The organism is Spirillospora sp. CA-108201 (assembly GCF_050936235.1).
Lineage (GTDB): Bacteria > Actinomycetota > Actinomycetes > Streptosporangiales > Streptosporangiaceae > Spirillospora.
Window position 1 is genome coordinate 4,035,528 of the sequence record NZ_JBNJNE010000001.1, and the last position, 110,025, is coordinate 4,145,552.

Here is a 110,025-nt window from a genome sequence, read left to right on the forward strand (position 1 = left end):
TAGCGGATCGCGAACCGCTCGGGCGCGCCCCCCTCGTCCACGAGGAAGGCCGTCTCGGAGAACCCGATCTCGGCCGCGATCTCCTGCATTCTCGCGGCGTCCAGGCCGCGGGCGTCCAGGACGACCCCGGCCGGGTTTCCGCCCTCGCCGTCCACGTCGAAGGCGGTGTAGCGCAGTGCCGATGCGATGTCGCTCATGCGAGCAGTCTGCTCCCGCGACTAGCATCGCGTCCAACGATGATTATGGATCGAAAGCATCGGGACAATCGATGGACACGCGCCTCCTCACCACCTTCCTCACGGTCCTGCGCACCGGCGGAATGACCGCCGCCGCGGCGGAGCTCGGCTTCGTGCAGTCCACGGTCACCGCGCACGTCAAGGCGCTGGAGCGGCTCGCCGGGGCGCCGCTGCTGGACCGCGGCCCCGGCGGCGCCTCCCCCACCCGCGCGGGTTCGCTCCTCGCCGAGCACGCCCGGGGCCTCCTCGACCTCCAGGAGCGGATGCTCGCCGAGGTCGCCGCCGCCGCCACCGAGCCGTCGGGCCCGGTGCGGCTCCGGGCGCCGGAGTCCGTGTGCGCCTACTGGCTCGCGCCGCTCCTGCCCCGGCTGCGGGCGCGGCTCCCGGACGTGACGCCGTCGCTGTTCCCCGCCGACACGCGCACCGCGCTCGCCGCGCTCGCCGACCGCCGCGCCGACCTGGCCTTCGTCCTGGACCCCTCGCCGGACCCGTCCGGCGTGGACCTGGTCGACCTCGGCGCCCAGCCCCTGGCCCTCGTCGCGGCGGCGACCGCGGCCCTCCCGAGGAACCGTCCCCTGACCCCGGCGGAGCTGGCCGCGACCGGCGTCGTCCTCCTGGAGGAAGGCTGCTCCTACAGCGACGAGCTCGCCGCCCTGGTCACGGCCGCCGACCCCGCGGCGAACCCGCCGCGCTTCGGCGGCATCGAGACCGCGAAGCGCTGCGCGGCGGCGGGCCTCGGCGTGGCGCTGCTGCCGGCCGTCACGGTCGCCGACGAACTCGCCGCCGGAGCGCTCGCCGAACTGCCCCCGCCCGCGGGCCTGTCCCAGCACCACCTCTGGCTCGCCGAACCGGCCTCCCGCTGGCGCTCCCCCGCCGTCCGCGCCGTCCGCGCCGCCCTGATCGACTCGATCACCCGCCCGCGCGAGGCCGCCTCCTGACGTGGACCTGCGCGGCGCGGCACACTCGGTGTTGGCCGTTGCCAGAAGGTGCCTTTGCCCGGCCGAGAGTCGGGTATGCCGGGTGCGGAACCGGTTCGGCGGAGGAGTGGCGTGCTGTTGCTTGAGCGGGTGCGGGGTGCCGCGGAGGCGGGGGTCAGGGCGGCCCGGGCGGTGCGCGACGCCGGGGTGGTGCGGCCCGTCCGGCCCGACCGGGCGGCGCGGCTGCTGTTCCCGTACGTGCGGTTCGGGCCCGTTCCCGCGACGCTGGGCGCGATGGCGGCGCTGCGGTTCCCCGACCGGACGGCCCTGGTCGACGAGCGCGGGACGCTGACCTACGCGGAGCTCGAACGGCGGGCGGCGGCGCTGGCCACGGCGCTCGGCGGTCGCGTCGGCGACGGGAAGGTCGGGATCCTGTGCCGCAACCACCGGGGGTTCGTCGAGGCGGTCCTCGCGGCGTCGCGGCTCGGCAACGACGTCGTGCTGCTGAACACCGACTTCTCCGGCAGGCAGCTGGGGCAGGTCGCCGAACGCGAGGAGATCGGGCTGCTCGTCCACGACGAGGAGTTCGCCCCGGCCGTCGGCGAGTCGGGATTCGGCGGGCGACGGGTGGTCGCCTGGACCGACGGCGACGGCGACGAGGGCAAGGGCGAGGGGACGATCGACTCGCTCATCGCGGAGACCGCCCCCGGGCACCTCAAGCCCGAGCGGGTCAGCCGGGTGATCCTCATGACGTCCGGGACGACCGGCACGCCCAAGGGGGCACGGCACGACCTGTCCGCCTCCTCGCTGCTGCCCGCGGCCCTGAGCCATCTGATGCGCGTCCCCGTCCGGTCGGGCGCGCCGATCGTCGTCGGGCCGCCGCTCTTCCATCTGCTCGGCTTCGCCTACACGACGGTCGGGCTCGCCATGGGGATGCCGCTCGTCCTGGCCCGCCGCTTCGACCCGCGGCAGGTGCTGGATACGATCGCGGACCACCGGGCCGAGGCGCTCGTGGCGGTGCCGGTGATGCTCCAGCGCGTCCTGGACGTGGACGGCGCGCCGCCGACGCCGACACTGCGCGCGGTCGTGTGCGGCGGGGCGGCCCTCCATCCGCACCTGTCCGAGGCGTTCATGGACGCGTTCGGCGACGTGCTCGTCAACGTGTACGGCGCGACCGAGACCGGGTGGGCCACGATCGCCACGCCCGGGGACCTGCGGGCCGCGCCCGGCACGGTCGGCAGGCCGTCCTTCCGGCTCACGATCAAGGTGCTCGGGGAGGACGGCCGGGAGCTGCCCGCGGGCGAGACCGGGGAGGTCTACACCGGCGGCGGCCTGCGGTTCGCCGGGTACACCGGGGGCGGCGGCCGGCGGATGCGGGACGGCCTGACCGGCAGCGGCGACCTCGGGCACTTCGACGCGGCGGGGCGCCTGTTCATCGACGGCCGCGCCGACGACATGATCGTCTCGGGCGGGGAGAACGTGTTCCCCGGCGAGGTGGAGAACCTGCTCGGCGGCCACCCGGACGTCGCGGAGGCGTCGGTGGCCGGGGTCGACGACGAGAGGTTCGGGCAGCGGCTCGCCGCGCACGTCGTCAGGAACCCGGGGGCGGCGGTCACCGAAGACGACCTCAAGGAGTACGTGCGCGCGCACCTGGCCCGGTACAAGGTCCCGAGAGAGATCCGGTTCGTCCGGGAACTGCCCCGCACCAGCACCGGCAAGGTCAGGCGGAGGGCACCCGGCGGTCGATGAGGGAAACGCCCGGGCCCAGGGCCGCGAGGTCCCGGGCGTGCCCCCGTCCCGAGGGTCAGGCGGCCCCGGCGCGCCGCTTGGCCGCCATGCAGATGCGGGCGAGGTCGTTGAGGGCGTCGGCGCGGCGCTCGTCCAGCGTCCGGCCGTCGCCCGGCCCGGCCTCCGCGAGGGTGTCGATGACCAGGGAGAACACCGGCCACTCGGCGGGCCCGATGGCGCCCTGGAAGTCGACGCCGCCCTCCAGGTCGTCCAGGTCGAGGTTGCGGGCGAAGGTGGCGAGGGCGGCCTCGGCCGCGACCACGCCGATGCGCATCGCCAGCGCGGCCGGCTCGCGATCGAGGGGGCGCACGGTGCTAGAACCCATGTTCGACAACATAGACCACACGCGTCACACGCGTCGAACGTTTGCTCGAAACGTCACCCGGCTGCTCGAAACGTCATCCGACGATGGCCTGCTGGAAGAGGGAGGAGTGCGTGAAGTGCAGGACGCCGCCGACCATGCTCGGGCGCATGCCGGTGGCGGGCCCGCCCGCCAGCTCGTCCTCCAGCTCCCGCCTGATCCGCGCCGCGGTGTCCGCGGGAGTGTGCGAGAACTCCAGCCACGGGTCCAGCGGGCGGCTGTGGTCGAACCGGTCGGCGCGCTTCACCGCCGCGCCCGCCGCCGTGACGAGCTCGGTGATCCGCGCCTCGGTGAGGGCCTCGCCGTGCGAGGGGTCGCGGAGGCGCTCGACGCGGTCGGGGTCGCCGTGAAGACCCGCGGGCCGGACCAGGTCGGCGATGATCAGCGCGGCGCCGGGGCGGCTGACCCGCGCCATCTCCCTCACCACGGCCTCGGGGTCGGCGACCTGGTGGAGCGAGAAGCGGGTGGCGACGAGGGTGAACGACCGGTCGAGGTAGGGCAGGGCCGTGGCGTCGCCGCGCGCGAAGGTGACGTTGGTGAGACCGGCGTGGTCGGCCTCGCGCTTGCCCTCGGCGAGCATCGCGGGCGTGAGGTCGAGCGCCGTCACGTGCCGGACGCGGCGGGCGATCGCGCGGGACACGATGCCCGTCCCGGCGGCGACCTCCAGAACGACGTCCTCCAGGTCGAGCTCGGGGTCCATGAACCGGACGAGCCGGTCCAGATGGCGGGTGAACGCCGTGTTCAGCCTCGGGTCGGAGAATCCGGCCGCCTGCTTGGAGAACTCCCGTACCACCTTCTCGTCATGGGTCACCGACACGTCGCCTCCTCGGATGGTTGCCCGGATCATCCCCGAAACCACGCACGGTGAACAGAGGGGAGGGACGAAACCTCAGGCGGCCGGGACGCCGTCCAGCAGCGCGGCGAGCCCGGTCGCGTCGAGCAGGTCGGCGGGACGCACGGTGACCTCGGCCGAGACGTAGTGGAACGCGGCGCTGACCCGCGCGACCCCCACCCCGGCGAGCTCGGCCCACGCCAGCCGGTAGGCGGCGAGCTGCACGGCGGCGAACCGGGCCTCGTCCCCGCGCGGCGGGGAGCCGGTCTTCCAGTCGACGACCTCGTACCCGCCGTCCCGGGACCGGAACACGGCGTCCATCCGGCCCCGGACCAGCCGGTCGCCGATGATGGTCTCGAACGGCACCTCGATGTCGAGCGGCTCGCGCGCCGCCCACTCCGACCGCTCGAACCGCTCGCGCAGCACCGCCAGGTGCGCGTCGTCGGCGGCGCCCTCGTCGGCGGCCCCGGGCAGCTCGTCGGGGTCGAGGAGGCGCTGCTGCCCCCAGCGGCCCTCCAGCCAGGCGTGGAACGCGGTGCCGCGCCGCGCGTAGGGGGCGGGCGGGCGCGGCATCGGCCGGCGGATCTGCCGCGCGAGCGCCGCCGGGTCGCGCGCCAGCGACACCAGCGACGACACCGACAGGTGCGCGGGCAGCTCGACGAGCAGGCCGTCGCCCCCGCGCCCCCGGTCGCGCTCGGCGAGCAGCAGTTCGACGTCGCGCGCCCACGCCGTCATGCGGCCCCGGTCGGCGCCCGACAGGCCGGCGTCCCCGGCCCAGTGGCGGGTGCGCCCGGACATCTCGTCCTCGACCATGCGGGCCGCCTCCACGACCGCCTCATGGCGCGCCCGCGCCGACAGGTCGGACCGGCCGCGGTCGCCGGGCGCGACGGGCCACTGCGCCTCCTCCGGGTCGGCGAGCAGCGGGTTGGCGGCCCCCTCCTCCGGCGGGTCGGCCCACACGGCGACGGACCCGGCCCCGGCGAGGCAGACCGCCCGCACCTCCTCCAGGAACGGCGACGGCCCGAGCGGGCGCCCCGAGGACCCCCACCAGTAGCCGGTGGTGATCAGCAGGCTGGACGCGCGGGTGACCGCGACGTACGCGAGCCGCCGCTCCTCCCGCAGGTCGCGCTCGGAGCACGCCTGGTCGAAGGCGGAGAGGTCGTCCTTCTCCAGCCCGGTCAGCGCGGGCAGGTCGGCGCGGTCGCCGCGCAGCATGAACGGCAGGACGCGCGGGTTCGCCGTCCAGCGGGTGGCGTTCTGCGGCGGCGAGGGGAAGATCGACCCCTTGGCGGGGGAGCCGTTCCTCTGCGGCGTGAACGCCAGGCCGGGGACGACGACGACCGGCCACTCCAGCCCCTTGGAGGCGTGGACGGTGAGGAGCTTGACGCTGTCGGTCTCCCCGACCCGCCCGGCCTCCAGCCCGAACTCCTCGGACTCGGCGGCCTTGAGGTAGGCCAGGAAGGCGCCGAGCGTCGGGTCCTCGGCGTCGCCCGCGAACGTGGCGGCGGCGTCGATGAACGCGTCGAGGTCGGCGCGGGCGGTGACGGGGTCGAGCCCGGACCGGGCCGCGACCTCGATGTCGAGGCCGAGGGCGCGCTCGACCTCGTTGACCAGGTCGGGCAGCGCGAGCCCCACCTGGCCGCGCAGGACGCGCAGCTCGTCGCGCAGCCGGCGCAGGCGCCCGTACCCCTCGGGCGAGAACGCGCCCGGCGGGCCGAGGTCGTCGAGCGCGTCGACGAGGCTGCCGGTCTCCTGGTTCAACTCGCTGACGAGCTGCCGCAGCGGATCGTCCCCGGTGACGCCCTCGTCGCCCTCTTCACCAGGCACGGTTTCACCGGGCACGGTGCCCGATGCGGCGGTGACGGGCGCCGGCCCGGAGGCCGCTTCGCCCCCGTCGCGGGTTGTGGAGCCGGGCTCGGTGGGCGGCGCGCCGGCGGGCTCACGGACCGGCGCGGGGTCGAGCTCCCCGTCGGGGGCGGCGGCGGGCTCCTCAGCGGGGGCCGGGTCCGGGCGGGTGATGTCGCGGGCCGCCTCCTGGGCCAGGGCGCGGGCGCGGCGGCCGAGGGCGACGAGGTCGCGGGGGCCGAGGCGCCAGCGCGGGCCGGTGAGCAGCCGCGCGAGGGACGCGCCTGCGGTCGGGTCGTGCATGACGCGCAGGGTGGCGACGACGTCCTGCACCTCGGGGACGGTGAGGAGCCCGCCGAGCCCGACCACCTCGACGGGGATGCCGCGCGCCTCCAGGGCCCGTCTGATCAGCGGGAACTGCGACCGCTTGCGGGCGAGGACGGCGACGTCGCCGTAGCGCGGGGGCTCGGTCTGGGGGCCGCCGTCCGGGGCGGTGTCGGGGTCGGCGGCCATGAGCCCGGCGATGCGCGCGGCGATGCGGTCGGCCTCGTCCTCGACGGTGGGGAACAGGGCGCACTCGACGCGTCCGCGCCCCTCGCGCCCGGCGCCCGGGACGAGGCGCGGCACGGCCTTCGTCTCGGCCCGCAGCTCCTCCTGCACCCGCGCCGCCGCCTCCAGGATCTGCTCGCCGTTGCGGAACGACCGGCTGAGCTGGACGACCGGCGCCGCCACGGGACGCCCCCCGGGGGCCGCCGCGGGCTGCGAGGGGAAGTCGTACGCGAAGCGCAGCAGGTTCCCGGCGCTCGCGCCGCGCCAGCCGTAGATGGACTGGCACGGGTCGCCGACGGCCGTCACGGGATGCCCGCCCGCGAACAGCGACTTGAGCAGGACGAGCTGCGCCTGGCTGGTGTCCTGGTACTCGTCCAGCAGGACGACCGAGAACCGGGACCGCTCGATCATCCCGACCTCGGGGTGCTTGAAGGCGATGCGGGCGGAGAGGGCCATCTGGTCGCCGTGGTCGATGACCTCGCGGTCGGCCTTGGCGCGCCCGTACGCCTCGATGAGCGGCATGAGCTGCTCGCGGACGGCGTGCTTGGCGAGGATGTCGCGCTGCGCCTTGAGCGGCTTCTTCACCACGGCGAACCGCTCGTCGAGCCACGCGCCGACCTTGCGGACGTCCTCGGCCGTGCGCAGGTGCTCCGACAGGTCGCCGGACAGTTCCATGACGGCCTTGGTGACCGTGTCGGGCTGCCATTCGATCCGGTCCATCGGGCCGTGGTAGGCGTCGACCACCCGCGAGCAGATCTGCCAGGCGACGGCCGGCGAGATCAGCCGCATCGTCGGTTCGAGCGCCTCGCGCAGGGCGTGGTCGCCGAAGAGCCGCGCCGCGTACGAGTGGTACGTGGACACCATCGGCTCGCCGTCGAACAGGGCCTCGCCGCCCAGCCGCTCGAGCTCGTCGCCCGGCAGGACCTCGCGGAGCCTGTCGAGCCGCTTGCGCACGCGCGCGCCGAGCTCGGCGGCGGCCTTGCGAGTGAAGGTGAGCCCGAGGACGCGCTCCGGCCGGACGAAGCCGTTCGCGACCAGCCACACCACCCGCGCGGCCATCGTCTCGCTCTTGCCCGACCCGGCGCCGGCTATCACCGCCATCGGCGCCATCGGCGCCTCGATCACCCGGGCCTGCTCCTCCGTCGGCGCCGGGATCTCCAGCAGCCGGGCCAGCTCTCCCGGCGTGATCACCTACTTCGCTCCCCCCCGAGCCAGTCAGTCACCCACCTGCCCGCCCTCCTCATGGACGGGGCAGCAGGAGCGTACGGGACAGGTGCGACACTTGTCGTTCGCCCTGGCCTGGAAGACGTCGCCCGCCATCCCCGTGGCGACGATCTCGACGAGCTTCTTCGGCCACTCGGGGTCGGCGTCCTCGGCGGGCGGGGGCTGCTCCTGCTCGCGCGCCTTCGCCGTGAACGCGGCCTTGCCGACCTGGATCAGCTTCGCGCCGCCCGGCTCGATCAGCCCGTGCCGCTCGAAGGCGCCGAGCATCACCGCGTACTGGTACACGCCGAGCTGGGGGTGCCGGGCCAGGTCGTCCTTCGGGACGGCGGTGGTGGAGGTCTTGATGTCGATGATGACCGCGCGGCCCTGCTCGTCGCGCTCGGCGCGGTCGATGCGGCCCTTGATGACGACGCGGCCGAGGTCGACCTTGAACGACTCCTCCAGCGCGACGACCTCGTTGGGGTTGTCGCGGTGCCAGGCGAGGAACTTGTCGACCATCGTCGCGGCCTGCTCGCGCTGCTTCTCCGAGTACCACGAGCTGCGGAACTCCAGGTCCTTCCAGATCTCGTCGAGCCGCCGCGCGACGTGCACCTCGTCGACGCCGTCGTCCGCGCCCGCCATCTCCGCGACGGCGTGGACGACCTTGCCCATCGTGCTGTACTCGTTCGGCCCGCCCTCCTGCGCGCCGACCGCCGAGGCGAGCAGCCAGCGCAGGCCGCAGGTGGTGAACGCCTCGACCTGGGACGGCGAGATCGCGATGGGCTCGTCCTCGGCGAACGCGGGCCCCCCGTCCGACAGCGCGGTGATCGCGTACCAGTTCTCCGGCCTCGCGCCGCGCACGCCGGCGCGCGCCAGGCGGGCCAGGTGCCCGGCCGCCGCGCGCCGCAGCGGCCCCGGGCGGGACGGGTCGCCGGCGACGGAGCGCAGGTCGGCCACCAGCGCCGACAGCGACAGCCAGCGGGTCTTCTCGTCCAGCTGGGACTGCTCGATCGCACCCGGGAGCAGCTCGTTCAGGAAGCGGGACGGCCGCTCCTCGGTGTCGTCGCCGCCCACGGCCGTCACCACGAGCCGCCTGCGGGCGCGCGTGACCGCCACGTAGAACAGCCGCCGCTCCTCGTCGAGCATCTTGGCGGCCATCGAGGCGCCGGCGGCGGCGTCGCCGCCCGGCTCCGCCCCGGCCGCGTGCTCGATCAGCTCCTCGACGCCGAGCAGCGACCCGCGCAGCCGGACGTCGGGCCAGACGCCCTCCTGGACCCCGGCGACGACGACCACGTCCCACTCCAGGCCCTTGGCGCGGTGCGCGGTGAGGATCCGGACCGCCTCGCCCTCGGGCGCCTGCTCGGCCAGCGAGTCACCGGCGATCTCCTGGGACGCGATGTTGTCGACGAACAGCTCGGGCCCCGCCTGGGGAAGCCGGTCCACGAACCGCGCGGCGTGGTCGAACAGCGCCACCACGGCGTCGAGGTCGCGGTCGGCGGCCGCGCCGCGCGTCCCGCCCTTGGCGCTCTGCTGCAGCAGCGCGTCGGCCTGGCCGCTCTCCTGCCACACCGCCCACAGCACGTCCTCGGCGGTGCCGCCGTCGTGCACGCTGCGCCGCGCCGTCTCGATCAGGTTCGCGATCCGCTCGGCGGGCGCGCGGACCCTCTCGTGGACCAGCAGGAGCTCGCGGGGGTCGTTCACCGCCGCGACCAGGAGATCGCCGAGCGCGCGCTGCCCGCCCGAAAGCTCCTCCAGGTCGCGCAGCGCGCGCTTGAGGCGGCGCATGGCGAGCGCGTCGGCGCCGCCCAGCGGCCCGGTCAGGAGGTCTTCGGCGACGACCTCGTCCAGGAAGCCCTTCTTCAGCGCCGCCCGCAGCAGCACCAGGAACGGGCGGACGGCGGGCTCCCCCACCAGCGGCACCTCGTCGCCGGCGACGACGACCGGCACGCCGGCCTGGGCCAGCGCCCGCCGCAGCACCGGGACCTGCCGCACCGCGCTGCGCACCAGGACCGCCATCCGCGACCACGGCACGCCGTCGAGCAGGTGGGCGCGGCGCAGCTCGTCGGCCACCAGCGCCGACTCCTGGCTCTCGGAGTCGGCGATGACCGCGCGCACCTCGCCCTCGTCCAGCTCCTCCACCGGCCGCAGCGCGCGGTGCTCGGCCGCGCCCGCCGACCCGGCGGGCAGCCGCCGCGCGATGCGGCGCGAGGCGGTGAGGATCTCGGGCCCCATCCGGCGGCACGTCCGCAGCGCCACCACGGGCGCCGGGTCGCCGTCCAGGGTGGGGAAGCGGGCCGGGAACTCCTGGATGCCGCGCACGTCGGCGCCCCGGAACCCGTAGATCGACTGGTCCGGGTCGCCGACCACGACCAGGTCGCGCCCCTCCCCCGCGAGATGGTGCAGGAGGGCCTCCTGCGCGGGGTCGGTGTCCTGGTACTCGTCCACGAACACGGCGTCGTAGGCGTCGCGCTCCCGGATCCGCACCTCCTCGTCCGCGAGCATCCCCGCGGCCATGTGGATCAGCTCGCCGTAGTCGTAGGTGGGGACGGGGTCGAGCAGGAACCGGTCCACGTACCGCTCCATGAACCCGCCGATGGCGGCCCAGTCGTCGCGGCCCTTCATCCGTCCGAGGGCCGCGAGGTCTTCGGCGGCGTACCGGCGCTCGACCGCGCGCAGGGCGAAGTCGCGCAGCTCCTCGGCGAACCCCCGGGTCGCCAGCGCGGCCCTCAGCCGCTCCGGCCAGCCGCGGGCGCCGTCGGCGAGCTCGCCCTCCAGCAGCCGCCGCACCTCCAGCAGCTGCTCCGGCCCGGACAGCAGCCGCGGAGCGGGCTCCTCGTTCAGCACGGCGTCCCGCCGGATCAGCGCGTACGCGTAACTGTGGAAGGTGAGCGCCAGGGGCGTCCGCGTCGTCCGCCGCAGGCGACCGGTGATGCGTTCCCGCAGCTCCCCCGCCGCCTTGCGGCTGAACGTCAGGACCAGCACCCGCTCGGGGTCGACGCCGCGGTTCTCGATGCGGTCGACGACCGCCTCCACGATCGTGGTCGTCTTCCCGGTGCCCGGCCCCGCCAGCACCAGCATCGGCCCGCCGGCATGCTCGACCACCCGCCGCTGCTGCTCGTCGAGCACGGGCGGGACGCTCCGCGCGGGACCCGCGCGTCGCACGAGACGGTAGGAAGCTGACGGCACAACAGTTCATTGGAACAGATCACCGAGCCTGTTCTGACCACAACGCACGCATGTCGCGGGAGAGAAGAACCACCGGCGCGGCGCCCCCGCGCGGCGACACCCTGCACAATCCACGCCCCCCGCGCTGTGCGGTTTCGTCATTGCTCCCGCCGGGAGGCATCGTGCACATTCACCAGAACCCTCGTGCACGGACGCGGACCCACCGCGTCCCGGAGGTGGGAGGTACGCGTTGTCCCGTGTTCACTGCAGTGCCCTCCTCCTTCGGGCCCGATGGTGGCGCGGGCGATGGCGGCCGGGGCGGTCCCCGTCGGGCTCACCGCGTCGCCGGAGTTCGGGCGCGCGTCGTTCACCGCGTCCGCCCTGCACGGCGTGACCCGCAACCCGCACGCCCCGGAGCTGACGCCGGGCGGGTCGAGCGGCGGATCCGCGGCGGCCGTGGCCGCCGGGATGGTCCCGCTCGGGACGGGCACGGACGGCGCCGGCTCGCTCCGCATCCCCGCCTCCTACTGCGGGCTGGTCGGCTTCAAGGGGACCTACGGGCGCGTCCCGCGCGGGCCGCGGCACCGGGGCACGGCCGAGAACGACCACTACGGCGTCCTCACCCGCACGGTGCGCGACACGGCCCGCTTCCTGGACGACGCCGCACGCGCCCTGGACGCCGACGCGCTCGTCGACGCCCACGAGGCCCGCGCCCGCCTGGTAGCCGCGCTCGCCGAGGGCTTCGCCCGCTTCGACCTCCTGCTCACCCCGGCCACCCGGGCACCGGCGTTCCCGGCCGAGGGCCCGATGCCGACCGAGATAGCGGGCCGCCCGGTGGACCACTGGGGAGCCCTGGCCGTCACCTCCCCTTCAACCTCTCAGGCCACCCGGCGATCTCCGTCCCCGCGGGCCGCGCAGGCGGCACCCCACCGGCCTCCAGATGGTCGCCCGCAGACACGAAGACCTGCTCACCCTGTCAGCCGCCGCAACCTACGAACGCCTGACGTGTTGATTGCTTTTTTCTTCTCCTTCGGGCCTTGAATGCCTGAAGGAGAAGAAAAAGGCAGTTCTACACCGCCACTTTTTCCTTGAAGGCTTTCAGGGCGGCGGCGCCTACGGCCTTGTCCTGTTCGCCGTTGCCGCCGCTGACTCCTACGGCGCCGACGACTTCGCCCTCGTGGACGATGGGGAAGCCGCCCACGAAGATGGCGAACTTGCCGGGGTGCATCTGGTTGATGCCGAAGGCCTCGTTGCCGGGGAGGGCGGGGCCGTTGGGGGGCTCGTTGAACTTGTGGGTGTCGCGCTGGTGGCCGGCGGCGGTGAACGCCTTGGCGATGGCGATGTCGACGCCGGTGAGGCGGGCGCCGGTCATGCGGTGGACGGCGATCGGGTGGGCGCCGTCGTCGGCGATGCAGATCGTCTGCTTGACGCCGATGCGGCGCGCCTCCTCCTCCGCGGCGGTGAGCATGACGAGGGCGTCTTCCAGGGTGAGCCGGTGAACGGTGTGCACGGAGCCTCCAGAGGGGTATTGCCCTATTCAGGTCGGTAAAGCAGGATGTGGGGGACGGTTTCTCCAGGTCACGCCGTCCGCCACGTTCCTCTCCCACCCCGTCAGTCTCGAAGGACCGCGTCCGCCGGGGCTATGTACACTTCGCCGAACGAACCCGACGGGATGTGGGCACATGGCACATCACCCTGCGATCGTCACGACCGCCGACGGGCATCTGCCCGTCGGGACGCTGCTGGCCGAGCCGCTGCTGCGCGGCACGCTCGTCGCCGGCCGGGAGGGGCTGGAGCGCGGCGTCGGCTGGTGCCTGCCGCTCTCGGAGACCCGCCGCTGCGCCGGCGACCCCGACCGCGACCTCGCCGGGGTCGCCGTCCACCTGCCGGTGACGGCGGTGGCCGCGCCGGAGGAGGCGGCGGCCGTGGTGGGCGACCTCGTCCGGCGGGACGCCGCCGCGCTGCTGGCGTGGCGGCCGCCGGGGGTCGACTCCGACCTCGACGCGGCGGCGCGCGCCGCCGAGGCGGCGGGGGTGCCGCTGCTGGCGCTGCCCGCGGAGGCCGACTACCGGGCGGTGAGCCGGCTCATCGGGCAGAAGGCGCTGGCGCAGTCCGCGCACATCCTGGAGTACGGGTCGCGGGTGCACCGCACGCTCGCGGAGGTCCTCGCCCGCGGTCCGGGGGTGCCCGCCATGGCCCGCGCGGTGGTCGGGCTGTCGCGGTGCGGCGTCCTCATCTGCGACGCGGACGGCGAGCGCCTCGCCTGGGAGGAGGCGCCGGACGCCGCGCCGGCGGACCCGGACGCGCTGCTGGCCGCCCTGCCCGAGGCCCCCGCGCCGGAGGCGGAGGGCGCGCGGTCCATCGAGGCGCGGCTGCGGCCCGACCCGGACGGGCCGCCCGTGCACGTGATCGTCACGCCCGTCCTGGTGGGCGGGCAGCCCTTCGGCCGGATGGTGATGGTGGAGCGGGCGTGCCCGCCCGACCCGCACGACCTGGCGCAGCACCGCGTGGTGGCCGAGCACGGCGCGACGCTGATCGGGTCGGAGATGCTGCGGCAGCGGTCGGTGCGGGCGGCCGAGGAGCGGGCGCGCGGCGACTTCGTGGAGGCGCTCGTGCACGGCCGGTTCGCCGACTCCCACGAACTGGGGGCGCGGGCCCGCCACCACGGGTTCGACGTTGAGGGGCACTTCGCCGTGCACGTGGTGGCGGCGGCGTCGCTGCTGCCCGTGGGCCGCGACTACCTGCGCCGGACGGTGTCGGCGACGCGGACCGCGCAGAACCTCGAACCCGGCGGGTGCGCGCTGACCGCCGCGATCAGCTCGACGATCGTGGTGATCCAGCAGGTCCCGGCGGGGCAGGACCCGATCGGGCAGCGCGCGGACGCCGCCCGGTTCGCCGAGCGGCTGCACCGGGCGCTGCGCCCCCACCTCGGCGACGATCTGCGGGTCACGCACGGCCGCCCGGGGCAGGGCGCCGCGGGGGTCGCGTCCGGGTACCACGAGGCGCGGCTGACGATGGGCCTCGCGTGGCACACCGCCGCCGGCCCCGTCTGCGGCTACGACGACCTGCGGGTGTTCGCCGCGCTGAAGGACGTGGCGCGCAGCGCGGAGGCCAAGTCGTTCGCCCGCGAGACCCTGGCGCCGCTGCGCCGCGCGAACGGCGGCGACCTGGAGAAGATCGTGCTCGCCTACATCAGGACGTCGGGGAACCTGAACGCGGCGGCGCGCGACCTCGGCCTGCACCGCAACACGATGCTCTACAAGCTCGACCGGGCGTCCCGCGCGCTGCGCATGGACGTCCGCTCCGCCGACGCGCAGTTCACGTTCTGGCTGGCGCACCACATCGACACGCTGACGACCGTCACCGGCACCCTCGACGACGAGATGGCCCCGCCGGCCGCCGCGCCCGGCTGATCAGGCCCGCCGGTCCCCGGCCGATCAGGCGGGGTCGGGGCCGGCGTAGGTCGCCAGCAGCCCGAGCGCGGCGGTCGCGGCGCACACCGCGAACATGACGCCGAAGGCGGGGGCCCGGTCCAGGACGGCGCCGACCCACGCGGCGCCGAGGGCGGAGCCGCCGAAGCGCAGCAGGTTGAACAGGCCGAGGCCGGCGCCGCGGCGGCCGGCGTCCGAGCGGGTGGCGCCGGTCGCGGCGGGCGTCTGGACGAACGCGACGCCGGCGCCCGTCAGGGCGAGCGCGGCGAGCAGCCACGGGACCGTCCCGGACGCGGCGAGGACGGCGGCGACCAGCGCCTGCCCCGCGGCGAGGACGAGCAGGCCGCCGCGCAGCACGGCGCGCGGCGACAGCCGTTCCATGAGGACGCCCGTGACCGGCCCCAGCACCGACATCACGACCGGCAGGCTCAGCAGGACGGCCCCCGCGTACAGGGTGCCGGTGTGGCGCTGCGTGGTGAGGTAGACCGGGACGGCGAGCAGCGTGGCGCCCAGGCAGAACATCTGCGCGAGGACGCTGAGGCACGAGCGCAGGTAGCGGGCCTCAAGCAGCAGCCGCGGCGGCAGGAACGCGTCGGGCCGCCCGTGCGAGGACACGACGTAGGCGGCGGCGGTGAGCAGGCCGGCGAGCACGCCGCCCCAGACGAGCGGCGAGGTCGCGCCGAGGGTCGCGGCGGCCGAGGTGGCGCCGAGGCCGAGCCCGGCGGCGAGGGTCAGCAGCGCCGCGCCGCGCCAGTCCAGCCGGACGCGCCGCGCCCGCCCGGCCGGGACGAACCGGACGGCCAGCGCCGCGGCGGCGGCGCACAGCGGCACGACCGGCCAGAACACGGCGTGCCACCCGAACCAGGTGGCCAGGCCGCCGCCGAGGGTGGGCCCGGCGGCCTGGCCGACGCCGTTGGCGGCCGCCCACAGCCCGAGGGCGCGGCCGCGCCGCCCGCCGCCGAACAGCGAGGCGATCAGCGCCATGACGGCGGGCAGCATCGCGGCGGTCCCGACGCCCTGCACCGCGCGCATCGCGACCAGGGAGGCCAGGTCGCCGGCGATCCCGGCGCCCGCCGAGCCGATCCCGAGCAGCAGCATCGCGGCGAGGAACACCCGGCGGGGGCCGCAGCGGTCGCCGAGCCATCCCGACAGCGGCAGCAGCACGGCGAACGGGAGCGTGAACCCGACGACGACCAGGATCCCGGAGGAGATCGGGGCGTCGAGGTCGCGCAGGATCAGCGTCAGCGGGACGTTGACGATCGTGTTGGCGACGGTGCCGGTGAACGTGCCGAGCAGGAGCGGGACGAGCGCCGCCCACGACCCGCGCCCCGCGCCGCCCCCGTGCCCCGGGTCAGGCTCGGCCAACGGGCCGCCGCCGTCGGGGTCCGCCGTCCGCGGCGTCCTCCGGGGGGACGTGCACGAGGATCTCCCCGTCCTCCTCCTTCACCGGGTACACCTTGGTCGGCCTGGTCGCGGGCGGGGTGATCGGCTCGCCGGACCCGAAGTCGAAGACGCTGCCGTGGCACGAGCACAGCAGCCCGTCCTCGGTCACCCGCCCGGACGACAGCAGGCAGTCCAGGTGGGTGCAGTAGTTCGACATGGCGTGCACCTCGCCGTCCCAGCGGGCGACGGCGACCTCCGCCTCGCCCACGAAGAAGCGGCGGACGACGCCTTCGGGCACCTGCCCCGAGCGCGCCACGCGCTGGTATTCCATCGGTCGCTCCCCTAGCTGAGTGTGTCGAGCAGGTCGGTGAGGTCGGCGTCCTCGTCGCGCAGGGCGCCGGGGTCCGGGACGGCCCCGCGGGCGATCAGCTGCCGGGCGATCGCCAGGTCCCCGCCGCGGTCCACGGTGAACGCGGCGCGCAGCACGCCGTCGGCGAGGTAGAAGGCGATGAAGTCGAAGTCCTCGACGCGGCCCCGGACGACGAGCCGGTCCGTGCCCTCGCCGTGGCCCGCGTGCTGGACGGCGTGGCCGAACTGGTCGGACCAGAACCACGGCGGCGCCGTGTGCGCGGACGTCCCGCCGAGGATGTTCTTGGCCGCCGCCATGCCCTGCGCGTTGGCGTTGTCGAAGTGCTCGGCGCGGACGTGCCGTCCGAGGAGCGGCTGCCACTGGGCGGCCACGTCGCCGGCGGCGTAGACGCCGTCCACGCGGGTGCGGCAGTACTCGTCGACGGCGATGCCGCCCGGGGTCTCGATCCCGGCGCCGGTGACGGGCTCGACGTTCGGCGCCATCCCGGCGCCGACGACGACCACGTCCGCCTCCAGGGCCGTCCCGCCGCTGGTGGTGACGACGGCGCCGGACGCGGTCTCCTCGTACCGCTCGACCTTCTCGCCGGTGCGCAGGTCGACGCCGTTCGTGCGGAGCATCGCGGCCATCACGTCGCCCATCGGCTCGCCGACGACGTGCCCGAGCGGGCGCCCGGCCTGCTCCACGACGGTGACGTGCGCGCCGCGGTCGATCGCGGTGGAGGCGACCTCGCAGCCGATGAACCCGGCGCCGATCACCACGACCCGCGCCCCCGGCAGCAGTTCGGCGCGGAGCCGGTCGGCGTCGGCGACGGTGCGCAGGTGGCGGACGCGCTCGCCCTCCACGCCGGGCAGGCGCCGGGGCCGCCCGCCGGTCGCGACGAGCAGGGCGTCGCCCCGCAGCGCGGTGCCGTCCTCCAGTTCCAGCGCCCGTTCGGCGGGACGGATCGCGGCGGCCGCGACGCCGAGGCGCAGCTCCACGTCGTTGGCCTGGCACCACTCGGGGGTGAGCAGGCACAGCTCGTCGCGGTCCTGCTCCCCCGCCAGGTACTCCTTCGACAGCGGCGGGCGCTGGTAGGGGGCCTCGTGCTCGGCGCCGACGAGCGTGACGCGGCCGTCGAAGCCGCGGCGGCGCAGCGTGCGGGCGGCGACGGCGGCGGTCTGCCCCGCCCCCGCCACGATGACGTCTCTCATGAGGGATGCTCCTCCGACAGGATCCTGGGCCTCGGGTCGACGTAGACGTCGTCGCCGTCGACGCGCACGGCATGGCTCGGCTGGCACTCGTCCCGGTCATCGATCGCGCCGGTCCGCGGGTCGACCACCCACTGGTGCCCGGGGCAGATCACCCGCCCGTTCAGGACGGCCCCCTTGGACAGCGACCGCTGCTTGTGGACGCACACGTCGTCCAGCGCGTAGACGTCGTCGCCGACCAGGAAGAGCGCGATCCGCCGTCCCTCGACGGTCACGGCGAGGCGCCTGCGCCTGCGCACGTCGGCGAGCGCGGCGGCCCGCACCCACTCGCCCGTCTGCTGCTCCACGGTCGTCCTCCCTGCTGGATGGCCGGCGGCGGGGCGGGGACGCCGCCCCGCCGCCGGACCGGACTCGGGTCAGGCGCCGACCAGGTCGGGCTTGACGTAGGTGTCGTAGAGGCCCTGCGTGTAGGAGAACCGCATCTCCGCGCCCCACCGGCACAGCCGGAGGCAGCGCTGCTGGAGCTCCGGCGTGTCGGCGTGGTCGAGGACGATCTGGTAGCCGCGCTCCCCGTGCACCACGTCGGAGGTGATGTGCAGGTCGAAGAACTCGATCTCGTCCTCGGTGAACCCGTACACCTCGCGCAGCGGCACGATCTGCTTCTTGTAGATGCTCGGGACCTGCGACTCCAGGCCGACCACGAGGGCGGCGGTGGCGACCACGAAGTGCTCGCGCATCGCGACGGCGTAGCACCACGCCTGGAGGCCGCGGGTGATGGCGTTCATGTTGGACGGGTCCTCGACGCGCTCGCGGGTGGTGCCGCACGCCTCGGCGAACCGGATGAGGAGGTCGGTGTGCCGGATGTCGGCGAGCTCCTCCTCGTACATGTTCTGGAGCGTGAAGTCCTTGGCGCCGGTGAACTCGTCGGGCGTGTTGGCGTAGACGTAGGCGAGGTAGTCGGCGAACGGCCCCACGTAGTGGTAGTGGTTCTCCGCCCAGCGGGCGAAGTGCTCGCGCTTCAGCTCGCCGTCCGCCCACGCCTTGCTGAACGAGGCGTTCTTGGCCTCGCGTCCCTTGATAGCGTTCTGCAGCTCGGCGCGGAATGCGTCCCTCGACAGCAGCTCTGCCATTTCCTGATCCCTTCTCGGGTTTCTTACCGGGGTGAGATGTAGACGCTTTTCTCTTGGGTGTAGAAGAGCATCATCGAAGGTCCGGCCTGCTCCTTGAACGTCTGCGTGCTGGATTCCTTGAGCCCGCCGAACGGCACGGTCATCGCCATTCCGGAGGTCGGCTGGTTCACTTTCACCAGGCCGCTCTCGGAACGCCGGGCGAACTCCAGCGCCCGGTCGGTGTCGCGGGTGACGATCCCGGCCGACAGCCCGTAGTCGGTGGCGTTGGCCAGCGCGACGGCCTCGTCGAGGCCGGACGCCCGCTGGAAGGCCAGCACCGGCCCGAAGATCTCCTCGCGGGCGATCCGCATGCCCGGCGCCACCTCGCCGAAGACGGCCGGCCGCACGAAGTACCCGTCGCCGGGCAGGCGGCGCCCGCCGGTGACGAGCTCGGCGCCCTCCTCCTCGCCGATCCGCACGTAGTCGAGGAACTTCTCCAGCTGGAAGTCCGCGGCGAGCGGCCCGAGGTCGACGCCGTCGCCCAGCCCGTTCCCGACGGTCAGCGCGTCGGCGGCCCGCGCCACGCGTTCGAGCAGCTCGTCGTGGACGGCGGCGTCCGCGATGACCCGGCTCGTCCCGGTGCACGCCTGCCCGGACAGCCCGAACGCGCCCTTGACGATGATCTGGGTGGCGCGTTCCAGGTCGGCGTCGTCCAGGACGACCACCGGGTTCTTGCCGCCCATCTCCAGCTGCGCGCGGCGCGAGGGCCCGACCGCCGCGTGGACGGCGCGTCCGGCCCGGGTGGAGCCGGTGAACGTCACAGCCCCGACCCGCGCGTCCGCCGCCAGCGCGGCCCCGGCCTCGGCGCCGCCGTGCACCAGCGCGATCGCGAGCGGCGGCAGCCCGCCCGCCAGCAGGGCCTCCACCAGGCGCTGCGCCAGCAGGGGCGTCACCGGGCTCGGCTTGAACACCACGGCGTCGCCGGCCGCCAGCGCGGGCCCGATCTTGCGGGACGGGATGTTCAGCGGGAAGTTCCACGGCGTGATCGCGCCCACGACCCCGACGGGCTCGCGCCGCGTGTAGACGATCCCGCCGTCGCCGGCGGGATGGCTCTGCCCGGTGATGCGGTGGGCCTCGCCCGCGTAGAAGCGCAGGTTCCGGGGCGTGCGGGAGACCTCCATGGCCGCCTCGGCGCGCGTCTTGCCCTCTTCCCGCACGAGTTCGACGACGAGGTCGTCCGCCCGTTCCTCCAGCCACCGCGCCGCGGCCTCCAGCACGTCGGCCCGCCTGTCCGCGGAGGCGGCGGCCCATTCCGCGGCGCCCGCGACGGCCCCGTCGACGGCGGTCTCCACATCGGCGGCCGACGATTCGGGGAACTCTCCGACGATCTCGCCGAGTTCCGCCGGATTACTCCGCCGGAACGTCATGCCGTCCTTGGCCGGGCGCCATTCGCCCCCGACGAGGTTCAGGCCCTCATGCATGCTCGTTCGTCTCCCTTTCCGGGTCTTCGGCGATCGCGGTGAGCTCGACTTCGACGGGGGCGCCGCCGGGGAGGGCGCGGACGCCGACGGCGCTGCGGGCGGGGCGCCCGAGCCCCGGCGCCACCGCGTCCAGGGCGGCCGAGGCGCCGTCCGCGACCGCCGACAGGTCGGTGAACCCGTCGGCGCAGGCGACGTAGACCGTCATCCGGACCCATCGCCGGACGCGGCCGATGTCTCCGCCCGCGACCGCGGCGACGGCGTTGCGGGCGGCCAGGGCGGCGGCCTCGCGCGCGGCGGGGACGTCCAGGTCGCGGCCGACGAGGCCGGTGACGGTCAGGCGGCCGTCCCGGCGCGGCGTCATGCCGGCGCTCGCGACCAGCACGTCGCCCGCGCGGACCGGCGCGGCCACGGCCGGGACGTAGGCGCCCTGGGGGCGCGGCGCGGCGGGAAGCTCAGACACCGAGGGCCACCCCGTCCTGGCGGGGGTCGGACGCCCCGAGGAGGGCGCCGTCCGCGACGGAGACGATCTGGGCGCTGCCGCCCGCGTCCCACGGGTCCTGGACGGCGACGTCGTGCCCGGACGCGCGGAGCGCCGCGATCCGGTCGGCCCCGAGCCGGGACTCGACGCGCAGTTCGGGCGGGCCGCCGAGGGTGTCGGCGTCGCTGCCCGGGTGGACGGTGAAGCGCGGCGCGGCGACGGCGGTCGCGGGGTCGTGGCCGTGGTCGAGGAGGTGGGAGAGCAGTTGGGCGTTCCACTGCACCTGGCCGTCGCCGCCGGGGGTGTTGCCCGCGTGCAGGAGGCGGCCGGAGGCTCCGGTGACGAGCCAGGCGTTCAGGGTGTGCAGCGGGCGGCGGCGCGGGCGGACCTCGTTGGGGTGCCCGTCGATGAGGTAGGCGCCGCGGCCGAGCCGGTTGTTGAGGACGACGCCCGTGCCCGGGACGGTGATCCGGGCCCCGAAGGTGAAGGCGAGCGAGTGGATGAGGCTGACCGCGCACCCCTGCGCGTCCACGGCGACCATGGAGGTGGTGTCGCCGCCGGCGGGGACCGGGGACGCGGGCCCGGCCGGGAGGTCGCCGGCGTCGAGGCGGGCGCGGGCGGCCTCCAGCGCGGACGGCGCGAGGAGCCCGCGCCAGTGGTCGCCGCCGTCGCCGCAGCCCGCGAACCGGTCGGCGAACGCGATGCGGGCGGCGGACGCCATCCGGTGGACGGCCTCGGCCGACAGCCAGGGAAGGCCGGACAGGACGCCGTCGCACAGGCCCGCCTGCTGCGCCACCATCCAGCCGGGCGTGGGCGGCGGGGTCAGGTGGACGGTCGTCCCGCGGTAGTCGCAGGTCAGCGCCGCTTCGGGGACCGAACGGCCGCCCGCCATCCATTCGTAGCCGGAGAACGGCGCCCCGGCGCCGACCAGGGCGTCCACGGAGCGTTCGGCGAGGGCGCCGGAGTAGAGGTCGGCGGGGTCGTCCGCCAGCCGGCGGAGCGAGGCGCCGAGGTCGCGCTGGAGGATCGGCTCGCCGACGGCGGGCACGCGCCCGCCGGGGAGGAAGACCTCGGCCGTGCCGGGGTCGCGGGCCAGCGCGTCGCGGCGCTCGACGATGTCGGCGCGGGTCTTGCGGGTGCAGGGCAGCCCGTCCTCGGCGGCGGCGACCGCGGGGGCCCACAGCTCGGGCAGCCCGCGGGAGGCCGAGTCGGCGTGCAGGGCGGCGAGCGCGGCGACCGCGCCGGGGGTCGCGACGGCGAGGGCCCCCTCCAGCGGGACGGCGGCCAGGCCGCGGTCCCGGTAGAAGGCGGGCTCGCCGCCGTCCGGGCCGAAGCCGCTGCCGCCGAACGCGGCGACGGAGCCGTCCGGGCGGCGCAGCAGGGCGAACGCGTCGCCGCCGACCCCGCACTGGCCGGGCAGCGCGAGCCAGGACAGGGCGGCCATCGCCAGCGCGGCGTCCACCGCGTTCCCGCCGTCCGCGAGGACGCGCGCGCCGAGCAGGCTCACCGCCGGATGGCTGGAGGCGACCATGCCGCCGGACGCGGCGGCGGGGCCGCGGCCGGGGAGGCCGAAGGGGCTGCGCTCTGACATGCCGCCAGTGTCGGCGGCGCCCGATCAGCGCCGATACGGGCCGATCGCCGAAGATCCGGCAGATTCCTTGGGCACCGTGCACACCGGTCCCGGGGGCCGCTGCTTCGCTCGCCGGACGCCCGACATGGTGCACAAAATGACCAAGCGCGTAGTGTGCACGTTCCTCATTGTTCACCTCGGACCGATCGAGCAGATTCTCTGCATTCGTTGCGCCCGTCGGCCTCGCAGAGGGCGCGTACAGGGAGGGGGCCTCCTTTGGAAGCCGCTCACTGGGTCTATCTGTCCGGAATCGTCATCATCATCGCCGTCATGATCGCCCGCAAGAACGTCGTCATCCCCGCGGTGGCGGCGACGTTCCTCACCGCCTGGGTGTTCACCGGCAGCCTCGTCACGGGACTGGAGTCGATCTTCAACGCCAGCCTCACCGCGGCGTCCGAACTGTTCAGCATCTTCCTCATCATCGCCCTGGTCACCGCGCTGCTCGGATCGCTGCGCGCGCTCGGCGCCGACCGCCGCATGGTGGAGCCGTTCCGCGTCGTCATGCGGTCCGGCCATTCCGCCTTCTGGGTGCTCGCCGCCGTCACCTACCTGATCAGCCTGTTCTTCTGGCCGACGCCGGCGGTGCCGCTGATGGGCGCCATCCTGCTGCCCGCCGCGATCGCCGCGGGGCTGCCGCCGATCAGCGCGGGCGTCGCGATCGCGATCGCCGGGCAGGGCATGGCGCTGTCGAGCGACTACGTCATCCAGGTCGCGCCCGGCCTGTCGGCGAAGGCGGCCGGGGTGGAGACCGGCGCGGTCGCCGACCGCGCCATGGTGCTGTCCCTGATCACGGGCCTGGTCGCGCTCGGCATCGGCTACCTGATGACGCGCTCGGAGTTCCGCAGGCCGGACGCGGCGCTGCTCGAACGCTGGGAGGCCGGGGAGACGGAGGCGCCGGCGCCGCGCCGCTCGCTGGCCCGCGTGCTGCCGCGGCGGCGAGTCCTGGAGCCGGAGCCGGCAGCGGCGGGCGGCGGGGACGGCGGCGTGGCCGTCCTCGACCACGGGTCCGGGTCCGGGTCGGGCAGCGGCTCGTCCACCGTGCCCGGCCCCCGCTCCGGTGGGTCCGGCGGTTCCGGCGAGGCGGGCGAGGCGTCGGACGAGATGACGCGGCGGGCGCTGTCGTCGCTGAACGGCGGCGACGAACCGGGCGCCGACTGCCCCCGGCGGTCCAAGGCGTTCGCCGCGATCGTCCCGCTGGCCCTGATCGGCCTCGTCGCGTACATGATGCTGGGCAAGTTCACCGGGCTCGTCCCCGAGGTGGTGGGCGGGGACGCCGCCGCGCTCGTCGGCGGGGTCGCCACGGCGCTGCTGCTGGCCGCCGCGATCGCCAAGGACGGCCGGGGCAGCCTGGAGCGGTGCGCCGACCACATCGTGGACGGCCTGGTCTTCGCGATGAAGGCGATGGGGGTCGTCATCCCGATCGCCGGGTTCTTCTTCATCGGCAACGCCGACTTCGCCGGGAAGATCATGGGCATGGAGGAGGGCGCGGCGGCGCCCGGCTTCCTGTTCGACGCCGTCACCCGGATGCAGGACGCGATCCCCGACAGCCAGTACGTCGTCGGCTTCGGCGTGCTGATCATCGGGATGATCACCGGGCTGGACGGCTCCGGGTTCTCCGGGCTGCCGCTCACCGGCTCGCTGGCCGGATCGATCGGCCCGGCCTCCGGCGTCGACCCGGCGCTGCTCGCCGCGATCGGGCAGATGGGCTGCGTCTGGGCGGGTGGCGGCGTGCTGATCGCCTGGTCGTCGCTGATCGCGGTGGCCGGGTTCGCCCGCGTCCCGGTGCTCGACCTCGTCCGCCGCTCGTTCCTGCCCGTGATCGCCGGCCTCGTCGTCGCCACGGTCGCCGGCCTGATCATCTACTAGGGAGCATGGTGACCGCGTCCTCCGGCCTGTCCGATCCGGCCCCCGCCGCCGCGCCCGCCGCGGCGGCGGGGGGCCCGCCGCGCGCCGCCGCCCTCCGGTGGCGCGCCGCGCTGCTGGTGCTGCTGACCTTCGGCGCCGGGACGACCGACGTCGTCGGGTTCCTCGGCATGGAGAAGGTCTTCACCGCCAACATGACCGGCAACATCGTGCTGTTCGGCCTCGCCGCGGGCGAGGGGAACGGCGCCGACCTGGCCCGCTGCGGCGTCGCGACGCTCGCGTTCGCGGCCGGCCTGCTCGCCGGGTTCCTCATCGCGGGGCGCCCCGACGCCGACCGGGTGTGGGCGCCCCGCGTCACCGCCGTCCTCGGGTTCGTGCTGGTGCTGCAGGCCGCGTTCCTCGCGGGCTGGGCCGCCGCGGGCGCCGAGCCGCGCGGCGGCGGGCTGCTCGCCCTCATCTCCCTGTCGTCGGTGGCGATGGGCGCGCAGACGGCGGCGGCGCGCAGCATGGCCGCCGACGGGATCACCACCACGTTCGTCACCGGGACGCTGACCTCGATGATGGGCGGCCTCGCGGTCGGGCAGGGCGCGGCCGCCGGGCTGCGGACCGCGGTGATCCTCAGCCTCGCCGCAGGGGCCGCGGTGGCGGGCGCGCTGATGACGCACGCCCCCGTCGCGGCCGCGGCCGTCAGTCCCGCCGTGCTGGCCGTGGTGATCATCGCCGCGTTCCGGCTGCACCCCGCCCGGACGTCCTAGGCGGGGCCGTCCCAGCGGGCGCGGGCCATGTCGACGCGGCGCCCGTCCGGGCGCAGCGGCGTCCCCTCGGCGCGGTAGTTCTCGCGGGCCTGGAGCTCGTGGCCGCTCGGCGGGTTCCCGTCCGCGCGGACCACCCGCCACCACGGGACGGCGCCCCCGTACAGCGACATCACGCGCCCCACCTGCCGCGGCCCGCCCCGTCCGACCATCTCGGCCACGTCGCCGTAGGACAGGACGCGGCCCGGCGGGATGCGCTCCACCGCGTCCAGCACCGTCTCGGCGTACTCGTCAGGTTCGGACCACATCCGCTCATTCTCCCGGATCGCGCTCGCCGCGCAGCAGGACCGCGGCGCCCGCCAGGCCGAGCAGGGACAGCGCGCAGATCAGCAGGTGGGCGCAGACGAGCCCGCCCGAGCGGTGCACCACCTGGACGGGACGGACCGGACCGGTCGCGAACCGCTTCCCGGCCGGCAGGCCCGCGCCGCCCGTCCGCGCCCCCGCCAGGGTGTCGGACGCGGCGAGCGCGGCGGCGGCGTCCACCCGCCCGAACCCGACGCCCCGGTCGTAGCCGCGCGCCGGGCGGTGCCCGGTGCTCGCCACGATGGCCTGCGTGACCAGCGCGGGCGCGAGGCCCCGGTGGCGCGACCGGATGAGGGCGGCGACGCCGGAGACGAACGCGGTCGCCGGGCTCGTGCCGTCCCCGATCCAGTACCGGCCGTCCGGGCCCGCGCCGATGATCCGGACTCCGGGCGCGGACACGACCACGCCGGAGTTGCGGCTGGAGAACCCGGCGTGCCGGCCCCCGGCGTCCACGGCGGCCACGGAGATCACGCCGGGGAACGACGCCGGGTAGAAGTACCCGGTGGGCCCGCCGCTCCCGGGCCACCGGGCGCTCCGCGCCGGGGCGGGCCGGCCTCCCGCCCCGCGCGGATCGTCCTCCGCCCCGCCGTTGCCCGCGGCCGCGACCACGACGACGTTCCGGCCGATCGCGTAGGCGACGGCCTCGCGCTCGCGCGGCGTGGGGTAGGGGCGGCCGAGCGACAGGTTGACCACGTCGGCGCCGTGGTCGACGGCGTACCGGATGCCCTGGGCGATCGTCCCGGTGTAGCGCCCGCCGCCGGTGAACCGCGCGAAGCCCGGCTCGTCGCGTTCCAGGATCACCCGCGGCGCCAGGAGACGCGCCTCGGGCGCGACGCCGACGACCCCCTCGGCGCCGCCGGGGCCGTGCCCGTGCCCGGCGATGATCGACGCCATGTTGGTGCCGTGCAGCCGCTTCGGCGCGACGCCGGGCGGGTTCGCGCCGCGCGTGTAGTCGGGCCCGGCGGTGACGGAGCCGGCGAGGTCGGCCTGGCCGGCGTCCACGCCCGAGTCGAGGACGGCGACGGTCGCGCCGCCGCCCTTGGACATCGTCCAGGCGCGCGGCACGTTCAGCGACTCCAGGACGGGCGTGACCGCGTCCCGCACCGGGTCGGAGGCGAGGGCGCCGTTCGGAGGCGCGGCCGCGCGGGCCGGCGGCGCGGGTGCCGCGGCCAGCGCCAGCGCGGCCGCCCCGGCGGCGGCCCGCCTCAGCACCGCCACTCCCGCGTTCCGCAGCGGACGGTCGCGGGCGCGGTCAGCGGCCGCAGGACGCCCTGGACGAGCTGCGGCGCCAGTTCGGCGGCGTCGGCCAGGGAGCCTCGCATGGCGGGACGCCCGTCGGCGTACCCGGCGGTCGCCGCGACCACGTACGGGCCGCGCTGCGCCGCGGTGGACGCCTGCCGGGCGGCGTCGCCGAACCGGGAGGCCACCGTGCCCGCGAGCGGCAGCGCGCGCAGTCCCGGGCCGGGCTCGCGGGACGGGAACCAGGCGACGGCCTCCCGCGCGGCCCGCTCGTCCGGGAACACCACCACCCCGACGGTGACCGCGAGCCCCTGCGCCTGGTCGAGATAGGTGGCCCGGAGCGCGGCGCGGCAGCCGCGGACCGTCAGCGTCCGGGCGAACGCGCCGTCCACTGCCGTCTCGCAGCGGGTGTCGGGGCCGATCCCCACCCGGCGGGCCGTCTCCGCGGACGCCTGGCCGAGCCGGTAGGCCAGGGCCGCGGGGAAGATCCGCCCGGCGGTCCGGGTCCGGTGGCGGGCGGACAGTTCCGCCGCCGCGGCCGCGGCGCGCTCGGCCGGGGTGGGGGCGCGGGTCAGCTCGGCGGTCAGCCGCACCCCGGCGACGGCGAGGACGGTCGCGCACGCCGGCGCGGCCACCAGCGCGACCGTCCTGCGGGAGGCCCGCCGTCCGGCGCCCGGTTCCGGCTCGCCGTCCGGGGCGGAGATCTCGGCGCGCGACACACGCGGAGCGTAGCCCAACGCGGGTCAGGACGGGGCGGCGGGAGACCGCCCGGAGTGGCGGCGCCGGAACGCCGCCGCGATCGCGAGCCCCCCGGCCGTCCCGCCGAGCCCGAGGAGGGTGATCACGATGATCAGCGGGCGGACCCAGAAGGGCCGCTCGACGACCTCCACCGGGCCGGGGTCCCGCTCGCCGAACCGCTGCCCGGCGGGCTTGGCCCGCGCCGTGCCGGGCGGCGTCACGGCCAGCGAGTCCGCCGCGGACAGGGCGCGGGCCGCGTGCACCTCCCCGAACCCGACCTCCGGGTCGTAGCCGCCGGACGGGCCGTGCCGCGTGCTCTGGATCAGGGCCTGCGCGACCAGGGCGGGCGCCATCCGGGGATGCTTCGCGCGGATCAGCGCCGCGATCCCGGCGACGATCGCGCTGGCGTCGCTGGTGCCGTCGCTCCGGAAGTACCGGCCGCCCGGCGCCCCGACGGGCAGGCCCGTGCCCGGCGCCGACAGCAGCACCGAGTAGTTGCGGTTGGAGAACGGCGCGCGGGCGTGGCCGGGGTCGGTCGCCGCGACCGCGATCACACCGGGGTAGGACGCCGGGTAGGAGTAGGGGGCGAACCCGTCGCCGTCCAGCAGCCGCTCCTCGTCGCCGTCGTTGCCGACGGCCGAGACCACCACGACGCCCTTGCCGACGGCGTGGCCGACGGCCGCGCGCTCGGCGGGGTTCTCGTCCCGGCTGCCGAGCGAGAGGTTGATGACGTCGGCGCCGTGGTCGGCGGCGTAGCGGATGCCGCGCGCCACCGCGTCGTCCGCGTCGTCCGAGGCCCGCAGGCGGCGGAAGCTGGCGTCCTCCGGCTCGCCGATGCTCCGGACGGCGAGGATGCGCGCCTGCGGGGCGATGCCGATGACCCCGGAGCCGCCGCCGGGGCCGTGCCCCTGCCCGGCGATCAGCGTCGACATCCCGGTGCCGTGCAGCCGCGCGGGCGTCGTCCCGGCGTCGATCCCGGCGAGCATGTTGGGGCCGACGGTGACCTTGCCGCGCAGGTCCGCCTGGGCGGGGTCGACGCCCGAGTCGACGACGCCGACCGTCACGCCGGCGCCCTTGGTCATCTTCCAGGCGGTCTCCATGCCGAGCAGGGCGAGGACGGGGCGCTGCCCTTCACGGACCACGTCCGCGTGCGCGGGGACGGGCATCAGCCAGCTTCCGGCCAGCAGCGCCGCACCGGCCGCCGCCGGCAGGCCCCGGCGCCCCGCCCGCGCCCGCGCCCGCGCCCGCGCCCGCGCCCGCCTCAGCATCGCCACCCCGACAGGTCGCAGTCGGGCAGCGCCTTGGCCGAGAGGGTCCGCGCGATCGCGTGCGCGATCTGCGGGGACACCGCGAACGGCTCGCCCGGACGCGCCTTCTTGATCGCGGAGGCGGGGCGGCCGTCGGCCTGGCCGGAGGTGGTGAGCACGACGTACGGGCCGCCGCGGTCGATCGTCCGGTCCTGCCGGGCCTCGTCGGTGAACCGGGCGGACGCCGTCCCCGGGAACCCGGCGGCGTGCAGGGCGGGGCTGACGGAGCCCGTCCCGTCCGGGCCCTTCGAGCCGGGCAGCTCCTTGTAGGCCCGGTCGGCCTTCCACGGGTCGGGGAACGCCACCACGCCGACGGTGACGACGACTCCCTGCAACTGGTCGACGTAGGTCGCGCGCAGGACGGCGAGGCAGCCGTGCCTGCCGATCGTCGTCGCGATCTCCTCGTCCACGCCCTGGACGCAGCCGTCGTCCGGGACGATCCCCGTCCGGGACGCGTACTCGGTCTGCTCGCCCGCCGGCCGGTAGCCGAGCCGGTCGGGGAAGACGCGGCGCGCGGGCCACGCCTGCCAGCGGCGCGCGACCTCCTTGTCGGCGGCGATCCGGAGTTCGGCGTTCGTGGGCGCGCGCTTGAGGGTCGTCCACGTGCCGAAGAACGACACTCCCGTGGCGACGAGGTAGCAGCAGCCGACGACCAGCGCCACGACCATCCATTGGCCGCCGGTCAGCCCCAGGACGGTCGGCGGGCCGCCGGCGCCCACGGGTCGCGGCGGCGCGCCGAACGGGCGCCCGGGCCCGGCGTGCGGGTTCGCGGGCGGGCCGGGCGGGCCGGGCGGGCCGGGCGGGCCGGGCGGGCCGGGCGGGCCGGGCGGCCGGAGACCGCCGGGCATGCCGGGCTGGTGCGGGGACCGCGGCGGGGGCGGCTGCTGGGAGGGGGGCAGGAATGCCACAACAGTCAAGATTAACGTCGCTTCACGACATTCCGCCTGTCATCCTGCGAAGGACCGCCGTCGCCGCCGGGCGGGGAAACGAACGAGGCCCCTCCTCGGAGGGGCCTCGTCCACAAGGCATCGCGGCCGGAGGCCTACTCCACGGCCCGCTTCGCCTCCTTGGCGGCGTCCTTGGCCTTCTCGCCGACCTGCTTGGCGCCGCCGGAGGCGCGGTCGCTCTTGCCCTCGGCCTCCAGGTTCGGGTCACCGGACCGCCGTCCGGCCTCCTCCTTGCCCCGGCCCTTGGCCTGCTGCGCCTTGTTCTTCAGCTTGTCGAGGAAACCCATGGTTCCTCCTCCTGTACGGAGCGTCGTGTACCGGCTATGCCCCCAATGGCCCGGATTATGCGGACGTTCGGGTCCCGCGGCGCAGCCTCCGCGCCTCCTCGTGGATGAGGGCCTCGGTCTCCAGGAGCTTCGCCTCGGCCTGCTCCGTGCGCATCGCCGCGCGCTGCTCGCGCGGGCTCGGCTTGCGCCGCCGCCCCGCCGTCCGGCGGCCGGCCCGTTCCCCCCTGAGCTTCTTCAGGAACCCCATGCCCGTCACCTCTCCTCACCCGCGGCCGGTCCGGTCGCCGGCTCTGCGCCCGTACGGTGCCCCTTTTATGGCGATCCATTCCGCTACCGGGAGGGACAGCGGCAACCGTCCGGCAGGCGGCTGCCGGGAATGCCGCAGCACATGGCAAGGTTGTGCCGTGGGAGGACGATGACGTCCCGCCGTCCTTGAACGTCGAGCGCCAGCACAGGAGCATTCACCGTGTCGTTGCCACCTCTGGTCGAGCCCGCCCCGGAGCTCACCCGCGACGAGGTCAACCGCTACTCGCGGCACCTGATCATTCCCGACGTGGGCATGGCCGGGCAGAAGCGCCTCAAGAACGCCAAGGTCCTGGTCGTCGGCGCGGGCGGCCTCGGCTCCCCCGCCCTGCTCTACCTGGCCGCGGCCGGGGTGGGCACCCTCGGCGTCATCGACTTCGACGTCGTGGACGAGTCCAACCTGCAGCGGCAGATCATCCACCGGCAGACCTCGCTCGGCAAGCCGAAGGTCGAGTCGGCCGCCGACACCGTCCGCGACATCAACCCGCTGATCGACGTCGTGGTGCACGACACCGCGCTCGACCGCGACAACGTCATGGACATCTTCTCCGGCTACGACCTGATCGTGGACGGCACCGACAACTTCGCCACCCGCTACATGGTGAACGACGCCGCCGTCCTGCTCGGCAAGCCGTACGTGTGGGGCTCGATCTACCGGTTCGACGGCCAGGCGTCGGTGTTCTGGGCCGAGCACGGCCCCTGCTACCGCTGCCTCTACCCCGAGCCGCCGCCGCCCGGCATGGTGCCGTCCTGCGCCGAGGGCGGGGTGCTCGGCGTGCTGTGCGCGTCCATCGGCTCCATCCAGGTGAACGAGGCCATCAAGCTGCTGACCGGCATCGGCGAGCCGCTCGTCGGCCGGCTGATGGTCTACGACGCCCTGGAGATGACCTACCGCTCGGTCAGGGTCCGCAAGGACCCCGAGTGCCCGCTGTGCGGCAAGAACCCGACGCAGACCGAGCTGCTGGAGGACTACGAGGCCTTCTGCGGCGCGGTGTCCGACGAGGCCGCCGAGGCCGTCCGGGACTCCACGATCTCCGTGCACGACCTCAAGGCGATGCAGGACCGCGACGACGACATCTTCCTGGTGGACGTCCGCGAGCCCAACGAGTACGAGATCGTCGCGATCCCCGGCGCCACGCTCATCCCCAAGGGCGAGTTCCTGAACGGCTCCGCCCTGGAGCGCCTGCCGCAGGACAAGAAGATCGTCCTGCACTGCAAGTCGGGCGTCCGCTCCGCCGAGGCCCTCGCCGTCGTGAAGAACGCCGGGTTCGGCGACGCCGTCCACGTCGGCGGCGGCGTCCTGGCCTGGGTCAACCAGATCGACCCCGGCCTCCCGTCCTACTGACGCCGCCGGAAGGCCCCCGGACCCGCAGCGGGTCCGGGGGCCTTCCGCCTTCCGGGCCCGTCCGGGTTCCTGACGCCGCATACGTTCCTTCGGCCGAAGACCTCCCGATCCAGATCTTGACCGGGTGGCCGCGGCTATTTAGTTTGGTTCACGATCAAAACCCGGCGAAGGGACGCGACCGTGACACGACGGCGCAGGGCGCAAGGGAGATGGCGGGCCGCGGCGGCCGGGGCGGTGGGCGTGTCGCTCATCCTCGGCGTGCTGCCGGGAGGCGTCGCGTCGGCGGAGGCCGGGTCCCCCGGCCGTCCGGCCTTCGACGTCCGGCCCGCCCGCGACGCGATCGAGCGGCTGGTCGGGGCGCGGTACGCGGGCCAGGTGAGCCTGGCGACCCTGCCGGGGTCCGGGGGCCGGGACACCTTCCGGGTCTCGGCCCGGAACCGGCGGCCGCTCATCGCGGGCAGCAGCACTCCCGCGTTGCTGATGGGCTTCAACTGGTACCTCAAGCACGTGGCCAAGGCCGACATCTCCTGGACCGGGGACCAGCTGAACCTGCCGCGGCGGCTCCCCCCGCCCGCGCAGCCGATCGAGCGGTCGTCCGCCGTCAAGCACCGGTTCGCGGGGAACGACACCGAGGACGGGTACTCCGGGCCGTACCGGACGTTCCAGGACTGGGAGCGGCTCATCGACGTCTACGCCCTCCACGGCGTCAACGAGATGTTCATGCCGGTCGGCGCCGAGGCCGTGTACTACGAGACGTTGAAGTCGTTCGGCTACTCGGCCGACGAGTTGCGCGCGTGGATCCCGGGCGCGGGATACCAGCCGTGGTGGCTCCTCCAGAACATGTCCAACTTCACCTCGCCGGTCGGCGAGGACCAGATCAGTGCGCGCGCGGAACTGGGCCGCCGGATCGCCGACCGGATGCGGCGGCTGGGCATCACGCCGGTGCTCCCGGGCTACTTCGGTACCGTCCCGGCCGGTTTCGCGGCCCGCAACCCCGGCGCGGTGACCGTGCCGCAGGGCACCTGGGAGGGGATCGCCCGGCCCGACTGGCTGGCGCCGACGAACCCGGTGTTCGCCCAGGTCGCCGAACGGTTCTACGGAATCCAGGACCGGCTGCTCGGCCGTTCGACGATGTACAAGATGGACCTGCTGCACGAAGGCGGGAAGCCCGGCGCCGTCCCCGTGGGCCAGGCCTCCGCAGCCGTCCAGGACGCCCTGGACAGGGCGCACCCGGGGGCGACCTGGGTGATCCTCGGCTGGCAGGGCAACCCGCGCCCCGAGACCGTGGCCGCCGTCGACCGGAGCAGGATGCTCGTGGTGGACGGCCTGTCCGACCGGGCGCTGAAGGTCGACCGCGACGCCGACTGGAAGGGCGCCCCGTACGCCTTCGGTTCGATCTGGAACTTCGGCGGCAACTCCACCGTCGGCGCACCGATCAAGGCATGGAACGAGCGGTTCTGGGACTGGCGGGCACGGCGGGCGAGCGCGCTCGACGGTATCGCGATCATGCCGGAGGCGAGCTACAACAACCCGGTCGCCGTCGAGTTCCTCGCCGAACTGCCCTGGCATGACGGCCCGGTCGACCTCCACCGGTGGTTCGACGAGTACGCGGACGCCCGCTACGGGGGCGTCGACCCGCAGGCCCGCGCCGCCTGGCGGACGCTGGCCGACACCGCGTACGCGATCCCCCCGACCGGCGGCCGCTCGTCCGGGCACGGCGGGCTCTTCGCCGCGGAACCGAACCTGGCGACGACCAGGCCGCACCGGTGGGCGCAGGCCGCGTTCGCCTACGACCCGGCCGCCTTCGCCCGGGCCCTGCCGGCGCTGCTGGCCGTCCGCGAGCCGCTGCGCCGCGGCGACGCCTACCGCTACGACCTGCTCGAAGTGGCCCGCGCGGCGGCCGACGACCGGTCCCGGACCCTGCTGCCGCAGATCAACGCGGCCTACCAGTCCCGCGACCTCGCCGCGTTCTCCCGGCTGAGCGACGCCTGGACCGGCTACATCGAGGCACTCGACGACCTGGCCGGCACCGACCGCCACCACATGGTGGGCCCGTGGCTCCAGCGGGCGCGGCAGGCGGCCGCGAGCCCCCGGGAGGCGCCGCGGACGGAGTACGAGGCGCGCAAGCTGATCACCTCGTGGGGCGACCGCGACACCGACCTGCACGACTACGCCTACCGCGAGTGGTCCGGGGTGCTGCGCGACTACTACGCCCCGCGCTGGAAGCGGCTGTTCGACGGCCTGAAGACCGAACTGCGCACGGGCGCCGCCGCGCCGGACGTCGACTGGTACGCCATGGCGGAGGCATGGGCGAAGGACACCGGCGAGTACCGGACGAGGCCGGTCGGCGACACCTACGCCGAAGCGTCGCGAATGCTGCGGCGGCTGGCCGGCGACGACTACGACCTGCCGCTCTCGCTGCGTCCGCAGGGGTCGGTCTCCGGCTCCGCCGGGATGACCGCGTCCGTGACCAATGCCAACTACTTCGCTCCGATGAGCGGCCTGGCCTTCGACATCTCCACGCCCGCGGGCGTGGAGGCCCGCCCCGCGGCTCCGCGCACGGGGGAGATCGAACCCGGCGCCACCCTGGAGCAGTCGTGGACGCTGCATCGGACCGGCGACCTTCCGGACGGGACGACGCAGGTCACGGTGCAGGTCACGGTCGGGTTCGACCAGGCCGGCCGGCACGTGGTCCGCAAGGCGAGCGCCGTTCTGCCGGTGGCCGACGACGGCCGTGTCCAGCTCAGCGACCTGCCGTTCTCCTACTCGCGCAACCATGACGGCATCTACCCGGTGGCTCGCGACACCGTGACGCCCGGTACCCCCGAGGGGAACGGCAAACCCGTCCGCCTGGACGGGACGGCCTACAGCAAGGGCCTCGGAACCAACGCGAACGCCGACGTGCGCGTCGAACTGAACCGCGGCTGCGGGCGGTTCACGACGCTCGTCGGGATCGACGACGCGATGAACCACACGGCCGACGGCGACGTGGTCGTCCGGGTCTTCGGCGACGGCCGGCTGCTGCACGAGACCGGCGTGCTGCGCAGCGGGCTCGCCGCCTCCGGGGCGGAGGCGGTCCGCCTCGACGTCGACGTGACGGGTGTCCAGCAGCTCCGCCTCCAGGTCGACCAGTACGACGCCAACCGCTGGTTCGACGCCGTCTCGTTCGGCGTGCCGACGCTCGCCTGCACCTCGCCGCCCCAGACCCGGTGAGCCGCCCCCGGGCCCGTGACCGCGTGCGGACGGGCGGGCCCGGGGACACGGGAGATCCTTATACGCTCCAACTTCTGGAGGTGGCAGAAACGGCGCCGCGGCGGGCGCGCGGGGGAAGGCGGGAATGACCAGGTCCGTCCGGATCACCGAGAAGGCGACTCCCGCGGTCCTGCGCGAGCGCAACACCGAGCTCGTCCTGCAGAGCGTGCTGGCGGGAGGCGGCACGGTGTCCCGCGCCGACATCGCGCGGTCGACGGGCCTGGCCCGCGCCGTCGTGTCGCAGATCATGGAGGGGCTGGTGTCGCGGGGGCTGGTGGTCGAGGAGACCGCCAGGCCGAGCGGGCGGGGCAAGCCGGCCACGCTGCTCCGGATCGACACCGACCGGCACTGCCTGCTCATGGCCGATGTCCGCCCGACCGAGGTACTGGGCGGCGTCGTCGGGTTGGACGGCGCGATCGGCGCGACGGCCCGGACGGCGCTGCCCGCACGTCCGGGCGGCGCGGATGTGGTGGCCGCCCTTGTCCCGATGCTCACGGCGCTGGTCGGCGACGACCGGCGCGCGGTCCTGTCGGCCGGAGTCGCCGTCCCCGGCATCGTGTCCCCCGAGCAGCGCGTCGTCGAGGCGCTGCAACTGCGCTGGAGGGACGTCGACCTGGCCGGGCCGCTGGCGGCCGCCCTCGGTCACGAGGTCGTGCTCGTCAACGACGCGACCGCCGTGGGGATGTCGGAGCTGTCGGTGCAGAGCAGGGCGGGCGACAGCGTGATCGTGCTGCACGTCGCGGGCGGCATCGGCTCCGCGATCCTGCTCGACGGCCGCGTGCACCTGGGAGAACGGCAGCGCGCGGGCGAGGTCGGCCACATCGACGTGGGCGTCAGCGACCGCCGGTGCGAGTGCGGTCGGCGAGGATGCCTGGAGACGGTGGCGAGCCTGCCGGCCGTCCTCGCCGGGGCCGCCGTCGAGGATCTGGACGGCGTCTCCTCGCCCGGTGGCGCGCCCGCGACGTCGGACCTCGCGGCACTCGCGGCGCGGGTCGACCACGCCGGCAGGAGCCTCGCCGCCCTGCTCTGCGTCCAGACCGCGATCCTCGACATCGGGGACGTCGTGATCGACGGGCCGATCCGCCGGGCCGGCGAGCGCCTGCTCGACGCCATCGAGCGGGAACTGGCCGTGCGGCTGCCGCCGAGCGACGTCCGGCGTCCGCGCTTCTCCACGATGGCGGAGAACAGCATCATGCACGGCGCCGCGGCGACCGCCATGCACCACCGGCTCGGCGTCATCTGGCACATCGCCTGACGGGTCAGCCGTTGGCGGCACCGCCGCCGGGGGCCCTCATCCCTTGGGGGGCGCGTAGGTCAGGCCGAGCTCGGCGGTCACCTCGCGCAGCATCAGCTCGAACATGGGCGCGGCGTCGCTCAGGGCGAACTCCAGGTGGCCGAAGACCTCCAGGCTGACGCCGCCCTGGAGCCGGATCCAGCACTTGAGGAACTGCTGGATCACGCCGAGCGGCAGGGAGACGCCGAGGACGTCGTCGCGGTAGCGGCGCAGCTCCTCGCGCAGGCCGGGGTCGATCTCCTCGTCGGCCGGCACCGGGAACGGCTGCTTCTTCCACAGCTCCAGGAACAGGGACATGAACGTCCAGCCGAACTGGCGGGCGCACTCCTCGGCGAAGTCGGCCTCCTCCTGGTGCGCGGCGCCCCGCACGGGCGCGCCGAACAGCAGCGAGTACTCGCGGGGATGCGTCAGCGCCCAGAGGCGGAACTGGCGGGCCACCGTCATGAACTTGCCGCTCATGTCGCCCCGCGGCACGTCCTCCATGGCCGTGTGCAGGCCCCGGGTCAGCTCGGTGAACAGGTCGCCGACCAGGTGCCGCAGCAGCTCGCCGTGGCTGCCGAAGTAGCGGTAGAGCGCGGGGGCGGTCATGCCCATCTCGCGGGCGATGGCGCGCAGCGTCACCGCCTCGGGGCCCTCCTCCACGAGGATCCGCCGGGCGGTGTCGGTGATCTCCCTGACCGTCGCGGCCCGCAGACGATCACGACGCGATTCCACCTCGCCCCCTCTCTGCCGGGTGCCCGGCCGTGTCCGGCCGCCCTCGCATGATTCCTCAAAAACACCCTTGACGATAGCTAACGCCGTATGCGAAGTTAACGCTGTTCGCAGTTTACGGTGTTCACGAAAATTACTCAAGGTAACGGAGCTGGGGGAGAAGCGTCATGTTCGATCGATGGGGCAGGTGGGTCCACCGGCGCAGGCGGTGGGTCCTCGCCGCGGCCGGGGCCGCACTGGTGTTCGCCGCGGTGTGGGGCACGGGCGTCTTCGGCGCGCTGACCTCCTCCGGCGGCTTCGACACGCCGGGCAGCCAGAGCGCGGCGGCGCAGCGGATCGCCGAACGCGACCTCGGTCGGGGCGCGGCCGACGTCGTGGTCCTCTACGAGGGACGGGCGACGGTCGACGACCCGTCCTTCCGGGCGTCGGTGGAACGCGCCCTGGCCGCGCTGCCGCCGGACAAGGTCGCCAAGGCCAGCACCTTCTGGACGACCGGCGCACCGCAGTTCGTCAGCGACGACCGCAAGGCGACCTACGCCGTCCTCCAGCTCGCCGGCGCCGACGCGGCCGCCCGGGAGGACGCCTACAAGGCGGTCCAGGACGACCTCACCGAGGTCGGCGGCGGGCTCACCGCGAAGGTCGGCGGCGCGGTCGGCACCGAGGTCGCGATCAACGAGCGCGTCTCGTCCGACATCGGCCGCGCCGAGGGCATGGCCATGCCGGTCCTGCTGGTGCTGCTGGTGCTGATCTTCGGCGGGCTGGTGTCGGCGAGCCTGCCGCTGCTGATCGGCGGGCTGGCCGTCCTCGGCTCGTTCACCGCGCTGCACGCGCTGACCTACGTCACGGACGTGTCGATCTTCGCGGTCAACATCACCACGTTCCTCGGCCTCGGCCTCGCGATCGACTACGGGCTGTTCATGGTCAGCCGGTTCCGCGAGGAGATCGGCCGGGACGGCGCGTCCGCCGAGGACGCGCTGGCCGCCACGATGGCCACCGCCGGCCGCACCGTCGCGGTCTCCGGCGTCACGGTGGCCGTGTCGCTGTCCGGGCTGCTGCTGTTCGACCAGAACTTCCTGGTCTCCATGGGCTACGGCGGCATCGCCACCGTGCTGGTGTGCATGGCCGGGGCGCTGACCGTGCTGCCCGCGCTGATGGCCGTCCTCGGCCCGAAGGTGAACGCGCTGCCGATCCGGCGGCGCAGGGCCTCCGGCGGCCGGTTCGAGGGCTGGTGGGGACGGGTCGCGCGCAGCGTGATGCGCCGCCCGGTCGTCTACATGGTCGCGACCGTGGCACTGCTCCTCGCGCTCGGCGCGCCGCTCCTGCGCATCAACTGGGGCGGCGTGGACGCGAGGGTGCTGCCGGACGGCACCGACGCGCGGGTCGTCTCCGAGACGCTGGAGACCCGCTTCCCCCGCAACGCCACCAGCCCGATCGAGGCCGTCGTGACCGGGACGTCCGACCGGGCCGCCGTCCAGGCGTACGGGGACCGGCTGGACGCGCTGCCCGGCGTCACGGACGCGACGGTGACCGGCGCCGCGGGGACGACGACCCGCATCGCGCTGCGCTACGACGCCGACCCGAACTCCGGCGCCGCCCGCGACCTCGTCCAGCGCGTCCGGGACGTCCCGCCGCCGCCCGGCGCGCGCGCCCACGTCGGCGGCGAGACGGCCGACGTGGTCGACCAGCTCGCCAGCATCGGCGCGACCCTGCCCTGGCTGGCCGCGCTCGTCGGCGGCGCCACGTTCCTCCTGCTGTTCCTGGCGTTCGGGTCGGTGCTGCTCCCGCTGAAGGCGATCGTCATGAACATGCTGTCGCTGTCGGCCACGTTCGGCGCGGTCGTGCTGGTCTTCCAGGACGGCCACCTGTCCGGCCCGCTGGGCTTCACCGCGACCGGCGCCATCTCCCCCGCGATGCCGATCCTCATGCTGGCGATGCTGTTCGGGATCTCGATGGACTACGAGGTGTTCCTGCTGTCGCGGGTCCGCGAGCAGTACGACCTGACCGGCTCCAACACCGCGGCCGTCGCCTCCGGCGTGCAGCGCACCGGCGCCATCATCACCAGCGCGGCGCTGCTGTTCATCGTCGTGATCGGCGCGTTCGCCACGTCCGGCATCACGTTCATCAAGATGACCGGCGTCGGGATGGCGGTGGCGATCCTGCTGGACGCGACGGTCGTCCGGGCGCTGCTCGTGCCCGCCACGATGCGGCTGCTCGGCCGCGCGAACTGGTGGGCGCCCGGCCCGCTCGCCCGGTTCTACGGCCGGTACGGGATCCGGGAGGGCGACGCCCCGGCCCCGCCCCCGGCCCGGCTGGAGCCGGTGGGCTGACCGGCACCGTCCGGACCCGCCCCGGTGGCCGGCACCTCGAAGTGCCGGCCACCAATCCCCCCGAACCGCTTGTGGTCTCCTCCGCCCGGCGCAAGACTGAACGCCATTCCACCGGCTGCGCCCTCGCGTGACGCATCCCGCGACGGCCCCTGCCCGGCGGATCCCCGAACCCGTCCCGTGCCGGGACGTCTCCTGGAGGCGCCATGTCCGTGCTGATGATCAACGAGACCGAGACGGCGCTCGCGCACCTGGAGCGGCTGACCGACGCCCTGCGCTCCGCCGGCTGGGCCGTCGAGGTCGCCGCGCCCGCCGACCGCCGCCCGACCGCGCACATCGCCGACCCGCGCCTGCCGCGCGTCAACGAGAGCGTCATCGCGGTCCGGGAGCGTTCCGGCGACGGCTGGTCCTTCTGCTACGGCTGGGGCGAGCGGATCGCGCTGTGCGCCGACCCGTCCGCTGCTGCCGCCGCCGTCGGCCGGGTGCTCGCCGCCCGCCGCGACAACTGAACCGTCCGGCGCACCGCGCCGCCCTCCCGCCGATCGGGGGGATGCCGTTCTCCGCTCCGGGGGCATGCTCATGAGCCACCGAGCCCGGACGCCGCCGCCACGCCGCGGCGTCCGGCGCCCCGCCTCACGGAGAGGAAGCGTCATGCGAACGCCCGTCCGCGCTCCCGTCCTGCTCGCCGCGACCACGCTCGCGGCGTCCGGCGCCGCGCTGGTCGCGCCCGCCGCCCCGGCCCTCGCCCGTCCCGGGCCGCACGCGATCGTCGTCCGCGGTCCGGACAGCGTCCACGACCGGGCCTACCGGAACGCCGGGACCAGGGTCGTCGTCGTCCGCCGCCACCACAGGACCTGGGTCTCCCTGCGCGTGTGGGGGATGCCGCGCGAGGCCGCCGGACGGACGTTCGGCGCCCACGTCCACGTGAACCGCTGCGGGCCGAGGCCCGAGGACGCGGGGCCGCACCACCACGACCCCGACGCGCCGCCCGGGACGCCGATGCCCGAGATGGAGATCTGGCTCGACGTCGCCGTCGGGCCCGACGGGCGCGGGCACTCCCGCACCTCCGTGCCGTGGCGGGTCGCGGAGAGGGCCGCGGGATCGCTCGTCGTGCACGCCAAGCCCACCGACCCGAAGACCGGCGACGCGGGCGCGCGGCTGACCTGCACCACCGTCCCGTTCTGAGCCGCGGTCGCGGAACCCGAGCCGAACCTCGCCGCCGGCCGGCCCGGCGGCGAGGTCACGCCGACTTGCGGCCGCGGCTCTTCGCCGGCTCCTTCGTCGGCTCCTTCTTCGCGCTCGACTTGGACGCCGCCTTGCCCGCGGCGGGCTTCTTCGCCGCCGCCCCCTTGCCGGACGCCGCCTTCCCGCCCCTGTCGCCCCGGCTCTTCTTCGCCGCCTCGACGCTGGCGCGCAGCGCGCTGAGCAGGTCCGCGGCGGGCTCCTCCTCGCCCTCCTCGGCGGGCCGCGCCACCTCCCGCCCCTCGACCTTGGCGTCGATCACCGCCTGGAGCGCCTCCCGGTAGGCGTCCTTGTACTCGCCCGGGTCGAAGTCCCCCTCCATCGACTCGATCAGCGACGTCGCCATCGTCAGCTCCTGCTTGCGGACCTCGATGTCCTCCTCGAGGAAGGGGAACTCGGGCGCGCGGACCTCGTCCGGCCACAGCATCGTCTCCAGGACGAAGACGCCCTCGCGGACCCGCAGCGTCGCGAGCGACTCGCGCTGCCGCAGCGCCACCTTCACGATCGCGACCTGGCCGGAGCTCTCCAGCGCGTCCCGCAGCAGCACGTACGGCTTGGCGCCCTGCGCGTCGGGCTCCAGGTAGTAGGACTTCGCGAAGTAGATCGGGTCGACCTCCTCGCGCTCCACGAACTGCAGGACGTCGATCCGGCGGCTGGACGACAGCGGCAGGTCGGCGAAGTCCTCGTCGGTGAGGATGACCATCTCGCCGCTCGGCAGCTCGTAGCCCTTGGCGATGTCGGAGTACGGGACCTCCTCGCCGTCGACCGTGCACACCCGCTTGTACTTGATGCGCCCGCCGTCCTCCCGGTGCACCTGGTGGAAGGCGACGTCCCGCTGCTCGGTCGCCGAGTAGAGCTTCACCGGTATGGTCACCAGACCGAAGGAGACAGCGCCCTTCCAGATACTGCGCATGATCCGTCCTTACCCAGCGCGTTCCTGCCCCTAGCGTCGCAACGTCGTTCGATTTGCGCCAGAACGGCGTCGTGATCCTTTCCCCGTGCGGCGGGACGGGGTAAGACGGCGGTATGACCATGCCTTGGCCCGTCGAGCCGATGACGGCCTCCACCGGGGACCTCCCCTCCGACGGCGGGAAGTGGGGCCTGGAGTTGAAATGGGACGGGGTGCGCGTCCTGTCGCACGTCTCCGCCGACGGCGTCCGCGCCGCCGGGCGGCGCGGCGGGGAGGTGGCGGGCCGCTACCCCGAGCTGTCCGCACTCGCCGACCTGCTGCCCGACCACGACGTCGTGCTGGACGGCGAGGTCGTCGCCTTCCAGGAGGGACGTCCCAGCTTCGAACGCCTCCAGCGCCGCATGCACGTCCAGCGCCCCGACCCCCGGCTGATCCGCGAGGTGCCCGTCCGCTACGTGGTCTTCGACGTCCTCTTCCTGGACGGGCACGTGCTGTACGACGTCCCCTACGCCGACCGCCGCTCGGTGCTGGCGGAGCTCGACCTCGCCGGCACCGGCCCCGTGGAGGTCCCCCCGTACCTGCACGGCGGCGACCGGCTCCAGGTGGAGGAGCTCCTCGCCTTCACACGCGAGCAGCGGTTGGAGGGGCTGCTCGCCAAACGCCTCGACTCCCCCTACCGCCCGGGACGCCGCGTCGACTTCTGGCGCAAGGTGAAGAACTTCATGACGCGCGAGGTCGTCATCTGCGGCTGGAAGCCGGGGAAGGGCCGACGCGAGGGCGGCGTGGGTTCGCTGCTGCTGGGCGAGTACGACGTGAAGGGCCGGCTCGGTTTCGTCGGGCACGTCGGCACGGGATTCAGCGACCGCGTCCTGGACGAGCTGTACGAGACGCTGTGGCCGCTGCGCCGTCCGACGAGCCCCTACGACGAGCCCGTTCCGCGCGAGTTCGCCCGCGACGCCCAATGGGTCGAGCCCCGGCTCGTCGGGGAGGTCGCCTACAGCGCCCGGACCAGGGACGGCCGCCTCCGATTCCCGTCCTGGCGGGGCCTGCGTGACGACAAGGACCCCCTGGAGGTCACGAGTGAGCAGTAAGAGGACCGCCGTCGACGTGGACGGCCGTCAGCTCTCCCTCTCCAACCTCGACAAGAACCTGTACCCGGAGTTCACCAAGGGCGAGGTCATCGACTACTACGCCCGCGTCGCCCCGGTCATGCTCCCCCACCTGCGGGACCGCGCCGCGACCCGCATCCGCTGGCCCGACGGCGTCGACGGCGGCAAGTTCTTCGAGAAGAACGCCCCCTCCCACACCCCGGACTGGGTCCGCACGGCGACGATCCCCACCCCCGGCAGCTCCAAGGGCCGCGACACGCTCGACTTCGTCGTCGTCGACGACCTGCCCACGCTCGTGTGGTGCGCGAACCTCGCCGCGCTGGAGCTGCACGTCCCGCAGTGGAAGGTCGGGCCGCGCGGCAAGGTGCACACCCCTGACCTCGTGGTCTTCGACCTGGACCCGGGCCCGCCCGCCACGATCACGGAGGCGTGCCGGGTCGCCGCCCTGCTGCGCGACGTGCTCGCCGAGGACGGCCTGGACTCCTACCCGAAGACGAGCGGCAAGAAGGGACTGCACCTCTACGTCCCGATCGAGGAGCCGAAGGAGGCCGGGCGGACGTCGGAGTACGCCAGGGCGGCCGCGCGGCGCCTGGCCGAGGAGAATCCCGACCTGGTCGTCGCGAAGATGGAGCGGCGGCTGCGCCACGGCAAGATCTTCGTCGACTGGAGCCAGAACAACCCCGCCAAGACGACCGTCGCCCCCTACTCGCTGCGCGCCGCGGACCGCCCGTCGGTGTCGACCCCCATCACCTGGGACGAGCTGGAGTCGTGCGAGGGCGCCGCGGATCTCGCCTTCGGCCCCGAGGACGTCCTCGCCCGGGTCGACGAGCACGGCGACCTCCTGGAACCGCTCCTGAAGGACCACCGGCCGCTGCCCTGAGCGACTTCGGCGATCTCGCGTGCCCTATGTGTTCGAATCGGCACTCTCCGGGACCGCGTTCCGCCACCATGGTGCGTGGGGACATCACGGGTGGAAGGAAGAAACCGTTGTCGCACAACCATCACTACGACGCCGTGGTGCTGGGCGGGGGGACCGCGGGGGAGCTGGTCGCGACCGGCCTCGCCCGCGCGGGAAGGGACGTCGCGCTCGTCGAGAACCGCCTCGTCGGCGGGGAGTCGCCGTACTTCGCGTGCGTCCCGTCCAAGTCGCTGCTGCTGTCGGCGCGCCGCGGCGAGACCTGGGAGATGGCCCTCGCCCGCCGCGACGGGCTGGCCGGGAACCGGGGCGACGCCCCCTCCGTCGCGCGGATGGCCGAGGCCGGCGTGACCGTCCTGCGCGGCCGGGGGCAGGTGCTCGACCACGGCCGGATCGAGGTGGACGGCGCCGTGCACGGCTTCGGCGACCTCGTCGTCTGCACCGGCAGCGAGCCGGTCATCCCGCCCGTCGAGGGGCTGGCCGACGTGCCGCTGTGGACGAGCGCCGAGGCCCTGTCGGTCCCCGACCTGCCGCGCCGGCTGGTGATCCTCGGCGGCGGCCCGGTCGGCTGCGAGCTGGCGCAGGTGTACGCGGCGTTCGGGTCGCAGGTCGCGGTCGTCGAGGCGTCCGGGCGGCTGCTGACCGCGGAGGCCCCGTTCGCCGGCGAGGTCCTCGCGGACGCCCTGCGCCGGATGGGCGTCGACCTGCGGCTCGGCGCCGCCGTCGCCGACGCCGAGCGCAAGGACGTCGGGCTGCGGCTGTGGCTGACCGACGGCGGGACCCTCGACGCCGACCGCGTCCTCGTCGCCGCCGGGCGCCGGCCCCGCGTGGAGGGCCTCGGGCTGGAGAACCTCGGCATCGACATCACCCCCGGCCAGGGGATCCCCGTGGACGAGACGTGCCGCGTGCCGTCCGGCGCGGGCGGCGCGGGCGGCGTGTGGGCGGCCGGCGACGTCACGGGCGTCGCCCGCACCACGCACGCCGCCCGCTACCAGGCGCAGGTGGCGCTGTCGAACCTCCTCGGGCACCGGCGCGAGGCCGACTACCGCGCCATCCCCCGCGTGGTCTACACGACGCCCACCGTCTACTCGGTCGGGGTCTCCCCCAGGCAGGCGGAGGAACTCGGCATAGACCTGCTCACCGCCGGGTACGACCTCGCCGCAACGGCCCGGGCGGCGGTCGAGGCCGACGAGCGCGGCCGGGTGGAGCTGTACGCCGACCCCACCCGCGGACTGCTGGTCGGCGCCGCCGCCGCCGGACTGCACGCCGAGGAATGGATGAGCGAGATCGCGCTGGCCATCCGCGCGGAGACGCCGCTGAGCCTGCTCGCCGACGTCGTCCACGCGTTCCCGACCCACGGCGAGTCCGTGGAGGCGCCGCTGCGGGAGCTGGCCGGACGGCTGTGAACCCGAGGCGGCCGCGATCCTGGAGGAGGCCCTGATGAGCGAGACCGACGACCTGGAGCAGCCCGCCCCCGACGACGCGAACGAGGCGGACGCGGCCGAGCAGCGGGCCGTCCTCGGCGACGAGGAGCGCGCCGAGCGCGGCCCCATGCCGGACGAGGCGAACGAGGCCGACGCGGCCGAGCAGCGGCGGGAGGTCCGGCTGGACGAGGAGGACTACCGGTGAGGCGCGCCCGCCGGTGACCTGCCGTCGTTGGCGTCCGGCACAGGAAGGGATGTTGACAGAGGGATCGGAGCGGACCGCTTCCGGTTCCGGCGGGAATACACTGACCTGCGCGAAGGAACGACGGCGGGCGGTGCCCGTGACCAACGGAGTTACTCGCGCGTAGGATGATGAGATTGTTTCCCGGTGACGGACGACCCCCATCCGTCTCCACGATTCGGTGATCGGAGAGTGTGGTGACCGCGACCCCGGACGCCCGCCCCCGTGGCACGAGGCTGCCGCGACTGGCGCGCCGCAAGCAGCTGCTCGGCGCGGCCCAGGAGGTGTTCGTCGCGCAGGGGTACCACGCCGCGGCGATGGACGAGATCGCCGAGCGGGCGGGCGTCAGCAAGCCCGTCCTCTACCAGCACTTCCCGGGCAAGCTGGAGCTGTACCTGGCGCTGCTGGACGAGCACGCCGAGGCCCTGGTGAAGATCGTCCGCGAGGCGCTGGAGTCCACCACGGACAACAAGCTGCGCGTGCAGGCGAGCATGCAGGCCTTCTACGACTTCGTCGCGGGCGACGGCGAGGCCTACCGGCTGGTCTTCGAGTCCGACCTGCGCAACGTCGCGCCCGTCCGGGCCCGCGTCGACCGCGCCAACCAGCAGTGCGCCGAGATGATCGCGCAGGTCATCGCCGAGGACACCAACGCCCCCGCCGAGGAGGCGCACCTGCTCGGCATGGGCCTGGTCGGCATGGCCGAGGTCAGCGCCCGCTTCTGGCTCTCCCAGCACCGGGCGATCCCCAAGGACACCGCGGAGAAGATCATCGCGCGGCTGGCCTGGCGCGGCATCTCCGGCTTCCCGCGCACCGGCGACCAGGGCTGACACGCGCCGTCCGTCCCCGCGGCGGACAACGTTCACCCTCGGCACAACCGGCCGGCGGCGCGTCCGGCGATCTCCGTGCGACCATCGGAGGCGGGCCCGCCGGCCGTCGGCGGGGCGCACCCGACGACGGGAGGCATCGCGTGCAGGTTCGCATCGGGGTCCAGAACGTGGCCAAGGAACTGGTGGTCGACACCGACCAGACGGCCGACGAGGTGCAGGACGCGCTCGGGGCGGCGCTCGCCGACCCGCGCGGCGTGCTGGTGCTGAAGGACCGCCGCGCCGGACGGGTCGTCGTCCCCGGGGCCCGTGTGGGCTACCTGGAGATCGCCGAGGACGAGCAGCGCAGCGTGGGCTTCGGAACGCAGTACACCTGAGCCGCCGCGCGGCGCACCCGCGCCACGCCGCCCACCTGCGGTTTCACCTCCGCCGCGCGTGCCTTGACCTGATTTTTGTTTCAACCCGGCAGGAGGGGCATACCGATCACCGACCTCGGGCGAACGGCCCAGGGAAGGGAACGGTTGATCGACATGCTCACCACGATCCTTTGGTTCATCGTCGTCGGTGCCGTCATCGGTGCACTCGCGCGGCTGGTCGTGCCGGGCCGCAACCCGATCGGCATCCTGCTCACGGTCCTCGTCGGCATCGCCGGCGCGATCCTCGGCGGCGTCGTCGCGGACGCCCTGGGGGCCGGCATGCTCGTCGCCTTCGTGTTCGCGGTGGTGATCGCCGCGCTGGGCGTGGCGGCGCTCACCACGATGAACACGCGCGGTCGCGGCCGCGGCCACGGCTGGAGCGGCCGCCGCCGGAGCTACTGACCTCCGGCGCCACCCCGCCGCAGGCCCCCGCCTTCCGAGGCGGGGGCCTGCGGCGCTGCGAGGTGTCCGGATGTGGCCGTCGCCGACCGCCCTCGACCGGCCCGCAAGCCCCTCGCCACCGGCGTCCCCAACGCCTGGCGGGCTCGAAGCGGAATAGATGAAACCATGGGAACGTTGGGTCGAGTGACCGGCTATTGGTGTAGGCAATCAACGGTCGGTACACTGCGTCGCGGAGTGTGACCGCACGCAGCCACAGTGAGTGACTGCTTTCAACCCCTGACTGCGGTCGCCGAAAGATTTGAGCAACGGCTGGTCCCTCCCGCGCGAGCGCGCGGCCACAGGAACGGCGGACACGCCGGTTCGGCGGTGTCACGCCGGCGAGCCGCGCCGCACCCGGGAGTCGGAGACCCCGCATATTGGAGGCTGAAAGCCCTGACTACCTTTCGTGAACTCGGGGTCGTACCCGAGATAGCAGACGCCCTCGAAGCCGAAGGCATCGTGGATGCGTTCCCCATCCAGGAGCTCGCCCTGCCGATCGCGCTGGGCGGGCACGACATCATCGGCCAGGCCCGCACGGGCACCGGCAAGACCCTCGCGTTCGGCGCGGCGCTGCTTCAGCGCATCGAGCACGGCGGCCGCGAGCCGCGCGCGCTCGTCGTCGCGCCGACCCGCGAGCTGGCCCTCCAGGTGACCGACGACCTGCTCGTCGCCGGCGGCAAGCTCGGCACCCGCGTCCTGTCGGTGTACGGCGGGCGCGCCTACGAGCCGCAGATCGAGGCGCTGCGCGAGGGGGTCGACGTCGTCGTCGGCACGCCCGGCCGGCTCCTCGACCTCGTCAAGCAGAAGTACCTCGACCTGTCCAAGATCGGCGTGCTGGTGCTGGACGAGGCGGACCGCATGCTCGACCTCGGCTTCCTGCCGGACATCGAGCGGATCATCGACCGGATCCCGGCGCGGCGGCAGACCATGCTGTTCTCGGCGACGATGCCGGGCGAGATCGCCGCGCTGTCGCGCCGGTACCTGACCCGCCCGACCAACGTCCGGGCCGAGTCGCACACCGAGTCGGACGCGACGCCGCAGGTCGTCCAGCACGTCTTCCAGGCCCACCAGATGGACAAGCCGGAGATGCTGGCCCGTCTGCTGCAGGCCGAGGGCCGCGGGCTGACCATGGTCTTCTGCCAGACGAAGCGGGCGTGCGACCGGGTGGCCGCCGACCTCGCGCAGCGCGGCTTCGACGCCGCCGCCGTGCACGGGGACCTCGGGCAGAGCCAGCGCGAGCGGGCACTGCGCGCGTTCCGCAACGGCAAGATCGGCGTGCTGGTGGCCACCGACGTGGCGGCCCGCGGGCTCGACGTCGACGACGTCACCCACGTGGTCAACTACGAGTGCCCCGACAGCGCCGACACCTACGTGCACCGCATCGGCCGGACCGGCCGCGCGGGCAAGGAGGGCGTCGCCGTCACGCTCGTCGACTGGTCCGACCTCAGCCGGTGGAAGCTGATCAACGGCACGCTCGACCTGCCGTTCGCCGCCCCGGAGGAGACCTACTCCACGTCCCCGCACTTCTTCGAGACGCTCGGCATTCCCGCGGGCACGAAGGGGACGCTGCCCACCGACAAGCGCAACGGCCGCGCCGGGCTGGACGCCGAGGAGCTGGAGGACATCGGCGAGACGGGCAAGGTCCGCAGCCACGACCGCGGCCGCGACCGCGACCGCGACCGCGATCAGGACCGCGAGCGTCCCCGGCCGCGCCGCCGCAAGCGCGACCGCACGCGCACGCGGGCGGGCAAGCCGGTCGAGGCAGGCGCGTCCGAGACCGAGAAGACGGACGGCAACGTCGTCGACGCGGTCGCCACCGAACGCAAGCGCAGCCGCAACCGGCGGCGCACCCGCGCCGGCAAGCCGGCCGCGACCGGGGGCGGCGCCGCGGAGGCGTCGCAGACCGCCTGACCGGCGGCGGAACATCCGACCGCGAGGCTCCTCTCAGCCCCGCGGTCGCGTTCCGTCCGGGCCTCCACCCTCGCGCAGCCTGAGGGCGAGGCCCGGATGGTCGGTGACGAGGACGGCGACGCGCGGGTCGTTCAGGAACCGGCGCATGACGGGCTCGGCGTTGACCGTCCAGATCATGGCGGGGATCCCGGCGCGCCCGCACTGGCGCAGCACACCGACGCGGGCGAGCCGGTGGTTGAGCGCGACCATGTCGGCGCCCGCCCGCCGGATCAGCCGCAGCGGCGCGAAGTCGTGGGCGGCTCCCCGCTCCCACAGGTTGCGGCCGACCGACAGTGCCGTCCGCACCCCCGGGAAGCTCTTCTTGATCTCCACGAGGGACGTGATCTCGCGGGTCGTCACCACGAAGTTCCCGGTGCCGAACGCCTCCACGGCCAGCGCCACGGTCTCGTGCTCGCAGCCGCGCTCCTTGAGGTCCAGGTGCCCCTGCGCCCGGCCCGCGATGATCTTCATGGCGTCGCCGGCGAGCGGGACGGGCCGCACCGCGAGCTCCTGCACCCGCTCGTAGGGGAGCCGGTTCAGCCGGAGCCCGGCGATCTCGGGGTCGTGGTGGACGACGAGCCGGCCGTCGCCCGTCCGCCTGATGTCGATCTCGACGTACTCGGCGCCCGACGCGACCGCGTCGCCGAGGCCCGTGAGCCCCGCCTCGTCGCGGCGGTGGGCGGATACGGCAGGCAGGGCGACCACGCTGGCGACGCTACCACCGAAGATTTCCAACCGAAGCCCGCGGGCCCCCATTGACTAAGGTTTCCACCGTGAGTACGCCCCGGTTCGTGAGTCTGCCCCCCGGTGTTCGCCGGACGACCGTCGAGACCCCCCGCGGCCCCTTCGCCGCGCTGGAGGCCCTTCCGGGATCGGGCGTGCCCGACCGCTGTCCCGCCCTCCTCGTCCCCGGCCTCACCGGCAGCAAGGAGGACTTCCTCGCCGTCCTGACGACCCTGGCCGCGTCCGGGCGCCGCGTCGTCGCGGTCGACATGCGCGGGCAGTACGAGTCCCTGGGCCCCGACGACGAGAGCGCCTACACCCGCGCGGCCCTCGGCGCCGACATCGCGGCCCTCCTGTCGGCGCTGGGCCCGGGTCCCGTCCACCTGGTCGGCCACTCGTTCGGCGGCCTGGTGTGCCGCGAGGCCGTCCTCGCGGGCGCCCGCCCCGCGTCCTTCACGGTGATGAGCTCGGGTCCGGGCGCCGTCGCCGGTCAGGCCGCCGCCAAGGCCCGCGCCCTCCGCGACGCCATCCCCGAACTCGGCATGGCGCAGATCTGGGAGCTCAGCCTCGAACCCGACTACCTCGGACGGGGCGTCCAGCGCGAGATCGTCGCCTTCCTCAGGGCCCGCACCCTCGGCAACTCCGAGAAGGGGCTGGCGTGCATGGCGGGCGAGATCCTCACCGCCCCCGACCGCGTCGACGAGCTGGCCAAGCACTGCGCCGACACCGGCCTGCGCGTCCTCGTCCTCTACGGCGAGGACGACGACGCCTGGGACCCCCGCGCCCAGGCCGCCATGGCCGAGCGCCTGAACGCGCCCAAGGTCGTCATCCCCGGCGCGGCCCACTCCCCCGCGTGGGACGCCCCCGAGACCACCGCCGCCGCCCTCCTCGCCCTCTGGGCCGACACCGAACGCACCCTCAAGTAGCCGCGAGAGGAGACCCGCGGACGCCCGGCGCCGGGTCAGGCGGACGCGAAGTAGTGGCCCTCGTCCAGGTCCTCGATGAGCCCGGGGCGGGTCGGCCGCCATCCCAGCAGTTCCCGGGTCAGCGCGCTCGACGCCGGGGCGTCGGCGCCGGCGGGCCCGGCGAGCCAGCCGAAGTGCCCGGGGGCGTCCCCGGGGTCGACGGAGGCCGCCGGGACGCCGAGACCGCGGCCGATCACCTCGGCGACGGCGCGGAGCGGCACCCCCTCGTCGGCGTTCGCGTGCAGGACCGATCCGGCCGGCGCCTTCTCCAGCGCGAGCCGGAACAGGTGCGCGGCGTCCAGCACGTGCCCGGCGGGCCAGCGCTGGGACCCGTCCCCGACGTAGCCGGAGACGCCCCGGTCGCGGGCGACGCCGACCATGCTCGCGACGAAGCCCCGGTCGCCCTCACCGTGCACGGTCGGGGGCAGCCGGACGACGGACGACCGCACCCCGCGCGAGGCGAGCGAGAGCGCCAGCCGGGCGGTGTCGTGCCGCGTGCCCGGCCCGGGCTCCGGGGGACGGGCCCGTCCCGTCCCGCTCGGTCGCCAGGCGTCCCGGCGCGAGGCCGAGAAGGCCGGAGGCGAGGACGAACGGCCGGTCGGAGCCGGCGAGCGCGTCGCCGAACGCCTCGACGGCGCGCCGGTCCGCGTCGGTGGCGTCCTGGAACCCGCCCGAGAACGCGATGTCGTGCTTGAAGGCCAGGTGGACGACGCCGTCGGAGGCCGCGGCGGCGTCGCCGAGGACGTCGAGGTCGTCCAGGGCGCCGCGGCGCACCCCGGCGCCGGCCGCGGTGAGGGCGGCGGCCGAGGCGTCCGACCGGGCGAGTCCGGTGACGCGGTGCCCCGCCGCGAGGAGTTCGGGGACGAGGGCCGAGCCGATCCAGCCGGACGCCCCGGTGACGAAGACGTGCATGGAACCTCCGATGAGCCGCCGGGCACGGTCGCGCCCAGCGATGTCAGTCACTGTCATCACCATACACCCGCGATGTCAGTGACTGTCATCGACTAGGATTCCGGCCATGGGGCGATGGGAGCCGAACGCGCGGGGCCGGCTCGAACGGGCGGCACTGGACCTCTACGGCGAGCACGGCTACGACAGGACCACGGTCGCGGAGATCGCCCGCCGGGCCGGCCTCACCGAGCGCACGTTCTTCCGCCACTTCGCCGACAAGCGCGAGGTCCTGTTCGCGGGCTCGGCGCTCCTCCAGGACCTGCTCACGGGCGCGGTCGCCGACGCCCCGGCGACCGCGATGCCGATCGACGCGACGGCCGGGGCCCTGGAGGCCGTCGCCGCCGTCTTCGAGGGACGCCACGACCACGCCCGCCGCCGCCAGGCCGTCATCGACGCGAACGCGGAACTGCGCGAACGCGAGCTGGTCAAGCTCGCCGCCCTGGCGGCGGCGCTCGCCGCGGCCCTGCGCCGCCGGGGCGTCCCCGACCCGGCCGCCGCCCTCGCCTCCGAGGCCGGCATCGCCGTCTTCAAGGTCGCCTTCGAACGCTGGCTCGGCGACGACCGCCACGACCTCCCCCACCACATCCGCGAGTCCCTGGACGAACTCAGGACCGTCACCGCGGGCGGCTGACGGGCCCGGTCAGTCGAGGCAGAACTCGTTGCCCTCGGGGTCGGCCATCACGATGTGACCCGCGCCGAGCGGGGGCGTCGGGTCGTGGCGCCGGAGGCGGGCGGCGCCGCGGGAGACGAGGCGGTCGGCCTCGGCCTCCAAGGCCGCCATCCGCGCGTCTCCGTCGAGGCCCGGCGCGGCCCGGACGTCGAGGTGCACGCGGTTCTTGGCCCGCTTGCCCTCCGGGACGCGCTGGAAGAACAGCCGGGGGCCGGAGCCGCCGGGATCGACCACCGCCGAGGCGTCGTTGCGCCTCTCCGGCGGGACGCCCATCGCGTCCAGGGCCTCGTCCCACGACGCGAAGCCGCCGGGCGGGTCCTGCAGACGGTAGCCGAGCGCCTCGGCCCAGAAGGCCGCCAGCGCGGCGGGGTCGGCGCAGTCGAAAGTGATCTGGATGTCGCGGGCCATGTCAGCTCGCCTTCCGGTGAGTGTGCGGACAGAGGTCGCGGAGCAGGCACACCTCGGACAGGTGGTGGATCAGCTCGATCCCGGCCGGCCACGTCGCGTACTCCGCGTCGAGCCGGGCCGGCGCCTCGTCCGCCGTCCCGGCGTACTCGAACGCCTGGTAGTCGGTGCGCGGGCGCCCGAAGTGCGCGGGGACGCAGCCGGTTGTCCCAGTGCCAGGCGATCTGGTCCCGGAGCAGCGGATTCCAGGTCTCGGTCATGGGGCCAGTGTCATCGCAATAGCGGACAGCTCCGTTCCGCGTTTGATGGGACGATGGGCACATGAGCGTCGAGGGGACGACCGAGCGGGTGCTGCGGTTGCTGGAGCTGCTCCAGCGGCGGCCGTCCTGGACCGCCGCCGGCCTCGCCGCCGAACTGGGCGTCACCGACCGCTCGGTGCGGCGGGACGTGGAGCGGCTGCGCGCGCTCGGATACCCGGTGCGGGCGACGGCGGGCGTGGGCGGCGGCTACCGGCTCGGCGCGGGCACCCGGCTGCCGCCGCTGCTCCTCGACGACGAGGAGGCGATCGCGACGGCGGTGTCCCTGCGGATGGCGTCCGGCGGAACGGTCGCGGGTGCGGGCGAGGCGGCGCTGCGGGCGCTGGCGAAGCTCGACCAGGTCATGCCGCCCCGGCTGCGCGCCGAGGTGCGGGCGGTGCACGGCGCCACCGAGACCCTCGTCGACCCGGGCGTCCAGATCGACCCGGAGCTGCTGGTGACGCTCGCGCGGGCCTGCCGCGACGCCGTGCGGGTCCGGTTCCGCTACCCCGGCCGGGAAGGCGGGGAGCACGAGCGCACGGTCGAGCCGGTGCGGATGGTCGCCACGGGACGCCGCTGGTACCTGATGGCGTGGGACAGCGGCCGCGACGGCTGGCGGACCTTCCGGCTGGACCGGATGCGCGAGACGGTCGCGACGACCTGGCGGTTCCGGCCGAGGGAGCATCCGGACCCGGTCGCCCACGTGCAGCGGGCCGTGACCGAGGCGCCGTACCGGCATCTCGCGCGGATCCGCGTGCACGCCGCGCCCGACAGGGTGCGGCAGCTGGTCCCGCCCCAGGTGGGGCGGGTCGAGGACGACGGCGACGGCTGGTGCGTGCTCGTCGTCGGCGGCGCCGACCTGGACGTGCTCGCCGTGCACGTGGCCCGGCTGGGCTTCGAGACGGACGTCCTGGAGCCCCCCGAGCTGCGCGAGGCCGCCGCCCGGCTCGCCCGCCGCCTGTCCGCCCTGGCCGGTTAGGGCGTCGGCTGGAGCTGGACGAGGATCATCCAGTTGCTGTCGTCGCGCTCGTAGGCGGCGCGCACGCGGTAGCGCCCCGGCGTGAGGTCGATGTTCAGGTGGTTGCCGGGTTCGGGGGTCGCGCCGGGCCAGGCGGAGTCGAAGAGGACGACGGCGCCGTCCACGTCCCAGCTGAGCTCCTCCACCCACTCGACGCCGCGAACGGCCTTCCTGGCCGCCCGCACGAGTTCGGTCTCGGAGTCCGCCGCCGCCCAGCGCAGGAAGAGCCGCTCGTCCGGCAGGTAGGTCGTCGTGGCGGGCTCGTCGCCGAGGACGAGGCCCTGACCGCCCCCGATCCCGACCAGCCCGATGTAGCTGTCGATCGCGCAGGCGCGCCCGTAGTCGCCCCACGTCTCCGCGGGCCCCTCGTCGTCGGTGACGCCCTCCCACAACCCCATCTGCGACGCGGGCGCGGCCAGCAGCGGGCCCCCAGCGGACTCGACCCAGTCCATCGGCACACCCTCTCGTTGGCAGACCCGACACCGTACAACCCGCCCCCGACATCTTCCCCCTGACATGGGGATATGTAACGATTGAAGTGGAGTTGTGACGGTGTGGCGGGACGAAACGGCCGGACGGGGCGCCGCCGCCGAGCAGACCACCCCTCGCGCGCGGGCGCCGGGCCGGCGAGGGGGGATCATGCGCAAGGTGGCCGACTGCAGGGACATGCCGAGCGAGATGAACTGCACGCTCGCCATCAGCGGCGAGGAGGACGAGGTCGTCCGCGCCGCCGCCGAGCACGCCGCCTCGGTGCACGGGCACGAGAACACCCCGGAGCTCCGGGAGGAGATCCGGACCCACCTCAAGGACGAGCACGCGACGGTCGGGGGCTGAGTCATGGGCTTCGTACAGATCATCGACTACCGCACCGACCGCCAGGACGAGCTGGAGGGCCTGTTCGACGAGTGGGCGAAGGCCAGCGAGGGCAAGCGCACGGCGACCCACGAGCTGCACACCAAGGACCGCCAGGACACGTCCCACTACGTCGACATCGTCGAGTTCCCGTCCTATGAGGAGGCGATGCGCAACAGCGACCTGCCCGAGACCCGCCGCATCGCCGGCGAGATGGAGGCGCTGTGCACCGACGGCCCGCGGTTCCTGAACCTGGAGGTCATGCGAGACGACCAGCTGTGAACCGCTGAGCCCGTCGGCGCCGCCGCCGGATGGACGAACCGGCGTGCTGTGTGCTTGGTCACTCGATCCGGCCGCAGGCGTCGGTTTGTCATTTCGCGTGGAGAAGCGGATGACTTGTGCGGTAACAACCAGTTGCCATCGCGGTACGGCTCCATATGATCTTTCATGGCCGGTCAGATCATGCACCGCGCCCGGTCCGTGTCCCGCACGGAACCGCCAATCGAAAGCCGCTCTAGGAGCCCCACATGTGCGCAACCCAGAACCCGCAGTCCCCGGCCTCCAACCTGCAGACCCAGACGGGCCACGCCGACGCCAAGGTGAACGTCCTCGCCGGACTGAGCGTGGCCGGCCTCGGCTTCGTCTTCGGGCAGGTTCACGAGGGACCGGTGGCGGCGCGCATCCTGTTGTGCGTCGTCGGCGTCGCCCTGGCCGTGGCGCTCGTCTGCCTGCTGGTGGTCATCTACCCCCGCGGGGGAACCCTCCGGTTCGGAACCGCCGCTCCCGCGGAAGGGTCCCGTTCCTCCGACCAGGAAGGCGAGATGAAGAAGATCGTCTGCCTCAAGTACCGCTGCGTCCAGTACGGGATCACGGCCATGATCTTCGCCGTGGCACCCTTCCTGGCCGCACTCATCGTGAACGCCGCCGCCTGACGGCGGCGTGATCGACCCCGACCCACGGTCTCCGCACTCACCATGCGGAGGCCGTTTCCTCTTGCCGGGGACATGCAGGCCGCGCGACCGCACACCGCCACTTCGACGACTTCGCCCTCCGCCGACGCCACCGGCCTGACGCTTTTCGCGACGGTGCGGCGCGCTGGCGAGCCGGGGTGATCCCCGCAGCCGGCTTCGTGTTCCTGCCTGACACGGCATCGGTCGTCAGTCGAGGCCTTCGATGATGCGGAAGTCGCGCTCGACGCCGTCGGCAAGTGCGGCCAGCGCCTCCTGGTAGGCCGCACTCGCGTGCGCGGCGACCGCCTGTTCGAAGCTGTCGAACTCGATCAGGACGGTGCGCTCGGCGATTCCGGCGTCGTGTGCGACGACCCGGCCGCCGCGGGCGAGCGGGCGCCCGCCCGCGGCCTTGACGGCCGGACCGGCCAGCTTGTTGTAGGCAGCCAGCTTCTCGGGGTCTGCGATGGTGCGGTAGGCGCTGACCCAGTAGCCCTTGGCCACGGTTACCTCCTGTGTTCGGAATTGATGCTCGCAAGCATGCTCGGATCCATGGCCGGCGCGCTGTGGTCAGCGAGCCCCCGCCAGGGCGAGCGCACCGGCCACGTCCACGTGGGCGGAGCGGCCTTCGGGAGCTGCGGGCATGGAGCGCCAAGCGGTCAGCAACGCGGGCCTGGGCCGCGGTCACCGGTCCGACTCCTCTCGGGCGCGGCTTTCGAGCTCTGCCAGATGCAGCAGCGCCGGAAGGGCTGCCGCCAGGGCCTCGACCTCGTCACCGGCGAGTTCGTCGATCAACCGCGCGTACGCGTCGACGCCCGCCTGGCGCCGTGTCCGGACGTACGACGCGCCGGCCTCGGTCAGGCACACCAGCGTGACCCGCTTGTCGGACGGATCGCCCGTCCGCTCGACCAGCCCGGATTCCTCCATCACCCGGACCAGGACGGTCATCGCGGGCTGGGTGACGCCCTCGGAAACCGCCAGATCGGTGATCCGTCGCGGGCCGGTCTTGTCCAGGGTGGCCAAGGTGGCGGCGGACGTCAGGCTCATGTCGCGGGGAAGGCGTCTCACGGCCCTGGTGGCCAGACCGTGGAGGGCCGACCCGATGGCATCGGAAGCGCCGTGCCCGGCGCCTTGGCGACTCACGCCCGAAGAATAGCAGCTTTATATATATGCTTTATGCATATTCGCACCGCCGCGGGCACCTCAGACGGGACGCAACAGAGGGGGCGATGTCGCGAGCGGGCCGCGGTAATGACACACTTACTTCAGTTTGTCTCATGGAGGTGCACATGCCGGCGACCGTCCAGCCACCCGAGAGCGTCACGTGGCGCGTCCACATCGACCGGTCCATGTGGATCGGCGGGGTGCGCAGCCTCATGCTCCAGGCGCTGCACCCCATGGCGATGTGGGGCGTCTGGCAGAACTCCAACTTCCAGGAGGACCCCTTCGGGCGCCTCCAGCGCACCGCCGACTTCGTCGGGATGGCCACCTTCGGGTCGCACGAGGAGATCGACGAACTGGCGTACCGCGTCCGGGAGATCCACCGGAGCCTGCGCATCCTCAACCACGACACCGGCAGGCGGGAGCGCCTCGACCAGCCCGAACTGCTGCGCTGGGTGCACTGCGCCGAGGTGTACTCCTACCTGGAGGTCGCGCGGAGGGCCGGGCTGCCGCTGACCGGCGCCATGGCCGACACGTACCTCCGGGAGCAGCGGCACACCGCGACCTACGTCGGGCTGCACGCCGACGACGTCCCCGGGAGCGTCGCCGAGATGGAGGCCTACCTCGCCGAGATGAGGCCCCACCTGCGCGTCACCGAGGAGGCCGCGGCCACCGTGCGGTTCCTCATGTGGCCGACGATGCCGGAGAACCTCAGGTTCCTCGCGCCCGGGAAGCCGGGCTACTTCCCGTTCGGGGCGCTCTGCTACTACTCGCTGCCGGACTGGGCCCGCCAGATGTACGGGGCGCTGCCCGAGGTGCCGCAGCCCGCGGTCTCGGCGGCGCTCCGCTCGTTCCGCCTCGCGATGAACGCGGTGCCGGAGCGGCTCCACGACTACGCGTTCGCCAGGAACACCCGCGACATGCTGGAACGCGCCAGGCAGCGGCTCGCGGCCGACGGCTACGACCTGGACAAGGGGCTCTACGGCCTGCGCGACCCGCGCCGCTGGCCCGCGCGGCGGGCGCTGGCCACCGCCTAGACGGCGTCGACGGGGAGCGCCGCCCACGGATCCTTGCGGGGGGCGGCCTCCCGGCCCTCCGGGCAGTGGCGGGCGAAGTCGCACCACGAGCACAGGTTCCCCGGACTCGGCGGGAACAGCTCGTCGTGCGGAGCGTGGTCGACCTCCCCCTCACGGGGCCTCGGCACGCCGGCGCGCTTCCCCGCGCCCGCGCGGTAGGCGTCGTCGGCGGCCGCGGCCTCGGCGGCGATCTGCTCGGCGCGCCGGATGTGCCGGGCCAGCGACTCGTCGGTGTGCTCCCACACCGCGACCTCGCCGGACGGCAGGTGGTGCAGCTCGACCCGGTGGCACGGGCGGCGCAGGACGCGCGACGCCGCCACCGCGTAGATCGCCAGCGCCAGCGAGCCGCGCGCGTCGTCGGAGGTCAGGACGTGCCGCCCGGTCTTGTAGTCCACGACGACCAGCTCGGGGCCGCGCGCGTCCAGCCGGTCGATGCGCCCGGACACCGCGATCCGGTCGGTGCGGGTCGCCACGGTGCGCTCGACGCCGAGCGGCTCGTCGGACGGGTCGAGCCCGGCGACGTACCGCTCCGTCATCTCCCGGGCCCGCTCGCGCCACTGCGCGGACTGCGCCTCGTCCCGGAACCCGTCGGTCAGCCAGCCGCGGAGGAGCAGCCTCCCGGCCGCCTCGGGGCTGCGTTCGCGGACGGGCAGCCGCCACCATCCGGCCAGCGCGTTGTGGACGCTCGAACCGACGCTGTTGTGCGCCCACCGGGGGCCCTTCGGCGGCATCGGACGATCGAGATACGTCATCCGGTACCGGCGCGGGCAGTCCAGCCACGTGTTCAGCCTCGACGGCGTGCACGCGTAAAGCCGTTGAGGCATCCCCTCGAAGCCCAGCTGCTCGGCCACGGTCAGTCGTCGGACTCCCGTGCCATGGAGCCCCAGCTCTCCCAGCGGGCGTCCTCGTCGCCGACCGTGGTCTCCTCGCCCTGCGCGGGCAGGACACGCAGGTCCTTCGGCAGCGGGGTGAGCAGCGCGCCGATCGAGTTGAGCTGCTTGCGCAGGTCCTCGTAGGCGCCGCCGATCGAACCGGGACGGCCGCGGTGCAGGGTGTCGCCGGAGAACAGCAGGCCGAGCTGCTCGCTGATCACGCAGACGCTGCCGGGCGTGTGGCCCGGGGTGTGCACGATCTCCAGCTGGGCCTCGCCGATCTCGAAGACGCCGCCGTCCTCCAACCAGATGTCGGGTTCGAGGGAGCGCAGCGCCTTGGCGTCGTCCTCGTCGTCCTCCTCCTTGGCGAGGCGGCCGAAGTAGTCGCGCCACAGCAGCCGGTCGGCGCGGTGCAGCGCGATCGGCGCCCAGTTCTCCTCGTCCTCCTCACCGGCGGCGGCGACTTCGAGGACCACGCTGAGGCGGTGCTCGTTGCCGTCGGTCAGCAGGACGGCCATGACCTCGCGGTCACCGACCTCCTTGAGGATGGCCTCGGCGTCGTACGCCGGGTCGATCACGATGACCTCGTCGTCGTCGCCGACGATGTAGGTGTTGCTCTCGACGTCGTACTCGGTGTCGTCCAGGGTGAGCTTCCCCGACGTCACCACCTGTTCGATGCGCGCGTCCACGCTTCGCACCCTACCGCGATTCGCCGCCCCGGTCGGGCAGACGGAGATCACCGCCGGTGGCGGCCGCGCGGAGCTGCTCGAAGGCGTCCGGCGCGGTGGTCTCGGCGCCGATCCGGTCGCCGGTGAAAGCGCCGTGGTCGTCGCTGGAGCCGGTCACGGCGAGGCCGAGCGAGGCCGCCAGGTCGCGCAGGCGGGCGCGGTCCTCGGCGGCGTGGTCGGGGTGGTCGGCCTCGACCCCGGCGAGCCCGGCGGCGGCGAGCCTCTCGATCACCTCGTCGCCGAACACGTACCCGCGGCGGCGCGCCCGGGGGTGAGCGAGGACGCACACTCCCCCGGCCGCGCGGACGAGTTCGATCGCCCGCTCGGCGTCGAGCGCGTACCGCTCGACGTAGGCGCGGCCGCCCTGCGCGATCCACCGGGACGTGAACGCCTCGTCCGCCGTCTCGATCACCCCGGCCTCCACCATGGCGCGCGCGATGTGCGGGCGCCCGACCGCCTCGCCCGTGGCCAGCGCGCGGACCATCTCCCACGTGACGGCGGCGCCGAGCTCGTTCAGCCGCTCCACCATGCCGCGCGCCCTGATCACCCGGTCGTCGCGGATCCGGGCCAGCTCGGCGGCCAGCACCGGCTCCGCGGGGTCGAACAGGTAGCCGAGCAGGTGCAGGCTCCGGTCGTCCTCCTTGCACGACAGCTCGATGCCGGGGACGAGCGCCAGGCCGTCCGGGAGGGACGCGGCGGCCTCGTCCCAGCCGCTGACGGTGTCGTGGTCGGTGAGCGCGACGACGTCGACGCCGTTCTCGCGGGCCCGCCGGACGACCTCCGCGGGCGGCCGGGTTCCGTCGGAGGCGTCGCTGTGGCAGTGCAGATCGATCCGCATGGCCCCTTCATACCAATGGGGGGCCGCTCAGTCGTCGAGGCGGGGGCTGTACGCGCCGTAGGGGAGGTCGAGGTCCATGCCCGGCTCGCGAAGGTCGAGCAGGGTGAGGCGCTCCACCATGAGCACCCCGGCCTCGGCGGGCCACAGCACCGCCCACAGCCAGTTCCCCATCGCCTCGCCGACGTAGGCGGCGCGGTCGGCGCGGTCGCCGACCGCCCACATCGGCACCGTCTGCTCGCAGGTCGCACTGGGGCCGCCGACGTCCAGCTTCACGTGCGGCGGGCCGCCGTTGAAGGCGGACCCGGGGTCGGGGCCCGCGAGGCCGGCGTAGTGGGCGCCGAGGCCGATGCCCGGCTCCTCGGCGATCAGCACCATGTCGGCGGGGCCGTGCGTCAGTCCCGGCCCGGACACCGCGACGGCGGTCGCCCGGGCGCCCGAGCGGTCGTCCCCGACGGCGGCGAAGCCCGTGACGAGCCAGGCCGCCGGAAGCGGCCAGGGCGTCCAGACGGGGACCCTCGCGTCCCGCAGGACGACGGACAGCCCCTCGGGGCCGGGATGGTTCGACGGCTGCCTCGGCAGTACGGCGCCGTGCACCCCGCAGCTCCAGTCGCTGGACCAGAGGCTCGGCGCGCTCAGAGGCCCCGCGCAGCGCGGGCATGTGGGCTCGGCCCTCATGGTTAACCACCCTGCGCGGCGATGTCCCGGCTCGTCAAGGGGCGGCGGGGCCGCCGTCCCGGAAAAGTGGCGACAAGATGGGGTCATGCGAGTGCGTTGCGTGGGCGGGATCGTGCGGGACGGCGAGGGACGGTTCCTGCTGGTCAGACGCGGGCACCCGCCGGGTGAGGGGCTGTGGTCGATCCCGGGCGGCCGGGTCGGGCCCGGCGAGGACGACCCGGCGGCGGTCGCCCGGGAACTGAAGGAGGAGACCGGCCTGGACGTCCTCGTCGGCCCCCTGGCCGGGTCGGTGGAGCGCCCCGGCCCCGGCGGCGTCGTCTACGAGATCCACGACTACACGGCGGCCGTCGCCGGCGGGACGCTCCGCGCGGGCGACGACGCGGCCGACGTGCGCTGGGTGGCCCCCGGCGAGCTGGCCGCTCTTCCGCTGACGCCCGGCCTGCTCGACGCCCTCGCCGGATGGGGCGTCCTATGAGGCGTGCACCGGCGCCGTCCCCGCCGTGACCGGCACGTCTCCGTCCTCCGGGCCGGTCGTGACCCTCCGGACGCGCATTCGCCGCGCCAGCCACGTGACGGCGGCCGCGTACAGCAGCATCGGGACGATGTCCGCCGCGACCACCTGCCACGGGACGCCGCCCTGCTCGATGTCGAGCCGGCCGATCGCCGCGGGCCCGAGGAACGCCATCAGGTTGTTGAACACGTGCAGGGCGATTCCGGACTCCAGCCCGCCCGTCCGCACCGCGAGCCACGCCGCGACCGCGCCGAACGCGAAGATGTCGAGGATCCCCCAGCCCGTGTAGCCGTGCCCGGCCGTGAACAGGGCCGAGCCCACGACGATCCCCGGCCACGGCGTGCGGAACACGACGCTGAAGGCGCGCCCGACGCGGCTCCTGGCGTTCTCCAGGGTGCACGCGCCCACGGCCTGGAGCATCCAGCCGCGGAAGGCGTACTCCTCCGCCGCCGACTGGAACGGCACCAGCAGGATGATCACGATGGCCGGGGCGACGAACCGCCCCCATCCGACCCAGTGCTCGTCGCCGCCCGACCGGTCGCCGATCGCGGCCGAGGCGACGATCGACGTTCCGAACGACACGGCGCAGAACAGGATCGCGAGGCCCGAGCAGGCGAGGAGCCAGCGCCAGCGCAGCCGCCCCGCGACCGAGGAGAGCGTGCCCGGCCGCCGGCGCTGGACGACCCACGCCGCGGCCAGCGCGACCGGGAGGAACAGCGCCAGCGCCCCCAGGTTGTACGCCAGGTCGGCCGTCTGGTCCCCGAAGATCGAGTCCACGTCGGTCCCGGAGGTGTCGAGCGCCTCGCCCGTGACCACCACCCGGACGATGATGCCCACGATCATCAGCCCGATGGCCAGGGCCATCCCGACGGCGGCGATCCCGAAGGTCCCCGCCAGGGGGCGCCACCACCGGTGCACCTCGTTGCGCGCCAGCCGGTGGAACGGGGCCCCCTTGGGCGTCTCCACCGTCCAGGGCCGCTTGGCCGCGTGGGTCCCGTACCCGGGCGCGTAGGGGCCGGGGTGATGCGCGCCCGGCGGCTGCGCGGGCGGCCCGTTCCAGTACGGCGTGCCGGGCGGATACCCCTGGCCCGGCGCCCCGGCGGGTCCGTACTGGCCAGGGCCGTAAGGCTGTTCAGCGCCGTACGGCTGCCCTGCCGGGTACGGCTGCCCTGCCGGGTACGGCTGCCCTGCCGGGTACGGTTGCCCGGCGTCGTGGGGCGGGGCCGCAGCCGGGGCCGGGGCCGGCGGCCAGGCGGCCGGCTCCGGCCGGTCCTCCGGCATCGGCTGAGGACCGGACGGCTGCGGGTTCCGCTGCGGCTCGCGTCCCAGATCGGGGTCTAGGGGCGCCCAGCCGTCGCCGTCCCCTGGTCCTGCCACGTGTGGACCCTCCTGGTAGATCTCGTGTACGTGGGACGAATCGTACGGGGCGTTCAGTTCCCGGACGGATCGGAGCGCCTCGTCCGCGCCATCCCCGCGGCGCGGCCCTTGGCGGCGACGACGAGCGCCATCTTGCGGGACGCCTCGTCGATCATCTCGTCGCCGAAACGCGCGGCGCCGCGGCCCTCGCCGAGGGAGCGGTCGTAGGCGTCCAGGATCAGCTCGGCGCGGTCGTAGTCGTCCTGGGACGGGGAGAACACGGCGTTCCCCGCCTCGATCTGGGACGGGTGCAGCACCCACTTGCCGTCGAAGCCGAGGGCGGCGGAGCGCTCGGCGACGCGGGTGAAGGCCTCCACGTCGCGGACGTTGAAGTAGGGCCCGTCGATCGCCTGGAGGCCGTGGGCGCGTGCGGCCAACAGGATCCGCATGAGGATGTAGTGGTAGGCGTCGCCCTCGGTGTAGCCGGGCGGCTGCTCGCCGACGACGAGCGTCCTCATGTTGATCGACGCCATGAGGTCGCCGGGCCCGAGCACGAGGGCCTCCAGCCGGGGCGAGGACGCGGCGATCGCGTCGACGTCGACCAGGCCGCGGGCGTCCTCGATCTGCGCCTCGATGCCGATGCGGCCGGCGGGCAGGCCCGTCGCCCGCTCGATCTGGGTCAGCAGCCGGTCGAGCCACTGGACGTGGGAGGCGTCCGACACCTTCGGCAGCATGACCGCGTCGAGGTTGGCGCCGGCGCCCTCGACGACCTCGATCACGTCCCGGTAGGCCCAGTGGGTGTCCAGGTCGTTGACGCGCACCACCCGCGTCCTGCCCGCCCAGTCGCCGTCGTTGAGCGCGGCGACCACGGTGGCGCGGGCGCCCTCCTTCGCCGACGGCGCGACGGCGTCCTCCAGGTCGAGGAAGATCTCGTCGGCGGGCAGCCCCTGCGCCTTCTCGATGAAACGGGGGTTGCTGCCCGGGACCGCGAGGGTGGTACGTCGTGAGCGCATGGCCCCGGATGCTATCCAGCGGTGTGAGACCCTCGGGGCATGGGTCTGAACAGGGCACTGCTGGAGGAGGCGGCCAAGAAGTCGGGGCTGCTGTGGCTGGACCTGCCCGGCCTGCCCCAGCCGCGCGCCGCCTGGCACGTGTGGCACGACGGGTCGGCGTACGTGCTGACCGGCGGGGAGGGCGAGCAGCCGCTCCCGGGCCTGCCGGAGGCCGCGCAGGTGACGGTGATCCTGCGCAGCAAGGACAAGGGCGGGCGGCTCCTGGCGTTCGTCGCCGACGCCGAGCAGGTCGAGCCGGGCTCGCCGCTGTGGGACGAGGTGGCGCCGCTCCTCGCCAAGGACCGCCTGAACGCCCGGACCCACGAGGGCCAGGTGGAGACGTGGGCCGCGGAGTCGTGGATCATCCGGCTCACGCCGGCCGAGGAGGTCGTCGAGGAGGGCGGGGAGTACGCGTCGGTCCGGCCGGTGCCGACGCCCGCGACGACCGCCGGGCCGCCGCCGCGCCTGTACGGCGGCAAGCGCCGGCGCGCCGACCGCTAGCCGCGCGCGGGCCCTCACATCGGCAGGTGGCGGCCTTCCGCGAGGGCGCGGAGCTTGTCCGGGTTGGCCACCAGGTGGACGGCCTGGACGCGGCCGTCCGCGTCGACGTCGGCCGTGACGGCGCTGATCGGCCCGTTCGGGCCGTCCACGACGACCGCCGGCCCGCCGTTGATCTCGACGCTCCGGATGCGCATGTCGGCCGGCTCGACGCCCTGGTAGGCCTGCCCGCCGATGCCGGCGAAGAAGCGGGCCACCTTCTCCGCGCCGAAGATCGCCCGGCGGGGCGCCCTGACCTTGCCGCCGCCGTCGGACCACAGCGCGACGTCGGGCGCGAGCACCTCCATGAGCCGGTTGACGTCGCCGCCGAGCACCGCCTCGAAGAACCGCTCGGTGGCGGCGCGCCGCTCGGCGCCGCGGGCCTCGTAGCGGGGGCGCCGCGCCTCCACGTGCCTGCGGGCGCGGGTGCCGAGCTGGCGGACCGACGCCTCGGTCCGGTCCAGCGCCCCGGCGATCTCGGCGAAGGGGTAGCCGAAGACCTCCTTCAGCACGAAGACGGCGCGTTCGAGGGGGCTCAGCGTCTCCAGCACGACGAGCATCGCCATCGACACCGACTCCGACATCTCGGCGTTCTCCGCGACGTCCGGGGAGGTCAGCATCGGCTCGGGCAGCCACGGCCCGACGTAGGTCTCGCGCCGGGCCTGCGCCGAGCGCAGCCGGTCGAGCGCGACGTTGGTGGTGATCCGGACGAGGTAGGCCTTGGGGTCGGCGACGCCGGACCGGTCGCCCGCCGACCAGCGCAGCCAGGCGTCCTGGACGGCGTCCTCGGCGTCGGCCGCCGTTCCGAGCATCCGGTAGGCCACCGCGAACAGCAGGTTGCGGTGCTGCTCGAAAGGCTCTGCGAGGGCGTCGCTCACGGTCCCTCACCCTTTCACGTCCCTTTCGCCCCCGGGACTCCGGGTCACGGCCGGATGTGACATACCCGTCCGGATCAGTCGGGAGATCACGGGTAGTGTCCAGGCCATGAGCGGACCTCCGTCGCGGGTGTTCATCGCCCGGCTCGCGGGCGTCGCGGTGTTCGACCCGGCCGGGGACCAGGTCGGCCGGGTCCGCGACGTCGTGGTCGCGCTGCGCCTGGCGCCGCGGCCGCCGCGGGCGCTCGGTCTGGTGGTGGAGGTCGCCTCGCGCCGCGCGGTGTTCCTGCCGATCACGCGGGTCACGGTGATCGAGGCGGACGCGGTGGTGTTCGACGGGCGGCTGAACATGCGCCGCTTCCAGAAGCGCGGGTCGGAGACGCTGGTGATCGCCGAGATGCTGGACCGGACCGTCCGGTTCCGCGACTCCGGCGAGGCCGCCTTCGTCGTGGACGTGGCGATGGAGCCGACCCGCACCCGCGACTGGCTCGTCAGCAGGGTCGCCGTCCGCCGGCGGACGGGCCGGGGCCTGCGCAAGCGCGGCGAGAGCATGATCGTGAGCTGGGACGCCATGGAGGGGTTCTCCGCCGTCGAGCACGGGCAGGGCGCGGCCGGGCTGATCGCCGCGTTCGAGATGATGAAGCCCGCCGACCTCGCCACGATCGTGCACGAGCTGCCGGAGAAGCGGCGGACCGAGGTCGCCGTCGCCCTGGACGACGAGCGGCTCGCCGACGTCCTGGAGGAGCTGCCCGAGGACGACCAGATCGAGATCCTCGGCAAGCTCGGCGTGGACCGCGCCGCCGACGTCCTGGAGGCGATGGGCCCCGACGACGCCGCGGACCTGCTCGGCGACCTGCCGACCGAGCAGCGCGAGCAGCTGCTGACCCTGATGGAGCCGCGCGACGCGGCCCCGGTCCGGCGGCTGCTCACCTACCCCGACCAGTCGGCCGGCGGCCTGATGACGACCGACCCGGTCATCGTCCCGCCGGACGCGACGGTCGCCGAGGCGCTCGCGCTGATCCGCCGCCCCGACCTGAACCCGGCGCTGGCGGCGCAGGTGTACGTGTGCCGGCCGCCGACCGCGACGCCGACCGGCCGCTACCTCGGCACGGTGCACTTCCAGAAGCTGCTGCGCGAGCCGCCGCCGACGCTGGTCAGCGGGATCGTCGACACCGAGCTGGACCCGCTGCGCCCCACCATGTCGCTGGAGGCCGTCGCGATGTTCCTGGCCACCTACAACCTGGTCGCGGGCGCGGTCGTGGACGAGAACGGCCACCTGCTGGGCTCGGTGACGATCGACGACGTCCTCGACCATCTGCTGCCCGAGGACTGGCGGGAGGCCGCGATGGACGCGACCGCCGAGGAGACCGCCGATCCCGAGGAAGAGGCTCTGCGGGGGACGACATGACGGCACGCCAGATTGCCTCGCGCCTGGACCAGCCGCGGGAGCCGCGCAGGACGCTGCTGCCGCGCCCCTCCTACGACCCGGAGTCGTTCGGGCGGCTGGCGGAGCGGATCGCCCGGTTCCTCGGGACGGCCCGCTTCCTCGTCTACATGACGGTGTTCGTCGCCGTGTGGATCGGGTGGAACCTGCTGGCGCCGTCGTTCCTGAGGTTCGACCCCTACCCGTTCATCTTCCTGACGCTGATGCTGTCGCTGCAGGCGTCCTACGCGGCGCCGCTGATCCTGCTCGCCCAGAACCGGCAGGACGACCGCGACCGCGTCCAGTACGAGCAGGACCGGTCGCGCAACGAGCGCACCATCGCCGACACCGAGTACCTCACCCGCGAGATCGCGGGGCTGCGGGTCGCGCTGAGCGAGATCGCCACCCGCGACTTCCTGCGCTCGGAGCTCCAGCAGATGATCCGGGAGATGGACGCCAAGAAGCCCGTCTCCTAGGCGCCCTCGTCGGCGAGCTTGTCCAGGATGTGGCCGAGGGTGCGCAGGTCGGGCTCGTCCAGCCGGCTCAGGATGTGGTCGCGGACGCCCTGCCGGTAGGTGGGGGCGGCCTCGGCGAGCCGGGCCCGGCCCCCGTCGGTCAGGACGGCGAACAGGCCGCGCGCGTCGCTCGCGCAGGACTGCCTGACCACCAGGTCGTCCCGTTGCAGCCGGTCGACCAGCCGCGTCAGACCGCTGCGCGACAGCAGCACGCGGTCGGCGAGGTCGTTCATCCGCAGCCGCCCGTGCGGCGCCTCGCCGAGGTGCACGAGGACCTCGTAGGAGCCGAGCGCGAGGTCGTGGCGGGCCAGCAGGTCGGCCTGCAGCCGGCGGGAGATCTGCGCCTGGGCGCGCAGCATGGTCCGCCACACGATCATCTCGGCGGCGGCCGAGGCGAGGTCGGTGGTCACGGGACCGATGGTAGGCCGGGCGGGCCTCCCGCGCGATGGACGGGTCCTCCCGCGCGATGGACGGGTCCTCCCGCGCGATGGACAAGGCCTCCCTCGCGATGGACGGGGCCCTCCGCGCGGTTGACGGGGCCCGCCGCGGGAACGGCGGGTGTGAGGCCGGACACCCTGATTAGCAGGTTGGCGCATCGGGTTCATACCATGGACGCATGGCCTCCCTTCTGACGGACGAGCGGGTGAACGCGGCTCTCGCCACGGTGCTCGATCCCGAGATCCGCAAGCCCATCACCGAGCTCGACATGGTCAAGAGCGTCGACATCGACGCGGACGGCGCCGTCCGCGTCGGCGTCTACCTGACCGTGGCCGGGTGTCCGATGAAGGACACCATCACCAAGAACGTCACGGAGGCCGTGTCCAAGCTCGACGGGGTGTCCTCGGTGCGCGTCGACCTCGACGTGATGAGCGAGGAGCAGCGCAAGGACCTGCAGACCAAGCTGCGCGGCGGTCAGCCCGCCAAGGAGATCCCGTTCGCCCAGCCGAACTCGCTGACCAAGGTGTACGCGGTGGCGAGCGGCAAGGGCGGCGTCGGCAAGTCGTCGGTGACGGTGAACCTCGCCGCCGCGCTGGCCGCCCAGGGCCGCAAGGTCGGGGTCGTGGACGCCGACATCTACGGCCACTCGGTGCCGCGGATGCTGGGCGTGGACACCGCGCCCACCAAGGTCGAAGACATGATCATGCCGCCGACCGCGCACGACGTGAAGGTGATCTCGGTCGGCATGTTCACCGCCGGGAACCAGCCGGTCGTGTGGCGGGGGCCGATGCTGCACCGCGCGCTCCAGCAGTTCCTCGCGGACGTGTACTGGGGCGACCTCGACATCCTGCTGATGGACCTGCCGCCCGGCACCGGCGACATCGCGATCTCCGTCGCGCAGCTGCTGCCGTCCGCGGAGATCCTCGTCGTCACCACCCCGCAGCAGGCGGCCGCCGAGGTGGCCGAGCGGGCGGGGGCGATCGCCGCGCAGACCCACCAGCAGGTCGTCGGCGTGATCGAGAACATGTCCTACCTGTCGTGCCCGCACTGCGGCGAGCAGCAGCACATCTTCGGCGAGGGCGGCGGCCAGACGGTCGCGGACGCGCTGACGAGGACGCTCGGGACCCGCGTCCCCATGCTCGGCCAGGTGCAGATCGACCCGCGGCTGCGCGAGGGCGGCGACAACGGCGTCCCGCTGGTGCTCTCCGACCCCGACGCCGGGGCCGCCAAGGAGCTCCGCACGATCGCCGACCGGCTCGCGGGCCGCAGCCGCGGCCTCGCCGGCATGTCCCTCGGCATCAGCCCGAAGGGCCGCTGACCGCCCGCTCGCCCGGGGACTCCCCGGGCGAGCGTTCAGGCCGGGCCGCCGACCGGCGGCGCGGCCGGGATCAGGTCGCCTCGTTGTCGAAGGGCGGCTTCTCGCTCGGGTCGAGGCCGACGGCCGCCGTCGCGTACGAGGGCTCGTCGTCGAAGACGCCGGAATCGTTCTTCAGGTAGGTCTCGTCGTCCTCGAGCAGGTGCTTGCGGACGAACGTCTTCGGGTTGAGGTCGTTGAGGTCGAAATCCTTGAACTCGGGGCCGAGACCCTCCTGAAGGTCGGCCTTGGCGCTGTTGGCCATCTCGCGGAACTGCCGCAGCATCCGGCCTGCCTGCCCGGCGACCTGCGGCAGCTTGTCGCCGAAGATCACCAGGGCGAGGACGACGAGCACCGCCATCTCACCGAGTCCGACGTCGAACAACCCGTCCTCCACACACACGCCGGCCGCTCGCGCGGCCGGCTGCACACAACCCGAAGGGGACCGGCCCAGAGACGGGCCGGTCCCCCCAGCGTATCCCCAGCCCGGATGAACCGGACTTGAACATCGGTGCCCTAGTCGGAGCTCAGGGTCACCTGGGCGGTGGCCTCCTTGCCGCCGCGCTGGTACGTGAGGGTGACGCGGTCGCCCGGCGCCCGGCTGCGGATCTGCGCGATCAGGTCGGTGGCGTCCTCGATCGGCTTGTCGTCGACCTTGGTGATCACGTCGCCGGGCTTGAGGCCCGCCTTGTCCGCAGGACCGCCCTTGGTCACCGGGTCCTGCCCGTTGACCGGCTGCGGCATGATCCGGGCGCCGCCCTCCTGGTACCGGGGGTCGGGCAGCACGCCGAGCTTGGCCTGCTTGACCGTGCCGGACCGGATGATCTCCTCGGCGATCCGCTTGCCCTGGTTGATCGGGATCGCGAAGCCGAGGCCGATGCTGCCGCTCTGCTGATCCCCGCCGAGCGACTGGCCGCCGAGCGTCGCGATCGCGGTGTTGATGCCGATCACGCGGCCCTTCGCGTCCACCAGCGGCCCGCCCGAGTTGCCCGGGTTGATCGCGGCGTCGGTCTGGATGGCGTTGAGGTAGGACGCGTCGCCGCCGCCGCCCTCGCCCCGCGTGGGCACGGCCCGGTTCAGCGAGCTGACGATGCCGGTGGTGACCGAGCCCTGCAGGCCGAGCGGCGAGCCGATCGCGATCACCGGGTCGCCGACGGCGATGGCGCTGGAGTCGCCGACCGGCAGCGGGGGCAGCGAGTGCTGGCCCTCGGGCTTCAGCACGGCGACGTCCGAGCTCGGGTCGGCGCCCTTGATCGTGGCGGGCAGCGTCTTCTTGTCGTTGAAGACGATCTGGATCTGGCCGCCACCGCCCCCGCCGCCGGAGGCGACGTGGTTGTTGGTGACGACGTAGCCGCCGTTGACGATGAAGCCGGTGCCGCCGATCTCACCCTGCGACGACTGCACGCGGATCATCACGACGCTCGGCAGCACCCGCTGCGCGACGCCCGCGACCGAGTCCGGGGGACGGTTCTGCACCTTGGTGTCGTTGCTGTTGCTGCCGCCGAGGCTCACCGCGCCGTCCTCCTGGCCGCCGGTGGCGATCACGCCGATCCCGGCGCCGACGGCGCCGGCCACCAGCGCGACGATCAGCGCGACGACGGCCAGGAGCCCGAGCCCCGGCCCGCCCCGCGACGAGGACGGGGGCGCCGGGACGGGCGCCCAGTTGGGCCCGGTGCCGCCGGGCGGCATCCCGTACCCCGCCATCGGGCGGGGACCCGGGCCGCCGGGCGGCGGCGGGCCGGGCGGCGCGGGCGGCGGGCCCATCGGCGGGCGTCCGGGGGCGGGCGGCGGCGGGCCCTGGTGGGACTGCTGCGGCCATCCCCCGTACGGGCCGCCCTGCGCGGCCCTCGGGTCCTGGTTGTGCGGGACGAACCCGGGGCGCATCCGGTCGTCGTGGGCCTCCACGGGCGGCTTGTCGAGCGGCACGGGCGGCGGGGGCTGCGGCATGTCGCGCGGCGGCGCGTCCTGCAGCGGCACCTCCTGCGGCATGTCCGCGGCGGCCTGGGAGAGCACGTCCTCGCTGGTGTCGGGCGGCCCGCCGAGCGAGTCCGGCGGCGCGAACCCTCCGGCCACCAGGCGGTCGCCCTCCTCGCCGGCCTCGCGTCCGTCGCCGGCCGCGGGGCCCGCCCCGGCGCCGTCCTCGGCGCGGGCGGGCTCCGGGTCGTCGACCTCGGGTTCATCCCCCGGCTGCTCCACGGGGATCCCCTGGTCGGTCACCGTCTCGGGAGGAGCCGCCGCCTCCTGCCGCTCAGGCTCCTGCCCGGGGACGACGTCGTCGTCCTCCGAGGGCGCCCTGACCGGGCCGCGGTTGTCTTCCGTCATCCCCATCTCTCCTACCGAGCATGGTCCTCGTTATCGGTGCTCATGCTGCCCCGCACGGCATGTGGCGAGCATAAGACTCGCCGCCAATACCCATATCTCGGGTCAATCGAACGGATTCGCCGCCGAGACCAGCCGGCGGGCGCCGCGGGAGAGGCGCGGCCAGAAGGGCGCGGAGTCGCGCGGCATGTTCAGCGCGACCGCCGTGGCCGTGCTCTGCGGCGCGTCCGTGACGACGGTGTAGACGTGGCCCTTCCCGCCGGACACCGCCCAGCGCCTCAGGGACTCGCGGCGGTACACCGTCCGGCCCCGGCGGGCGGACCGCTGCCAGCCCGCCATGCCGCGCTCGTCGAGCGCGCCGCGCTGCACGAACACCGAGACCGCGGCGAGGCCGTCGGAGTAGCTGAGGTGCAGGGCGCCGCCGCCGGACTCGCGGCGGGCCTCGTAGAGGGCGAGCCGGCCCGGCAGGCGCTCCGGAACGGGCCAGCCGCGGTCGCGCAGGGAGGCGAGGCCGGCGCGGTCGAGCCTCTCGCCCCACGCGCCCGCGGCGGTGCGGCCGCCGGCGGACTCCGCCGGGCCGCCCGCGGCGGCCCCCGGGAAGCGGGACGGACCGCCGAGCGGGCGGGCGAGGGGCGACGGCTCGACCGGCGAGACCGTGAAGCTGATCTCGGTGAAGCCGGTGGCGACCACGGGGCTGCCGGTGGCGTCGATCAGCTCGCGGTGCAGCATCAGTCCGGTGTCCCGGTCGATCCAGAAGCGCCCGGCGGGGCTGCCGTCGGCGCGGCGCGCCTCGACGACGCGGGCCGGGCGGCCGCAGACCGACGCGTCCGCGGCGCGCACCACCGCGTAGTTGCGGGTCAGCAGCGCCAGCGTCGCGGGCGTGAAGCCGGTGGTGTCCCCGGCCGAGGACTCGGGCCGGTACCCCTCGCCGGTCGGCCCGGACCGGTACCGGATGCCCGCGCCCGGCGTGTGCGACACGGCGACGCGGGAGGTGGCGGCCCGGCCGCCGCCGCGGGTGGTGAGGAACCGCCGGCCCTCGTAGGGGACGCGGCGGGCGGCGTCGGCGGCCGCGCGCAGCAGCCCGAGGGCGTCCGGGTCGGTGCGGGCGCGGCGGGCGGGGGCGGGGTCGCCGGTGAGCGCCCCGGCCAGCGCGAGGGCGCCCGCGAGCCCGCCGGCCAGGACGGCGCTGCGCCGGCGCCGCCCCGCCGGGGCCGCGCGCCTCACGGCCCCGGGGAGACCTGGACCTGGTTGACCGGGTCGGTGAGCGGGTCGGTCATCGGCGCGTCGCCGGACGTGAGCGCGTGCTCGACGGCGAACCGGTCGAAGGCGGGCGTCACGGCGGGGGTGTCCTGGCGCCCGCCCGCCACGTAGGAGGCGGTGCCGAGGCCGAGGAACAGGGTGGCGGCGCCGACCACGAGGTAGCGCCGCCGGGGCTGGACGCGGATCGCGGCGGCGTGCCCGGCCGGGCGGTTGTCGCGCGGGCGGGCGGCGTGCGGCGGCCTGGCGGGCCGGGCCGGCTGTCGATGCGGCCGGGAGGGGTGCCGGGGGCGCGCTGCGGCGTGCGGCGCGGCGGACTTCGGCGCGGCCGACTTCGGCGCGGCCGACTTCGGCGCGGCGCCCGTGACGGCCGCGTCGGATGCCGCCGGCGCGTCGGGGAGGCCGGAGAGGTCGGGCAGGGTGCGCAGCCGGCTCAGGAAGTCGGCGGAGGGAAGGTCGTCGGCGCCGGCGGTCGCCGGCGGCTCCGCCAGGCCCCGCAGCCGCCCCTTGAGCTTGCGCAGCTGGTCGGCCTCTTCCCGGCAGCCGGCGCATCCCGCGAGATGGGCGTGGGCGCGCTCGCGCTCCTCGTCCCCCAGCTCACCGTCGACCAGCGCGGTCAGACGCTCCCCCAGACAACTCACGCCGCCTCCGTCGATTCCGTTCGGTCAGGCGCGCGGTCCCGCCCCGCGCGCTGTGAGCACAGCTTTACACGCCCTCCGGCAGCGGCCGGGCACCGCCCGCCGCGTGCGCTCCGCCGGGCTCGCCCTCGAAGGCCGCGTCATCGCCCGCGAAGGCGGCCTGGTAGTCGTTCCTGGTCCCGGGGCGGCGCCGGGTGGGCGCGCGGTGCTCCAGCGCCGAACGCAGCTGGGCCCGCCCTCGGTGGATGCGGCTGCGCACGGTGCCGAGCTTGACGCCGAGGGTCGCGGAGATCTCCTCGTAGGACAGCCCCTCGATGTCGCACAGCACGACGGCGGCGCGGTAGTCGGGGGCCAGCGCGTCGAGCGCGGCCTGGACGTCGGCGTCGAAGTTGCTGTCGTCGAACGCCTGCGCCGGGGTCGGCTCGCGGCCCTGGAGGCGTTCGGCGGCGTCGTCGGCGAGCCCCTCGAAGCGGATGCGCTGGCGGCGCCGGGCCATGTCGAGGAACAGGTTCGTGGTGATCCGGTGCAGCCAGCCCTCGAAGGTGCCCGGCGTGTAGTTCGACAGCGAGCGGAACACGCGGACGAAGACCTCCTGCGTGAGGTCCTCGGCGTCGTGCTGGTTGCCGGTCAGGCGGTAGGCCAGCCGGTAGACGCGGGCGGAGTGCTCGCGGACGACCTCGTCCCAGGACGGCGGCGCCCATTCTGCCTCGGGTGCGTTCTCGCGGATGCGAGCGGCGTTTCCCAGACCCTGCCTGGCGCCGACCCCAACAGCGCTTCTGAAACTGAGTGCTGCGACTCCCATGGTGCCGGGCTGTTCCTCTCTCGTGAGCCAAGGTCTCGCCTTGGAACGGCACGGTCTCGCCTGGGCTGGGGCGGTTCTGATACCGACTCGGTGCTTGCCTGTGTTGGTAACAACGCACTGAAACGCCAGTTGGTTCCCCTGCAGCGATATGGTCTTTCCAGCATGAGCCATGCGGGGGTCCCACGAGGAGGCAGCCATCGACGCCATTGAGGCCACCCGGGCCTATGTGGAGGATTTCCTCCCCGAGGACGAGCCGCTCCAGAACGCCAGGCGCCGCGGCCGTGAGGTCGGCGCGATGCCGATCGGCCCGGCCGGAGGCGCGGCGCTGCGCTTCATCGCCACGCTGATCGGCGCGCGGACGGTCGTGGAGGTCGGCTCGGGCTGCGGGGTGTCCGGCGTCTACCTGATGCGCGGCATGCCGAGCGACGCGGTGCTGACGAGCGTCGACATCGAGCCGGAGCACCAGCGGCTGGCCAAGCAGGCCTACCGGGAGGCGGGCCTGTCCGGCTTCCGCACCCGGATGATCATCGGCCCGGCGCTGGAGGTGCTGCCGCGCCTCACCGACGGCGCCTACGACATGGTGTTCTGCGACGCGGCGAAGCGGGAGTACCCCGAGTACCTGGTGGACGCGCTGCGCCTGCTGCGGCCGGGCGGCGTCGTCGCGTTCGACAACGCCCTCTGGCACGACCGGGTCGCCGACCCCGACCGGCGCGACCCCGACACCGAGGCGATCCGCGAGGTGCACCGCATGATCCGCGAGGACGAGCGGCTCGTCCCGCTGCTGGTCCCGGTGGGCGACGGCCTGCTCTGCGCCGTCAGGCGTGACTGAGGACGCCCTGCGCGACCGGGCCGCCGGGGAGGCGTTCGCGGTCCGGGTGCGGTTCACGTGGGGCGGGGTGTGGCGGCTGTCGGCGTTCGTGATCCTCTTCCTGGCGTCGGCGGGGTTCGTCGCGGGCGGCGTGATGCGCGGCGCCGGCGCCGGCAGCGTCGTGGTCACGGTGCTCGGGGTCGCGGGGCTCGGCCTGTTCGGGTCGGGCCTGCTGGTGTCGGCCGGGGCGATGCTGTCGCGGCGGCCCGTCCTGGAGCTCGACGGCGGCGGGGTGCGCCGCCCCGCGCGCTGGCCGCTGCCGCGCCGGTCCGGGAGGACGCTGCCCTGGGACGACGTCGCCGCGATCACGGCGCTGCGGCGCGGCGTCGGCGGCACCCGCCGCGGCGAGCAGGACTACCTGGTCTTCCTGCCGACCCCGGAGCTGGCGGAGATGGCGCGCACCTCCGAGCGGGCGCCGCTGGTGGCCCTCACGATGCGGGACGTGCCCGCCACGGCGGCGGCCGTCCCGTGGTGCTTCGCGGTGGAGCCGGGCTGGGACGCGACGCTCCCGGAGATCGTCAAGCAGGCCAGGCGGCGCCGCCGCGTCCCGGTGATCGACCGCCGGAACAGGTGACGGGCGCGGGCGGGGACGGCCCGGTCAGGCCGTCAGCCAGTCCAGCAGCAGGCGGGCGCCGTACCCGGTGGCGCCGCGGGTGATCTCGGCGTCCTCGGAGGCGGAGCGGCCGGGCCCGGCGATGTCGAGGTGCGCCCAGGGCCGCTCGCCGGCGAACTCGCGCAGGAACAGCGCCGCCGTGATCGAGCCGCCGCCGTAGCCGCCGCGCCCGATGTTGTTGATGTCGGCGACGTCGGAGTCGATCGCGGCGCGGTAGTCCTCCACGAGCGGGAGCCGCCACACGGGCTCGCCCGCGGCCGCCCCGGCCCGGGTGATCTCCCCGGCGAGGGCGTCGTCGCTCGCGAACAGGGCCGCGTGCTTCAGGCCGAGCGCGACCTTGGCGGCGCCGGTCAGCGTGGCGACGTCCACCACCGCGTCGGGGTCGAGCCGGGCGTCGGCGTAGGCGAGCGCGTCGGCGAGGACGAGCCGCCCCTCGGCGTCGGTGTTCAGCACCTCCGACGTCGTCCCGCCGTAGTGGGCGATCACGTCGCCGGGGCGCATCGCCGACCCGGAGGGCATGTTCTCCGCCGCGGCGACCAGGCCGGTGACGCGGGCGCGGACGCCGAGGGACCGCAGCGCGCTCATCACGGCGATGACGACGCCGCCGCCCGCCATGTCGGTCTTCATCGCCTTCATGCTCTCGTTCGGCTTCAGCGACAGGCCGCCGCTGTCGAACGTGATGCCCTTGCCGACCAGGACGACATGGCGCGGGGAGGGCCCCCCAGCGTCTCCCGGGTCGTAGGAGAGCTCGATCAGCCGGGGCGGGCGGGCCGAGCCGCCGCCGACGGCCAGCAGGCCGCCGAACCCCTCGTCCGCCAGCTCCTTCTCGCCGCGCACGCGGACGGCGAGGCCGGACTCGGCGGCGACGCGCTCGGCCTGGGCGGCGAGCCAGGACGGGGCCTTCTCTCGCGACGGGGTGTTGGCGAGGTCGCGGGCGAGGGCGGTGGCCCGGGCCCGCGCGGTGCCGAGCTCGATCGCGGGGGCGTCGGAACCGGGGCCGGCCTCGGTCAGCACGGCGAGGGCGCCGAGCGCCCTCTTCGGCGGGGCGGCGCCGATCCTGAACTCGTAGGAGGCGAGCAGCGCCCCCTCGACGAAGGCGGCGAGGTCGCCGTCCGGGACGCCCGCGACGAGCGCCGTGCGCCCCCTGCCGCGGCGGGCCAGCGCGGCTCCGGCCCGGCGCAGGTCGGCCGGGGCCGCCTCGCCCACGCCGTAGAGCAGCAGTTCCCGCACCCGGTCGCCGACGCGGACCTGCGTGGCGACGATCTCACCGGGCTCGCCCTTGGCCTGGTGCAGCGCGAGCAGCTCGTCCAGCGTGAAGGGGAGGGAGGCCGCCACCTCCGCCGCCGGGGCGACCGGACCGGACCGGACGGGCACCGCGACCACCTCGGCCCCGAGGTCGACCGCGGTCTGCGACACGGTGCCGCCGGCGCCGTGGATGCGGGTCTCGATGGGCATGGCGGTGGTTCCCCCTGATCGCTGAACGTTACGGAAATGGCAAGGGCCCCGGCGTCGTCGCCGGGACCGTCACCAACAGGCCGGGATCGCCGGGGCCGTCAGCCCACGACGTCCTTGAGGGCCTCGCCGAGCTCCTTGGCCTCGTCGGCGGAGAGCTCGACCACGAGGCGGCCGCCGCCTTCGAGGGGGACTCGCATGACGATTCCGCGTCCCTCCTTGGTCACTTCGAGCGGACCGTCTCCCGTCCGCGGCTTCATCGCCGCCATGCGTGCATCCCCTTCCTAAGTAGGGCCGCGGCCTCGCACACCTCTGGCCGCGTGGCCGCGTGTCGCATCCGCGTCATCAGTAGTGGTCCATTATCTCGTCTTCCGGGCGCGAAGTGGTAACGATCAGCCTCCAGATCGGCAGCCGGGGCCCGTGGACGCAGGTCGCGGCCCGCCCGGGCGTCCGGATCGGCGGGGGGCGGGACGGCCGCCGCACCCCCGCCGGCCCCCCACCGCGGACCCGCCGCACCGGCCGGGACCGCCCTTGCCCGGGGCCCCGGTGTTCGTCGAAGGTGGCCTGGGAAGATCTACCGAGGACCGAGAGGACGACGATGTCTGACACCGTGCTTTACGACGTGACCGACGCAGTGGGGACAATCACACTCAACCGTCCCGACGGGATGAACTCGCTGACCGTCGAGATGAAGGAGGCCCTGCGCGCGGCGGTGGTCCGGGCCGCCGCCGACCCGGCCGTCCGCGCGGTCGTCCTGACGGGAGCGGGACGGGCGTTCTGCGCGGGTCAGGACCTGCGCGAGCACGGCGGCAACCTCGCCGCGGGCCGCGGCCTGGACGACACCGTCCGCAAGCACTACAACCCGATCGTGCTGGCGATCGCGGGCATGCGCAAGCCGGTCGTGGCGGCGGTGAACGGTGTGGCGGCGGGCGCGGGCGCGTCGCTGGCGTTCGCGTGCGACCTGGTCGTCGCGTCCGACAGGGCCCGGTTCGCGACCGCGTTCACCGGGATCGGCCTCGCCCCCGACAGCGGCATGTCGTGGACGCTCCAGCGCCTCGTCGGCCGCGCCAAGGCCACCGAGCTGCTGCTGCTCGGCGAGCCGGTGAAGGCCCCGGAGGCCCTGGAGATGGGGCTGGTCACGCGGGTCGTCCCGGCCGACGAGCTGGCCCCGGCGGCGGTGGAGCTGGCGCGCCGCCTCGCGTCCGGCCCGACGGTCTCCTACGGCGCGGTCAAGGCGGCGCTCGACCACGCGGCGACCCACGACCTGGCGTCCGCGCTCGAACGCGAGGCGGAACTCCAGGACGAGTGCGAGAAGACGAGCGACCACCACAGCGCCACCGAGGCGTTCCTGAACAAGCGGCAGCCCGTCTTCGAGGGCCGGTAGGCGGTCGGGCTCTCCCGGGGGCGGGGGTAGGGGTTTCCCCCGTACGGAGTGGGGTGGCCGCGTCACTGCGGGCGGGGGGCGCCCGGCGGTTTGCTTGACGGCATGACGCAGACAGCCGCCGCATCCCTTGCCGGGCAGGTCCACGACCATGTCGCCGTCGCGCGCGACATCGTCAGGTCCTACGGGACGGGTGAGAACGAGGTGACCGCCCTGCGCGGCGTCTCGGCGGCCTTCCCCCGGGGCCGGTTCACCGCGATCATGGGGCCGTCCGGCTCGGGCAAGTCGACGTTCCTGCACTGCATGGCCGGGCTCGACACCGTGACGTCCGGCTCGATCATGATCGGGGACGTGGACATCACCCGGCTGTCGCGGACCCGGCTGACCAAGCTGCGCCGCGACCGGCTCGGGTTCGTGTTCCAGTCGTTCAACCTGCTGCCGATGCTGACGGCGGAGGAGAACATCCGGCTCACCGGCCGCCTCGGGAACCGGCGCCCCGACCGTGAGTGGTTCGACACGATCGTGGACGCGCTCGGGCTGCGGGAGCGGCTGACGCACCGGCCGAGCGAGCTGTCGGGCGGGCAGCAGCAGCGGGTCGCCGTGGCGCGGGCGCTGCTGACCCGGCCGGAGGTCCTGTTCGCCGACGAGCCCACCGGCAACCTCGACTCCCGGTCGGGCGCCGAGGTCCTCGGCTTCCTGCGCGCCGCGGTGGACGCCTACCGGCAGACGGTGATCATGGTGACGCACGATCCGGCGGCCGCCGCGCACGCCGACCGGGTGCTGTTCCTGGCCGACGGGATGATCGTGCACGAGCTGCCCGCGCCGACGATCGACGGCGTCCACGCCGTCATGCGCCGGATGGAGGGCTGACCGCCGTGTGGCTGATCGCGCGCCGCTCCTTCGCCGAAAGCTGGACGCGGCTGGCCGCCACCCTGCTGGCGGCGGTGTTCTCCATCGGGCTGATCGCGGGCACCCTGCAGTTCACGCTGCGGGCGCAGGAGGCGGTGTCGGGCAGCGACGCCAGCGAGTACTCCCGCGCCGACGTGATCGTCCAGGGCGGCTCGGTCGACCGCGACGACCCGTACTCCTCGCCGGACGGCCGGGTCCGGCTGGCCGCCGTGGCGGGACGTCCCGGCGTCGCGGCGGTCGCGGGCGACGCGGCGGTCCAGGTGACCGCGAGCGGCGCGGACGGCAGGCCGATCCTGCCGCCCGCCGGGGCGGGGACGGCGCTGCGGCCGTGGACGTCCGACGGCCGCCTCAACCCCTACCGCCTGGAGTCGGGGCGAGCTCCCGCCGCCGACGGCGAGGTCGCCGTCACCCGGCACGTCGCCCGCGCGGGCGGGCTCGGCACCGGCGACACCCTGAAGGTCCTGCTGCCCAGGCAGAGCCGGGACATGAAGATCGTCGGCATCGTCACCGTGCAGGGGCACAGCGCCGTCGCGAGCGGCGACCTGCTGCTGGCGCCCCCCGGCACCGTCGCCCAGGCCGCGGGCCTCCCGGCGGGGACGTGGCAGAGCGTCTGGGTCAGGGCGTCGGGCGGATCGCCGTCCGGGCTCCGCGCCGCCCTCGCCCGCGACCTCGGCGAGGACGTCACCGTCCGGACGGCGGCGGAGGTCCGGCACGCGCAGTCGGCCGACCTCCAGGGCGCCGGGGCGTCGCTCGGCGGCGTCATCGGCATGCTCTCGTCCGTCGCGGTGTTCGTGGGGCTGTTCGTCGTCGCCAACACCTTCGGCACGCTCGTCCGGCAGCGGACCCGGCGGCTCGCGCTGCTCAGCGCGATCGGCGCGACGCCCCGGCAGATCAAGCGGCTGATCCGGTTCGAGGCCCTCGCCCTCGGCGTCGTCGCCTCCGCCGGCGGCGTGGCGCTCGGCTTCCCGGTGTCGGCCCTGCTCACCCACCTGTTCGCCGAGGACGGCTTCGACATCTCCGCCGCCGACGCGCAGTTCGGCTGGATCGCGCTCGCGGTGCCCGCCGCGGCGGGCGTCCTCGTCACCCAGCTCGCGGCCCGGCGCGCGGCGAAGCGCGCCGCGAAGATCTCCCCGATGCAGGCGCTGCGGGACGCGAGCACCGAGACGGCGGGCCGCCGCTGGCCGCGCGTCCTCGGCGCCCTGGCGGTGTTCGCCTGCGCCTGGATCTTCTTCGGGGGCGTCTTCGGGATCCGCCACGAGGAGCCGCCGGGCCCCGAACGCACCGCCGGCACCTGCGTGATGGTCCTGCTGGGCTGCATGGTGACCGTGGCGGCGCTCGCCGTCCTCGCCCCCTTCTTCGTCGGCCCCCTCGGCGGCCTGGTCGGCCGCATCGGGACCGCCGTCAGCGGCGAGGCCGGGCGGCTCGCCCGCGCCACCATCACCCGCAGCCCGCGCCGCGTGTCGTCGGCGGCGTCCTCCCTCATGCTCGGCGTCGCGCTGGTCGCCTCGACGGCGATGATCGTCCTGTCGGTGGACGCGCGGTTCGACGAGGCCGGCCGGGAGGTCATGCGTGCCGACCACGCGGTCACCGCGACCGGGATGACCTCGAACGGGCAGGCGCCCATCCCCCGCGACACGGCGCGGAAGGCCGCCGCCGTGCCCGGCGTGTCCGCCGCGGCGGCGCTCACGGTGTCGGAGGTCAAGCTCGTCTCGCCCCCGCCCAGGCGGCCGTCCCCCGAGGAGCCCCCCGAGCCGGTCTACCTCACCGTCACCGGCGCCGACCAGAACGCGCTGCCGTCGGTGCTGAAGCTCGGCGGACGCCTTCCCCGCCTCGGCGACGGACAGGTGGCCCTCACGTCCACGGTCATGAAGGGCCAGAACATCAGGAAGGGGCAGCGGTTCGTGGTGCGCGGCGCCCGCGGCCGGGTCACGCTCACCGTGGCCGCCGCCTACCACGACCCGTCCCACCTGTTCGCCGACCAGGCCCTCGTCTCGGACGCGACGATGGACCGGCTCGACCCGGACGCGGCCGCGCAGGTGGTCCTCGTCCGCGGCGGCGCCGAGCGGGCCCTGTCCCGCGCGTTCGCGGACGCGCCGGGCCTGAAGGTGGTCGACGGGACCGGCTACGTGAAGGCGGCGTCCGACGCGATGACCAAGGGAATGAGCGTCATCTACGGGTTCATCGGCATGGCGCTCGTCCTCGCCCTGTTCGGCATGGCGACCACCGTGTCGATGAGCGTCGGCGAGCGGACCCGCGAGTTCGGCCTGCTCGGCGCCGTCGGCGCCACGTCGGCGCAGATCCGCTCGATCGTCCGCTGGGAGGCCGCGACGGTCGTCCTGCTCGGCGGCCTCCTCGGCCTCGGCACGGCCCTCGGCACGGCGTCCCTCCTGCACGTCGCCACCGGCAGCTCGTTCCTCACCCCGAACGCCCCCTGGTGGCTCTTCGCCGCAGTGATCATCGGCGCCGCCGCCGTCACCTACGCCACCACGGCCCTCCCAGCGAAAAAAGCGGTTCTTATTGCGTCTCCTGTGCGTGAGGGCCCTGGGGGCCCTCACGCACAGGAGACGCGGCGATCGCCGGCATCGCTCCGGCTCGCCTTGCGGCTCGCTGCGCGATCAGTTTCTCGCAAGCTCGAAACCGGCTTCGCACGCGATCGCACACCCTGAGGTTGTTGACGGCTGGGGCAAAAGCCCCGCCCCCGTTCCAGGGCCTGCGCGCACGTACGAAAAGACCGGTCAGCGCGCTTCCTGGCCGAGACCTGCGAGCCGTGATGCGCCAAGGGGGCAGGAGAGGTCGGTGAGGTGGGCGTACAGGCGTTTGGGCCCGTGTATTTGATCAGCCGATCAGTAGGCCCCATGGCGGTGGCAGGACATCAGGTGATCGTCTACCAGGCCGCAGGCCTGCATGAGGGCGTAGGCGGTGGTGGGGCCCACGAAGCGGAAGCCGTGCTTCTTCAGCTCCTTGGCAAGGGCCTTCGAGGCGTCGGTGTAGGCGGGGACCTCGGACATGTCGGTGTAGGACGGGGAGTCGGGGTCGGCGTGGCGCCAGACGGCGGCGGCGAGGCCGCCGGGCAGGCCGAGGGCCGCGCGGGCGTTGGCGACGGTGGCCTCGATCTTGGCGCGGTTGCGGACGATGGCGGCGTCGGCCATGAGGCGCTCGACGTCGTCCGGCCCGAACGCGGCGACCTTCTCGGGGTCGAAGCCGTGGAACGCGGCGCGGAACCCCTCGCGCTTGCGCAGGATCGTCAGCCACGACAGGCCGGACTGGAACGCCTCCAGGCACAGCCGCTCGTAGAGGCCCTGGTCGTCGCGGACCGGACGGCCCCATTCCTCGTCGTGGTAGGCGACGTAGTCGGGCGTCGACAGCCCCCACGGGCAGCGCGCCAGCCCGTCCTCGCCGATAATCGCGGTGCTCACCCGCCCGTTCTACCTCATGGCTGCGACAGAACGGCGAGGCGGCGCAGCCCGATCGTCATGAACGCCCTCACGACGGGGCCCGCGACCAGCCAGGCGGCGCGGCCGAGGGGGCCGAGGGGCAGGTCGACGCGCTCGGCCCAGACGACGCGGCTGCCGGAGCCCTCGGGGACGACCTTGAAGAACGCCTCGCCGCGCACGACGCGGCCGGTGTGCCGGACCGCGACGCGGCGGCCGGCCCGCCAGTCGGTGATCACCATGGTGTCGAGGAAGCCGACCGGACCGACGCCCGTCCGCGCCCGCAGCTCGTCGCCGACCTTGTCGCCGCCCTCCGCGCTGGTGAACGGCATCCACTCGGCGTGCCGCGGCCAGTCGGTGAGGACGTCGAAGAGCCGCTCGGGCGGGGCGGCCGAGACCGCCTCCGCGTGGACCGCGACGGCGCTCACCGGCTCTCCTCCGTGTCCGCCTCGAAGTCCGCCTCGAACGCCTCCTTGCGGAGCGGGACCCGGGCGGCGGGCTCCTCGATGCCGTGCAGGGCGCCGACCGGGGTGGCCGGCTCGTCGTCGGCGGCGCGCTCGCGGACGTCGTGGAGCTGCCGCTCCAGGTCCGCCACGCGGGCGTCGCGCTCGTGCAGGGCCTCGGTGAGGCGGTGGAAGGCGTCGTCCGTCACGTGCGGCTGGTACCCCCACAGAGTGCGGGGGAACCGGAGGTGGGAGCCGTCCCAGCCGAGGACGGGCCGCCCCTCGTCGTCCACGCCGACCGGCGGATAGTCGGGATGGGCCTCGGCCAGCTCGCCGCCCCGCCCCATGGCGAGGACGACGACGGCGCCCAGCACGGCCACGCCGGCCAGGATGAGAACCACGACCACGGTCACGCTCCGATCTGACGGCACCCCATCGGGGAAGACGATCCCCCGTCCCCGATCGTGCCACGCCCGGCGGCATGGGGTTGCACGAGCGCGGGGTCCGTCCACCGGACGCGCCGGTTCCCGGCGGGCCGCGGACGCGGTAACGGACGCGGGCACGGCGCCCCCGGCGAGCCGGAGGGGCGGCTCGTCGCGTCCGGGGACGCCGTGCTGGTCACGCTGGTGGCGGGCGCGTGCGGCCCGGTCCTCAGCCGCGCAGGCGGTGCCAGGGGCCGCTGATCGCGAACGTGGCGCCCGGGTCGGACTGGCGGTTGGCGAACAGGAGACGCCCGTCCGGGGAGAACGTCACGCCGGTGAACTCGCTGCCGTTGAGGGCGTTGCGGGCCATCGCGAACGGCTCGTTCCGGCGGGTGGTGCCGATAAGGTACTGCTCGCCGTCGCCGTCCTCGGCGAGGATCACGCCGCCGCCGTAGGGGGAGACGGTGATGTTGTCGGGGCCGTCGAAGCGCCCGCCCGGCTTGAAGACGAGCTGCAGCTCGATCTCGCCCCGGTGCGGGTCGTAGGTCCAGACCTGCCCGGCGTGGTCGGCGGCGCCGCCGTCGGCCTTCCGGGAGTAGCTGCACACGAAGTAGGCCTTGCCGTGGCCCCACCAGGCGCCTTCGAGCTTCTGGCTCCGCGTGATCGTGTCGAACTGCTTGCGGACCGACGTCTGCCTCGCCGACGGGTCGGGCACCTCCACCCATCCGGCGCGCAGCCGCGTCCCGGGCTCCTGGACGGCCGAGAGGTCCGGGACTCCGCGGACGTTCAGCGCCTCCAGCTTCCCGCCCGACATGTAGGCGTGGTAGCCGCCGCGGTGGGCACTGGGCCGGAACCGGTAGAAGAGCCCGAACGGCTTGGCGGCGTCCTCGGTCAGGTACGCGGTGAGCGTGTGCGGGTCGACGGCGACGGCCTCGTGCGCGAACCGGCCGAGCCCGGTGAGCGGGACGGGCTCGGTCCCGCGGCCGGACGGGTCGACCTCGAACACCCAGCCGTGGCTCTTGGTCTCGCCCGCGAAGCCTTCGGTCTCCTCGCAGGTCAGCCACGTCCCCCACGGGGTCCGTCCGCCCGCGCAGTTGGTGGACGTCCCGGCGAGGCTGACGTACTGCGACAGCAGGTTGCCCAGGCTGTCGACCTCCAGCGTGGTGGTGCCGCCGTTGGCGGCCGGGTCGTAGGTCCACTCGGGACGGCCCACGGCGCGGGTGCCGTTGTTGCTCTGCTCGTGGTTGCGCACCAGCCGGGTGCGGCCGTGGCGGCTGCCGGAGAACGTGGCCATGCCGTCGTGGTGCCCGGGGACGACGACGCCCTCGGAAATGGGCTCGCCCTCCACCGACAGCGTCTTGTAGGAGAAGCCCTTGGGCAGGTCGAGGACGCCCTTGGGGTCGGGGATCAGCGGGCCGTAGCCGTAGGCCTCCCCTGTTTCGGCGCCGGCGGAGGTCTGGAAGATTCCGTCCAGACTTCCGGCGAGGGCGATGGACAGCGCGCCGGCCGCGCCGCCCTTGACGACTCCGCGACGGGTCACGGACATGGGCACTCCTTCACGTAAGGGGATCACGCGGGAGCCTGGCCGCCGTCGCTGAACCGCGGATGAACGATCACTGGCCGGGAGGAGAAACCCCAGGACAACGTTGGTCCGCGGGCCGTCCGGAGGTCCCGGCGGGCGCGCGGAGCACGGGTCTCAGAGGAGTTCCACCGCGGCGTCGACGGCGGCGGCGACGTCGCCGTCCGGCGGATACAGCAGGGACCGGCCCACCACCAGACCCCGCACCGTCGGCAACCGCAACGCCCGACGCCACCCCTCACGCGCCGCACCCTGATCCGCCGCCACCTCACCCCCCAGCAGCAGAGCCGGCAGCGTCGACGCCGCCATCACCCGCTCCATCTCCGCCACCACCGGCACCTTCAACCACGTGAACGCCGACGTCTCCCCGAGCCCCGAAGCGATCGCGATCGCCCGCATCATCGCCTCCGGCGACAGATCATTACGCACCCGCCCCTCCACCCGGCGCGACACGAACGGCTCCACCATCGCCATCAACCCACGCCCCGCCAACGCCGACACCGCCCCCGCACACGCCTCCAACGTCCGCACCGACGCCGGATCGCGATCATCCACCCGCAACAGCATCTTCCCGCCGTCCAACCCCGACGCCGCGATCGCCCCCGCACCATAGGCAGTGAAACGATCATCGATCTCGAACGCCGACCCCGCCAGACCGCCCCGGTTCATCGAACCGATCACCACCTTGCCCTCCAACACCCCCAAAAGCAGCAGATCCTCCACCACATCCGGCGTCCCCAGCACCCCGTCCACACCCGGACGCTCCAACGCCACGCACAACCGATCCAGCAACGCGCCCCGATCGGCCATCGCCGACCCATCACCACCCGCCGCCAGCGCCCCCCGCGCCGGATGATCAGCCGCCACCAGCATCAACCGCCCCGAAGCCCCCAGCAGCGACCCACGCCGCACCCGCCCCCGAGCCGCCTCCGCGATCGCCCCCGGACGCACCGCCCGCACCTCCGACAACCCCGCGATCCGCTCCCCCCGCGACCCCGCGGAGATCACGAGGCCCGCCCCGCCAGCGCATCGATCATCGTTCACCGTCCTGTCCGCGAAAACGCGCGCGGCGCCGGGCCGCGCCACCCGGCCGCCGAGTCTGGTCAAGATCACGAACGGCTGTCAATCCGCCGCCGGGCGCACCGCCCGCGCCCCGGACGGGCGGATGTTCAGGCCCCGGCGCCCTTGTAGTCCGCGGCCTCGGCGATGGCGGACCCGGCGAGGTCGAAGCCGGCCACGCACGCCAGGTATCCGGGGGCCTCCCAGTCGCCGCCGCCGGGCTCGCCGCCGAGCGGCACGTACGTCCCGCCGGCCTGCCTGACCAGCAGCAGCCCGGCGGCGATGTCCCAGGCGTTGATGGACGAGTCGTAGGCCGCGTCCAGCCATCCGGCGGCGACGTGCGCGAGGGTGAGGGCGGCGCTGCCCGGACGGCGGACGGTGGCGAACGCGTCCACCACCCGTCCGTAGCGCCGCAGCGCCTCCTCGCGGCCGAGGCTCAGGTCGTAGGCGCTCGGATAGGACGTGGCGACGACGGCGGTCTCGTCGCGGGTCGCCCCGCGGCTGTTGATCGGCTCGCCGTTGCAGGCGGCGCCGTCGAGGGACGCGGTGAACATGTCGTCGCGCACCGGGTCGTAGACCACGCCCGCCACCATCTCGCCGCCCAGGGCAGCGCCGATGGACACGCAGAAGAACGGCAGGCCGACGGCGAAGTTGGCCGTCCCGTCGATCGGGTCGACGAACCAGCGCAGGTCGCCGTCCCCGCCGCCGACGCCGCCCTCCTCGCCGACGACCACGCTGCCCGGGGTGTGCTCGGCGAGCACCTCGCGGATCGTCTCCTCCGCCGCCCGGTCGTGCACGGTGACCGGGTCGTGGATGTCGCGCTTGAGATCGACCTCGGGACGCGACCGGAACGCGGTCCGCAGGCGGTCCCCGGTGGCGCGGGCGGCGAGTTCGGCGAGCTCCCGCGAGGCGGGGACATCGGCGTTCATCGGTCTCCTTCGGGTTCGGCAAGGTCACGAAAGCGCACATCACGACCGTATCCGAGCCGCGCGAGGCCCCCGGCCCGGCTGCCGCGGCGGGTGGCCCGGCCACCGGCTGGTGGGCCCGGCAGGCCGGGAAGGCCGTCAAGGCGCACGACCAGCGCTGAGGCCGGTCAGAGCTCGGCCTCCGCGTAGTCCTCGGGGGTGGACTCGATGCGGGGCTGCGACCGCTCCAGGAGGTCGAACGCCTCGGGGACGGTGCTCGTCCAGCCGACGGCGTCCCAGATCTTGGGGCGGGCGAAGCCCTGCTCGGTGAGGCCCTCCATCAGCTCGCGCAGCGGCTCGTAGACGCCGGTCGGGTCCAGGATGACGACGGGCTTCTCGTGCATGGCGAGGACGCGGGCCGTCCACACCTCGAACAGCTCCTCCAGCGTGCCGATGCCGCCGGGCAGGACGAGGAACGCGTCGCTGCGCCGGTCCATCTCGCCCTTGCGGGTCCGCATGTCGGCGGTGACGATCAGCTCGTCGTTGTCCTCGTCGGAGATCTCGACGCTGACCAGCCCTTCGGGGATCACGCCGACCGTGCGGGCGCCGCCGGCGCGCGCGGCGCGGGCGACGGCGCCCATGCACGAGACCTGGGCGCCGCCGCTGACGAGGCTGTGGCCGCGCCGCGCCAGCTCGGCGCCGACCTCGGCGGCGAGGTCGACGTAACGGCGGTCGATCTTGCCGCTGGACGAGCAGAAAACGCAGACGGCGAGGGGGGTGCGGGAGTTCACCCGGCCCAATCTAACGGTTACGCGGTGGCGAGGTCCCGGCGGCGGAGACCGAGCAGGCCGAGGGCGGACAGGACGGCCGCGACCGCGAGCAGCCAGAGCAGCGGCGCGGCCGTGAGGTCGTGCCCGGGCAGTTTCGGGACGTGGGTGAACGGCGAGACGTCCAGGACCCACCGGTTCAGGTCGAGCCCGGCCCCGAAGAGCGTCACGACCGCGCAGACCCCGACCGCGGCCCAGGCGCCGGCGGCGAGCCTCGGCGCGAGGCCGAACAGCGCGAGCGCGATCGCCGCGACGAGCCACACGGCGGGCAGCTGCACGAGCGCGGCGCCGAGGACGCGGGGCACCTCGCGGCCGGGGTCGCCGGTGTCCAGCCCGTGCGCGAGCCCGGCGGCCAGGCCCGCGACGCCGAGCCCGGCGACCGGGCCGAGCAGCGCGAAGACCAGGTGGCCGGACGCCCACCGCAGCCGCCCGACGGGGGTGGCGAGCAGCGCTTCGGCGCGCTGCCCGGTCTCCTCGGCGCGCAGCCGCAGCGTGGCCGAGACCGCGTAGGCGGCGGCGATCAGGCCGAGCATGCTCATGATCGAGGCGAAGTAGGCGTCGGTGATCCCGCCCTGCCCGCCGAGCCGGGTGAAGATCTTCTCCAGTTCGGGGTTGTCCTTGACCATGTCGCCGACGCCGCCGGCGACCGCGCCGTACACGACGCCGAGCGCGGCGAAACCGGCGAGCCAGCCGTAGAGGGCGCGGCTCTGCAGCCGCCAGCCGAGGCCGAGGGACCCCGAGAGCGTGCGCGGGGCGTCCGCGGGGCCGAGCTTGGGCGGCAGCACGCCCGCGCCCACGTCCCGGCGCGCCGACAGCAGCCCCGCGGCGGCGACCAGGGCGGCGGTGAGCACGGCGGTGAGCGCGAGCGTCCACCAGCGCTCGCCGCCGTAGGCGCGCAGGCGGTTCTCCCAGCCGAGCGGGGACAGCCAGCCCAGCCACGACAGCCCGTTGCCGGCGCCGCCGACGTCGGCGGCCATCCGGACGACGAACGCCGCGCCCGCGCCCTCGCTGAGCTGGGCGGTGACGCCCGCGACGGCGGCGAAGACGCATCCGGCGGCGGCGAGTTGCAGGCCGAACGCCAGCGAGCCCGCGAACGGCAGGCCCTGCGCGGTCATGCCCGCGGTCAGCAGGACGGCGAGGACGAGGTTCGCCGCCGTCGTCACGGCGAGCGCGGCGGCCAGGCCGGCGCCGCGCCCGGTGACGGTGGCGCCGAGCAGCTCGCGGCGGCCCGCCTCCTCCTCGGTCCGGGTGTGCCGGACGACGGTGAGCACGCTGATCAGCGCGACGACCACCGGGATGAACCCGGAGCGCTGCGCGATGATCGCGCCGAGGCTCGTGTCGTACAGCGGCCCGTAGAGGGCGAGGAACGTCGGGTTGTTCCCCGTCGTCCGCCCGTAGGCGAGGCGCTCGGCGGCCGTCGGGTAGAGGCTGTCGGTGGCCGCCACGAAGTTGATCGGGATCAGCGCCAGCACGATCACCCAGGACGGCAGCAGGAACCGGTCGCGGCGCAGGATCAGCCTGATCAGCCCGCCGGTCCCGGTGAGCGACCGCAGCGGCGTCGCGCGCGGAGTCGCGGCCGCCCGCGCCTCGTGGACCGCCGCGCTCATCGCGCCGCCTCCGATGCGGGCTCGTCCTTGTAGTGGCGCAGGAACAGCTCCTCCAGCGTCGGCGGGCGGCTGCTCAGGCTCCGCACGCCGACCTCCGTGAGCCGCCGGAGCGCCGCGTCCAGCTCGGGGGTGTCCACCTCGAACCGGATCTTGTTTCCGTCGATGCGGACGTCGTGCGCGCCGGGCAGCGGCAGCCCGTCCGGCGCCGACGCCAGCTCCGCGTCGATGGACGTGCGGGTCAGGTGCCGCAGCTCGTCCAGCGTCCCGGACTCCACCGCGACGCCCCTGCGGATGATCGTCACCCGGTCGCAGAGCGCCTCGACCTCGGACAGGATGTGGCTGGACAGCAGCACGGTCCGGCCGTCGCGCCGCTCCTCACGGACGCACTCCTGGAACACCTCCTCCATGAGGGGGTCCAGGCCGGAGGTGGGCTCGTCGAGCAGCAGCAGCTCGGCGTCGGACGCCAGCGCGGCGATGAGCCCGACCTTCTGCCGGTTGCCCTTGGAGTAGGCGCGGCCCTTCTTGCGCGGGTCGAGCTCGAACCGGTCGAGCAGCCGGGCCTTGCGGCGCGCGTTCACGCCGCCGCGCATCCGGCCGAGCAGGTCGATCACCTCGCCGCCGGACAGGTTCGGCCACAGCGTGACGTCGCCGGGGACGTAGGCGAGCCTGCGGTGCAGCTCCGTCGCGTCCCGCCACGGGTCGCCGCCGAGCAGCCGCGCGGTGCCCCCGTCGGCGCGCAGCAGGCCGAGCAGGACGCGGATGGTGGTCGACTTCCCGGCGCCGTTCGGGCCGAGGAAGCCGTGCACCTCTCCGGGCCGGACGCTCAGGTCCAGGCCGTCCAGCGCGCGGGTCCGGCCGAAGTTCTTGACCAGGCCGGAGAGGGCTATGGGGGGTGTGTCGGTGGTCACCGGTCCTCCTCGTCGAGGGGTCGCCCGCCGGGGGCGGGCATGGTCCTGAGGGCGGCGCGCGTCTGCGCCACCAGTTCGGGCGACAGGAGCCGGTCGTCGAGGACGTCCAGCATCGCCAGCGCCATGCGGGGGTAGCCGTCGCCCATCAGGACGTCGGCGCCGAGCGCCCGCGACATGTGCTCGTGCAGGACGATCAGGCCGAAGCTCATGCCGGTCATGACCGTCGCGTAGCCGTGCAGGTCCTCGGTGCCGGGCCTCGTCAGGCCGGGCGCGCCGCGGTCGAGCATCTCCTCGCTGAACGCGACCGCGTCGTCGAAGAGCACGGCCGCGGCGGCCGACCCGTCGGTCAGGGCGCGGGCCACGTAGCGCTGGATCGGCAGGGCCGTCCGCATCGCGATCGCGAGGAAGCCCGGGCTCGCCATCCCGCCGTCCAGGGCCTCCTGCTTGGTCTCGCGGATCACCTCGATCACGTGCTCGTCGCAGGCCGCGCGCAGCGCCTCCTTCGTGCCGTAGTGGTGCTGGACGAGGGCCGGCGACACCCCGGCGGCCTTCGCGATGCCCCGGACCGTGGCGCCCTTCACCCCGTGCTCGGCGAACTCCAGCAGGGCCGCGTCCCTGATCCGGGCGCGCCCGGTCAGGTCCTCGGCCCGCTCCCGCGTCGCCATCCCCACCCCCTGTACGAATGTTCAGTTGCCTGTACGCTTGTACACTGTACTCGCGTACAGGCCCCCGTCAACCCGCGTGGGGCGGGCGGTGCGGGCCCGGCGGTCAGCCGCCGGGCAGCTGGCCGAGCGTCACCTGGACCTGCTTCTTCGAACCGTCCGGCTTCTGGATCTCGACCTTCACCGTCTGGCCCGGCCTGAGGTCCGCGAGGACGGTCGTCAGCGCCGTCTGGTCGGGCGTCGCGACGCCGTTCACCGAGAGGATCAGATCGCCCGCCTGGATCCCGGCCTTGGCGGCCCCGCCGCCCTTCTGCACCTCCACGACGGCGACGGCCGACCGCCGGCCGGTCTGCGGGTCGACGATCGTGCGCACCGCCACGCCGAGCGCGGCCCGGCCGGAGTTCGACACCTTCCCCGACTCGATGAGCTGCGGGACGATCCGCTTGACGGTGTCGCTCGGCGTCGCGAACCCGATGCCGGGCGCCGCGGCGCCGATCTGCGGGTCGGAGGCCGCCGCCGTGGGGATGCCGATCACCTGCCCGTCCAGCGTGACCAGCGCGCCGCCGCTGTTGCCCGGGTTGATGTCCGCGCTCGTCTGGATGGCGTCGGCGATCGTCGATCCCTGGAAGGCCCCCTCTCCCTTGGTCGACACCGTCCGGTGCAGCGCGGAGACGATCCCGTTCGTCACGCTTCCGGAGAGGCCGAGCGGGTTGCCCATCGCCAGCACGATCTGCCCGACCTGCGCCTTGCTCGACTCGCCCCACGAGGCCGGTTTCAGCGACCCTCCGCTCACCCGGACGACGGCCAGGTCGTCGGCGGCGAACGCGCCGACCATCGATGCGTTCACCGGGGAGCCGCCCCCGGACGAGGTCACCTGGATCTTCTTCGCCCCCGCGACCACGTGCGCGTTGGTGACGATGTCGCCCTGGGCGTCGAACACGACGCCCGACCCCTCCCCCTGGTCGGTCTGGATCTTCACCACCGACGGCAGGACGGCGTCCACGATCTTCACGTACTGCTGCTGCAGGTCCGACCCCGTCTCCGGCACCGGCGCCGACGTCTGCACCGACGCGGGGCCCGCGTCCCCCGCCCTCCCGGCGTTCTCGGAGTTCCCACTGCACCCGGCGAGCACCACCGCCCCGGCCAGCGCCGCCGCACACGCTCTCGCGCTCCTGTCCACACTCCACCTCCAGAGGGCACCGTTCCCGCCCTCCGCGCGGCGGGCGCCGCGCCGCGCGCGATTTTGCGACGTCATGCCGCAGGCCGGGGCCGGAGCTGATCTTTGAAGGCGCCCGGCGCGCGCCCGGCCGCCCGCGGGGCCCGGCCGGTTTCCCCCGGACGGAGCCGGGTAGCCGTCCGGCCATGGCGCGCGGGAGCGGGCACCGGGGCGTCCCCCACACCGCCGACCTGCGGATCGAGTCGTGGGGGCCGACGCGGGAACGCTGCGTCGCCGAGGCGGTGGCGGGGCTCGTGGGGTCGTTCGCCGACGTCTCCGGCGTCCGCCCGTCCGGCGGCGTCCGGGTGGACGTGCCGCCGGGGCCGGACGCGGACCAGCTCGTCGCCGTCCTGGACGAGGTGATCTACCGCCTGGACGCGGACGGCGCCCTGGTCCTGGACGCCGGGATCGCGCGGGCGCCGGACGGCGGGATCACCGCCCGGCTGGTGACCGGGGACGCGGCGCAGGCGGTGGGGACGGGCGCCGTGCCCAAGGCGGTGTCGCTGCACGACCTGCGGTTCGGCCGGGACGCCCGCGGCTGGTCCTGCGCCGTGACGATCGACGTGTGACGGGCGGCCGGCGCGGGCGACCGGCCGGTCAGCCCTTCACGACGCCCATCGGCACGAGCCGGGCGACCTTCCGGCAGAGCCCCGCGCCCTCGCCCGCCTCGACCACGGCCGACACGTCCTTGTAGGCGTCGGGCGCCTCCTCGGCCAGGCCGCGCCACGACGACGGCCGCACGGCGATGCCCCGCTCCTCCAGCCTCGCCCGCAGCTCCTTGCCGCTGACGGCGCGCGCGGCCTGGTGGCGGCTCCGCACCCGGCCGGCGCCGTGGCACGTGGACGAGAACGCCGGCCCGCCCGGCACGCCGGTCAGCACGTAGGACGCGGTCCCCATCGTCCCGGGGATCAGCACCGGCTGGCCGGCCTCGCGCAGGTCGGGCGGCAGGTCGGGGTGGCCGGGCGGCAGGGCGCGGGTGGCCCCCTTGCGGTGCACGCACAGCCGCCGCCGCTCGCCGTCCACCGCGTGCTCCTCGATCTTGGCCAGGTTGTGCGAGACGTCGTAGACCAGGTCGAGCCGGGCGCCCGCGACCCGCCGGAACACCCGGCGCGCCGCCTGGGCGAGCAGCTGCCGGTTGGCGCGGCCGTAGTTGGCCGCCGCCGCCATCGCGCCCAGGTAGGCGCGGCCCTCGGGAGAGTCGACCGGGGCGCAGGCGAGCTGCCGGTCGGGCACCTCGATGCCGTACCGCGGCATCGCCGCCTCCATCGCCCGGACGTGGTCGGTGCAGATCTGGTGGCCGAGCCCGCGCGACCCGCAGTGGATCATGACGCAGACCTGTCCCGGCCGCAGCCCGAACGCCTCGGCCGCCCCCGCGTCGTAGACCTCGGCGACCCGCTGCACCTCCAGGAAGTGGTTGCCCGAGCCGAGGCTGCCGACCTGGCGGGCGCCGCGCTCCACCGCGCGCTCGCTGACCTGGCCGGGGTCGGCGCCCGCGACCGCCCCCTCGTCCTCGCACCGGCGCAGGTCGCGCTCGTCCCCGTGGCCCCGCTCGACCGCGTACCGGGCTCCCCCGGTGAGGATGCCGGCCAGCTCCCGCCGTCCCGGCAGATGCCAGACCGCGCCCTTGCCCATGCCGCGCGGGATGACGGGGTCGAGGCCGTCCACGAGGTCCCGCAGGACGGGGCCGAGCCCGGCGGCGTCGACGTCCGCCGCCAGCAGCCGGACGCCGCACGAGATGTCGAACCCCACGCCGCCGGGCGAGACCACGCCGCCCTCGCGCGGGTCGGTCGCCGCGACGCCGCCGATCGGGAAGCCGTAGCCCAGGTGGATGTCGGGCATGGCGTAGGAGGCCTCCACCACCCCCGGGAGCGCGGCGACATGGACGACCTGCTCGATCGCGTTCTCGGCGGGCGCCAGCAGCTCCCGGGACGCGAACACCACCCCGGGCACGCGCATGGCGCCGGTCGGCCCGATCCTGAACCGGTAGGGGCCGTCCTCGACCAGGTCGGCGTTCACAAGGCGGGGCTACCCCGGCCCGGCCCCCTCATGCGCTCCCGGTCCCGCTCCCGGCGCTGCCAGGGCCGACGGGTGCGAGGGCGCCCTGCGGGTAGCGTGCGAATCATGCTTGCCGAACCGGCGCCCTCGCTGAGCGATCTCGCGCTCGGCCTGGTCGTGGTGGTCCTGGCGGTCCGGCTGGGACGGTCCCCGGCGCCGCACCGGCACTGGCGCACCGCCTTCTGGTGGGTCGGGATCGCGGCGCTCGCCGGATCCGTCCACCACGGGCTGGTCAAGTACTCGGAGCGGTGGTCCGGGCCGAGCTGGGCCGTGATCAGCGCCATGGTCGTCGTCTCGGTGTCCTACCTGCTGGCGGCCACCGTCGCCGAGGTGCTCGGCCCGCGCCACGGCAGGACGTTCTGGCTGCTGCGCTCGGTGGGGATCGTCGCCTACGCCGTCCTCGCGGCGACCGGGCACGCGGGGGTCGGCGCCCTGCTCGCCTGCGAGGGCCTGACAATGGTGTGCATCCTCGCCCTCTGGGGGTGGGCGGCCTGGCACCGCCACCCGATGGCCGGCCCGGTGATCGTCGCGCTGGCGGCCAGCGCCGCGGCGGCCGCGACCAAGGCGATCGACCCGAGCGTCACCCGCAGCGTCGCGCTGGACCCGACCTCGGTCTACCACCTGGCCCAGATCGTCGGCATGGTGCTGCTCTACCTGGCGGTCGGCAACCCGCGCCGCCCGGACCGCGAGCCGCGCGCCCTCCTCGGATAGCACGGCTCGGCGCCCCGCGCGGCATCGGCGGACGGCTGTGTCCGCGGTGGCACATTCCCCTGACGGAGGTGTCTTCCTTCTGTGCTGAACAGCGGCCTTTCGGACACGGACCGTCACCGTTAGCTTTCAACCCGTGATCCCAAGCCGCCGACCCCCTGGAGGAAAGCGTCCATGACGGCCATCGCCAGCGTCTACCAGCACGACGTCGCCACCTACTGGAACACCGAGCGCAACCCGGTCAACCTGCGGCTCGGCGACGTCTCAGGGATCTACCACCACCACTACGGCATCGGCGAGGTGGACTGGTCGGTCCTGGAGACCCCGGAGGACGCCCGCGAAGAGGCGATCATCGCCGAACTGCACCGGCTGGAGAACGCCCAGGCCCGGTTCCTGCTCGAACACCTCGGCGACATCCGGCCCGACCACCGGCTGATGGACGCCGGCTCGGGCCGCGGCGGCTCCAGCGTCATGGCCAACGCCGCCTTCGGCTGCCAGGTCGACGGGGTGTCGATCTCCCAGGCCCAGGTGGACTTCGCCAACGGGCAGGCCGCCGAGCGCGGCGTGTCCGACAAGGTCCGGTTCCATTTCAAGAACATGCTCGACACGGGCTTCGAGCCGGGCGCGTTCCAGGCGATCTGGAACAACGAGTCGACGATGTACACCGTCCTCGACGACCTGTTCGCGGCGCACTCCCGGCTGCTGGCCCGCGGCGGCCGGTACGTCACCATCACCGGCTGCTACAACGACGTGTACGGGCTGCCGTCCCGGGCGGTGTCGACCATCAACGCCCACTACGTGTGCGACATCCACCCGCGCAGCGCCTACTTCCGCGCGATGGCGGCCAACCGGCTCGTGCCCGTCACCGTGGTCGACCTGACCGCCGACACGATCCCGTACTGGGAGCTGCGCGAGAAGTCGTCGGTCGCGACGGGCATCGAGAGCGCCTTCCTGGAGGCGTACCGCGACGGCAGCTTCCAGTACCTGCTCATCGCCGCCGACCGCATCTGAACCCGTTGACCCGGACCGGTCGCCCTCGGGCGGAGGCAGGTGAGCAGACCATGGAGACGACGCACCACGGGTGCAGCGGGCGGCGCCCGCCGTACGGCTCGTCCGCGGAACCCCGGCCGGCGCGGCCGTCCGGGCCCGGGACCGAAGCGGCGGCCCTGCCGTCGCTGATCGCCGCGGCGCGGCCCAGCCGGGAGGTGCCCTACGGCGACCTCCTGGCCGGCCGGCATCCGCGGCCGGTCGGCGGCGGCGGGCCCGGCTACGTCGAGCGCGACTGGGGGGACGGGTCGCACTCGCCGCTCTACTGCCCGCTCCCCGAGCGGGCCGACGACGCCCTCGCCGCCGAGGTCGACGCCCGGCTGGCCGCCTGGGCGCGCGACCGCGGCTTCGACGACCAGGAGCTCGACGCGCTGGGCAGGGCGGCCTTCGGGCGGCTGGTCACCCTCGCCCACCCCGACACCGACGACCCCGACGCCCTGCTCGTCGCCGCGCAGCTGAACGCCGCGTGGTGGGCGGCCGACGACTACTACGCCGACGACACCGCCCTCGGCGCCGTGCCCGCGCGGCTGCCGCAGCGCCTCACGCTGGCGATGCCGGCGATGGACCCGGTCCCCTCCGTCGGCGAGTTCACCCCGCCGCTGAGCGAGGCGCTGCAGGGCGACGTCGTCCTGCGGATGCTCGGCTCGGCGGTCGACCACCTGAGGCGCCACGCGTCCCCCGTGCAGGTCCAGCGGATCTGCTACTCCACGTTCGCCATGTTCGTGAGCTGGACGGCCTACGCGGCCTGGCGCGAGACCGGCGACGACCCGCCCGCCTGGGAGTATCTGGCGGCGCGCCAGCACGACAGCTTCTACACGTCGATGACGGTCATCGACGTCGTCGGCGGCTACGAGGTCCCGGCCCACCTGTACTACGACCCGCGCGTGCGCCGCGCCGCCTTCCGGGCCGGGACGGCGAGCGTGATCGTCAACGACCTGCACTCGGTCGCCAAGGACGCCGCGGACGAGAACCCGGTCTGCAACCTGGTGCTGCTGATCGCCGCGGACCGCGGCTGCTCGGTGGAGGAGGCGACCGAGACGACGGTGGGCCTGCACAACGACCTCGTCCGCGACTTCGAGGCCGGCCACCGGGAGCTCGCGGGCGTCCCCTCCCCGGAGCTCCAGCGGTTCCTGCGCGGGTTGCGGGCGTGGATGGGCGGCGGCTTCGAATGGCATGCCACCAACCCGCGCTACCGCGAGGGGGCCTGAGGGGCCCGCCGTTCCGGAGGGCCGGAACCGGGCTCCGCCGAATTCGGGTGACGACCGCATCGTGTTCGGTCGCACGGCGCGCCTTGACGGCATTGCCACACGAAGTCAAGGGTTCAGCCAGAATCCGACCGATGCGCAAGCGTGATCCGGCGCGGCCGGTCGGACGCGCGCCGGAAAAAGGCCGCCTGCATTACTCTCTCTGCGTCGCTGTACCCGGGGATGGAGCGAGGCGCACGGTGGAATTCCGCATTCTGCGCAAGAGGCTGGGCATCCGGGCGGGGAGCGGCGAATCCATCGCCGTCCCCCATCCGGACGCCCGCGGGCTGCTGGTCATGCTGCTGCTGGAGGAGGGCCGTCCCGTCCCGGCCGACGTGCTCGTCGAGCGGCTCGCGGACCCCTGCGGCGCCCCGGATCCGGCCGCGACGCTCACGCGGGCCGTCGGCGCCGCGCGGCTCTCGCTCCCGCCCGGCCGCCTCGTCACCGAGGACGGCGGCTACCGGCTCGTCCTGGACGAGGACGACGAGCTGGACCTGAGCCGGTTCCGGGCCCTCGCCGCGCACGCCCGGGTGCTGCGCGCCTGCGACGCCGCCGCGTCGATCGCCAGCTACGAGCGCGCGCTGGCCCTGTGGGGCGGGGAGCCGCTCGGCGACCTGCCCGCCGCCGCCGTCCTGGACGCGACCCGGCGGGCCCTCGTCGGCGAGCGCGGCCAGGTGCGCGAGGAGTTGGCCGAGGTGCGGCTCTCCCAGGGCGGGCACCTCGAACTGATCGGACCCGCGCGCGGCTGGGTCGCGCAGGAGCCGTCGAACGAGCACCTGCGGAGCCTGCTGATGCTCGCGCTGCACCGGGCCGGGCTCAAGCAGGAGGCGCTGCGCCTGTACGACGAGGCGGAGAAGCTGCTGGCGCCGGCCGGGCCCGGGCCCGCCCTCCGGCGCACCGCCGGCCAGATCGGCCGCGACGACCCCGGGCTGGACTACCGGCCCCGCCCCGTCCTCGTGCCGCTGCCCGCGGACCGGGCCGCCGACCTGTCCATCGACACCCTCCAGGCCTCGCCCGCCCGCATCTACGACTACTACCTCGGCGGCAAGGACAACTACGCCGTCGACCGCGCGGCCGCCGAGGAGATCATGAAGACGGTGCCCGAAGCCCCCGCCGCGGCCCGCGCCAACCGCGACTTCCTGACCCGCGCCGTCCGCCACCTGGCGGCGCAGGCCGGCATCCGGCAGTTCGTCGACGTCGGCACCGGCCTGCCCACGCAGGGCAACGTCCACGAGATCGCCCGCGACGCCGCCCCGGACGCCCGCGTGGTCTACGTCGACAACGACCCCGTGGTGCTCGCGCACGGCCGGGCCCTGCTGGAGGGCAGCCCCAGCGTCGCGGTCGTCGAGGGCGACCTGCGCCGCCCGGAGGAGCTGCTGGCCGATCCCCGGCTGAACGAGCTGATCGACCTCGCCGAACCCGTGGGCCTGCTGCTGGTGGCCGTCCTGCACTTCGTCCACGACGAGGACGACCCCGCCGGGCTTGTCGGGCGCCTCGCGGGCGGGCTGCCGTCCGGCAGCCACGTGGTGGTCTCGCACGGCTACGACGGCGGCATGGACCCCGGCGACACCGAGCACTCCCAGGCCGTGTACCGCCGGTCGAAGCTGCCGATCTACTCGCGCGGCCCCGACGAGGTGGCCCGCTGCTTCGCCGGGCTGGAGATCCTCGATCCCGGCATCGTCTGGGTCCAGGAGTGGGGCCGCCCGCGTCCCGTGCGGCCCGAGCGGGACCCGCAGTGGAGCCACTTCATCGGGGCCGTCGCCCGCAGGCCCTGACCGGCCGGTCCGCCCCCTCACCCGGCGCGGACGACCACCGTCGGCAGCTCGGCGAACCCGCGCACGTACGGCGAGTTGACGCGCCGGGCCCCGGCCTCGTCGATGTCGTAGTCGCCGGTGCGGGCGGCGAGCTCCTCCAGCGCGACCCGGGCCTCCAGCCGGGCCAGGTGCGCGCCGATGCAGTAGTGCCGCCCCGACCCGAAACTGATCTTGGCCGTGGTGTCGCGCCCCAGGTCGAACCGGTCGGGCTCGGCGAACGCGCGCCGGTCGCGGTTGGCCGCGCCGATCACCAGCAGCATGCGGGCCCCGGCCGGGACGGTCACACCGTGCAGGGCGAACTCCGCGGTCACCGTCCGCCCGTCGGCCTGCGCCGGCGACTCCAGGCGCAGCGTCTCCTCGATCCAGTCGCCGATCCGCCCGAACGCGGCGGTCGGCCGGTCCAGATGCCGCCAGGCGCAGTGCCAGGCATTGGAGATCAGGTTCGTGGCGGTCTCGTTCCCGGCCGCGATCAGGATGAACAGCACCCCCATGATCTCGGCCTCGGTCAGGTGGTCGTCGCCCTCGGCGACGTCCAGCAGCGCCGACGCCAGGTCGTCGCGGCGCCGCGCCCGGCGCTCGGCGAGCAGGCCGCGGAAGTAGCCCACCAGGGCGGGGATCGCCTCGCGGCCCGCCTCGGTCACGTCCCGCACGCCCTGCTGGTGGTGCACGATCGCGTCGGCCAGCCGCCGCAGCTCGGCGCGGTCGGCCTCCGGGACGCCGACCAGCTCGGAGATGACGTCCATCGGCAGCAGCGCCGCGTAGTCGGCCACGAGGTCCAGTTCCGCGCCGCCCGGTCCCGCGCCGTCGAGGGCGCGGTCCAGGTGGCCGCGCGCGATGCCGCGGACCCGCTGCTCCAGTTCGGCGACGCGGCGCGGGGTGAACGCCTTCGCCACGAGCCCGCGCATCCGGGTGTGCTCGGGCGGGTCCATCGCGAGGAACGACGCGTGCGTCCGCGCCCCCGGCCCCCACACCGACGGCTCCAGCAGGATCCCGTTCGCGCTGGAGAAGCGCCGGAAGTCCCGGAACGCCGCGGTCACGTCCGCGTGCCGCGAAAGGACCCAGAAATCCTCCTCGTCATTGCGATATACCGGAGCGTCCTGCCTTAACTGCGCGTAGACCGGATACGGATCCTGTTGGATTCCGTAGTCGTACAGGCTGTACCGCACACCCATCGCAGCCTCCCACCGCCATCGAAAGCCGCGCGCCGTCAGCATCCGCTTACGGCGCCCTCCCCCAACCCCAGCACATCATGAACCGGGGGATGTGACCGATTACGGCCATCCAGGAATGGGCCGTGCGTCGTCTCCCAGCCCGAGCGGGCCCGCGTCATGGTCGAAGAACAGCCGGGCCACCAGGTCGCCGCGGGACGCCGCACCCGACTTCGCGAGGATCGACTTCAGGTGGTCCTGGACGGTGTGGGGCGACACGCGCAGCCGTCCGGCGATCCGCCGGGTGGACAGCCCCCGCGCGACGAGCCCGGACGGATCCGCGGGATCATCCTCGTCATGGACCGGCGCGTCCCGGCCGACGCCTGACCCCGGCGGGTTCAGCGCGGCAGCCGGAGGTCCGTGCAGCCGTGCCGCCGGGCGGCGCGTTCGGCGAAGGCGCGCAGCGAGGCCTTCAGGAACGACTCCGTCGGGGCCGCGTACTCGGTGGCGTCGGCGACGAACAGCGCCCGGGCGGTGTGCCCCGGGCAGCGCGCCGTGGCCCAGGCGTTCGTGGAGGAGCCGCCGGAGTCGCCCTCCCTGCCGTACCCGCCGCCGCGACCGCTGCGCAGGCGCTGCGCGTACGGGCCGTAGTTCGCCTGGAAGGAGTACGCCGCCGCGGAGAAGGCCACGGTCTTGCCGAGGACGCACTCCTCGACCGGCGCGCTCCCGCTCCCGTCGGTCTTCTTGATCCAGTTGACCTCGCCCCGGTCCACGGCGGTCGCGACCGGGATGCCGGCGCAGGTGCCGTCGGCGTTCTCGGGGAGCGTCTCCCCGTCCGGGCGCGAGACGGGCGGCACCGGGCCGCCCGGCCTGGCGGCGCATCCGTGGCGGCGGGCGGCCCGTACGGCGGTGGCGGTGACGAGCCGACCCGCCTGGCGTGCCTCGGCGGGCCCCGCGAGCGGCTCCCGCGACACCGCGGACACCAGGACGGACGCGGGACGGTCGGCGCACGGCAGAACCACCGCGGTGTTGCGAAGGTCGGTGTAGCCCTCCCAGCCGCCGCCCAGTGCCACCGGCGGTTCGTCGGAGTTCCGGTGCAGCAGGGTGAAGAACGCGGCGGGCGAGCCGGTGTTGGTCAGCGCGTCGGCGACGTCGGCGACGTTGAGGTCGAGGCCGGCGACGTCGCACCGGTCCCAGCGCAGGCCGTCCTCCGCGGTGTACCGGTCGCGGCCGAGGCGGCTCGTCCCGCGGCCGGTGAAGGCGGCGGACTCGGCCTCCGGGACGAGCCCCCGGCAGAACCCGGCGAGCGCGTGCCGGTAGCGCCAGTCCCTGCCGGTGTCGCCGAGCCGGTACCAGCCGAACGCGGCGACGGCGATCACCACGAGTGGCACCACTCCGAACAGCCCCACCCGCCGCATCACCGGCATCCGCCTCGCGCCCCGTTTCCGGTCTGGCCGCAACACCCTCCGGCGCGCAGCACGAAGCCCCCTTCCTACCGGCGCCGGCACACCCCGTCAAAGGCCGCCTCCCGCCGGGGCCGTTTGAGTACCGCGACCGCGCGGACCTGAGTAGTCGCACGGATCGATCGCGGGACAGGAACCTGTTCACTGAGGTCGTGACCACAGAGAACACCGCCCCCGCCGCCCGCAGGCGCTCAGGCTGGCGCGCGGCCGCGGCCGTCACGCTCGCACTGCTCCTCCCCGTCACCGTGCTCGCCTGGATCTGCGTGCTCGCGACCCCGGAGTACGGCCGGTGCCTCACCTACGGGGAGCAGTGCGATCCGGCCTCCGACGTCCTCCTGCCCATCGCCTGGTGGTGCTTCTGGGGCAGCGGCGCCGCCGGCGTCGCCGCCCTTCTCCTCCGGTCCGCCTGGAGCGCGACCTCGCGCCTCCGTCCGGCCCTGGTCACGGGGCAGATGGCGCTCGCGGTCGTCACCCCGGCCGCCGTGATCGTCAGCGGCTGACGCCGGCCGCGCCCTTCCTGTCCAGATGGACAGTGTCGTCCTCGCCGGTTACCTTCCTGTCCATGTGGACAGGAAAAGCGGCGGCGGGGACGGCCCCGGGCGCCGCGGGACGACCGACCGGGCGGCTGCACTACCTCGACTCGATCCGGATCGCCCTCTCGGCGCTGGTGATCCTGCACCACGCCGCGCAGCCCTACGGCCCGATGGACTGGTGGTATGTCGAGGGAGAGCCCAAGGCGCGGTGGATCGAGGACTTCGCGGTGCTCAACGCGCCGTTCAAGATGAGCCTGTTCTTCCTGATCGCCGCCTACCTCCTGCCCGCCGCGGTCGACCGGCGACGGGAGCGCCCCTGCCTCGGGCCGCGGCTGAGGAGGCTCGGCGGGCCGGTCCTCATCGGGTTCTTCCTCGCGATCCCGGTCCTGATGTTCGCCTACTACCGCGCGTTCCGCGGCTACGGGCCCATCGGGTTCGGCGACTACTACTGGAACGTCTACCTCGGCGAGGGTGAGGAGCCGGCCGACTGGACCGGTCCGATCTGGCCGGACCGCCAGTTCGGCCACCTGTGGTTCATCCAGCACCTGCTCGTCTACTCGCTGGCCTACCTCGCCTGGCGGGCGGTCGCGGACCGGGTGCGCGTCCGGCGCGGGAAGGCCGCGGTCCCGGGCGTCCGGGACGCCCCCGAGCGGGTGGGCGGCCTCGCCGTCCTCGGCTTCGCCGCCGTGGTCGCCGCGGGCACGGCGCTGCTGCGCGTCCGCTACCCCGTCGACGAGTGGATGCCCGTCGCGGAGATCATCCAGACCGAGCCCGCGGACCTCGCCCAGCACGTCCCCTTCGTGATCGCGGGTGTGCTGGCCTACCGGCGCGGCTGGCTGGAGACGCTCCCCGCCCGGGTCGCCTACGGCTGGCTTGCGGCCGCCGTCCTGCTGAGCGCCGGCTACGTCGCCTTCCGGAGCGACCTGACCGGGTTCTTCGAACCGGGCGGCGCGAACGCGGGGCAGTTCGCGTGGGCCGGGTACGAGACCGTGCTCTGCGTCGGATACGCCCTCGGCATGCTGGTCCTCTTCCGCGACCACGTGCGCGGCACCGGCAGGACGCAGCGCGCCGCCGCCGACGCGACGTTCGCGATCTACCTCGTCCACCTGCCGATCGTCGTCGGCCTGCAGTACCTGATGCGCGACGCGCCGGTCGGCGCGAGCGGGCGGTTCCTCCTCGTGGCGGCGTCCGGCTTCGCGCTCAGCGTCGGGGCCGCGCTGCTGCTGCGGCGGACGCCCCTCATCCGGGCCGTCCTGTGACCCGGGAACTGCGACTACTGTCGCCGACATGCCGCAGAGACCGTCCGAGCCGCCGTCAAAGCCGAACCGGGGAGAGGCCCGCGAAGCGCTCATCGCCACCGGCCGCCGCCTCTTCGCGGAGCGGGGCTACAAGGCCACCACCACCCGCCAGATCGCGACCGAGGCGGGCGTGTCGCACGCGCTGCTCCGCTACCACTTCTCCTCCAAGGAGGGGCTGCGCGACGCGGTGGACGAGAACGTCCTCGGGGGCTTCGAGCGGGCGTTCGCCTCGGCGGGCGGGGAAGGCATCGAGAGCGGGACGCTGGCCGAGGCGGGGCGGGCGGCGGCCCTGATGTTCGGCGCCGACGTGGAGCGGCGCCGCTACATCCGCCGGGTGCTCGTCGACGGCGACGAGCGGGCGGCCGCGCTTCTGCGCCGGCTGGTCGACGGCGCCCAGCGGGAGGTGGACCGGCTCCTCGCCGAGCCCGGCGCGCTCCCCGCCGAGGACCGGCGGTGGGCGCCGTACCAGGTCCTCTTCCTCATCCTCGGCCCGCTGCTGCTGGAACCGGCGCTGGAGGCCGTGACGGGCGGCGACCCGTTCGCGCCCGGAACGCTCGCCGAACGCAGCGCGGCCAACCAGCGGCTCCTCCGGCGCGGCCTCTTCGACCCGCGCTGACACATCGCCGCCGGACCTGCATGATCGGTCTGATCATGCAGGTCCGCGGGGGCTACTCCCCGGCGGTCTCCGCGGCCTCGGCGGCGGCGCGGGACTCGATGATCTCCTGCTCGGCCCGGGTGTGGCCCTCGATGATGATCTTGACGACCTCGTCCGGGTCGTCGGTGAGGTGGATCAGGTCGATGTCCTGCGGCGAGATCTTGCCGGAGGTCAGCATCGACTCCTTGACCCAGTCGAGCAGCCCGCCCCAGAACCGCGTGCCGACCAGCACGATCGGGAAGCGGGTGATCTTCTTGGTCTGGACGAGGGTGATCGCCTCGAACAGCTCGTCCAGCGTCCCGAAGCCGCCCGGAAGGACGACGAAGGCCTGCGAGTACTTCACGAACATCGTCTTGCGGACGAAGAAGTACCGGAACTCCAGGCCGATGTCGAGATGGTCGTTCAGCTTCTGCTCGAACGGCAGCTCGATGCCGAGGCCGACCGACAGGCCGCCGCTCTCGTCGCAGCCCTTGTTGGCCGCCTCCATGATCCCCGGGCCGCCGCCGGTGATCACGGCGTAGCCGGCCTCGTGCAGCCGGGCGCCGATGTCGACGGCGAGCTCGTACTCCGGGGAGTCCGGCTTGGTGCGGGCGCTGCCGAAGACGCTGACGGCCTTCGGCAGCTCGGCGAGGAGGCCGAAGCCCTCGACGAACTCCGCCTGGATCCGCAGCACCCGCCACGGGTCGGCGTGCACCCAGTCGACGGGGCCGCGACCGTCCAGGAGGCGCTGGTCGGTCGTCGTCGGGGGGACGGCCCGCCCCCGCAGCATGGCCGGGCCCTGCCGGCGCGAGCGGGAATTCACTTCCATTGTCATGAGGCCACGGTAATGGGCCCCTCCAACCACGTGCGCATACGTTGCTCGCACTCGGCGATGAGGGGGATCTCGACGTACTCGTCCCGCGTGTGCGCGAGGGTGGGCTCGCCGGGGCCGTAGTTGACGGCCGGGACGCCGAGCTCGGCGAACCGGGCGACGTCCGTCCAGCCGAGCTTCGCGCGGACCTCGGCGCCGCCCACCGCGGCGAACGCGGCCGCGGCCGGGTGGTTCAGCCCCGGGCGGGCGGCGGGCGCGCCGTCGGTGACCGTCACCTGGAAGCCGGCGAAGGTTTCCCGGAGGTACGCCTCCGCGTCGGCCAGGGACTTGTCGGGCGCGAACCGATAATTCACGGTGACAACGCATTCGTCCGGGATGACGTTCCCGGCGACGCCGCCCGAGATGAACACCGCGTTCAGGCCCTCGTGGTACTCCAGCCCGTCCACGACCGGGCGGGCCGGCGCGTAGGCGCGCAGGACGTCCAGGATCGCCCCCGCCGAGTGGATCGCGTTGGACCCCATCCATGCGCGCGCGCTGTGCGCCCGCTCCCCCGCCGCGGCGACCTCGACGCGCATCGTGCCCTGGCAGCCGCCCTCGATCTGCCCGCCGGTCGGCTCCATCAGCACGGCGAAGTCGCCCGCGAGCAGGTCGGGCCGCGACTCCGCGAGGTGCCGCAGCCCGTTGCGCGCGGCCTCGACCTCCTCGCAGTCGTAGAACACGTAGGTGACGTCGCGGTTGGGCGCCTCGACGGTCGCGGCGAGCCGCAGCGCGACCGCCACGCCGCTCTTCATGTCGGTGGTGCCGCAGCCGTAGAGCCGGTCGCCCTCCACGCGGGACGGGAGGTTGCCGTTCAGCGGCACCGTGTCGAGATGCCCCGCCAGGACGACCCGTTCCGGGCGTCCGAGATCGGTGCGCGCGACGACGTTGTTGCCGACGCGCTCCACCGCCAGGTGCGGCAGCGCGCGCAGCGCCTCCTCGACGGCTCCGGCCAGGGATTCCTCCCCGCCGCTCACCGACTCGATGTCGACGACCGCCGCCGTCAGGTCCGCGACGTCCGAGTGCAGATCAAGCCCCATGGTCGAAGGTTATCTATCATCGCGTTCGTGGAGATGCCCGTACTGGAGTGCGCCGTCCATTGGGCGCGTCCCGCCGACGACCCCCGGATGCGCGACCTCCTGGACGAGGGCGAGCGCGTCCGCTACGCGCGGTTCATGCGCCCCGAGGACAAGGCCCGGTTCGTCACCGGGCGGTTCCTCGCGCGCACGGTCCTCGCCGAGGCCACCGGCCGCCCGGCGCGCGACCTGCGCTTCACCACCGACTGCCTCCTGTGCGGCGACGCGCACGGCAAGCCGCGCCTGCCCGGCAGCGGGCTGGACTTCTCGCTCTCCCACTCGGGGGACCGCGTCCTGCTCGTCCTGGTCGAGGGCGCCGAGGTCGGCGCGGACGTGGAGCAGGAGAGCGACCGCGACGTCGACAGCCTCTCCCGGATGGTCCTCACCCCCGCCGAAACGGAGGCCCTGAGAACCATGACCGACCGGAAACGCGGCTTCCACGCCTACTGGAGCCGCAAGGAGGCCCTCCTGAAGGCCACCGGCCACGGCCTGTCCGCCCCGATGACCGCCATCCACGTCTCCGCCCCCGACGAGCCCCCGGAGGTCGTCGCCTGGGAGGGCGAGGCGGCCGTCTCCCCCGTCCGCCTCGCCGACCTGGACGCGGGCCCCGGCTACGCCGCCTCGGCCGCCGTCCTCACGGGCCGCCCCCTCAAGCTCACCGAGTTCCCGCTCAGGTGTTGATGCCGTGGTCGCGGAGGATGTCGTTGAGGGACGCCTTGTCGTGGCGCTGCCCCTCCTCCAGCCGCTTGAGGATCAGCACCGCCGGGAGCCCGAACGTGCCGCCCTTGAACTCCTTGTAGCGGGTGCCGCCCACCGCGACGCACCAGTCGGGGATGCGCCCGCGGCTGATCTCCTCGCCGGTCTCGACGTCGATGACCGGCATGGACGCCGACAGGTTCGTCCCCGACCCGACGACGGCGCCGCGCCCCACCCGCGCCCCCTCGACGATCATGGACCGGCTGCCGATCATCGCCTCGTCCTCGATCACCACCGGCTTGGCGTTCGGGGGCTCCAGCACGCCGCCGATGCCGACGCCGCCCGACAGGTGGACGTTCTTGCCGACCTGCGCGCACGACCCCACGGTGGCCCACGTGTCGACCATCGTCCCGGAGTCGACGTAGGCGCCGATGTTGGTGAACGACGGCATCAGCACCACGCCCGGCGCCAGGTGGGCGCCCCACCGCGCGATGGCGCCCGGCACCACGCGCACGCCGTCCAGGCGCGTCTTCAGCGGGATGCGGTCGTGGTACCGGAAGTCGCCCACCTGCGAGCGCGCCATGCCGAGGACCTTGAAGCTCAGCAGGATCGCCCGCTTGGCCCGCTCGTCGACGACCACCTCGTCGGTCGCGGGGTCGATCCGGGCGACGCGCGCCTCCCCGGCGTCGAGCTGGTCGACGGCGGCCACGATGGCCGCGCGCGCGTCGGCGTCGTCGGGCGTCAGCTCGGCGCGCCGCTCCCACAACTCGTCGATGCCGCCGGAGATCGGGCTGGTGAACGTTTCGGTCATGCCTCCTGAGCTTACTGGTGGCCATCTCCCAGTACTGTCTTCGCGTGGCTGTTTGGGCGAGGTTGAAGGCGCGCCCCGAGGAGGGGGCGAGCGGCGGGCGCCGCCGGCGCGGCGTCCGCTGGGCCGGGATCCTGTGCGTCGTCGTGCTGCTGGTGGGCGTCGGCGCCTACGTGGCCTTCCAGCGGGCGCGCCCGTATCTGCACGGGACCGGCTGCGAGGTGCGCACGGGCCTCGGCAAGATGCCGCTCGACCTGGAGCAGGGCGCGAACGCCTCCACCATCGCCGCCGTCGCGTTCCGCAAGCAGCTCCCCGAACGCGCCGTGGTGATCGCCTACGCGACCGCGATCCAGGAGTCGCACATCCACAACCTGCCGAACGGCGACCGCGACTCGGTCGGCATGTTCCAGCAGCGCCCCTCCCAGGGCTGGGGCACGCCGGACAAGCTCCGCGACCCCGTCCAGTCCACCAGCAAGTTCTTCGACGCGCTCGTCAAGGTGAAGGACTACCTCGACCGCGACCTGCACGACGCCGCGCAGAAGGTCCAGCGCAGCGCCGACGGCAGCGCCTACGCCCAGCACGAGCCCGACGGCAGGCTCCTCGCGACGGCCTTCACCGGCCGCGAGCCCGCCACGGCCCGCTGCTGGTACCCGCCCGACAAGAAGGCGACGTCCCGCCGCCCCGAGGCCCTCCTGGAGATGCGCCGCGCCTTCGGCAGCCGCCTGAAGGTCGGCGGCCCGGGCCCCCTCAAGGCGGACTCCCCGTCCGACCCGAAATCCTGGAACGCGGTCCAGGTCACCAACCCCCGCTCAGGCTGGGCGGTGGCGAGCTGGGCCGTCACCCACGCCCAGGCCTACGGCCTCACCGAGGTCCGCTACGCGGGCAGGCACTGGCAGTCCAACGCCGGTCACGACGGCTGGACCGAGGACGAGCAGGCCGCCCAGAACACCGTCATCGTCCAGTAACGAAAGATGCGCCCCATCAGTGACGGCTGACGTGGCGGCTCCGTTTCCCGGCACGCAGATGTGTCTTTTCGCCCACGTTCCCCACATCCTCGATCTGCTCTGCCGAACCGGCGGGCACACGAAATCGACCGAGGGTTTGGGGCCCGGGAAGCCGGCGCGTCGGCCCTAGCTAGGGCGTGTTTCAGAAGTGGATCACATTGGTGATCCGCTTCTGGGACGATCTTGGGCAGAGATCTTGGTGATCTGACTGCCGTAGTGGGCGGTGTTGGGACGCTGCCGGTGGGCAAGAAGCCGGGGTGCCTTCTGAAGCGGCAGATGACGGTGGAGGCGTCTATCATCTCGGACTGTGGTGATCGTCCTGGTCGCCACTTCCGACGACAAGCGAGTGCCGTCTCATGACCGACCTCTTCACTGTGACCATCGACGCCATTGAAGGCTCGACCCTTCGCGGAAGAGTGCACATGATCAACTCCGACATTCCGGTCATCCCGCAGGAGGACTCCTTTCCTCTGGCCCTGCTGACGGACGCCTGGTTTCATTTGACGAACGGGTACCTGTCCGACGGCGGCGGCATACCATCCCGTCGGGACCGGTATCCCCTCTCTGAGGAACGTGGCAAGGAGATCGTGGCGGGTATGCGGCTGGGCAATGAGTTCCAGGAGCTGTATGACCGCAAGAACTTCACCCGGCGAGCTGCTGACATCGTCACCTCCTACGGTGTCGGCCCCATCCACAACGTGCCGCTCTGGAGTGAGGTCGCGGCGTTTAACGACCCAGATGATCCCTGGGAGCCGGGAGAACGCGAGAGATTCGCCGGATGGGAGGGTGCCGCCGAGTTGACCGAATACCGGACGGTGGTGCTAATGAGAACCCGCCCCTTCGACAAGCGGGCTTACGCGGACATCGTGGTAACGGTGAAAGATCCGGGCTACCTGGAACACATGACCGCCGGCATGCGCTGGTCGACGGCTGCCGCCTGGAACAGTTGAGCGGCCGTGCTGATCTGCGGCTTGCGCGCGGTGGCCATCAGGGCGCACTCGAACACCATCCCCAGCGAGGATTTCCAGAGCGGGCGCTGAAAACCGTTTAACGTGGTCATAGCCATTCGTTGATGGCGGCGACGCGGACGGTGGCCTCGTAGCGGACAGCGAGCTTGTCGTACCTGGTGGCCACGGCACGCCGACGCTTGAGCCGGTTGATGCCACACTCCACAGCGTGCCGCTCGCGGTAGTCGATCTTGTCGAATTTTGGTGGCCGGCCGCCGCGTGAGCCGCGCTTGATCCGGTGGGCGGCCTGGTCCTTCTTCTCCGGGATGGTTCACTTGATGCCACGTCGCCGCAGGTAGTCACGATTCGCACGTGAACAGTAGGCCTCATCGGCCCGGACCCGGACGGGGCGGGTACGCGGCCGGCCACCACCCACACGGGGCACCCGGATACCCTCCAGCACCGCCTGGAACTGCGGCGAGTCACCCCGCTGCCCAGCGGTGACTACCAGCGACAGCGGCTTTTGCCCGTGCTCGACGGCCAGGCGCGGCTTAGCGGCCAGCCCACCGCGCGACCGCCCGAGCCCGTGATCGTCTGGCTCGCGGCGCACCCCGCCCGGCGGCTCCTTCTGCTCATCCCTTTTTACGCGCGCCAGCGGCATGCTGGTGCGCGCGAGCGACGGCCGAGTCGACCGAGACATCCCAGGTGATCAGGCCCTCGGCATCGGCTCGTGCCTGCAGATCGGTCAAAATGCGCGCCCAGGTTCCAGCCCGCTGCCAGCGGCGGAACAACCCATACACCGTCTGCCACCGCCCATACCGATCCGGCACATCCCGCCACGGCGCACCGGTCCGAGTCCGCCACCGGATCCCATCGATAAGCTGCCGTTTCGTCCACTTCGGCGGCCTTCCCGCCTTCGTCCCCACCGGCAACAATCGCTCCAGCACCGCCCACTGCGCGGCGTCAGATCACCCCGACCCACA

At 74.2% G+C, this 110,025-nt stretch carries 111 protein-coding genes and 1 pseudogene (1 of these 112 cut by a window edge); 48 read left to right on the forward strand and 64 right to left on the reverse strand.

What is annotated here, in order from left to right; translation table 11 throughout:
• Positions 1-197: the start of a PhzF family phenazine biosynthesis protein gene (locus tag ACQEU6_RS19585; protein WP_499333810.1), read on the reverse strand. The gene continues 655 nt to the left of window position 1, outside the view; 197 of the gene's 852 nt are visible here — the first part of the coding sequence; it begins with the start codon at positions 195-197; the stop codon falls past the left edge of the window.
• Between the two features lie 71 nt (positions 198-268).
• Between ACQEU6_RS19585 and ACQEU6_RS19590 the strand changes: the two genes are divergently transcribed.
• Together ACQEU6_RS19590 and ACQEU6_RS19595 are read left to right on the forward strand one after the other, a co-directional pair.
• On the forward strand, positions 269-1,174 hold the full coding sequence (locus ACQEU6_RS19590) for a LysR family transcriptional regulator (protein ID WP_499333812.1): 906 nt from the start codon (positions 269-271) through the stop codon (positions 1,172-1,174).
• Positions 1,175-1,285: 111 nt separating this feature from the next.
• Positions 1,286-2,902 (forward strand): AMP-binding protein, encoded by a 1,617-nt coding sequence (locus ACQEU6_RS19595; RefSeq protein WP_499333813.1) that lies wholly within the window; start codon positions 1,286-1,288, stop codon positions 2,900-2,902.
• A gap of 55 nt (positions 2,903-2,957) precedes the next feature.
• On the opposite strand, the gene ACQEU6_RS19600 is transcribed toward ACQEU6_RS19595, so the two are convergent.
• The 4 genes from ACQEU6_RS19600 to ACQEU6_RS19615 form a co-directional block, all read right to left on the reverse strand.
• The gene (locus ACQEU6_RS19600; RefSeq protein WP_499333814.1) at positions 2,958-3,266 is read right to left on the reverse strand and encodes a hypothetical protein; all 309 of its coding nucleotides are present in this window, start codon (positions 3,264-3,266) and stop codon (positions 2,958-2,960) included.
• A 73-nt stretch (positions 3,267-3,339) separates the two neighbouring features.
• Entirely contained in the window at positions 3,340-4,119 is a 780-nt protein-coding gene (locus ACQEU6_RS19605) for a class I SAM-dependent methyltransferase (RefSeq protein ID WP_499333816.1), read from the reverse strand.
• Positions 4,120-4,191: 72 nt separating this feature from the next.
• Positions 4,192-7,719: an ATP-dependent helicase gene (locus tag ACQEU6_RS19610; RefSeq protein WP_499333817.1), complete on the reverse strand. Its 3,528-nt coding sequence runs from the start codon at positions 7,717-7,719 to the stop codon at positions 4,192-4,194.
• A 24-nt stretch (positions 7,720-7,743) separates the two neighbouring features.
• Positions 7,744-10,857 (reverse strand): ATP-dependent helicase, encoded by a 3,114-nt coding sequence (locus ACQEU6_RS19615; protein ID WP_499333819.1) that lies wholly within the window; start codon positions 10,855-10,857, stop codon positions 7,744-7,746.
• A 330-nt stretch (positions 10,858-11,187) separates the two neighbouring features.
• Between ACQEU6_RS19615 and ACQEU6_RS19620 the strand changes: the two genes are divergently transcribed.
• A complete protein-coding gene (locus ACQEU6_RS19620; RefSeq protein WP_499333821.1) occupies positions 11,188-11,937 on the forward strand; it encodes an amidase family protein in 750 nt (249 codons plus the stop codon).
• A 28-nt stretch (positions 11,938-11,965) separates the two neighbouring features.
• Here ACQEU6_RS19620 and ACQEU6_RS19625 read toward each other — a convergent pair whose 3' ends face one another.
• Positions 11,966-12,406, reverse strand: a complete 441-nt coding sequence (locus ACQEU6_RS19625; RefSeq protein WP_499333823.1) for a GlcG/HbpS family heme-binding protein — start codon at positions 12,404-12,406, stop codon at positions 11,966-11,968.
• 172 nt (positions 12,407-12,578) lie between these two features.
• Here ACQEU6_RS19625 and ACQEU6_RS19630 point away from each other — a divergent pair, with 172 nt between their 5' ends.
• On the forward strand, positions 12,579-14,309 hold the full coding sequence (locus ACQEU6_RS19630) for a PucR family transcriptional regulator (protein ID WP_499333825.1): 1,731 nt from the start codon (positions 12,579-12,581) through the stop codon (positions 14,307-14,309).
• Between the two features lie 24 nt (positions 14,310-14,333).
• Here the strand turns inward: ACQEU6_RS19630 and ACQEU6_RS19635 are convergent, their stop codons facing one another.
• The 8 genes from ACQEU6_RS19635 to ACQEU6_RS19670 all read right to left on the reverse strand — a co-directional run bounded on the left by ACQEU6_RS19635 (position 14,334) and on the right by ACQEU6_RS19670 (position 21,926).
• Complete coding sequence (locus ACQEU6_RS19635; protein WP_499333827.1) at positions 14,334-15,692, reverse strand: MFS transporter; 1,359 nt, start codon at positions 15,690-15,692, stop codon at positions 14,334-14,336.
• The gene (locus ACQEU6_RS19640; protein WP_499333828.1) at positions 15,679-16,041 is read right to left on the reverse strand and encodes a Rieske (2Fe-2S) protein; all 363 of its coding nucleotides are present in this window, start codon (positions 16,039-16,041) and stop codon (positions 15,679-15,681) included. Before ACQEU6_RS19640 ends, ACQEU6_RS19635 begins: the two co-directional genes overlap by 14 nt.
• An 11-nt stretch (positions 16,042-16,052) precedes the next feature.
• Entirely contained in the window at positions 16,053-17,270 is a 1,218-nt protein-coding gene (locus ACQEU6_RS19645) for an NAD(P)/FAD-dependent oxidoreductase (protein ID WP_499333830.1), read from the reverse strand.
• The gene (locus ACQEU6_RS19650; RefSeq protein ID WP_499333832.1) at positions 17,267-17,614 is read right to left on the reverse strand and encodes a Rieske (2Fe-2S) protein; all 348 of its coding nucleotides are present in this window, start codon (positions 17,612-17,614) and stop codon (positions 17,267-17,269) included. Before ACQEU6_RS19650 ends, ACQEU6_RS19645 begins: the two co-directional genes overlap by 4 nt.
• 69 nt (positions 17,615-17,683) lie before the next feature.
• Positions 17,684-18,397 carry an iron-containing redox enzyme family protein gene (locus ACQEU6_RS19655; RefSeq protein WP_499333833.1) on the reverse strand — a complete coding sequence of 238 codons (714 nt, stop codon included), beginning with the start codon at positions 18,395-18,397 and terminating at the stop codon, positions 17,684-17,686.
• Between the two features lie 23 nt (positions 18,398-18,420).
• Complete coding sequence (locus tag ACQEU6_RS19660; RefSeq protein ID WP_499333835.1) at positions 18,421-19,857, reverse strand: aldehyde dehydrogenase family protein; 1,437 nt, start codon at positions 19,855-19,857, stop codon at positions 18,421-18,423.
• Entirely contained in the window at positions 19,850-20,317 is a 468-nt protein-coding gene (locus ACQEU6_RS19665) for a RidA family protein (protein WP_499333836.1), read from the reverse strand. The genes ACQEU6_RS19660 and ACQEU6_RS19665 overlap by 8 nt, the downstream gene beginning before the upstream one ends.
• The gene (locus tag ACQEU6_RS19670) at positions 20,310-21,926 is read right to left on the reverse strand and encodes a gamma-glutamyltransferase family protein (RefSeq protein ID WP_499333838.1); all 1,617 of its coding nucleotides are present in this window, start codon (positions 21,924-21,926) and stop codon (positions 20,310-20,312) included. Before ACQEU6_RS19670 ends, ACQEU6_RS19665 begins: the two co-directional genes overlap by 8 nt.
• 255 nt (positions 21,927-22,181) lie before the next feature.
• On the opposite strand from ACQEU6_RS19670, the gene ACQEU6_RS19675 reads away from it, so the two are divergent.
• Together ACQEU6_RS19675 and ACQEU6_RS19680 are read left to right on the forward strand one after the other, a co-directional pair.
• Positions 22,182-23,831, forward strand: coding sequence for a hypothetical protein (locus ACQEU6_RS19675; protein ID WP_499333839.1), 1,650 nt, complete (start codon positions 22,182-22,184; stop codon positions 23,829-23,831).
• 5 nt (positions 23,832-23,836) lie between these two features.
• Positions 23,837-24,583, forward strand: a complete 747-nt coding sequence (locus tag ACQEU6_RS19680) for a YoaK family protein (protein WP_499333840.1) — start codon at positions 23,837-23,839, stop codon at positions 24,581-24,583.
• Here ACQEU6_RS19680 and ACQEU6_RS19685 read toward each other — a convergent pair.
• The 7 genes from ACQEU6_RS19685 to ACQEU6_RS19715 form a co-directional block, all read right to left on the reverse strand.
• The gene (locus tag ACQEU6_RS19685) at positions 24,580-24,888 is read right to left on the reverse strand and encodes an MGMT family protein (protein ID WP_499333841.1); all 309 of its coding nucleotides are present in this window, start codon (positions 24,886-24,888) and stop codon (positions 24,580-24,582) included. The genes ACQEU6_RS19680 and ACQEU6_RS19685 overlap by 4 nt on opposite strands.
• A 4-nt stretch (positions 24,889-24,892) precedes the next feature.
• Positions 24,893-26,155 (reverse strand): S8 family serine peptidase, encoded by a 1,263-nt coding sequence (locus ACQEU6_RS19690; protein ID WP_499333843.1) that lies wholly within the window; start codon positions 26,153-26,155, stop codon positions 24,893-24,895.
• Complete coding sequence (locus ACQEU6_RS19695) at positions 26,149-26,901, reverse strand: hypothetical protein (RefSeq protein WP_499333845.1); 753 nt, start codon at positions 26,899-26,901, stop codon at positions 26,149-26,151. The genes ACQEU6_RS19690 and ACQEU6_RS19695 overlap by 7 nt, the downstream gene beginning before the upstream one ends.
• A 24-nt stretch (positions 26,902-26,925) precedes the next feature.
• A complete protein-coding gene (locus ACQEU6_RS19700) occupies positions 26,926-28,188 on the reverse strand; it encodes a S8 family peptidase (protein ID WP_499340263.1) in 1,263 nt (420 codons plus the stop codon).
• Positions 28,182-29,135, reverse strand: a complete 954-nt coding sequence (locus ACQEU6_RS19705; protein ID WP_499333847.1) for a hypothetical protein — start codon at positions 29,133-29,135, stop codon at positions 28,182-28,184. The genes ACQEU6_RS19700 and ACQEU6_RS19705 overlap by 7 nt, the downstream gene beginning before the upstream one ends.
• Before the next feature lie 134 nt (positions 29,136-29,269).
• Positions 29,270-29,461, reverse strand: a complete 192-nt coding sequence (locus tag ACQEU6_RS19710; protein WP_499333849.1) for a CsbD family protein — start codon at positions 29,459-29,461, stop codon at positions 29,270-29,272.
• Between the two features lie 55 nt (positions 29,462-29,516).
• Positions 29,517-29,708, reverse strand: a complete 192-nt coding sequence (locus ACQEU6_RS19715) for a hypothetical protein (protein ID WP_499333851.1) — start codon at positions 29,706-29,708, stop codon at positions 29,517-29,519.
• Between the two features lie 219 nt (positions 29,709-29,927).
• Between ACQEU6_RS19715 and moeZ the strand changes: the two genes are divergently transcribed.
• The 3 genes from moeZ (at position 29,928) to ACQEU6_RS19730 (ending at position 35,616) form a co-directional block, all read left to right on the forward strand.
• Entirely contained in the window at positions 29,928-31,109 is a 1,182-nt protein-coding gene (gene moeZ / locus ACQEU6_RS19720) for an adenylyltransferase/sulfurtransferase MoeZ (RefSeq protein WP_499333852.1), read from the forward strand.
• Positions 31,110-31,289: 180 nt separating this feature from the next.
• Positions 31,290-34,322 (forward strand): alpha-N-acetylglucosaminidase TIM-barrel domain-containing protein, encoded by a 3,033-nt coding sequence (locus ACQEU6_RS19725; protein ID WP_499333854.1) that lies wholly within the window; start codon positions 31,290-31,292, stop codon positions 34,320-34,322.
• Positions 34,323-34,446: 124 nt separating this feature from the next.
• On the forward strand, positions 34,447-35,616 hold the full coding sequence (locus tag ACQEU6_RS19730; protein WP_499333856.1) for an ROK family transcriptional regulator: 1,170 nt from the start codon (positions 34,447-34,449) through the stop codon (positions 35,614-35,616).
• Positions 35,617-35,652: 36 nt separating this feature from the next.
• Here the strand turns inward: ACQEU6_RS19730 and ACQEU6_RS19735 are convergent, their stop codons facing one another.
• Complete coding sequence (locus ACQEU6_RS19735) at positions 35,653-36,369, reverse strand: TetR/AcrR family transcriptional regulator (protein WP_499333858.1); 717 nt, start codon at positions 36,367-36,369, stop codon at positions 35,653-35,655.
• A gap of 164 nt (positions 36,370-36,533) precedes the next feature.
• On the opposite strand from ACQEU6_RS19735, the gene ACQEU6_RS19740 reads away from it, so the two are divergent.
• The 3 genes from ACQEU6_RS19740 (at position 36,534) to ACQEU6_RS19750 (ending at position 39,875) form a co-directional block, all read left to right on the forward strand.
• Complete coding sequence (locus ACQEU6_RS19740; protein WP_499333860.1) at positions 36,534-38,693, forward strand: MMPL family transporter; 2,160 nt, start codon at positions 36,534-36,536, stop codon at positions 38,691-38,693.
• Positions 38,694-38,896: 203 nt separating this feature from the next.
• Complete coding sequence (locus ACQEU6_RS19745; protein ID WP_499333862.1) at positions 38,897-39,199, forward strand: hypothetical protein; 303 nt, start codon at positions 38,897-38,899, stop codon at positions 39,197-39,199.
• Between the two features lie 142 nt (positions 39,200-39,341).
• The gene (locus ACQEU6_RS19750) at positions 39,342-39,875 is read left to right on the forward strand and encodes a hypothetical protein (protein WP_499333863.1); all 534 of its coding nucleotides are present in this window, start codon (positions 39,342-39,344) and stop codon (positions 39,873-39,875) included.
• A 55-nt stretch (positions 39,876-39,930) separates the two neighbouring features.
• Here the strand turns inward: ACQEU6_RS19750 and ku are convergent, their stop codons facing one another.
• Positions 39,931-40,845: a non-homologous end joining protein Ku gene (gene ku, locus ACQEU6_RS19755; protein ID WP_499333865.1), complete on the reverse strand. Its 915-nt coding sequence runs from the start codon at positions 40,843-40,845 to the stop codon at positions 39,931-39,933.
• Between the two features lie 113 nt (positions 40,846-40,958).
• Here ku and ligD (ACQEU6_RS19760) point away from each other — a divergent pair, with 113 nt between their 5' ends.
• The 8 genes from ligD (ACQEU6_RS19760) (at position 40,959) to ACQEU6_RS19795 (ending at position 48,124) form a co-directional block, all read left to right on the forward strand.
• Entirely contained in the window at positions 40,959-41,933 is a 975-nt protein-coding gene (ligD, locus tag ACQEU6_RS19760; RefSeq protein WP_499333867.1) for a non-homologous end-joining DNA ligase, read from the forward strand.
• A complete protein-coding gene (gene ligD, locus ACQEU6_RS19765) occupies positions 41,923-42,831 on the forward strand; it encodes a non-homologous end-joining DNA ligase (RefSeq protein WP_499333869.1) in 909 nt (302 codons plus the stop codon). Before ligD (ACQEU6_RS19760) ends, ligD (ACQEU6_RS19765) begins: the two co-directional genes overlap by 11 nt.
• 107 nt (positions 42,832-42,938) lie before the next feature.
• Positions 42,939-44,273 (forward strand): dihydrolipoyl dehydrogenase family protein, encoded by a 1,335-nt coding sequence (locus ACQEU6_RS19770; RefSeq protein WP_499333870.1) that lies wholly within the window; start codon positions 42,939-42,941, stop codon positions 44,271-44,273.
• A gap of 34 nt (positions 44,274-44,307) precedes the next feature.
• The gene (locus tag ACQEU6_RS19775) at positions 44,308-44,496 is read left to right on the forward strand and encodes a hypothetical protein (RefSeq protein WP_499333871.1); all 189 of its coding nucleotides are present in this window, start codon (positions 44,308-44,310) and stop codon (positions 44,494-44,496) included.
• 233 nt (positions 44,497-44,729) lie between these two features.
• Entirely contained in the window at positions 44,730-45,359 is a 630-nt protein-coding gene (locus tag ACQEU6_RS19780; RefSeq protein WP_499333872.1) for a TetR/AcrR family transcriptional regulator, read from the forward strand.
• Positions 45,360-45,499: 140 nt separating this feature from the next.
• Positions 45,500-45,733: a DUF3107 family protein gene (locus ACQEU6_RS19785; protein ID WP_258941408.1), complete on the forward strand. Its 234-nt coding sequence runs from the start codon at positions 45,500-45,502 to the stop codon at positions 45,731-45,733.
• 153 nt (positions 45,734-45,886) lie between these two features.
• The gene (locus tag ACQEU6_RS19790; protein ID WP_499340265.1) at positions 45,887-46,174 is read left to right on the forward strand and encodes a GlsB/YeaQ/YmgE family stress response membrane protein; all 288 of its coding nucleotides are present in this window, start codon (positions 45,887-45,889) and stop codon (positions 46,172-46,174) included.
• A 498-nt stretch (positions 46,175-46,672) separates the two neighbouring features.
• Entirely contained in the window at positions 46,673-48,124 is a 1,452-nt protein-coding gene (locus tag ACQEU6_RS19795; RefSeq protein WP_499333873.1) for a DEAD/DEAH box helicase, read from the forward strand.
• Between the two features lie 33 nt (positions 48,125-48,157).
• Here the strand turns inward: ACQEU6_RS19795 and ACQEU6_RS19800 are convergent, their stop codons facing one another.
• Positions 48,158-48,868, reverse strand: a complete 711-nt coding sequence (locus ACQEU6_RS19800; RefSeq protein WP_499333875.1) for a glycerophosphodiester phosphodiesterase — start codon at positions 48,866-48,868, stop codon at positions 48,158-48,160.
• 68 nt (positions 48,869-48,936) lie between these two features.
• On the opposite strand from ACQEU6_RS19800, the gene ACQEU6_RS19805 reads away from it, so the two are divergent.
• Positions 48,937-49,812, forward strand: coding sequence for an alpha/beta fold hydrolase (locus ACQEU6_RS19805; protein WP_499333876.1), 876 nt, complete (start codon positions 48,937-48,939; stop codon positions 49,810-49,812).
• Between the two features lie 35 nt (positions 49,813-49,847).
• On the opposite strand, the gene ACQEU6_RS19810 is transcribed toward ACQEU6_RS19805, so the two are convergent.
• The gene (locus ACQEU6_RS19810) at positions 49,848-50,300 is read right to left on the reverse strand and encodes a Rossmann-fold NAD(P)-binding domain-containing protein (RefSeq protein ID WP_499333877.1); all 453 of its coding nucleotides are present in this window, start codon (positions 50,298-50,300) and stop codon (positions 49,848-49,850) included.
• Positions 50,257-50,814 (reverse strand): NAD-dependent epimerase/dehydratase family protein, encoded by a 558-nt coding sequence (locus ACQEU6_RS19815; protein ID WP_499333879.1) that lies wholly within the window; start codon positions 50,812-50,814, stop codon positions 50,257-50,259. Before ACQEU6_RS19815 ends, ACQEU6_RS19810 begins: the two co-directional genes overlap by 44 nt.
• A gap of 55 nt (positions 50,815-50,869) precedes the next feature.
• Between ACQEU6_RS19815 and ACQEU6_RS19820 the strand changes: the two genes are divergently transcribed.
• Positions 50,870-51,433 carry a TetR/AcrR family transcriptional regulator gene (locus tag ACQEU6_RS19820; RefSeq protein ID WP_499333880.1) on the forward strand — a complete coding sequence of 188 codons (564 nt, stop codon included), beginning with the start codon at positions 50,870-50,872 and terminating at the stop codon, positions 51,431-51,433.
• A gap of 9 nt (positions 51,434-51,442) precedes the next feature.
• On the opposite strand, the gene ACQEU6_RS19825 is transcribed toward ACQEU6_RS19820, so the two are convergent.
• The gene (locus ACQEU6_RS19825) at positions 51,443-51,880 is read right to left on the reverse strand and encodes a VOC family protein (RefSeq protein ID WP_499333881.1); all 438 of its coding nucleotides are present in this window, start codon (positions 51,878-51,880) and stop codon (positions 51,443-51,445) included.
• Between the two features lie 318 nt (positions 51,881-52,198).
• Between ACQEU6_RS19825 and ACQEU6_RS19830 the strand changes: the two genes are divergently transcribed.
• The gene (locus ACQEU6_RS19830; protein WP_499333882.1) at positions 52,199-53,152 is read left to right on the forward strand and encodes a helix-turn-helix transcriptional regulator; all 954 of its coding nucleotides are present in this window, start codon (positions 52,199-52,201) and stop codon (positions 53,150-53,152) included.
• On the opposite strand, the gene ACQEU6_RS19835 is transcribed toward ACQEU6_RS19830, so the two are convergent.
• On the reverse strand, positions 53,149-53,643 hold the full coding sequence (locus tag ACQEU6_RS19835; protein WP_499333884.1) for an Imm21 family immunity protein: 495 nt from the start codon (positions 53,641-53,643) through the stop codon (positions 53,149-53,151). The two genes, ACQEU6_RS19830 and ACQEU6_RS19835, sit on opposite strands and share 4 nt — an antisense overlap.
• 196 nt (positions 53,644-53,839) lie before the next feature.
• Between ACQEU6_RS19835 and ACQEU6_RS19840 the strand changes: the two genes are divergently transcribed.
• The 3 genes from ACQEU6_RS19840 (at position 53,840) to ACQEU6_RS19850 (ending at position 54,975) form a co-directional block, all read left to right on the forward strand.
• On the forward strand, positions 53,840-54,025 hold the full coding sequence (locus ACQEU6_RS19840; protein WP_499333886.1) for a DUF1059 domain-containing protein: 186 nt from the start codon (positions 53,840-53,842) through the stop codon (positions 54,023-54,025).
• A 3-nt stretch (positions 54,026-54,028) separates the two neighbouring features.
• Positions 54,029-54,325, forward strand: coding sequence for a hypothetical protein (locus ACQEU6_RS19845; RefSeq protein ID WP_499333887.1), 297 nt, complete (start codon positions 54,029-54,031; stop codon positions 54,323-54,325).
• Between the two features lie 245 nt (positions 54,326-54,570).
• Positions 54,571-54,975 carry a Pycsar system effector family protein gene (locus tag ACQEU6_RS19850; protein WP_499333888.1) on the forward strand — a complete coding sequence of 135 codons (405 nt, stop codon included), beginning with the start codon at positions 54,571-54,573 and terminating at the stop codon, positions 54,973-54,975.
• Positions 54,976-55,200: 225 nt separating this feature from the next.
• On the opposite strand, the gene ACQEU6_RS19855 is transcribed toward ACQEU6_RS19850, so the two are convergent.
• Together ACQEU6_RS19855 and ACQEU6_RS19860 are read right to left on the reverse strand one after the other, a co-directional pair.
• A complete protein-coding gene (locus tag ACQEU6_RS19855) occupies positions 55,201-55,494 on the reverse strand; it encodes a DUF1330 domain-containing protein (RefSeq protein WP_499333889.1) in 294 nt (97 codons plus the stop codon).
• A gap of 180 nt (positions 55,495-55,674) precedes the next feature.
• The gene (locus ACQEU6_RS19860; RefSeq protein ID WP_499333891.1) at positions 55,675-56,133 is read right to left on the reverse strand and encodes a MarR family winged helix-turn-helix transcriptional regulator; all 459 of its coding nucleotides are present in this window, start codon (positions 56,131-56,133) and stop codon (positions 55,675-55,677) included.
• 146 nt (positions 56,134-56,279) lie between these two features.
• Between ACQEU6_RS19860 and ACQEU6_RS19865 the strand changes: the two genes are divergently transcribed.
• The gene (locus ACQEU6_RS19865) at positions 56,280-57,188 is read left to right on the forward strand and encodes an oxygenase MpaB family protein (RefSeq protein WP_499340266.1); all 909 of its coding nucleotides are present in this window, start codon (positions 56,280-56,282) and stop codon (positions 57,186-57,188) included.
• On the opposite strand, the gene ACQEU6_RS19870 is transcribed toward ACQEU6_RS19865, so the two are convergent.
• Genes ACQEU6_RS19870 through ACQEU6_RS19885 form a run of 4 tightly spaced genes read right to left on the reverse strand, consistent with a single transcriptional unit; the run spans position 57,185 to position 60,340 of the window.
• Positions 57,185-58,078 (reverse strand): RecB family exonuclease, encoded by an 894-nt coding sequence (locus ACQEU6_RS19870; protein WP_499333893.1) that lies wholly within the window; start codon positions 58,076-58,078, stop codon positions 57,185-57,187. The two genes, ACQEU6_RS19865 and ACQEU6_RS19870, sit on opposite strands and share 4 nt — an antisense overlap.
• A gap of 2 nt (positions 58,079-58,080) precedes the next feature.
• Positions 58,081-58,788 carry an MBL fold metallo-hydrolase gene (locus tag ACQEU6_RS19875; protein ID WP_499333894.1) on the reverse strand — a complete coding sequence of 236 codons (708 nt, stop codon included), beginning with the start codon at positions 58,786-58,788 and terminating at the stop codon, positions 58,081-58,083.
• 10 nt (positions 58,789-58,798) lie between these two features.
• A complete protein-coding gene (locus tag ACQEU6_RS19880; protein ID WP_499333896.1) occupies positions 58,799-59,665 on the reverse strand; it encodes a PHP domain-containing protein in 867 nt (288 codons plus the stop codon).
• 27 nt (positions 59,666-59,692) lie between these two features.
• Complete coding sequence (locus ACQEU6_RS19885) at positions 59,693-60,340, reverse strand: DUF6758 family protein (protein ID WP_499333897.1); 648 nt, start codon at positions 60,338-60,340, stop codon at positions 59,693-59,695.
• An 85-nt stretch (positions 60,341-60,425) separates the two neighbouring features.
• Here ACQEU6_RS19885 and ACQEU6_RS19890 point away from each other — a divergent pair, with 85 nt between their 5' ends.
• A complete protein-coding gene (locus ACQEU6_RS19890; protein WP_499333898.1) occupies positions 60,426-60,815 on the forward strand; it encodes an NUDIX hydrolase in 390 nt (129 codons plus the stop codon).
• Here ACQEU6_RS19890 and ACQEU6_RS19895 read toward each other — a convergent pair.
• Positions 60,810-62,228: a CPBP family intramembrane glutamic endopeptidase gene (locus tag ACQEU6_RS19895; RefSeq protein ID WP_499333899.1), complete on the reverse strand. Its 1,419-nt coding sequence runs from the start codon at positions 62,226-62,228 to the stop codon at positions 60,810-60,812. The genes ACQEU6_RS19890 and ACQEU6_RS19895 overlap by 6 nt on opposite strands.
• Before the next feature lie 53 nt (positions 62,229-62,281).
• Positions 62,282-63,220, reverse strand: a complete 939-nt coding sequence (locus tag ACQEU6_RS19900; RefSeq protein ID WP_499333900.1) for an HpcH/HpaI aldolase/citrate lyase family protein — start codon at positions 63,218-63,220, stop codon at positions 62,282-62,284.
• Between the two features lie 39 nt (positions 63,221-63,259).
• Between ACQEU6_RS19900 and ACQEU6_RS19905 the strand changes: the two genes are divergently transcribed.
• Positions 63,260-63,760: a hypothetical protein gene (locus ACQEU6_RS19905; protein WP_499333901.1), complete on the forward strand. Its 501-nt coding sequence runs from the start codon at positions 63,260-63,262 to the stop codon at positions 63,758-63,760.
• 14 nt (positions 63,761-63,774) lie between these two features.
• Here the strand turns inward: ACQEU6_RS19905 and ACQEU6_RS19910 are convergent, their stop codons facing one another.
• Positions 63,775-64,674 (reverse strand): RNA polymerase sigma-70 factor, encoded by a 900-nt coding sequence (locus tag ACQEU6_RS19910; RefSeq protein ID WP_499333902.1) that lies wholly within the window; start codon positions 64,672-64,674, stop codon positions 63,775-63,777.
• 106 nt (positions 64,675-64,780) lie between these two features.
• Between ACQEU6_RS19910 and ACQEU6_RS19915 the strand changes: the two genes are divergently transcribed.
• Complete coding sequence (locus tag ACQEU6_RS19915; protein ID WP_499333904.1) at positions 64,781-66,079, forward strand: magnesium transporter MgtE N-terminal domain-containing protein; 1,299 nt, start codon at positions 64,781-64,783, stop codon at positions 66,077-66,079.
• Positions 66,076-66,570, forward strand: a complete 495-nt coding sequence (locus tag ACQEU6_RS19920; RefSeq protein WP_499333906.1) for a DUF1003 domain-containing protein — start codon at positions 66,076-66,078, stop codon at positions 66,568-66,570. The genes ACQEU6_RS19915 and ACQEU6_RS19920 overlap by 4 nt, the downstream gene beginning before the upstream one ends.
• Here ACQEU6_RS19920 and ACQEU6_RS19925 read toward each other — a convergent pair.
• Positions 66,567-67,019 (reverse strand): MarR family winged helix-turn-helix transcriptional regulator, encoded by a 453-nt coding sequence (locus ACQEU6_RS19925; RefSeq protein WP_499333908.1) that lies wholly within the window; start codon positions 67,017-67,019, stop codon positions 66,567-66,569. The two genes, ACQEU6_RS19920 and ACQEU6_RS19925, sit on opposite strands and share 4 nt — an antisense overlap.
• Positions 67,020-67,225: 206 nt before the next feature.
• Between ACQEU6_RS19925 and ACQEU6_RS19930 the strand changes: the two genes are divergently transcribed.
• Positions 67,226-68,365 carry an Mrp/NBP35 family ATP-binding protein gene (locus ACQEU6_RS19930; RefSeq protein ID WP_499333910.1) on the forward strand — a complete coding sequence of 380 codons (1,140 nt, stop codon included), beginning with the start codon at positions 67,226-67,228 and terminating at the stop codon, positions 68,363-68,365.
• A 70-nt stretch (positions 68,366-68,435) separates the two neighbouring features.
• On the opposite strand, the gene ACQEU6_RS19935 is transcribed toward ACQEU6_RS19930, so the two are convergent.
• From ACQEU6_RS19935 to sigE, 5 genes are all read right to left on the reverse strand, one after another.
• Positions 68,436-68,786, reverse strand: coding sequence for a sec-independent translocase (locus ACQEU6_RS19935; protein WP_499333912.1), 351 nt, complete (start codon positions 68,784-68,786; stop codon positions 68,436-68,438).
• Between the two features lie 131 nt (positions 68,787-68,917).
• Positions 68,918-70,723 carry a S1C family serine protease gene (locus ACQEU6_RS19940; protein WP_499333913.1) on the reverse strand — a complete coding sequence of 602 codons (1,806 nt, stop codon included), beginning with the start codon at positions 70,721-70,723 and terminating at the stop codon, positions 68,918-68,920.
• A 102-nt stretch (positions 70,724-70,825) separates the two neighbouring features.
• Positions 70,826-71,944, reverse strand: a complete 1,119-nt coding sequence (locus ACQEU6_RS19945) for a MucB/RseB C-terminal domain-containing protein (protein ID WP_499333915.1) — start codon at positions 71,942-71,944, stop codon at positions 70,826-70,828.
• The gene (locus ACQEU6_RS19950) at positions 71,941-72,618 is read right to left on the reverse strand and encodes an anti-sigma factor family protein (protein WP_499333916.1); all 678 of its coding nucleotides are present in this window, start codon (positions 72,616-72,618) and stop codon (positions 71,941-71,943) included. Before ACQEU6_RS19950 ends, ACQEU6_RS19945 begins: the two co-directional genes overlap by 4 nt.
• 64 nt (positions 72,619-72,682) lie before the next feature.
• The gene (gene sigE / locus ACQEU6_RS19955) at positions 72,683-73,417 is read right to left on the reverse strand and encodes an RNA polymerase sigma factor SigE (RefSeq protein ID WP_499333918.1); all 735 of its coding nucleotides are present in this window, start codon (positions 73,415-73,417) and stop codon (positions 72,683-72,685) included.
• Between the two features lie 169 nt (positions 73,418-73,586).
• Here sigE and ACQEU6_RS19960 point away from each other — a divergent pair, with 169 nt between their 5' ends.
• Positions 73,587-74,246: an O-methyltransferase gene (locus tag ACQEU6_RS19960; RefSeq protein ID WP_499333920.1), complete on the forward strand. Its 660-nt coding sequence runs from the start codon at positions 73,587-73,589 to the stop codon at positions 74,244-74,246.
• The gene (locus ACQEU6_RS19965) at positions 74,239-74,859 is read left to right on the forward strand and encodes a hypothetical protein (RefSeq protein ID WP_499333921.1); all 621 of its coding nucleotides are present in this window, start codon (positions 74,239-74,241) and stop codon (positions 74,857-74,859) included. Before ACQEU6_RS19960 ends, ACQEU6_RS19965 begins: the two co-directional genes overlap by 8 nt.
• A 24-nt stretch (positions 74,860-74,883) precedes the next feature.
• On the opposite strand, the gene ACQEU6_RS19970 is transcribed toward ACQEU6_RS19965, so the two are convergent.
• Positions 74,884-76,353 carry a leucyl aminopeptidase family protein gene (locus ACQEU6_RS19970; protein ID WP_499333922.1) on the reverse strand — a complete coding sequence of 490 codons (1,470 nt, stop codon included), beginning with the start codon at positions 76,351-76,353 and terminating at the stop codon, positions 74,884-74,886.
• A gap of 98 nt (positions 76,354-76,451) precedes the next feature.
• On the reverse strand, positions 76,452-76,619 hold the full coding sequence (locus ACQEU6_RS19975; protein ID WP_083980698.1) for a DUF3117 domain-containing protein: 168 nt from the start codon (positions 76,617-76,619) through the stop codon (positions 76,452-76,454).
• A 329-nt stretch (positions 76,620-76,948) separates the two neighbouring features.
• On the opposite strand from ACQEU6_RS19975, the gene ACQEU6_RS19980 reads away from it, so the two are divergent.
• The 3 genes from ACQEU6_RS19980 (at position 76,949) to ACQEU6_RS19990 (ending at position 81,306) form a co-directional block, all read left to right on the forward strand.
• On the forward strand, positions 76,949-77,734 hold the full coding sequence (locus ACQEU6_RS19980; protein ID WP_499333924.1) for an enoyl-CoA hydratase-related protein: 786 nt from the start codon (positions 76,949-76,951) through the stop codon (positions 77,732-77,734).
• A 102-nt stretch (positions 77,735-77,836) separates the two neighbouring features.
• A complete protein-coding gene (locus tag ACQEU6_RS19985; RefSeq protein WP_499333925.1) occupies positions 77,837-78,601 on the forward strand; it encodes an ABC transporter ATP-binding protein in 765 nt (254 codons plus the stop codon).
• A 5-nt stretch (positions 78,602-78,606) separates the two neighbouring features.
• Complete coding sequence (locus tag ACQEU6_RS19990) at positions 78,607-81,306, forward strand: FtsX-like permease family protein (RefSeq protein ID WP_499333926.1); 2,700 nt, start codon at positions 78,607-78,609, stop codon at positions 81,304-81,306.
• 177 nt (positions 81,307-81,483) lie between these two features.
• Here ACQEU6_RS19990 and ACQEU6_RS19995 read toward each other — a convergent pair whose 3' ends face one another.
• The 11 genes from ACQEU6_RS19995 to ACQEU6_RS20045 form a co-directional block, all read right to left on the reverse strand.
• Complete coding sequence (locus ACQEU6_RS19995) at positions 81,484-82,056, reverse strand: DNA-3-methyladenine glycosylase I (protein WP_499333927.1); 573 nt, start codon at positions 82,054-82,056, stop codon at positions 81,484-81,486.
• A gap of 14 nt (positions 82,057-82,070) precedes the next feature.
• The gene (locus ACQEU6_RS20000; protein WP_499333928.1) at positions 82,071-82,499 is read right to left on the reverse strand and encodes an SRPBCC family protein; all 429 of its coding nucleotides are present in this window, start codon (positions 82,497-82,499) and stop codon (positions 82,071-82,073) included.
• Entirely contained in the window at positions 82,496-82,927 is a 432-nt protein-coding gene (locus ACQEU6_RS20005; protein ID WP_499333929.1) for a hypothetical protein, read from the reverse strand. The genes ACQEU6_RS20000 and ACQEU6_RS20005 overlap by 4 nt, the downstream gene beginning before the upstream one ends.
• Positions 82,928-83,165: 238 nt before the next feature.
• The gene (locus ACQEU6_RS20010) at positions 83,166-84,482 is read right to left on the reverse strand and encodes an alkaline phosphatase PhoX (protein ID WP_499333930.1); all 1,317 of its coding nucleotides are present in this window, start codon (positions 84,480-84,482) and stop codon (positions 83,166-83,168) included.
• Positions 84,483-84,632: 150 nt separating this feature from the next.
• Entirely contained in the window at positions 84,633-85,520 is an 888-nt protein-coding gene (locus tag ACQEU6_RS20015) for a Cgl0159 family (beta/alpha)8-fold protein (protein WP_499340268.1), read from the reverse strand.
• Positions 85,521-85,684: 164 nt separating this feature from the next.
• Positions 85,685-86,503 (reverse strand): inositol monophosphatase family protein, encoded by an 819-nt coding sequence (locus ACQEU6_RS20020; protein WP_499333932.1) that lies wholly within the window; start codon positions 86,501-86,503, stop codon positions 85,685-85,687.
• Positions 86,504-86,667: 164 nt separating this feature from the next.
• Complete coding sequence (locus ACQEU6_RS20025) at positions 86,668-87,270, reverse strand: LOG family protein (protein WP_499333933.1); 603 nt, start codon at positions 87,268-87,270, stop codon at positions 86,668-86,670.
• Between the two features lie 17 nt (positions 87,271-87,287).
• Positions 87,288-88,913 carry an ABC transporter permease gene (locus tag ACQEU6_RS20030; protein ID WP_499333934.1) on the reverse strand — a complete coding sequence of 542 codons (1,626 nt, stop codon included), beginning with the start codon at positions 88,911-88,913 and terminating at the stop codon, positions 87,288-87,290.
• Positions 88,910-89,821 (reverse strand): ABC transporter ATP-binding protein, encoded by a 912-nt coding sequence (locus tag ACQEU6_RS20035; protein WP_499333935.1) that lies wholly within the window; start codon positions 89,819-89,821, stop codon positions 88,910-88,912. The genes ACQEU6_RS20030 and ACQEU6_RS20035 overlap by 4 nt, the downstream gene beginning before the upstream one ends.
• Entirely contained in the window at positions 89,818-90,486 is a 669-nt protein-coding gene (locus ACQEU6_RS20040; protein WP_499333936.1) for a TetR/AcrR family transcriptional regulator, read from the reverse strand. Before ACQEU6_RS20040 ends, ACQEU6_RS20035 begins: the two co-directional genes overlap by 4 nt.
• A 103-nt stretch (positions 90,487-90,589) precedes the next feature.
• Positions 90,590-91,663 carry a S1C family serine protease gene (locus ACQEU6_RS20045; protein WP_499333937.1) on the reverse strand — a complete coding sequence of 358 codons (1,074 nt, stop codon included), beginning with the start codon at positions 91,661-91,663 and terminating at the stop codon, positions 90,590-90,592.
• A gap of 182 nt (positions 91,664-91,845) precedes the next feature.
• On the opposite strand from ACQEU6_RS20045, the gene ACQEU6_RS20050 reads away from it, so the two are divergent.
• The gene (locus ACQEU6_RS20050; RefSeq protein WP_499333939.1) at positions 91,846-92,268 is read left to right on the forward strand and encodes an archease; all 423 of its coding nucleotides are present in this window, start codon (positions 91,846-91,848) and stop codon (positions 92,266-92,268) included.
• Positions 92,269-92,296: 28 nt separating this feature from the next.
• On the opposite strand, the gene ACQEU6_RS20055 is transcribed toward ACQEU6_RS20050, so the two are convergent.
• Complete coding sequence (locus ACQEU6_RS20055; protein WP_499333941.1) at positions 92,297-93,715, reverse strand: RtcB family protein; 1,419 nt, start codon at positions 93,713-93,715, stop codon at positions 92,297-92,299.
• A gap of 105 nt (positions 93,716-93,820) precedes the next feature.
• On the opposite strand from ACQEU6_RS20055, the gene ACQEU6_RS20060 reads away from it, so the two are divergent.
• The 4 genes from ACQEU6_RS20060 (at position 93,821) to ACQEU6_RS20075 (ending at position 98,528) form a co-directional block, all read left to right on the forward strand.
• Positions 93,821-94,465, forward strand: a complete 645-nt coding sequence (locus ACQEU6_RS20060; RefSeq protein ID WP_499333942.1) for a DUF6962 family protein — start codon at positions 93,821-93,823, stop codon at positions 94,463-94,465.
• 171 nt (positions 94,466-94,636) lie between these two features.
• Positions 94,637-95,473 carry a geranyl diphosphate 2-C-methyltransferase gene (locus ACQEU6_RS20065; RefSeq protein ID WP_499333944.1) on the forward strand — a complete coding sequence of 279 codons (837 nt, stop codon included), beginning with the start codon at positions 94,637-94,639 and terminating at the stop codon, positions 95,471-95,473.
• A gap of 50 nt (positions 95,474-95,523) precedes the next feature.
• On the forward strand, positions 95,524-96,717 hold the full coding sequence (locus tag ACQEU6_RS20070; RefSeq protein WP_499333946.1) for a family 2 encapsulin nanocompartment cargo protein terpene cyclase: 1,194 nt from the start codon (positions 95,524-95,526) through the stop codon (positions 96,715-96,717).
• A 236-nt stretch (positions 96,718-96,953) separates the two neighbouring features.
• Positions 96,954-98,528, forward strand: a complete 1,575-nt coding sequence (locus ACQEU6_RS20075; RefSeq protein WP_499333947.1) for an SAM-dependent methyltransferase — start codon at positions 96,954-96,956, stop codon at positions 98,526-98,528.
• Positions 98,529-98,545: 17 nt separating this feature from the next.
• On the opposite strand, the gene ACQEU6_RS20080 is transcribed toward ACQEU6_RS20075, so the two are convergent.
• The 3 genes from ACQEU6_RS20080 to ACQEU6_RS20090 form a co-directional block, all read right to left on the reverse strand.
• Positions 98,546-99,604 (reverse strand): cytochrome P450, encoded by a 1,059-nt coding sequence (locus tag ACQEU6_RS20080; protein ID WP_499333949.1) that lies wholly within the window; start codon positions 99,602-99,604, stop codon positions 98,546-98,548.
• Between the two features lie 234 nt (positions 99,605-99,838).
• Positions 99,839-99,994, reverse strand: coding sequence for a helix-turn-helix transcriptional regulator (locus ACQEU6_RS20085; RefSeq protein ID WP_499333950.1), 156 nt, complete (start codon positions 99,992-99,994; stop codon positions 99,839-99,841).
• Positions 99,995-100,113: 119 nt separating this feature from the next.
• A complete protein-coding gene (locus ACQEU6_RS20090) occupies positions 100,114-101,133 on the reverse strand; it encodes a hypothetical protein (RefSeq protein ID WP_499333952.1) in 1,020 nt (339 codons plus the stop codon).
• 197 nt (positions 101,134-101,330) lie between these two features.
• On the opposite strand from ACQEU6_RS20090, the gene ACQEU6_RS20095 reads away from it, so the two are divergent.
• The 3 genes from ACQEU6_RS20095 (at position 101,331) to ACQEU6_RS20105 (ending at position 103,625) form a co-directional block, all read left to right on the forward strand.
• Positions 101,331-101,678, forward strand: a complete 348-nt coding sequence (locus tag ACQEU6_RS20095; RefSeq protein WP_499333954.1) for a hypothetical protein — start codon at positions 101,331-101,333, stop codon at positions 101,676-101,678.
• 62 nt (positions 101,679-101,740) lie between these two features.
• A complete protein-coding gene (locus tag ACQEU6_RS20100) occupies positions 101,741-102,970 on the forward strand; it encodes an acyltransferase family protein (protein WP_499333956.1) in 1,230 nt (409 codons plus the stop codon).
• Positions 102,971-102,998: 28 nt separating this feature from the next.
• Positions 102,999-103,625, forward strand: a complete 627-nt coding sequence (locus tag ACQEU6_RS20105; RefSeq protein WP_499333957.1) for a TetR/AcrR family transcriptional regulator — start codon at positions 102,999-103,001, stop codon at positions 103,623-103,625.
• Positions 103,626-103,677: 52 nt separating this feature from the next.
• Here ACQEU6_RS20105 and ACQEU6_RS20110 read toward each other — a convergent pair whose 3' ends face one another.
• The gene (locus ACQEU6_RS20110) at positions 103,678-104,478 is read right to left on the reverse strand and encodes an LOG family protein (protein WP_499333959.1); all 801 of its coding nucleotides are present in this window, start codon (positions 104,476-104,478) and stop codon (positions 103,678-103,680) included.
• Positions 104,475-105,551, reverse strand: a complete 1,077-nt coding sequence (gene dapE, locus ACQEU6_RS20115; protein ID WP_499333961.1) for a succinyl-diaminopimelate desuccinylase — start codon at positions 105,549-105,551, stop codon at positions 104,475-104,477. Before dapE ends, ACQEU6_RS20110 begins: the two co-directional genes overlap by 4 nt.
• A gap of 33 nt (positions 105,552-105,584) precedes the next feature.
• Here dapE and ACQEU6_RS20120 point away from each other — a divergent pair, with 33 nt between their 5' ends.
• On the forward strand, positions 105,585-106,268 hold the full coding sequence (locus ACQEU6_RS20120) for a 4'-phosphopantetheinyl transferase family protein (protein ID WP_499340270.1): 684 nt from the start codon (positions 105,585-105,587) through the stop codon (positions 106,266-106,268).
• Here the strand turns inward: ACQEU6_RS20120 and ACQEU6_RS20125 are convergent.
• Positions 106,258-107,094: a 2,3,4,5-tetrahydropyridine-2,6-dicarboxylate N-succinyltransferase gene (locus ACQEU6_RS20125; protein WP_499333963.1), complete on the reverse strand. Its 837-nt coding sequence runs from the start codon at positions 107,092-107,094 to the stop codon at positions 106,258-106,260. The two genes, ACQEU6_RS20120 and ACQEU6_RS20125, sit on opposite strands and share 11 nt — an antisense overlap.
• A gap of 44 nt (positions 107,095-107,138) precedes the next feature.
• On the opposite strand from ACQEU6_RS20125, the gene ACQEU6_RS20130 reads away from it, so the two are divergent.
• Positions 107,139-108,056, forward strand: a complete 918-nt coding sequence (locus tag ACQEU6_RS20130) for a hypothetical protein (protein WP_499333965.1) — start codon at positions 107,139-107,141, stop codon at positions 108,054-108,056.
• A gap of 395 nt (positions 108,057-108,451) precedes the next feature.
• Complete coding sequence (locus ACQEU6_RS20135) at positions 108,452-109,045, forward strand: hypothetical protein (protein ID WP_499333967.1); 594 nt, start codon at positions 108,452-108,454, stop codon at positions 109,043-109,045.
• Between the two features lie 106 nt (positions 109,046-109,151).
• Here ACQEU6_RS20135 and ACQEU6_RS20140 read toward each other — a convergent pair.
• A pseudogene (locus tag ACQEU6_RS20140) lies at positions 109,152-110,024 on the reverse strand (IS5 family transposase).
• Position 110,025 lies beyond the last annotated feature (1 nt).

Coding starts and splice junctions, on each gene's coding strand:
- ACQEU6_RS19790 (WP_499340265.1), top strand. CDS start 45,887: ATGCTCACCACGATCCTTTGGTTCATCGTCGTCGGTGCCGTCATCGGT.
- ACQEU6_RS19825 (WP_499333881.1), bottom strand. CDS start 51,880: ATGGCCCGCGACATCCAGATCACTTTCGACTGCGCCGACCCCGCCGCG.
- ACQEU6_RS19660 (WP_499333835.1), bottom strand. CDS start 19,857: ATGCATGAGGGCCTGAACCTCGTCGGGGGCGAATGGCGCCCGGCCAAG.
- ACQEU6_RS19745 (WP_499333862.1), top strand. CDS start 38,897: ATGTCCGTGCTGATGATCAACGAGACCGAGACGGCGCTCGCGCACCTG.
- ACQEU6_RS19670 (WP_499333838.1), bottom strand. CDS start 21,926: ATGTCAGAGCGCAGCCCCTTCGGCCTCCCCGGCCGCGGCCCCGCCGCC.
- ACQEU6_RS20050 (WP_499333939.1), top strand. CDS start 91,846: ATGGCGCGCGGGAGCGGGCACCGGGGCGTCCCCCACACCGCCGACCTG.
- ACQEU6_RS19845 (WP_499333887.1), top strand. CDS start 54,029: ATGGGCTTCGTACAGATCATCGACTACCGCACCGACCGCCAGGACGAG.
- ACQEU6_RS20030 (WP_499333934.1), bottom strand. CDS start 88,913: ATGAGCGCGGCGGTCCACGAGGCGCGGGCGGCCGCGACTCCGCGCGCG.
- ACQEU6_RS19750 (WP_499333863.1), top strand. CDS start 39,342: ATGCGAACGCCCGTCCGCGCTCCCGTCCTGCTCGCCGCGACCACGCTC.
- ACQEU6_RS19710 (WP_499333849.1), bottom strand. CDS start 29,461: ATGGGTTTCCTCGACAAGCTGAAGAACAAGGCGCAGCAGGCCAAGGGC.
- ACQEU6_RS19905 (WP_499333901.1), top strand. CDS start 63,260: ATGGGTCTGAACAGGGCACTGCTGGAGGAGGCGGCCAAGAAGTCGGGG.
- ACQEU6_RS19980 (WP_499333924.1), top strand. CDS start 76,949: ATGTCTGACACCGTGCTTTACGACGTGACCGACGCAGTGGGGACAATC.
- ACQEU6_RS19640 (WP_499333828.1), bottom strand. CDS start 16,041: ATGGAATACCAGCGCGTGGCGCGCTCGGGGCAGGTGCCCGAAGGCGTC.
- ACQEU6_RS20120 (WP_499340270.1), top strand. CDS start 105,585: ATGCCCGTACTGGAGTGCGCCGTCCATTGGGCGCGTCCCGCCGACGAC.
- ACQEU6_RS20070 (WP_499333946.1), top strand. CDS start 95,524: ATGGAGACGACGCACCACGGGTGCAGCGGGCGGCGCCCGCCGTACGGC.
- ACQEU6_RS20110 (WP_499333959.1), bottom strand. CDS start 104,478: ATGACAATGGAAGTGAATTCCCGCTCGCGCCGGCAGGGCCCGGCCATG.
- sigE (WP_499333918.1), bottom strand. CDS start 73,417: ATGGGAGTCGCAGCACTCAGTTTCAGAAGCGCTGTTGGGGTCGGCGCC.
- ACQEU6_RS20010 (WP_499333930.1), bottom strand. CDS start 84,482: ATGTCCGTGACCCGTCGCGGAGTCGTCAAGGGCGGCGCGGCCGGCGCG.
- ACQEU6_RS20090 (WP_499333952.1), bottom strand. CDS start 101,133: ATGCGGCGGGTGGGGCTGTTCGGAGTGGTGCCACTCGTGGTGATCGCC.
- ACQEU6_RS19680 (WP_499333840.1), top strand. CDS start 23,837: ATGGTGACCGCGTCCTCCGGCCTGTCCGATCCGGCCCCCGCCGCCGCG.
- ACQEU6_RS19865 (WP_499340266.1), top strand. CDS start 56,280: ATGCCGGCGACCGTCCAGCCACCCGAGAGCGTCACGTGGCGCGTCCAC.
- ACQEU6_RS19830 (WP_499333882.1), top strand. CDS start 52,199: ATGAGCGTCGAGGGGACGACCGAGCGGGTGCTGCGGTTGCTGGAGCTG.
- ACQEU6_RS19975 (WP_083980698.1), bottom strand. CDS start 76,619: ATGGCGGCGATGAAGCCGCGGACGGGAGACGGTCCGCTCGAAGTGACC.
- ku (WP_499333865.1), bottom strand. CDS start 40,845: ATGCGCAGTATCTGGAAGGGCGCTGTCTCCTTCGGTCTGGTGACCATA.
- ACQEU6_RS19880 (WP_499333896.1), bottom strand. CDS start 59,665: ATGCGGATCGATCTGCACTGCCACAGCGACGCCTCCGACGGAACCCGG.
- ACQEU6_RS19655 (WP_499333833.1), bottom strand. CDS start 18,397: ATGGCAGAGCTGCTGTCGAGGGACGCATTCCGCGCCGAGCTGCAGAAC.
- ACQEU6_RS19915 (WP_499333904.1), top strand. CDS start 64,781: ATGAGCGGACCTCCGTCGCGGGTGTTCATCGCCCGGCTCGCGGGCGTC.
- ACQEU6_RS20040 (WP_499333936.1), bottom strand. CDS start 90,486: ATGGCGACGCGGGAGCGGGCCGAGGACCTGACCGGGCGCGCCCGGATC.
- ACQEU6_RS19940 (WP_499333913.1), bottom strand. CDS start 70,723: ATGACGGAAGACAACCGCGGCCCGGTCAGGGCGCCCTCGGAGGACGAC.
- ACQEU6_RS19700 (WP_499340263.1), bottom strand. CDS start 28,188: ATGCTGAGGCGGGCGCGGGCGCGGGCGCGGGCGCGGGCGCGGGCGGGG.
- ACQEU6_RS19970 (WP_499333922.1), bottom strand. CDS start 76,353: ATGCCCATCGAGACCCGCATCCACGGCGCCGGCGGCACCGTGTCGCAG.
- ACQEU6_RS19600 (WP_499333814.1), bottom strand. CDS start 3,266: ATGGGTTCTAGCACCGTGCGCCCCCTCGATCGCGAGCCGGCCGCGCTG.
- ACQEU6_RS20020 (WP_499333932.1), bottom strand. CDS start 86,503: ATGAACGCCGATGTCCCCGCCTCGCGGGAGCTCGCCGAACTCGCCGCC.
- ACQEU6_RS19885 (WP_499333897.1), bottom strand. CDS start 60,340: ATGAGGGCCGAGCCCACATGCCCGCGCTGCGCGGGGCCTCTGAGCGCG.
- ACQEU6_RS19590 (WP_499333812.1), top strand. CDS start 269: ATGGACACGCGCCTCCTCACCACCTTCCTCACGGTCCTGCGCACCGGC.
- ACQEU6_RS19820 (WP_499333880.1), top strand. CDS start 50,870: ATGGGGCGATGGGAGCCGAACGCGCGGGGCCGGCTCGAACGGGCGGCA.
- ACQEU6_RS19775 (WP_499333871.1), top strand. CDS start 44,308: ATGAGCGAGACCGACGACCTGGAGCAGCCCGCCCCCGACGACGCGAAC.
- ACQEU6_RS19645 (WP_499333830.1), bottom strand. CDS start 17,270: ATGAGAGACGTCATCGTGGCGGGGGCGGGGCAGACCGCCGCCGTCGCC.
- ACQEU6_RS19620 (WP_499333821.1), top strand. CDS start 11,188: ATGGTGGCGCGGGCGATGGCGGCCGGGGCGGTCCCCGTCGGGCTCACC.
- ACQEU6_RS19730 (WP_499333856.1), top strand. CDS start 34,447: ATGACCAGGTCCGTCCGGATCACCGAGAAGGCGACTCCCGCGGTCCTG.
- ACQEU6_RS19740 (WP_499333860.1), top strand. CDS start 36,534: ATGTTCGATCGATGGGGCAGGTGGGTCCACCGGCGCAGGCGGTGGGTC.
- ACQEU6_RS19985 (WP_499333925.1), top strand. CDS start 77,837: ATGACGCAGACAGCCGCCGCATCCCTTGCCGGGCAGGTCCACGACCAT.
- ACQEU6_RS19835 (WP_499333884.1), bottom strand. CDS start 53,643: ATGGACTGGGTCGAGTCCGCTGGGGGCCCGCTGCTGGCCGCGCCCGCG.
- ACQEU6_RS19685 (WP_499333841.1), bottom strand. CDS start 24,888: ATGTGGTCCGAACCTGACGAGTACGCCGAGACGGTGCTGGACGCGGTG.
- ACQEU6_RS19920 (WP_499333906.1), top strand. CDS start 66,076: ATGACGGCACGCCAGATTGCCTCGCGCCTGGACCAGCCGCGGGAGCCG.
- dapE (WP_499333961.1), bottom strand. CDS start 105,551: ATGGGGCTTGATCTGCACTCGGACGTCGCGGACCTGACGGCGGCGGTC.
- ACQEU6_RS20135 (WP_499333967.1), top strand. CDS start 108,452: ATGACCGACCTCTTCACTGTGACCATCGACGCCATTGAAGGCTCGACC.
- ACQEU6_RS20105 (WP_499333957.1), top strand. CDS start 102,999: ATGCCGCAGAGACCGTCCGAGCCGCCGTCAAAGCCGAACCGGGGAGAG.
- ACQEU6_RS19630 (WP_499333825.1), top strand. CDS start 12,579: ATGGCACATCACCCTGCGATCGTCACGACCGCCGACGGGCATCTGCCC.
- ACQEU6_RS20060 (WP_499333942.1), top strand. CDS start 93,821: ATGCTTGCCGAACCGGCGCCCTCGCTGAGCGATCTCGCGCTCGGCCTG.
- ACQEU6_RS19890 (WP_499333898.1), top strand. CDS start 60,426: ATGCGAGTGCGTTGCGTGGGCGGGATCGTGCGGGACGGCGAGGGACGG.
- ACQEU6_RS19960 (WP_499333920.1), top strand. CDS start 73,587: ATGCGGGGGTCCCACGAGGAGGCAGCCATCGACGCCATTGAGGCCACC.
- ACQEU6_RS19930 (WP_499333910.1), top strand. CDS start 67,226: ATGGCCTCCCTTCTGACGGACGAGCGGGTGAACGCGGCTCTCGCCACG.
- ACQEU6_RS19850 (WP_499333888.1), top strand. CDS start 54,571: ATGTGCGCAACCCAGAACCCGCAGTCCCCGGCCTCCAACCTGCAGACC.
- ACQEU6_RS20065 (WP_499333944.1), top strand. CDS start 94,637: ATGACGGCCATCGCCAGCGTCTACCAGCACGACGTCGCCACCTACTGG.
- ACQEU6_RS20125 (WP_499333963.1), bottom strand. CDS start 107,094: ATGACCGAAACGTTCACCAGCCCGATCTCCGGCGGCATCGACGAGTTG.
- ligD (WP_499333867.1), top strand. CDS start 40,959: ATGACCATGCCTTGGCCCGTCGAGCCGATGACGGCCTCCACCGGGGAC.
- ACQEU6_RS20100 (WP_499333956.1), top strand. CDS start 101,741: ATGTGGACAGGAAAAGCGGCGGCGGGGACGGCCCCGGGCGCCGCGGGA.
- ACQEU6_RS19715 (WP_499333851.1), bottom strand. CDS start 29,708: ATGGGGTTCCTGAAGAAGCTCAGGGGGGAACGGGCCGGCCGCCGGACG.
- ACQEU6_RS19900 (WP_499333900.1), bottom strand. CDS start 63,220: ATGCGCTCACGACGTACCACCCTCGCGGTCCCGGGCAGCAACCCCCGT.